The organism is Flavobacterium sp. 11 (assembly GCF_002754315.1).
GTDB classification, from domain to species: Bacteria; Bacteroidota; Bacteroidia; order Flavobacteriales; family Flavobacteriaceae; genus Flavobacterium; species Flavobacterium algoritolerans.
Genome location: NZ_PEFE01000001.1, coordinates 2,710,558 through 2,825,900, shown reverse-complemented (window position 1 = coordinate 2,825,900; position 115,343 = coordinate 2,710,558). Strand labels below are relative to the sequence as shown.

The following is a 115,343-nucleotide window of genomic DNA, read 5'->3' as shown; positions in this document are numbered from 1 at the left end:
TACTTCCAACCGGTAGAATGATTTGTAATTTCTCCAGTTCATTGTTTATTTTACTCAAATCTGTTCCAAGAAATTCTACCAGCATGGCATTTGCTTTGGGCTCAATCGAATATTTTTTACCTGACAAAACACGTTTGATCCACTCTCCTACTTGGTTTTCATATAGTTTTTTACTTTCGTAGACAATACCGTTTTTAGCTAATAACTTAGTTACTTTTTTGCGTTTATCCAACGTTTTATATTTATAGCAAAAAACTAAAACTGTTGTTGTCATTGGGTTTTCAGCGTAGCTTTCCAGTTTATCTATGGTTCTGATTAAATCCTGTGCTTCTTTTACGATGACCACTTGACGCTCTGCCATCATAGGATAGCGTTTTGCTGTGGAAATGATATCTTCTATAGAAACGTCTCTTCCGTATAAAACGGTTTGATTGAAGCCTTTTTCCTCTTCGGATAAGACTTTTTCTTCAATATAATCTGATAGTTTATCAATATAATACGGTTCTTCACCCATCAAAAAATAAATTGGTTTGATGTTGCCGCTTTTTATATCATTTACAATTTTTATAACCTCGTCCATTTATTTTTGGTTTAAAGTTTAAGGTTTAAAATTTATAGCATCGTGTGAAACTTTAAATCTTAAACTTTAAACTAAATAACTATTTTTGCTTCATGCAAAAACTCAATTTTCAGCTTTATAATTTTCGTTTCAAAAATAGCGAAAATAAAGTCTCCATTTTTGATGAAATCAGGAAAAAATTTATCATTCTTACTCCCGAAGAATGGGTTCGTCAGCATGTAGTCCAATTTTTATTGGAAGAAAAAAAATACCCAAAATCATTGATTAACGTAGAGAAAGTTTTAAAAGTCAATGGCTTGCGCAAAAGATATGATGTTGTGGTTTTCAATTCTGATGGTTCTATTTTCATTTTAATCGAATGTAAAGCCCCTGAAGTAAAAATTGCACAAGCGACTTTTGATCAAATCGCCCGTTATAACATGACTATGAATGCACAATTTTTGATGGTAACCAATGGTTTGAATCATTACTTTTGCCAAATGGATTTTGAAAATGAAAAATATCAATTCCTCCCGGAATTGCCAATGTATAAAAATATATAATCAAGTAATCTAAATGAAAATAGCTGTTGTCATCCTGAATTGGAATGGAATTTCATTGTTAGAAAAATTTTTACCTTCGGTATTGAAATATTCTCCAGAAGCCACCGTGTATGTTGCTGATAATGCTTCTACAGATGATTCTGTTTCCTATGTGAAAGCTTTTTTTCCTTCGGTTAAAATTGTAAAAAACGACACTAATTTAGGATTTGCAGATGGATACAATCAAGCTTTAAAGCATATTGAGGCTGATATATATGCCTTGATAAACTCGGATATTGAAGTAACCGAAAATTGGTTGCAACCTATTCTTAAAACTTTCGAGAATGAGCCAAAAACCGCTATAATTCAGCCTAAAATATTGGATTTCAAAAATAAGGAATACTTTGAATATGCTGGTGCTGCCGGTGGTTTTATAGATCAATATGGATATCCGTATTGTCGCGGTCGTATTTTTGATACTTTAGAAAAAGACAACGGACAATACGATGACAACTGCGAAATATTTTGGGCAACAGGAGCTTGTTTTTTTATTAGAAGCGCCGTTTATAAAGAACTAAATGGTTTTGATGATGTTTTTTTTGCACATCAGGAAGAAATCGATTTGTGTTGGCGTGCCTTCAATAAAGGATATAAAATAAAATACATTTCAGAATCGGTTGTATATCATGTAGGAGGAGCAACTTTACAGCAGGGAAACCCAAAAAAAACGTTTTTGAATTTCAGAAACTCCTTATTGATGCTGACAAAAAACCTTCCTAAAAATAAATTATATTCAATTCTTTTAGGTCGAATGGTTCTGGATGGAATTGCCGGAATACAATTTCTTATGAAAGGAAAATTCAATCATTTTATTGCCATTTTAAAAGCACATTTTTCTTTTTACAAACTTTTTTTAGATCATTATAAAAAAAGAACTAAATTTCAAGAACAAAGATACTACAACACAAAAAGTATCGTTTACATCTATTTTATTAAGAAAATCGTCGTTTTTAACGATTTATTTAGAACAAAATAAATATAAAAAAGTAAATTTGTCTTTAACATTTAATTAAATTAATACCATTTATGAAAAAAATAGTAATTGCCTTATCTGTATTAGCACTATTGACTTCATGTGTTTCTAAAAAGAAATACACTGATTTAGAAGCTAGAAATAAAGAAACTCAAGACTTATTAAATACTGCAACAGTAAAATTGAATGCTTGTTTAGAAGAAAAAGCAGCACTTTCTGCTACTGCATCTCTTTTAAAAGAGCAAAACCAAGGATTAATAAGCACTTCTAAAGACATGACTATCTTGTCTACAAAAGGAGCTGAAAATATTGAAAAAGCTTTAGAATCTATCAAAGAGAAAGATTTAAAAATCAGTAGAATGCAAGATGCTTTGACTAAAAAAGACAGTGTAACACTTGCTGTAGTTACTAGTTTGAAAAGCGCTGTAGGAATCTCTGATCCAGATATCGAAATAAATGTTGAAAAAGGAGTTGTATTTATATCTATTGCTGACAAATTGTTGTTTAAAACAGGAAGCTACGATGTAACTGATAAAGCAAAAGGTGTTTTAGCTAAAGTGGCTAAAGTAGTAAATGATAAACCGGATTTTGAATGTATGGTTGAAGGTCATACTGATAATGTTCCTTACAATGGTTCAGGTATTTTATTAGACAACTGGGATTTAAGTGTGAAACGTTCTACTTCTATCATTCGTGTATTAACAACTCAATTAGGTGTTAAGCCAGAACAATTGATTGCAGCAGGAAGAAGCTCATACATTCCTTTAGTAGCTAATGATTCAGCTGAAAACAGAGCTCGTAACAGAAGAACACGTATTGTTGTTTTACCTAAAATCGATCAGTTTTATGACATGATTGAAAAAGAGATGAAAAAACAAAGACCATAATTTCAAATTATATTTGAACTAAAAAACGTCCCGAACATCGGGACGTTTTTTTATGTTTTCTACTGAACACTAATCCCGAATCTTCAGGACTGAATACTAATTAAAGAATGTCCAAACTTCCTTTACCTTCTCTCACTACAATAGGTTCATCTCCCGATAAATCAATAATTGTTGATCCCATATTATCACCATAACCGCCATCAACAACCATATCGACTAGGTTTTGCCATTTCTCAAAAATAAGTTCCGGATCAGTCGTATATTCAATCACATCATCATCATCGTGAATGGAAGTGGAAACAATTGGATTCCCTAACTGCTTCACAATTTCTATAGCTATCGCATTATCAGGAACCCTGATTCCAACAGTAGTTTTCTTTTTAAATTCCTTTGGTAAATTATTATTTCCGGGTAAAATAAACGTATAAGGTCCTGGCAAAGCTCTTTTTAATAGTTTAAAAGTAGGTGTGTCAATTTGCCTTACATAATCGGATATATTACTCAAATCGTGACAGATAAAGGAAAAATTAGCTTTATCCAGCTTTATTCCTTTAATCTTTGCGATGCGTTCCAAAGCTTTGGTATTGGTAATATCACAACCCAAACCATAAACGGTATCCGTTGGATAAATTACCAATCCTCCATCTTTTAAAACCTTAACTACTTTGGCAATTGCCGCTTCGTTAGGTTTATCTTCGTATATTTTTATAAACTGAGCCATCAGATTTAAGATTTTTGATTAACGATTTTTGATTTCCTGATTTAAAACTTCAGTCATCTGATTTTAGATTTACTCAAACTGTCACTGAACACTGAAAAACTGACCACGTGGTACTATCCAATAATATCCAGTTTCGCAAAGCGTAACAATAATTTCTTTATTCCTCCAACCTCAAATTTAATTTCGGCTTTTTTATCTGCTCCCACTCCTTCCAGGTTTAAAACTTCGCCTTTACCAAAACGTTCGTGCATTACAATATTTCCGGCAACCAATTTATTATCAAACAAATTTGCACTACCGCTCGAAGTTAAAGTGTTGGATACAGGTTTCAACTTGCGAATATTTATATCCGATTTGGGTTCATTATCATTATTATATTTGACTGGTGGAGTTCCGTTGGCTGGTTTTGCCAGACGCAATTTGGATTTGTCTACATCTCCAAAAATATCACTGTCAATCATTGGTTTATACCTGTAATTTGATTCAGCAGGAGTTAGATATTCTAAATACTGTGCATCAATTTCCTCAATAAATCGAGATGGTTCGCTATCAGTCAATTTCCCCCAACGATAACGCGATTGTGCATACGTCAAATAGGCTTGATGCTCCGCACGAGTCAGAGCCACATAGAACAAACGACGTTCTTCTTCGAGTTCACTTCTTGTACTCATACTCATCGCACTCGGAAACAAATCTTCTTCCATTCCTACTACGAAAACATGAGGAAATTCCAATCCTTTTGCCAAGTGAATCGTCATCAAAGCCACACGATCTTCATCACTGGTATCTTTATCTAAATCTGTTGCCAAAGCCACATCTTCCATAAACTCAGACAAGGCGCCACGAGCCCCATCGATTTCTTTTTGCCCTTCGGTGAAATCTTTGATACCGTTTAATAATTCCTCTATATTCTGGATTTTAGCCATTCCTTCCGGAGTGGCATCTTTCTTTAATTCTTGTACTAGTCCCGTTTTTTTCGCAACGTGATCAGTGATATAAAACGCATCTTGATTTTGATCAATAACCTGAAAACTCTGAATCATCGTTACAAAATCCTGCAGTTTTTGCTTGGTTCCCGAATTCAGTTTCAAGTCAATTTTATCAATATTCTGCATCACTTCCCAGATGGAACGTTTGTAGTGATTGGCAGCAATCGTAAGCTTTTCAACAGTTGTATCTCCAATTCCTCGAGCCGGATAATTGATTACGCGAACCAAAGCTTCTTCATCTTTTGGATTGATAACCAACCGCAAGTAACACAATACATCCTTGATTTCTTTCCTTTGATAAAAAGATAAACCACCATAAATTCGATATGGAATATCTCTTTTTCTGAGCGCATCTTCCATCGCACGGGATTGCGCATTGGTACGATATAAAATTGCAAAAGAGCCGTTACTAAGTTGATTTTGCATCTTTTGTTCGAAAATAGTACTGGCCACAAAACGCCCTTCTTCGGCATCAGTCATGCTTCGGTGTACTTTTATTTTTGGACCAAAATCATTGGCAGTCCAAACTATTTTATCCAGCTTTACTTTATTCTTATCGATAATAGTATTTGCGGCTTCCACTATATTTTTTGTCGAACGGTAATTTTGTTCCAATCTAAAGGTTTTCACGCCTTCATAATCTTTCTGGAAATTCAAAATGTTGTTGATATTCGCACCACGAAACGCATAAATACTTTGCGCATCATCACCCACCACACAAATATTTTGGAATTTATCCGATAAAGCACGAACAATCAAATATTGAGAATGATTCGTATCTTGGTACTCATCCACCAATATATAACGGAAACGGTTTTGATATTTGGCTAAAACTTCCGGAAAACGAGTCAATAATTCATTGGTTTTCAATAATAAATCATCAAAATCCATCGCGCCGGATTTGAAGCATTTATCAACATAATTTTGATAAATTTCTCCTAATCTTGGCTTTTTAGCCATTGCATCGGCTTCTTGTAATTCAGGATTATTGAAATAGGCTTTTACTGTAATCAAGCTGTTTTTATAACTGGAGATTCTGCTTAAAACCTGTTTTGGTTTATACACATCCCTGTCCAATTGCATTTCTTTGATAATCCCGGAAATGCAACGCAATGAATCTTGGGAATCATAAATCGTAAAATTCGAAGGATATCCCAAATGATCCGCTTCGGAACGTAAAATTCTGGCGAAAACCGAGTGAAATGTTCCCATCCAAAGATTTTTGGCCTCACTTGCTCCAACAATTTGGGAGATTCGGGTTTTCATTTCCCGTGCCGCTTTGTTGGTAAACGTAAGCGATAAAATATTAAAGGCATCAACGCCCTGATTCATCAAATAAGCAATTCTAATAGTCAACACACGCGTTTTCCCAGAGCCCGCACCAGCAATGATAATCATTGGTCCGTCTTTTTGAAGAACAGGTTCACGTTGGGCTTCGTTGAGTTGATCGATATATTTATGCATGGAGAAATTTAAATTTATTATGCAAAAATAAGAATTTAAGATTTAGAAAACAGGTTTAAATTACAATCATAATGAGTTCTGATTTAACCAAAAATTCACTTGCTATAAAGCCATTAGCAAAATTGTTAATCTTTAAAAAACACATCGTACGCAAAACGAATTAGAGTACCAACAACAACTACCAAAAAGAAAATCCGAATAAAACTGTTTCCTTTATTAATGGCTAATTTAGCACCAATCCAACCGCCAAGAGCATTACTGGCAGCCATAGGTAATGCAACTGCCCAAATTATTTTACCTTTTAAAATGAAAAGACAAATAGAACCAAAGTTAGTCGACAGATTCACCATTTTGGCATTTGCGGAAGCATGCAAAAAATCAAAACCCATGATTGCAATAAAAGCCACCACCAAAAAACTTCCTGTTCCCGGGCCAATAAATCCATCATATAAACCAACTACAAAACTGATTGCAATCGCATTCCAAATTTGGGTTCTCGAAGAATGATTCTTTTCAATATGTTGCCCAAAATTTTTCTTGGCGTACGTGTAAATCACTAAAAAAGAAAGAACGACCAGCAATAATGGTTTCATGAAATCATTGCTCACATATGTCAACAAAGTAGAACCTAAAAATGCCGAAGGAAATGCCAAAAGCATCATGATAGCCAGCAATTTCCAGTTCATATCCACTTTTTTAAGATACTGATATGCAGCAAACGAAGTTCCACTGAATGCAGGAACTTTCAAGGTTCCAATTACGGTTGAAACTGGAAGATTAGGCAATAAAATCAAACCCATAGGTGTTTGTATCAAACCGCCGCCACCAACAATGGCATCTATAAATCCTGCAGCGAAAGCAGCCAAACAAAGTAAAACTAATATGTAGGTTTCCATTTAACTATTATTTTTAATATTCCCTTAGTGATTGGCAAAAATACTATTCGTATTGATGTATTGCTATTAAAATGGAATTGATTTATAGTCAAAAAAGTATATTTTTGCTTTTATAAATTTTATCAAAGCATGGATACTACAAAAATTATAGAATTACTAAGTTATACGTTACCGGCAATAGTTACGGGTCTTGTTGCCTATTATTTTTTTGATCTCCATACCAAAAACGAAGAAGGAAGACGTCGTTATTTACTAAACAAAGAAGCTCAAAAAAATGCTTTACCCCTGCGTTTACAAGCCTATGAGCGTATGTCATTATATATGGAACGCATCAATCCAACTAAATTATTAATTCGGATTACACCAATCTCTAACGATAAAAACGATTACGAAAATCTGATAATTGCACAAATCGAACAAGAATTTGAGCACAATTTAACCCAACAAATTTACATGTCAGATGAATGTTGGACTATCATTGTAACTGCAAAAAATGCTACAATACAAATGATTCGAAAAGCGAATATGAGTGAACGTGTAGACAATGCCGATAAATTACGTGAAGTAGTTTTAAGCGATTTGATGGAAAAGCAATCACCAAGTAATGCTGCATTAGCTTACATCAAAAACGAAGTAGGTCAGTTGTGGTAGATAATTAATTCTGAATTAAGAAATGCTTCGCCAGTTGCTATGGTCGGATGAAAATCGTAATTTAGAATTAAATTTATTCCTTCAACAATCGGTTCAACTGAAATTGCTCGGCTTCATTTAAATTCGGAATAATTCTTTCCAATGAAACTCTCATTTCCGGATTTTTTAATAATTTTCTAATGTTATCTCTTCCAAATTTCGAGAATTGCCACATGTGATGTGTGGTTGCGTTGACCAAATTCTCCAAAACAACATCATTTATTATTTTGAAAGAAAGCAATTTTTCCAAAGCATTTTGTCTGGTATTTGCTTCGTAATTAATTGACGAATACTGTATTAATTCATTTACCAAGGCAATCTTTTCTTCAACATAATTGGGTGTTGATAAAGCGAGTGTCAGCCACAATGTCCTTAAATTGTAATCATTAAAACCCATCCAGGTTTTTGATTTATCTAAATATTGAATGCGTTGCTCCGGAAAATTATTCCATAAATTATACAGCGCCATTTCTTGTGTTTGATAGGATTTGTCCTCTAATAAAGTTTCATATTGGACTCTAAAACTTTCCGGAATTTCATTTAATGATGCTGCAACCGTTTGACGCAATTGTATGTTTTTAGTTTCTAAAGCTAAAATAAAAAGGCTCGTTACATCTTCCCATTTTTCATTTTTCAATTGGTTTACAATTGCTTCTTTTACCGAAAAATGCACATCAGATTGGAGTGTTTTTTCAAAAAATTCTTTTTTCTCTGATAACGGTTGGTTCTTTAATTTATCCACTTCAAACAACACTTGAATTGATTTATTTTTAAGAAATAAATTATTGGCTTGCAATGTATTAAAAACAGTTTTTTCAAGCCATACTTTACTGAAATTATCCAAATCAAAATCCGATACTTTTTTGATTTCAGCAAAGAAATCTTCCGTATTTGCACTCTGAAATGCATGTTTTTTCAAATAGTTTTTCACCGCTTTTTTAAACACCTTATCGCCTATTTCTTCGTGCAAAACAAAAAGTGCCCAAGCGCCTTTTTGATAGAAAGTCAACGAACTGGCTTTGGCATTCAAAACGGGAATCGTATCCGTTCGGGAAGCAAATTTCAATTGTTGCGCCGACTCATATAATTTAGAATAAAAATAATCTTCGCCATAGATTTCCTTTTCGGCTAACAGCGCATAATACGTTGCAAAACCTTCCTGCAACCAATGGTGTTTTCCACTTTCAGCAGTGACTAAATTTCCAAACCACTGATGTGCTAATTCATGCGCATTGACATTTGTGTAACTTCTGTCCTCAAAACCTGTTGAATCGACCACATAACGGGTGTTGAAAAGCGTTGCCGATGTATTCTCCATTCCGGCATACAAGAAATCCCGAACAGGCGCTTGTTTGTAAATTCCCCAAGGAAACTTCACTCCTATTTCCTTTTCTAAAAAATCAAACATTCTTTTTGAATCGCGATATGTTGATTCAAATTTGGCTCCGTCTATTGGTTCCAAGTACATTTCTAAAGGAATTCCAGAATTTGATTTTTGAATGTTTTTTTCAAATTTTCCGATGGCGAGCATCAATAAATACGAACTCATCGGTTTTTGCATTTGGTATTGCCAAACCGAAAGTCCATCAAGTCCTGACTTAAATTTCAACACTCCATTTGAAATTACCTGATAGTCTTTATTATATACAATATTCAAATTGAAAATTACTTTTTCATTAACATCATCAAAACTCGGAAACCAATGACTGGTATATTTTCCTTGTCCCTGTGTCCAAATTTGTATATTGTCATTTGCTTCTGAACCAATGAAATACATCGTTTGCTTTGGCTTAGCCGAATACTGAAAAGTCAGGTTGTTTTTCCCTTTTTTAAACGGAAAAATGATTTGTAATTGTTTCTGTGTATTGAGAAATTTAATGGATTTTCCGTTGAGTTTTAAATCCGAAAATTCCATATTTTGAGCATCAATTTTAATCGTGTCTATGGATTTCAAAACATCAAAATCATAATCGACATCTCCTGAAACTATTTTTTCAATCGGATTTATGGTAATTTTTCCCAAAACCGATTTAAAATCAACAAATTGGGTTTGTTGGGCAAATGAGAACGTGGAAATAAAAAAGAATAAGTATTTCATTCTGAACTTGAATTTATGGAATCTGTATTCCAATTTTTTGGATTATTTTTTATGTAATGATATATGGTATCGAATGAATTATAATTTCGGACAATATGATCATGATAATTTGATTGCCAAATGGTATTGGCATCGTAATTCATAATTACATTTATTTGTTTGGTTGTAACCGATTTAAAAATCGCAACAAACGATGAAATGGAATTGGGCTTTCGTGATAATTTTTGTGGTTTTGATTCCGAATGGGATTCCGATTCCAATTGTAGAGACGCACTAGGTAGAGACGCACTGCAGTGCGTCTCTACTTCGGATGATGAAATAATTTCAACTAACAAATGAATATGGTTGGGCATAATAACCCAATTATGGAAAAACCAACGTTCCCTAATTGTAATTGATTTCAATAATTCCGTTTCAATTATTTTCCCGTTGTCGTTTAATATCATTTTATTGTCATCAATCGCACCAAAAATACATTCTCTGTTTTGGGCAACTAACGTAATGAAATAGATAGCTTCACTGGAATAGTCCCAATTTTTTAATCGATTTGATTCGGTTTGATATCTATTTTTAAATAATGGCATTTAAAATGATTAGCTAAGATTCCCAAAGTTACAAAGGTTTACAAAACTAATCCGACTAATTTTGTAAGTTTACCTCCAGAAAATTACAAGAAAATTACATTGAAAACGAAAGCCTTATTTAATTGGAGCAGCGGAAAAGATTCTGCGCTGGCCTTATATAAAACACTACAAAATCCTGAAATTGAAATTGCCTGTTTGCTGACCAGCGTAAACCAACAATACCAACGTATTTCTATGCATGGTGTTAGAGTTGAATTATTGCAACAACAAGCTGAAAGCATTGGATTACCGCTTGAAATCATGCAAATTCCCGAAATGCCCACCATGGAAGTTTACGAAAATGTGATGCTCGAAACATTGGCTACACTAAAAAAACAAGGCGTAACCCATTCTATTTTTGGGGATATTTTTCTCGAAGATTTGCGTAAATACCGTGAAGATAAATTAGCCGAAATAGGTTTTCAAGGTGTTTTCCCGCTTTGGAAAATCCCAACTCACGAACTCATTCAAGAATTTATCAGTTTAGGATTTAAAACAATTGTGGTTTGTGTCAACGAACGATTCTTGGATAAAAGCTTTGTTGGTCGCGTGATTGATCAGGATTTCATAAACGACTTACCCGAAAATGTAGATGTTTGTGGTGAAAATGGTGAATTTCACACGTTCACATTTGATGGTCCTATTTTTTCGAAACCAATTGATTTTGAAATTGGAGAAATCGTGTACCGAAAATACGAAAAACCAGAAAATGAAGATTCCTCAGATACCGCTTGTGATACCAGTGCTCCTGATGCATTTGATTTTGGATTTTGGTATTGTGATTTAGTATCGAAATAGTTTCTCTAAATAGAAAAACCTAGACTACTAATTCTTTTTCGCGACCTAATGTGAATTTAAATTTTGATCCTTTTCCCATTTCAGACTCAATATCGATAGTACCGTTTAAAGCTTCCACTATCTTTTTTACCGTTGCTAAGCCTATTCCGTTTCCTTTTACACCGTATCGATCTACTGTTGAAATTACTTCAAATATTTCAAAAATAACTTTATGATATTCTTTTAAAATTCCCGGTCCGTTATCGCTAACAGCAATTTTATAAAAGTCATTTTCTTCAATTATTTCAATTTCAATCTCAATATTTTCTTTATCGTTATACTTTATAGCATTTGTAACGAGATTAATCAATATTTGCTCAATCGCAGTTTTATTGATGTACACACAGCTTACATTCGATTTGAAAGTAATAGAACAGTTTTTTTTGAAAATAAAAAGGCTTGAAAGTTCTTTTTCTAAAACAGCAATTTGTACTTCAGTATTGTTTTCTTTCTCTATCACATTTGACTTGCTGTACGCTAACAAGCTGTCAATCATCTCTCTTAACTTAGCCGAAGAACTTTTAATTAAATTAATAATTTCTTTTCCATCCTCATCAATTGTTTCGTTGTAATTATCAATAAAAAAATCAGTCAGTCCAGATATATTAGCCAAAGGAGATTTTAAATCATGCGCCGCGATGTAAGCAAATCGTTCCAGTTCCAGATTCTTTTTTCCCAAGGCTTCCATTGTTTTTTCTAATTGCAATTTATTCAACCTCAGTTCCAATAATTTCATCGTCTGTTCAGAAAGTGCTTTTAACGAACCAATTTGAGCAGGAGTCAAAATTTTTGGCTTGTGATCAATCACACAAATGGTTCCAAGTGGCAATCCATCTTCATTTGTCAAAGGTACACCGGCATAAAAAATCACGTTGGGTTGGCCGGCAACTATTGGGTTATCATGAAAACGAATATCATTTCTCGCATCCGGAATAATGAAAACATTTTTGGGGTCATTGATTGCATATGCACAAAAAGAATAATCTCTTGGAGTTTCTGAAATATCTAATCCTGCATGCGATTTAAACCATTGGCGTTCTTCATCAACAAAAGTGATAAGAGCTATTGGAGTTCCACATATTTGCGATGCTATCAAGGTCAAATTATCATAGTCTGCTTCTGGAAGGGTATCTAGAATAGAATAGGATTCCAATAATTTAATTCTTTCTTCTTCTTGGATATACTTTTCTGGTACAATCATTTTTGTGGTATTTTTTTATGCTTTATTTTTGGAATGCTTTGTGTAATACTATCTTAAATATTTTTTAGTAGCACTTATTCGCTCATCATTAATATACAAATAGTAAAACGTTTGCAAAAGTATTTATTTTCTTAAGCTTTACTTTCGATAAGCATTCTTTTTATATAAATTTTAATACAAAAAGAAAGAACCGTTCTAAGTTAATTTGTGATTATTAACTTAGAACGGTTCCTTACGTATTCAAATCTATCGCTATTAAATAGTAAAAAGCAACAAGAAATTAATCTAATTACTTGAAAATTAATTAATCTAAACTTGGTACAAAGAAGGTATCCAAAACACTTTTTTCATTCATAAGTGCTTCAATTTCATTTGATTTTCTTGGCGCTTCTCCAGATAAATTTACGGGTCCATTTGTAGTAATCAAAATATCATCTTCAATTCGCACCGCAATTCCCCACCATTTTTTATCACAATCACTACCGATAGGAATGTAAATTCCCGGTTCTACAGTAACGACCATATCTGCTTCAAAAGCATTGTACAAGCCCGGATCGTGAACATCTAACCCAATGTGATGCGAAGTTCCGTGCGGAAAATATTTACGGGATTCTTGTTCCGTTTTAACAATTCCTAGTTTCACTAAACCGGCACTGATTATTTTGCGTGCCGCAGCATCTGGTGCATTAAAATTATTTCCAATTTTAGCAGCAGCAATTCCCGCTTCTTGAGCATCATATACTAAATCATAAATTAGCTTTTGCTCAGTAGAAAATTTTCCGTTAGCAGGAATCGTTCGGGTTACATCGGCAGTATAGCCATGATATTCAGCACCTAAATCCATCAAAACCAAATCATTTTCGACTTTCATTTTGCTGTTTTCAATATAATGCAACACACAACCGTTGTTTCCAGCGCCTACGATTGACGGATAACCTTCAAACTCGCTGCCGTACTTTTTATAAACAAATTCGTGAATTCCCTGTATTTCAGTTTCAGACATTCCTGGATGCATCGCTTTCATAATTTCGCGTTGTCCCATAGCCGAAATTCGAACGGCTTTTGTCAACAAAACCAACTCTTCTTTGGATTTTTTCTCACGCAAACTCGCCATATACGTCAAAATCGATTTGGTATTTATAGTGGCCTTTTTTGAAGTGATGCTTTTTTTAGTATTAATTTCGTTTTGCACATTTGAATCCATTTGAGATTTCACTTTTTCATTGTAGCCAATTTGGGATTTAAAGGCGCCAATTAACTTGTATAAATCGGCTTTTTCATTTTTCGAATTTCGGGTATCTTCTTCAAATTCCTTAAAGAAAACAGTGTCAAAACTGGCATAATCAATCCCCGAATTTAAAAACGCTGCTCCATTGAAAGCATTTTCAAAACCCAACTCTTTTTTGGCACCTTCCGTTCCTAAACGCACTCCTGTCCATTGCTCCGCTCTTGGATTTTTTTCCTGAACGTACAACAATTCATTGAATGACTTTCCATCTTTATTGGTTTGATTGTTCGAAAAAATTACCAGAACTGAATTCGGCTCTTTATAACCTGTTAAATAATAAAAATCAGGATCTTGATGGTAGATAAAATCCACATCATTGGCTCGGTTCCTAATAGGATTACCAAAAAATACCGCCACACTATTCTTAGGCATTTTGGCACGCAAGGCTTCTCTACGCTCTTTATGGAATTGAGCCGATAAATAATCGTTTGGATTTCCGTTTTGTGCTATTGCTGCACAAACAAAAAGAACTGAAAAAACAAAAGAAAGTTTTAAATTCATAGCATTAAAATATTAGAGTTTTGCAAAATAAAGCGAGGTTTTGGATGAATGAATTAATAGGTAAATATAATTTTTTTGTGCGTACCAATTACTATTTTTATTGAAAGTCCCTTTCTTTTATTCGTTTAAAAATAGAAAAAGAGCACCAAAAGTTTTTCAACTTCTGAGTACTCTTTAGCAAAAGTGCTTCATCATTCTAAAATTAACCAAAACTAAATTTTATGAAAAATGTTTTTTAATAAGCACTTATAATTTACTTTTTATACTTTAATCTGGGACCATCGCAATAACTCCAAGTGCTGGATAAGGAATTATTGTCCGTTAAATACAATCCTTCTTTTTGATTTCCGTAACAGCTTCCTATAATTTCGCTGTCATTGGGATATGTTAATTCAAAAAATATTCCGTCTGATTGATTGGTAGTCGTGTAGGTTCCGGAAAGTGTTGTTGTTACCCCATTTCTTTCTCTGGATTTTGTAAAAGTTCCGTTGGTGTTGAACAAATAATATTCTTGCCATTCCATTGCTGCACCTGTAGTTCCAGAATTTTGGAAAGAACCTGTCATCGCAACCAAAGTCCATTTTCCGTAAAAATCCGTAGTAACAATTGCTTCAGCTTCGTCCTTTGAACAGGAGCTGAAAATAGCAAGGAAAGCAACAAGAATGATTTGTTTTTTCATGTATCAGATTTTACAGATATTCTTTAGATGCTACTTCTCGCAAAAGGTTGCGTCAAATTATAATTATTTTTTTCTAAAGTAAAAAAAATGCATAAAACGATACTATTTATAGGTTCTCGGTTGCCTATAAATAAATAGCCACAGATTAACTGATTTAAAAAAATCGGAGAATCTGTGGCTTATTTTATTACTTGTGAAGTCCTTATTTATCTCCCCTCGTAGAGTTTCAGTAGCTGCGTCACCGTATTCCAATTGCGGATTGTTGCGGTAACATTTAATTTTTTTTCAATGTATTTTTGATCAAATCGAGTCTTTCCGGCTCCAACAGCATATTTAATAAAAATTCTGCTACCGTCAATACTGGCTTCATCCGGTTTGAATTGGCTAATTTTCAAATCATTGATACTGGTACTTTGCAAGGTCGTAGAAATAAAAGCCACGTATAACTTTTTAATATCAATATCTTTTTCCTTCAAAAAAGGATTGTTCTTGAAACACGCTTCCAAGTCTTCTTTGGCAATTACCACAATAGGCACTTCATGACCAAAAACCTTGAAAATTTCCTGCTTGATTAGAAAACCAACCTTCGCAGGGCTTTCTTCCTCCGTTTCCACAAAAACATTTCCCGATTGAATATATGTTAGCACATTTTGAAAACCAATGGCTTCCAAAGTCGTTTTTAGCGCCTCCATTTTTATCATGTTGTGACCGGAAACATTAATACCACGAAGCAATGCGAGATGAGTTGTCATTTTTTAAGCTTTTTATTTTGCGAAGGTAGTATGTTTTTGTTTTTATTTAAATAAAGCTGGATTTTTAAGATATTTTTTCTTTTCGGATCGACTTAATTCCTCTGAAAATACTATTTCATTACAAACAGACGTATATTCTGTATTGGAAACTAATTTTTCTACACCCTTTTCAGTTACAAAATATGGAGTTACAAATTCATACTTGCTTTTGTAATTCTGCAAAGATTGCATAGTAATAGAGTTGAAACTTTTATCAGATAAAAAAGCTATAGAAATATCTGCTCTGTAAACATTTGAATTAAACTCATCTATTACTCCTAATTCAGTTTGTGGATAGACAGTTTGACCTAATTTTACAAATATTAGATTTTTTTTAAATCCATTGTACATCGCTATTGTTCCATCTGAATGTTCTACAGTTATAGAATTTCTTTTGCTCGTATAAATCATATCTCGTGAAGAATTTTGATATTGATTATCAATTTTAACGACAATTCCTTTTCTCATACTACAAATTGTATCTGGCGTTGTAGAATTGATTACATAAGATTTCCAATTTTTAGGTTTTACTTGGTCAAAATATTTTTCACCTAAATTTGAAGCTTCAATAATATTATGTTTTTTCCCTTTCTTAAAAGGTAAAACATAATGAAACAAGCTGTCGACTTTTGGATTAGGTTTACCAAATATTACATAATACTGTAATGCATAACCTACTGATTGCTTGTTATTTGATGGCTTAAGTGTAAGTAAATTGCCTGAATGACCATCGATAACGGTTTTATAATTCGAAACGTAGCTATTTGTAACATTTGAAAAATTTAAATAAATAAAATAACTACCCGGTTCTTCCTTTTTATAACTCAAAACAATACTATTATCAGAATTAACAGTTCTTTCAATAGTTATTTTTGGCGATTGGGCATTTAAATTGAAATTTATTCCTACAATAGTTAAAAGTAGTAACAAGTATTGAATTTTATATTTCATATGATTTTAGAATTTTTATTTTTATTCTTTTTTTTTTCAAATATACATATTTTCCTACGATATTTCCAAACATTCCCATTTCCAAATTTCCAAACAAAAAACTATCTTCGCTCCATCGAATTAAAATCCGTTTTAATCTGCGTTTTGCCATCTCGAGCGAAGTCGAGAGAAGCAAATCCGTTTCATCCGTGTCCAAAAAAAACTAAATGAGCAACCTCCTACTCACTCCCATTGAATACCTCAAAGGCGTTGGTCCCAATCGGGGCGAATTGCTGCGTAAGGAATTGGGGATTTATAAGTACGTGGATTTGGTTAATTTTTTTCCAAACAGATACATTGACAGAACACGGTATTACAAGATTAACGAACTGCAAAACAACATTGCCGAAGTTCAGATTATCGGTAAAATCATCAACATAAAAACAGTAGAATTTGGACGAAACCAAAAACGATTAGTCGCTACTTTTGTGGATGATACAGGTCAAATGGAACTCGTTTGGTTTCAGGGTCACAAATGGATTCGAGAGAGTTTGAAGCTGAATGAAATCTGTGTGATTTTCGGAAAATGTACGTCTTTTGGGAATGCGTTCAATATGGCGCATCCGGAAATTGAATTGATGAGCGAACATGAACAAAGTCTGCGTTCGGCGATGCAACCGGTTTATCCTTCGACAGAAACCTTGACCAATCGTGGGATTTCAAACCGAGTGATTAATAAACTGATGCAACAATTGTTTCTTGAAACGCAAGCATTGTTTACGGAAACCTTACCGGATTATTTAATCAACGAATTGAAGCTGATTCCTAAAAAAGCAGCTTTATTCAACATTCATTTTCCAAAAAGCGCAGACGTTTTGGCGAAAGCCAAATTCCGATTAATATTCGAAGAATTGTTCTTTATTCAGTTGCAATTAATTACTAAAAATCTGATTAGGAAACATAAAATAAAAGGGCATCCGTTCAGTACAGTGGGCGAATATTTCAATGATTTTTATCAGAATCATTTGCCTTTTCAATTGACAAATGCCCAAAAAAGAGTTATCAAAGAAATACGAACCGACATGGGAAGCAACGCCCAAATGAACCGTTTGCTGCAAGGCGATGTAGGTTCCGGAAAAACAATTGTTGCTTTTATGAGCATGCTTTTGGCGCTTGATAATGGTTTTCAAGCGTGCTTAATGGCACCAACGGAAATTTTGGCGAATCAGCATTTTGTTGGTTTATCCGAATTAGCAGAAACGTTAAATATAAATATCAGAATCCTAACGGGTTCCACCAAAATAGCACAACGCAGAATTATCCATGAAGAACTGGAAAACGGAACGTTACACATTCTCATCGGAACGCATGCTTTACTGGAAGATAAAGTAAAATTCAAGAATTTAGGACTGGCTGTAATTGATGAACAACACCGTTTTGGCGTAGAACAACGCTCTAAATTGTGGAAGAAAAATGTGATTCCGCCACACGTTTTGGTGATGACTGCAACGCCTATTCCCAGAACTTTGGCGATGAGTTTGTATGGCGATTTAGACATTTCAGTGATTGATGAATTGCCTCCAGGACGAAAACCAATTCAGACCGTACACCGTTTTGACAGCAACAGATTAAAGGTTTGGAAATTCCTTCGGGACGAAATCGCTTTGGGACGCCAAATCTATATTGTGTATCCGTTAATCCAAGAATCGGAGAAAATGGATTTCAAGGATTTGATGGACGGTTACGAAAGTATTTCCAGAGATTTTCCGTTGCCGCAATATTCAATTTCCATACTTCACGGAAAGATGAAACCGGCGGATAAAGATGCCGAAATGAAACGCTTTTCGGAAGGAAAAACCAATATTATGGTAGCTACAACCGTAATTGAAGTTGGCGTGAATGTTCCGAACGCCAGTGTGATGATTATTGAAAGTGCGGAACGTTTTGGATTATCGCAACTGCATCAGCTTCGCGGTCGCGTGGGTCGTGGCGCGGAACAAAGTTATTGCATCCTGATGACGAGCCATAAATTAAGTTCCGATAGTAAAACCCGAATGGAAACAATGGTGCAAACGAACGATGGTTTCGAAATTGCCGAAGTTGATTTGAAGCTTCGCGGTCCGGGAGATTTAATGGGAACCCAACAAAGTGGCGTACTTAATCTTCAAATTGCCGATTTGGTTCGAGACAGAGATACTTTGGCATTAGCCAGAAATTATGCTTTAAAATTACTTAAGGAAGATGCGGGAATGCAAAAACCGGAGCATACTGCTTTGAGAGCTGTTTTTATCGAAATGACCAAAAAGAAAAACATCTGGAATTATATTAGTTAATTCAATACGTGATGTGCATTTTTTATCTGTTTAAAATTAAGCTACTAAATTTATTTTCTTAAAAAAGGTTTCTTTTTTCAATTCTTGATTAAACCATTTTCATTTTTAGCAGTCTCTACTAATTAGAGGTTGTTATTGCTTGCATTCATTTGTAAATCTTGTATTTTCTAAATGTTAATATTTGTATGTACAAACGTTAAATAAAAATTAACAAGATCATAATTGCCATTTCTAAAACCTAAATTTGTTTTTAACTAAAATTACTGAAACCTAATCCTACATTACTCTATACCTATGAAAATCAAATACCTAGTTTATGCCTTGTTGACCATTGGAATCATTGGATTTATTGGCTACCGAATCACAGAAAACAAAAATAAAAATGCCGATTCGAAAGATCAAAAAGGAAAAGGCAAATCCATGAGCGTTAACGGAATTGTGGCAATCCCACAAACTTTTGACAATAACTTATCCCTTTCAGGTTCAATTGAAGCCAATGAACAAGTAGAAATTCGCAGTGAAGTTTCTGGAATTGTAGAGGCTATTTATTTTCAGGAAGGAAGTAATGTAAGCAAAGGACAGCTACTTTTTAAAGTAAATGATTTAGAATTAAGAGCACAATTGAGACAAACGTCAACCAGAGAAGGATTGGCTTCGGAAAACGAAAGAAGAGCTAAATTGTTATTACAAAAAGAAGCCATCAGTCAGGAAGAATATGATTTGGCCAGAGCCGATTTAAAATCTGCACAAGCACAAAGTCAGTTGATAAAAGCACAAATTGCAAAAACATCGGTTAGAGCACCATTCTCAGGAAGAATCGGATTGCGTTCTATTTCGCCGGGAACCTACATTACACCTACAATTTTGGTAGCGAAACTAGTAAATACAGGAAAATTAAAGATCACTTTTTCAATCCCTGAAAAATACGCCAGTCAAGTAAAAACGAATACCTATATCACTTTTACCGTTTCGGGTTCTACTGAAAAATATACCGCTAAAGTATATGCTATTGAACCAGAAGTTGCCGTAGCGACCAGAACATTACAAGTTCGTGCGATTGCCGAAAATAAAAACGGAAAATTATTACCGGGAACATTTGCTGATGTCGAATTGCCTTTGGACATCATAAAAGATGCCATCGTTGTACCTACAGAAGCTATTATTCCGGTGCAAAACGGTAAAAAAGTTTTCATCTCCAGCAATGGTCAAGCCAAAGAAGTGATGATAGAAACTGCCACAAGAACGGATGCTTCTATTTTAGTACTTTCGGGTTTGAAAGCAGGTGATACCATTATTACCAGTGGTGTTATGTCTCTAAAAAATGAAACTCCGGTGACCGTTAAAATTAAATAGATTGAGATATTAGATTCCTTCAGAGCCATCTACAATCTAAAATCAGCAATCAAAAATCTAAAATCTAAATGAGTTTATCTACAACAAGTATTAGAAGACCCGTATTTACAATAGTAATCAATTTATCCATCGTATTGTTTGGAATCATTGGCTACACCTTCCTGGGCGTTCGAGAATTTCCATCGATTGATCCTGCACAAGTTTCCATCAGTACTCGATATGCCGGCGCAAATGCTGATATTATTGAGTCACAAATTACAGAACCGTTAGAAAAAGCAATCAATTCCATTGATGGGATTAGAAATGTCACTTCTTCGAGTGCGCAAGGAAGCAGTAACATCACCATCGAGTTTAATCTGGACAAAGATCTGGAAGAAGCCGCAAATGATGTGCGAGATAAAGTTTCTCAAGCCGTTAGAAACCTTCCACAAGATATCGACTCTCCGCCTGTAGTTTCTAAGGCTGATGCCAATGGTGAGGCAATTATTTCAATGACAGTTCAAAGTGATACGAGAAACGCATTAGAATTAAGCGATTACGCCGAAAATGTAATTTCACAACGTCTAGAAACGATTCCCGGTGTGAGTGGTGTCCAAATTTGGGGACAAAAAAGATACGCAATGCGTCTGTGGATTGATCCCATAAAACTAGCTGCTTATGGTTGCACCGTTTCTGAAGTGAGAGATGCATTGAACAAACAAAATGTAGAATTGCCTTCTGGAAAACTAACTGGAGACAATACCGAATTGACGGTAAAAACAGTGGGAAACCTTTCTACAGCTGAAGAATTTAACAATATTATTATTCGTACCGAAGGGGAAAAAGTAGTTCGTTTTAGCGATGTGGGATTAGCAAGTCTTGGACCAGAAAATACGGAAACCAAAATGACGCAATCAGGTACGCCCTTAGTTGGTGTTGCTATTGTACCACTTCCAGGAGCTAATTATTTGGATATTTCTACTGCTTTCTATAAAGAATTCGAACGTTTAAAAAAGGATTTACCAAAGGATATTAAACTTAATATTGCCATTGACAATACTATTTTTGTAAAAAAATCAGTTATCGAAGTTGCTGAAACATTGGGAATTTCAATAATTCTGGTGATTTTGATTATCTATTTATTCTTTAGGGATTGGGCGATTGCCTTTAGACCATTGATTGATATTCCAGTTTCGTTGATTGCTACTTTCTTTATCATGTGGCTTTTCGGGTTTTCCATTAATGTATTGACTTTATTGGCTATCGTTTTGGCAACAGGATTGGTGGTCGATGATGGAATTGTAGTCACCGAGAATATTTTCAAAAAAGTAGAAGAAGGCATGACGCCTATCGAGGCAGCCATCAAAGGATCTAACGAAATATTCTTTGCGGTAATTTCGATTTCGATAACCTTGGCAGCGGTATTTCTTCCAGTGATTTTCCTCGAAGGATTTGTCGGGCGATTGTTTAGGGAATTTGGCGTCGTCATAGGTGCTGCGGTATTAATTTCAGCTTTTGTATCGTTGACATTAACGCCAATGTTGAACGCCTATTTAATGAAAGGCGGCGAACAAAAAAAATCAAAATTCTACATTCGTACAGAACCTTATTTCCAAAAACTAAACAGTGGTTACGCCAGTGCATTAGACCGTTTTATGAAGAAAAAATGGTTGAGTTTCCCTATTTTGATTGCTTGTTTTGGATTAATTTACTTGTTTTTCAACCTTTTGCAAAAAGAAACCGCACCTTATGATGACCGTAGTGGTTTTGTATTGCGTATGTCTACACCCGAAGGTTCTTCTTATGAATATACAGATCGCTTTATGCAGGAAGTATCTCAATTAGTAGATGACTCGATTCCCGGTAAAAAAGTAGCCTTGGTTATCACGTCTCCTGGTTTTGGATCTTCATCCGTAAATAGTGGTTTTATTCGGGTATCATTGGTTCAACCTGATGAAAGAAAAGATTCTCAAAAAGAAATTGCAGAGAAATTAACCAAATGGACCAAACAATATCCAGATGCAAAAACGTCCGTAATTGAGCAACCAACAATTGCTGTAAACAGACGCGGTGGATTGCCGATTCAATATATCATACAAGCGCCAAACTTTAAAAAACTGGAAGAAAAAATTCCTGTTTTTATGGATGAAGTAGCTAAAAACCCAACTTTTGCGGTTAGTGATGTCAATTTAAAATTCAACAAACCAGAAGTTAATGTAACCATTGACCGAGAAAAAGCCGAAAGTTTAGGAATTTCAGTTATTGATATTGCACAAACCTTACAGCTTTCCTTGAGCGGACAACGTTTTGGTTATTTCATGAGAAATGGAAAACAGTATCAAGTTATTGGACAATTTGACCAAAAAGACCGTTCGAAACCATTGGATTTAACCTCAATGTATGTCAAAAATAATTTGGGACAATTAATCCAAATGGATAATGTGGTAACTATTGAAGAAAAAAGTAATCCGCCACAATTGTACCACAACAATCGATACATGGCTGCAACTGTTTCTGCAGGTCTCGCTCCAGGCAAAAGTATAAGCGATGGAATTGATGCGATGAATGAAATTAAAGCTAAAGTTCTTGACGATACGTTTACCACTGATTTAGGAGGAGAATCCAGAGATTTTGTTGAAAGTAGTTCGAATACTGCTTTTGCATTTGGATTGGCTTTAGTATTAATATTTTTGATTTTGGCGGCACAATTTGAAAGCTTTATTGATCCTTTTATTATTATTTTAACCGTTCCAATGGCCGTTGCAGGAGCACTATTCTCATTATGGTTGTTTGACCAGACTTGGAATATTTTCAGCCAAATTGGAACTGTAATGCTTATTGGTTTGGTAACCAAGAACGGAATCTTAATTGTCGAGTTTGCGAACCAGCTTCGAGAACAAGGGAAACCAAAAATGGAAGCTATATTAGAAGCTTCGGAAGCGAGATTAAGACCTATTTTGATGACAAGTTTGGCTATTTCATTAGGAGCTTTACCAATTGCTATGTCACTTGGAGCAGCTTCAACCAGTAGAATTGGGATGGGAGTTGTAATCGTTGGAGGAACTATTTTCTCTTTGGTTTTAACGTTATTCGTTATTCCTGCAATGTATTTAATGTGGTCTAAAGCCAGAAAACATTATCCTGAGTTTGATCATATTGAAGAATATGAAAAAGAAGTTAAATAATTTGAATGGAACGCTGATGACGCGAATTAAATAGATTTATCAGAATTTTTTATATAAAATTCATTGATTCGTGGCTAAAAAATATAATTATGAAACATACTAAAATACTATTTCAAAGCTTTATACTACTCTTATTTTGTGTAGTTAAAACCAATGCGCAAGAAGTTTTGACATTGGAAAGCGCAGTAAAAATTGCATTGGAAAACAATTACGAAATAAAAATTGCCACCAACAATTTAACCATTGAAAAAACAAATGTAGCTATTGGAAATGCAGGAATGTTACCCACAGTTACTGCAACAGTTGTGGATAACAACAGCATTCAGAATAGTTCACAAACGCGTCAGGACGGAACAGAAACCGAATTAGACAATGCTAAAAACAATAGTTTAACGTATGGAGTCGGATTGGATTGGACTATTTTTGATGGAATGCGAATGTTTGCCAGACTGGATCAGTTGAAAGAATTGCAAAAATTAGGTGAAGCACAACTAAAACTGACTGTAATCACACGAATCAGCGACGTGAATGCTGCATATTATAATTTGGTTCAACAACAGCAGCAATTGGCCGCTTTGGATTCTACAATTGTTATTTCAAACCAGCGATTGACTTTGGCACAAAACAGATTTACCATTGGAAAAGCCTCTAAATTAGAAGTTTTGAATGCTCAAGTAGATTTGAATACCGATCAGGTTGCATTGTTAAGACAAAAAGAATTGTATGCTAACAGCAAGATTTTATTAAACCAACTATTGGCCAGAGATGTTGCCACTGATTTCAAAGTAATTGATCAACTTCAAGTAGATGGATTATTATTACTGTCGGAACTTACTGCCTTAGCTGAAAAACAAAACCCACAATTAGAAGCCCAAATCATCAATAAAAGAGTAGCTGAATTAGAATTAAAACAAATTAAAGCGGCACGTTATCCTACTGTTCGAGTAAATACCGCCTACAATTTTTCAGAAAGTCAATCGAGTCTTGGGTTTGTGGCACAAGCACAATCAAGAGGTTTGAACTATGGTTTTAGTGCTTCCTTGAATATATTTGATGGTTTTGCACAGCACCGAAATGAAAAAATTGCCAAAATTCAAATTGAAAATTCTAAATTAAATATAGATCAGCAAAATTTAGCTTTAAACTCACAATTAGCTACTTCCTATCAAACGTATTTAACTAATTTAGAATTGATTGCTTTAGAAGAAAAAAATGAATCGATTGCGAAACAAAATCTAAATATTACTTTAGACAAATTCAGAATTGGGACGATAACTACTTTAGAATTCAGAACCGCTCAATTGAATTATGTGAATGCCAAAGTGCGTTACAGCAATGCTCAATTTCAAGGAAAATTATCTGAAATTGCACTTCGAGAATTAGCAGGAAATCTTAATTTTTAATTTACTTTTGCTAAAAATAGTATCTTAAATGGTTTCATATAATACAAAAGACTGGTTTACTTTTATTTTTCGTTTCCACAAAGCGGACACTTTTAGAACATTAATGCCAATAATGCTCGCTATTGGAATCTATTCTGGAATTATCGGTTATTTAGAGGTTGAATATTGGAAATTAGCTGACAACAGTTATGTAAAGAATATTACAATCATGCACGGAATGCTTGGCTTCGTGATTTCATTATTGCTGGTTTTCAGAACCAATACTGCCTATGACCGTTGGTGGGAAGGACGCAAAATGTGGGGTGCTTTAGTAAACAACAGTCGTAATTTTGCCATTAAATTATCTGCAATATTGCATGATGAAAAAGATCGCAAATACTTTCGAAAAATGATTCCCGGTTATGCTTCCATTTTGCATAAACATTTGAATGATAATGATACCAGCAAACAATTGTTTGAAGATGTTGATTTAGAAATAGATCATCACAAACACAAACCTAATCAAGTCGCTAAAATGTTATTTCAGAAGATTAATGATTTATACGATTCCAAAAAAATAACCGGTGATCAACTGATTATTTTAAACGAAGAAGTAAAATCATTTACTGATATTTGCGGCGCTTGCGAACGAATCAAAAACACGCCTATTCCCTACTCCTACAGTGCCTTCCTTAAAAAATTCATCTTCTTTTATGTCATGACACTGCCTTTTGGATATTCTTTTAGTTTGGGTTATTATGTAGTTCCTGTTGTGGTATTTATTTTTTATGTTTTGGCAAGTTTAGAGCTAATTGCTGAGGAAATTGAAGATCCTTTTGGAAGCGATGAGAATGATTTACCAACTCATAAAATTGCGGAGAACATCAAAAAACATGTGGAAGAATTAATTTAAATTTTGTTAAACAGTGTTCCGGTTCTAATTATTTTCATTAAATTTAAGCTTTGCCTTTTTAAAGCTTAAAACTATGAATAGTAACCGCGCTTTTATAAATCCACCGCATTTATCAAACGAGAAATCGTTAAAAACATTAGTTGAAAACAGAACCGTTTACTCTTTAAAACATTGTGAACTGAACCTTTTTGAAACGTATGAATCTTCGGCATTAGTTCCTTTGAAATTTAATGATTTGGTCGTTACAAGCATGTTGCGAGGCAAAAAATAATGCATCTTTTTGACGATCCAAGTTTTGTCTATTTACCGGGTGAAACCGTCGTTATTCCTTCTAATGTGGAAATGAAAATCGATTTTCCGGAAGCTTCAAAAAATAATCCGACGCAGTGTTTGGCTTTGGCGATAGACCAAACTAAAATTACCGATACTTTACAGTTTTTAAACGAACGCTACCCAAAAGAAGGAAAAGACCAATTCTGGAAATTGAATTACCAAAATTATTTCTTTTACAACAATGTGGAATTGGCAACGACGATTAATAAATTGATTAAAGAATGCATGAGCACGTCAATTACTAAAGATGCTTTAGCCGATTTGACTTTGCAGGAATTATTAATTAGAATTATTCAGACACAAACTGCAAAAGCAATAGACGACGGTTTATTTGCCGATCCAAAAAATCCTATTACACAAGTCGTAGAATTCATCCGATTGAATTTGAAGGAAAATATAAGCATGAAACATCTGAGCGAGAAAGCCTGCATGAGTACGACTTCTTTCTATCGTTTTTTCAAAAGAGAATTAGGCATGAGCCCTATAGAATTTGTGATTAGCGAAAAAATGAAATGCGCCAAACAGTTGCTGAAAAACCCTTCGATACAAATTAATGAGGTTTGTTACTTATCAGGATTTGAAGATTGTAATTACTTCATTCGTTTGTTTAAAAAACATGAAGGAATTACCCCAAAACAATATCAATTACTGTACGTAAACTAGACTATTCAATAAATGTCACTGGCTCAAGCGATAATTCTTCTTCCGGAGTAAAAATTCTATATTCAATTCGGAATGTTTTTTTCAATGGCGTTTCTAAGGAAAATCCTCCCACTCCAAACGCATCAATTACATCCAAAGTAAAATGAGCATGTTTCCAATATTCGAATAAATCTTTGTCAACCCAAAATTCAGTTTCTTCAATTATACCAATACATACATCACCCATTCGCTGATAAAATCCGCCTTTTTCAAAACATTGTGGCTGCGTTCCCTCGCAACATCCTCCTGCTTGATAGAACATCAAATCACCGTGTTTTTCCTTTAGGATCTTGATTAACTCTATTGCTTTTTCTGTGGCATCAATTCTTTTTATCATCTTTTTTTAATTTAAAATAAAACCTGACAAATTATACAATCTGCCAGGTTTATGATTAACCAATAATCAGTAATTAACTAAAAGAAACCTAATTTCTTTTTGTCATAAGAAATCAGCATGTTTTTTGTCTGACGATAGTGTCCAAGCATCATTTTATGGTTTTCACGACCAATACCCGATTGTTTATAACCTCCAAAAGGGGCTCCCGCAGGATAAGAATGGTACTGATTAATCCAAACACGACCTGCTTGAATCGCTCTTGGAACCTGATAAATTTCGTGTGCATCACGTGTCCAAAGTCCGGCTCCCAGACCATACATCGTATCATTTGCAATGGCAATAGCTTCTTCAGTAGTTTTGAAAGTAGTAACAGCTAAAACCGGTCCGAAAATCTCTTCTTGAAAAATACGCATTTTATTGTGTCCTTTGAAAAGTGTTGGTTTGATATAATAACCTCCGGCTAAATTTCCTTCCAAATGATTTTCTTCGCCTCCAATTAAAACTTCCGCACCTTCTTCTTTTCCTAATTTAATATAAGTCAGAATTTTTTCTTTTTGAACCAAAGAAGCCTGTGCTCCCATCATAGTGGTTCTGTCTAAAGGATTTCCTAATTTGATTGCGGCTGTTCTTTCAATTACTCGCGCGATGAATTTATCATAAATATCTTCGTGAACTAATAATCTGGATGGACAAGTACAAATTTCTCCTTGATTTAAAGCAAACATTACCGCACCTTCAATTGCTTTGTCAAAGAAATCATCATCAGCATCACCAACGGACTTCATGAAAATATTTGGAGATTTTCCTCCAAGTTCTAAAGTAACCGGAATAATATTTTCAGTAGCATATTGCATCACTAAACGACCGGTTGTTGTAGAACCTGTAAAAGCAGCTTTTGATACTTTTTTATTAGTTACCAAAGCTCTTCCAAGTTCAGCACCAAAACCATTAACAATATTTATTACTCCTGGAGGCAAAATATCACCAATCAATTCCATCAAAACCATAATGGAGATTGGCGTACTTTCTGCTGGCTTTAAAACCACGGTATTTCCTGCCGCTAATGCTGGCGCTAGTTTCCAAACAGCCATTAAAATAGGGAAATTCCAAGGAATAATTTGAGCAATTACGCCCAAAGGTTCGCTTAAAGCTATAGAAACAGTTTGCGAATCCAATTCGGCGATGGAACTTTCCTCAGCACGAATTACACCTGCAAAATATCTGAAGTGATCAATTGCCAAAGGCATATCGGCAGCTAAAGTTTCACGAATGGCTTTTCCGTTGTCAATAGTTTCCACAGTTGCAAGATATTCTAGGTTATCTTCCATAACCTGAGCAATTTTATTCAATAAATTACTGCGTTCCGTAACAGATGTTTTTCCCCACGTCTGGAAAGCTTCATACGCAGTATCAACAGCTAAATCTAAATCTACTTTAGTGGAATGCGCAGCTCTTGTAAATACTTTCCCGTCAACCGGAGAAACCACGTCAAAATACTGCCCACCTATTGGAGCAACAAATTTGCCACCTATATAATTATCATATGTTGCCTTAAAATCAGGTCTTTTTACCACGTTATCCATGTCGTTATCTTTTTATGTTTTATCAAATATACCCTCATCCTTATTCTTAGAATAGCACAATTCATTCAACTAATAGCATTAAATTTTCATATTAGTTTTTTTAACCTAAATTTATTATTTAATTCATATTTATTTACAACTAATAGTATTGAATTCTTATTTTAAATTCTTACTTAATACACCAAATCAGTTATAAAAAACCAAAAAAATTGTTTCTTTCTCCAAACTGCAATCCTTATATTTGCATTCTCATTAAAATTGACAGATGAAAATATCTTACAACTGGTTAAAACAATTCATTAAAATAGACTGGAAATACGAAGAAACTGCAGCACTACTTACCGATTTAGGTCTGGAAGTAGAGATTGTTGACAAATACCAATCGGTAAAAGGCGGATTAGAAGGCATTGTTGTGGGACATGTTCTTACCTGTATCCAACATCCTGATGCCGACAGATTAAAAATAACTACCGTAGATTTAGGAAATGGCGTTCCTGTACAGATTGTTTGCGGCGCCAGTAATGTTGCTGCGGGACAAAAAGTACCAGTTGCCACAATTGGAACTACATTATACGATAAGGAAGGTGTTGCTTTTTCAATCAAAAAAGGAAAAATTCGCGGACAGGAAAGCCACGGAATGATTTGTGCCGAAGATGAATTAGGTCTTGGTGAAAGCCATGATGGAATTATGATATTGGACGATGCATTAATGCCTGGAACTCCTGCTGCAATGGTTTTCAAAATTGAAAATGACGAAGTTTTCGAAATTGGTTTAACACCCAATCGTGCCGATGCAATGAGTCATTTAGGGACTGCACGTGATTTGAGAGCAGGAATGTTGCAAAGCGGTGTAAACGTAGAATTGATTACACCATCAGTGAGCAATTTCAGAGTGGATAAAAGAACTTTGAAAATTGATATTGACGTAAAAGAACCTAAACTAGCTCCAAGATATTGCGGAGTGACAATTTCAGGCATTGAAGTAAAACCTTCACCAGCTTGGTTGCAAAACAGATTGAAAGCTATTGGATTGAATCCAAAAAACAATATTGTCGATGTAACTAATTACGTTTTGCACGAATTAGGTCAGCCGCTTCACGCCTTTGACGCTTCAAAAGTTAACGGTAAAATAGTAGTTCAAACACTTCCTGCGGGAACAAAATTTACTACACTTGACGATATTGAAAGAACTTTACACGAAGAGGATTTAATGATTTGTGACGAGAAAGGACCTTTGTGTATTGCAGGAGTTTTTGGCGGAAAAAAATCTGGAGTTTCAGAAAGCACCAATTCTATATTTTTAGAAAGTGCTTATTTCAATCCGGTAAGCATTCGTAAAACTGCCAAAAGACATCAATTAAACACTGATGCTTCTTTCCGTTTTGAAAGAGGAATTGACCCAACTATTACTGAATACGCATTGAAACGTGCAGCTTTATTAATTCAAGAGGTTGCCGGCGGAGAAATAACATCAGATGTTGTTAATGTGTACCCAAAGAAAATTGAAGACTTTTCTGTGTTTTTAAACTTCAGTAAAGTAGCTAAAATTATTGGACAGGAATTACCGAAAGACACTATTAAGAAAATATTAGTTTCATTGGACATTAAAGTAAACAGCGTTTCAGATGCAGGATTAGGATTGACTATTCCTTCTTACCGCGTTGACGTTCAGAGAGAAATAGATGTTATTGAAGAAATTTTGAGAGTATATGGATACAACAACATTGATTTTTCTAAAAAACTAAATGCCACGGTTTCTAATTCTCCAAGAAATGAAGACTACAAAATACAAAATGTGATTGCTACGCAGTTAAATTCTCAAGGATTTAATGAAATGATGGCAAACTCATTGACTACTGCGTCTTATGTTGAACTTTCAGAAGTTTTGAATCCAGCAAACAATGTGACAATGTTAAATCCGTTAAGTGCAGATTTAGCTACCATGCGTCAATCTTTGTTGTTTTCCGGACTAGAAGCAATCTCATATAATATCAATCGCAAAAATGCTGATTTGAAATTATTTGAATTTGGAAAAACGTACCATAACTATCTTGCCGGTTACGAAGAGAAAAAGCATTTGACTTTATTCCTTTCCGGAAATAGAAATCAAGAAAATTGGACTAGCGCTCAAAAACCATCTGATTTCTTTTTATTCAAAGGATATGTGAATGGAATCCTTTCCAGATTAGGCATTCAAAAAACACAAAATGTACCTGTAACTTCGGATGTGTTTTCTGAGGGGATTGCTATTAGCGTTGGAACCGAAATACTGGTAGAATTAGGAGTAGTTAAAAAATCAATATTAAAACATTTCGGAATCAAACAAGAAGTATTTTTTGCAGATTTTAACTGGGCTTTGATTTTGAAATTGATTTCAACTAAGATAAAATATACTGAGATTCCTAAATACCCTGAAGTTCGTAGAGATTTAGCGTTGCTAATTGATCAAAACGTAACCTATGACAGCATTTACAATATTGCACGCCAAACAGAGAAAGCACTCTTAAAAGACATTAATTTATTTGATGTGTATGAAGGGAAAAATCTTCCTGAAGGCAAAAAATCATACGCGCTAAGTTTTACTATTCAAGACAGTTCTAAAACTCTGACCGATACGCAAATTGATAAAATTATGAGCAAACTGCAAAATAATTTTGAAACTGAACTTGGAGCCAGCTTACGATAATAGCTCTTTTTACATACTATAAAATCCCAATTCTAAATTTTAGATTTGGGATTTTTTTTATACAAAAAAGCCCCGCAAGTTGCAGGGCTCTTAAGACTAACAAAATATCAACCTCTAATCCAAAAATTATTGTTTAGGCAATACAACAGCGTCAATCACGTGAATCACACCATTTGATTGATTAACATCTGCAATTGTTACCTTAGCTTTATTCATATTCTCATCTGTAATGTATAAATCTTTTCCTTGCATCCAAGCTGTCAAAGTTCCACCACTTACTGTTTTCATTGTAGCTTTTCCATTACCCATTTTAATAGCTTTTGCTATATCCGAAGCGTTCATTTTTCCTGCAACAACATGATATGTAAGGATTGTTTGCAATGTTTTTAAGTTTTCTGGTTTTAATAATGTGGTTACAGTTCCAGCAGGCAATTTGTCAAACGCGGCATTTGTTGGGGCAAAAACGGTGAATGGTCCTTTACTTTGTAATGTTTCAACTAATCCGGCTGCTGTTACTGCTGCAACTAAAGTTGTATGATCTTTTGAATTAACAGCATTCTCAACAATATTTTTAGATGGATACATGGCAGCTCCACCAACCATAACTGTTTTTTGAGCGAATGAAGTTGCTCCTAATACTACTGTAAATAATGCAATGGATAAAAATTTTCTAGTTTTCATAAAATCTATTTTTTAAGTTATATAATTTCATTTACGGTGTTTAATTGTGTTTGGTTTTAAAAAATGAAATTATTTTTAAAAATTTAATTTTTCTGAATGAGATGAAATTGACATTAGTTCTAATTAGCCCCGATGGCAGCAAGTATCCTTTTTATTGTGTTATACAAAAGTTGATTTTAAAAATAGGTTTTCTGCACAATAAAAAGATACTGCGTACAGCGGGAGGATTGTGGATTGCGAATTCAACTGCACTGCTCCTAAAAAATAAAGCACAAAAAAAAGCCCCGCAAATTGCGGGGCTTTCTATATTCAAAAAATTTCAAGAAATTATTTTTTCTCTGATTTTTCCATTTTAGCTTTCAATGCAGCTAACATATCATTGTTATCACCTAAAGTTGCAGCTGGTGCATTTGTAGATGAAGATGAAGTGTTTTCAGAAACTGCTTTCACATTTTTCTCTTCTTCTTCACGGAAGATAGCAGTGTGAGATGCAACTACTCTTTTGAATTCTTTATTGAATTCGATTACTTTGAAATCAGCTGAATCACCTTTTTTCAATTTCTTTCCGTCTTCTTTTTCAAGGTGACGTGTAGGAATGAAAGCAACGATATCATCTCCGAATTCTACAGTAGCTCCTTTGTCAACGATTTCAGAAATTTCACCTGTGTGGATAGTTCCAACTGCGAAAGAATCTTCATACTGATCCCAAGGATTAGCAGTAGTTTGTTTGTGACCTAAAGATAATTTACGTCCTTCAACATCTAATTCTAATACTACAACGTCAAGTTTTTCACCAACGTTTACAAATTCAGATGGGTGTTTGATTTTCTTAGTCCAAGATAAGTCAGAGATGTAAATTAATCCATCAATTCCTTCTTCTAATTCTACGAAAATTCCAAAGTTTGTAAAGTTTCTAACGATACCTGTATGTTTAGAACCTACTGGGTATTTAGCAGTGATATCAGTCCAAGGATCTTGAGACAATTGTTTGATACCTAATGACATTTTACGGTCATCTCTGTCTAATGTTAAGATAACTGCTTCAACAACATCACCTACTTTTACGAAATCTTGAGCAGAACGTAAATGAGTAGACCAAGACATTTCAGAAACGTGGATTAAACCTTCAACACCTTCAGCAACTTCAATAAATGCACCGTAATCAGCGATTACAACTACTTTACCTTTTACTTTATCACCAATTTTTAAGTTAGCATCTAAAGCGTCCCATGGGTGAGCGTTCAATTGTTTCAATCCTAATTGTATTCTTGTTTTTTCGTCATCGAAATCAAGGATTACAACGTTTAATTTTTGATCTAATTCAAGAACTTCAGATGGGTGGTTGATTCTAGACCAAGAAAGGTCAGTAATGTGAATCAATCCATCAACACCACCTAAGTCAATAAAGACACCATAAGAAGTAATGTTTTTAACAACACCTTCTAATACTTGTCCTTTTTGTAATTGACCGATGATTTCTTTTTTCTGGATTTCGATATCCGCTTCAATAAGCGCTTTATGAGAAACAACAACATTTTTGAATTCGTGGTTGATTTTTACCACTTTGAATTCCATCATTTTGTTTACATATACATCGTAGTCTCTAATTGGTTTAACATCAATTTGAGATCCTGGTAAGAAAGCTTCAATTCCGAAAACGTCAACGATCATACCACCTTTAGTTCTGCATTTTACAAAACCATTAACGATTTCTCCTGTTTCGTTAGCCGAAATAACTCTATCCCATGATTTGATAGTACGTGCTTTTCTGTGAGATAATACTAATTGACCAGTTTTATCCTCACGGATGTCAATTAATACTTCAACAGTATCACCTACTTTTAATGCTGGGTTGTAACGGAATTCGTTTAATGAAATAACACCTTCCGATTTTGCGTTGATATCAACGATAACGTCTCTATCTGTAATTCTAACAACTACACCATCTACAACTTCTTCTTGATCAGTAGCGATAAATGTTTTTGAAACTAGTTCTTCGAATTCTAATAAGTTTTTCTCATCAACAGCATCAATACCTTCTTCGAAATTGTGCCAGTTAAAATTTGCTAAAAACTCTTCTTGTGATTTTAATTGTTCAGACATGCTGATTAAAAATTTGTATTCTGTATTTTCTCGAGTTTCTTAATGTGCTAGAAAACAACAGAAGTTGTTTGTATAATTAGTTGAACCCTAAAGGAAACTCTTATTCACCAAAAGGACTGCAAAAGTAACACATTTATCTTAAACAGCAAAATTTTACAGACAAGATAATCGATTGATAATCAGGAGCGAATTAATTGGCTTTTTTGCAAGCAAAGTTCCCGCTCTCGCCTTTATCTCTCCTCTCGTCCCAAAAGACGAGATGCGAGGATATCAGCTCCATCGGGGCTAGATAGGTTTTATCCTGATTTTTCAGTATAAAAAAACCCGATATCGTATAAAAATATCGGGTTCTATATTATTTCAATCCTGTTTTAGTGACTTACATTTTCAACATCCATAGGATTGTGTTTGTGCTTGAATAAAACTGCAAATGCAACGGCAATTATCAATGCGTAAATTGCAAAAGCCAGCCAAATTGTATGCCAGTCTTTCATAAAAATTACTTTACTAAACAATCCATCGGCAGTAATTGAATTCCCTTGACCGGTAACAAATTCCAACATTTTTGGATTAGTCGTTTCTGTTTCCAAGAAACCAGCCAAATCAGTAGTATTATTAAATGATTTTGTAAAATATTTATCAATAGCCCATCCCGAAGTAAAACTTCCTAAAACTGCTCCAAAACCATTGGTCATCATCATAAACAAACCTTGTGCTGAGGAACGATTTTTAGGGTCTGTATTCGTTTCAACAAATAATGACCCTGAGATATTAAAGAAATCAAATGCCATTCCGTAAACCACACAAGACATAATAATCATCCATAAACCACTTGTTGGATTTCCGTAAGCAAACAATCCAAAACGCAATACCCAAGCAAGCATACTAATCAACATAACTTGTTTGATACCAAAACGTCTTAAAAAAAAAGGAATCGCAAGAATAAATAAGGTTTCCGAAATTTGAGAAATTGACATTATTATGGTCGAATATTCTACAACAAATGAATCAGCATATTTTGGAAAATGTTTGAACTCATCTAAGAAAACATCTCCATAGGCATTTGTCAACTGTAAAGCGCCTCCTAAAAACATTGAGAAAACAAAAAACAAAGCCATCTTATAATCAGCAAATAATTTAAACGATTCTAACCCTAATGTTTCCATGATAGAAGCATTTTCTTTAGACAAACGTTGCGGTTTACACTTTGGCAAAGTGAAGGAATAAATCCCTAGAAATACTGCCGCTAAACCTGCTATATAAAACTGATATTCTGTTGATTTGTTTCCCGTTAAATTAGTAATCCACATCGCAACAATAAAACCTATTGTTCCCCAAACCCGAATAGGTGGAAAATTTTTAATAATATCTTTATTGTTTAATTTGAGGGCATTATACGATATAGAGTTGCTCAAAGCAATCGTTGGCATATAAAAACACATCGCCAAAAGCATAATATAAATAAAAGAATTTGGAGTGGTAACTTGAGGAATATAGAATAAAACCGCAGCATATAAAATATGTAGCGTTCCATATAATTTTTCAGCATTTATCCATCTGTCAGCGATAATCCCAGTTAGTGTTGGCATAAATAAAGAAGCAATTCCCATAGTCCCAAAAACCAACCCAAATTGAGTTCCTTCCCAGTTTTTTGTGCCAAACCAGTAATTTGCAATGGTAATCAGCCAAGCTCCCCAAACAAAAAACTGAAGAAAGCTCATTATTACCAATCTATTTTTAATTCCCATGAGATGAATTGTTTTTTATTTTTAAAAAATTAACAAGGCGTAAATCTACTATTAAAAATGAGATCTGCAAATAATTATGCCGTTTTAGTAATTTCATTTACTAATTCCAACACAAGCTCGAATTGTTCCTCACGATTCAAATGCGAATTATCAATTTCTATAGCATCTTCCGCCATGACCAAAGGGGAATCCTTACGGTGCGTGTCAATGTAATCGCGTTCTTCTACATTTGCCAAAACTTCATCAAAAGTTACTGTATCACCTTTTTTAACTAACTCATCGTAACGCCTTTGTGCTCTTGTAGTTGCGCTTGCTGTCATGAAAATTTTAAGCTCTGCATCCGGAAAAACTACAGTACCAATATCTCTTCCGTCCATTACTATTGCTTTGTCTTTTCCCATTTCTTTTTGCTGTTCGACTAATTTGGCACGAACTTCAGAAACTTCAGCTACTTTACTCACAAAACTGGAAACTTCAATCGTTCTAATTTCGGTTTCAACATTTACTTCATTCAAATACATTTCGGCAAAACCTAAATCAGCATTGAATTTGAATTGCAATTTTATATTTGGCAAACTGTTAATTAATGTTTGTTTATCAAAAGAATCCGCATTTATGTACCCGTTTTGCATGGCAAATAAAGCTACGGCACGGTACATTGCTCCAGTATCAACGTAAATATATCCTAAATGATTCGCAAGTTGTTTGGCCAACGTGCTTTTTCCTGTCGATGAAAATCCGTCAATTGCGATGGTAATTTTTTTCAAAATATTATATTTAAATTTTAATAATTAATAAAACTGTCCTTCCATAATTTTCAAAAGAGACAATTATTCTTGAAAGTTAATGGTTAACCCAAAAAGGCTTGTATTTCCTGCCAATGTGTATCTGGAATACGAATAATTGAATTTCAACTTATTCAATTTAAGTCCGAAACCTAATGAAACTCCCGAAAAATTACGTTGTTCCTGAAGGCGTAATTCCTCTGCTCTTCGAAAATTATATCCCACACGCAAATTAAATGCTTTTTTTGGAAAAAGCTCTACTCCTACTATTACATGTCGCAACGCATTATTTACAAATGAAATTTTTTCTTCAGTCTCAGTTCCGTCAAATGATGATTCTGCCCTGACCGGATTTGAAAAAGCTATATTCCATTGCTGCAAATTTTCCAAAGTAAGATGCCAACGAATAGGCACATTTTCTAATTCTTGCGAAACGCCCGCAATGATTTCGAGTGGCAGCTTTTCGTTTGTAGCATTATAAGTAGAAAATTGAGTCCCAATATTTCGAATAGCCAAACCCCAATTTACATCATTTTTTTCATCTATAAAAAGTGCCCCAATATCAATTGCACCACCTAAAGAATTGTAACTTTCCAAGGTAGAAGAAATTAATTTGGCACTGGCACCTAAATGAATATTGGTATAGGGAATGTTATAGGCATACCCAAAAGAAAGGGCAATTTCACTTCCTGTAAATTCTGAGGTTGGTTGACCGTTTTCGTCATAGCCTTCAAAATTGCCATAGTTTACATAATTTACTCCAGCCTGAAAAGTTTGCAAATGTCGATCGTACGTGTACGCATAAGAAGCCGTTCCGTAAGTTACTTCCTTGAAATAGCTTCCATAATTCAAAGCCAAATGGTTGTCCATTTCAGCATTTATGGTTGCTGGATTAAAATGGGCCTGATTGACATCATCATCATAAATAGTGATTACTTTTCCTCCCAGTGCCGCTTGTCTTGGCGAAGTGACCAAATTCAAAAACTGATAGGTATACTTACCTCCTATTTGACTGTAAGACACAGAACAAATGAAAAAAGAGGTGTATAATAAAAGTTTTTTTAACATGCTTTAAAGTGCAACTTATGTAAGGTAAAACGTAAATGCGAAGATAAAATTATAAATACAATAAATGGCAACTTTAAAACCCGTAATTACAAATAAAAATTCCAAATTCTAAGCACTGAAAATCAGGTTTTAGAATTTGGAATTTTAAAATTTGGAATTAATTTTTATTTTAAATCCTTGGCATTTTTCACTTTCTGATCAGTCAAAGCATATTTCAATACTTCGCTCATTTCCTTCACATAATGAAAAGAAAGTCCTTCCAGATATTCTGGTTTTATTTCATCAATATCACTTTTGTTTTCGTGACACAGAATAATTTCTTTGATATTCGCTCTTTTTGCCGCCAAAATCTTTTCTTTGATTCCGCCTACTGGCAAAACTTTCCCACGCAGGGTAATTTCTCCTGTCATCGCCAAGTTTTTCTTCACACGTTTTTGCGTAAACAGCGAAACTAATGACGTCAACATTGCAATACCGGCACTTGGACCGTCTTTTGGTGTCGCTCCTTCTGGAACGTGCAAGTGAATATTATATTTAGAAAGTATCTCTGAATCCAATCCTAAAAGTTTCGCATTAGCCTTGATATATTCTAAAGCAATAGTTGCTGATTCTTTCATTACCGTACCTAAGTTTCCGGTAATGGTCATAGTTCCTTTTCCTGGAGAAAGCAACGATTCTATAAACAAAATGTCACCACCAACAGAAGTCCAAGCCAAACCAGTTACCACTCCGGCAACATCATTGTTCTCGTATTTATCTCTTTCCAATCTTGGAACACCAAGTGTTTTTATGATATCTTCGTCGGTAACTTTTTTGTTATACTCCTCTTCCATCGCAACAGATTTGGCTGCATTACGGATTACTTGAGCAATTTTGGCTTCAAGACCACGAACACCAGATTCACGTGTATATCCTTCGACGATTTTCTCTAATTGTTTTTTTCCAATAGTCAAATCTTTAGTTGTCAAACCGTGTTCTTTCAATTGTCTTGGAAACAAATGCTGACGCGCAATTTCTACCTTTTCTTCAATCGTATAGCCTGACATTTTGATGATTTCCATTCTGTCTTTCAACGCAGGTTGAATCGCTGCCATATTATTAGACGTAGCAATAAACATCACTTTAGACAAATCGTATCCCATTTCAAGGAAATTATCATAAAAAGAATTGTTTTGCTCCGGATCTAAAACTTCCAGTAATGCCGAAGATGGATCTCCTTGATTGCTATTTGATAATTTATCGATTTCATCCAAAACAAAAACTGGATTTGAAGTTCCCGCTTTTTTCAAACTTTGAATGATTCGTCCAGGCATAGCGCCAATATACGTTTTTCTATGTCCGCGAATCTCCGCTTCATCACGCAAACCACCAAGCGAAATTCTAACGTATTTTCTACCCAAAGCTTCTGCAATAGAGCGTCCAATTGATGTTTTTCCAACTCCCGGAGGTCCTGTCAAACAAATAATTGGAGATTTCATATCATTTCGCAATTTTAAAACTGCCAAATGTTCTATCATTCTTTTCTTAACGTCTTCAAGACCAAAATGGTCTCTGTCCAATATTTTTTGTGCTTTTTTTAAATCGAAATCATCTTTAGAATATTCATTCCAAGGCAATTCTAAAAACAGCTCTAAATAATTTCTTTGAATTCCAAAATCTGGCGCTTGCGGGTTCATGCGTCGCATTTTAGACAATTCTTTATCGAAATGTTTTTTAGTTTTTTCGTCCCAGTTTTTAGTCAAAGACTTCTGTAACATTTCGTCCATTTCCTCTTCCTGAGAAACGCCACCCAATTCTTCCTGAATGGTTTTCATTTGTTGGTGAAGGAAATATTCGCGTTGTTGTTGGTCTAAATCAAAACGAACTTTAGATTGAATGTCATTTTTCAATTCGAGTTTTTGTAACTCAACATTCATGTAACGTAATGTTTCTAAAGCCCTACCTTTCAATTCATTAATCGCTAATAGATCTTGTTTCTCTTCAACAGACAAGTTCATATTAGAAGTAACAAAATTGATCAAGAAGGATTGACTTTCAATATTTTTGATGGCAAAGGTTGCTTCGCTTGGAATATTTGGACTTTCTTTAATGATTTGAATCGCTAATTCTTTGATTGAATCCAGAATTGCTACAAATTCAGTATCGTTTTTCTTAGGTCTTTTTTCAGGAACTTCCTTGATTTTTGCAGTAATGTATGGCGTTTCAGAAACAACTGAATCTATTTCAAAGCGCTTTTTACCTTGAAGAATTACAGTGATATTACCATCAGGCATTTTTAGCACACGCAAAATGCGGGCTACAGTTCCTATTGCATGAATATCGTCTTTGGTTGGATCTTCGTCTTCTTCATTTTTTTGGGCAACAACTCCTATCGTTTTACCGGCAGCATTAGCGTCATTGATTAATTTTATTGATTTATCTCGCCCAGCAGTAATTGGTATCACAACCCCAGGAAATAAAACCATATTTCGCAAAGGTAAAATAGCCAATGATTCCGGTAAAGCCTCATTATTCATTTCCTCCTCATCTTCAGGAGTCAAAAGTGGAATTAAATCTGCTTCTGAATCAAATTCCTGAAGTGACAGATTGTCAATAGTAAGTATTTTATGATTTGACATATATTATTTAAGTCTTTTTGTCATTAAAAATTTTCATTTATTAAGCAAATATAAGGATCATGCCGTTTATTTTGAATAAAATCGACATCTGACATGTATAATTCACTTCCTACTAAAAGAGACAATCATTATGCCAAAATAAAAATTAAATCTGTTTATTCTTTGGCAAAAAACAATGATTCTAAGGTTAGAATAATTTTATAATTTAAATAATATTGAACTCTATTTTAAAAAAATATAATTTAGTTTTATAAAAGTGTAACAAACGTGAAAAGGTCGAGTCCTTATAATAAACTAAAATCAGCTGTTTGAGTTTAACCAACCATAATATCGAAGAATTAATCTTGCTCTGCAGGCAAAAAAATCAAAAAGCACAGTGTGAACTTTACAATCGCTATGCAAAAGCGATGTATAATGTGTCCTTTCGTATTGTCAAAGATGTTCATTTTGCTGAAGATGTTATGCAGGAAGGTTTTTTAAAAGCATTCACTAAGATAAACGACTATAAACAAGAAGTTGCTTTTGGTGCTTGGTTAAAAAGAATAGTCGTGAACTGTAGTATCGATTTTTACAAAAAAAACAATCAATTCAAACCAGAAGACTTTGATACTACACTTTATAAAATTGAAGAAAAAGAAACGGCTTTAACTGAAATTACAGATTTCAATGAGTTAAAAGTAAAACAAATTTTAGAGGTCATTAACTCCCTGAAATATAATTACAGAATGGTTTTGACTCTTTTTTTCATCGAAGGTTATGACCAAGAAGAAATCAGCGAAATACTTAATATCAGTTATGCCAATTGCAGAACTACACTCAGCAGAGCCAAGGATTGTTTAAGAAAAAAACTAGAGGAAATATGAAAAAGGAAAATAAAAAACTAGACAAATTATTTGACAAATTTGAAAATCAATGGGACATTGAGACTATTGAAAATCATCATGAGGAACGGTTTTTAAAAAAATTAAAATCTAAGAAATCGAATTGGAAACGTTTCGTTTCTATTGGAATCGCTGCTTCTATCGTAGTTATGTTAGGACTTTCAATCTTCAATACTACTCCTAAAAAAACAGAAGAATTGCGATTTGCATCAAAAGAAACCAAACAAACAGATTCTATTTTTACCGTTTTAATTGAAAATGAATTAGAAAAAATAAGAGAGAAAAAATCACCTGAAAATGAAAAAATAATTTCCGATGCGCTCAAACAAATGAGAACATTAGATAGTGATTATGAAAAAATAATTAAGGAATTAGAAACAAATGGAGAAAGCAAGCAAATTATTTATGCGATGATCAGCAATCTTCAAACCCGAATTTCTTTTTTACAAAATGTACTGTTACACATTGAAAACAATGAAAAATTAAAAAATATTTCTGATGAAAAAACAATTTAAACTACTCCTATTATTCGTTTTAATTCCATTTTTAGGATTTTCCAACGATCCTGATTATATTCATACCAAACAAAAAAATATTAAAAAAGCCTATTTCGTAAACTCGGATGCAGGTCTATATATTGATAGCTCATACGGCAATATTTCAGTAACAACTTGGGACGAAGATAAAACCGAATTGGATATTGTCATAAAAGTGAGTGGTGATAACGAAAATTGGGTCAACCAACGCATCAACGATATTGATGTTGATATAATTGCACTGAAAGGAATGATTACTGCAAAAACTATTTTAGGAAACTCTAGTTATAAGAGCAATGGCAAAAACAATAGTTTTCAGATTAATTATACGCTCAAAATACCAAAAAATGGAAGTGTAAAACTTCATAATAAATATGGAAATATCACTACATCTGACTTGTTCACTGATGCTGAAATTAAATGTAAATATGGCAAAATAGCTTTAGGCAGATTATCCGGAAACTCCAGTAACATTCTTATAGAATATTGTTCTAACTCAAGTATTTCATTTTTAAAAAATGCTACTGTTACAGCAAAGTATTCGAATTTGAAAATTGGAGAAGTTGCAAAACTCGATTTAGCTTCTGATTATACAGATGTAGATATTCAAGAAAGTGATGTTGTTAAATACATCAGTAAATACGGAAATATTAAAATTCAGAATGTAAAATCATTAGACGCAACCGGAAATTATCTAACACTCAAAATAGGTGAAATATCCAATAATTTAAAACTGTCCACAAAATACAGCAATGTAACTATTGGAACTATTAATGCGAAAGCCAACACTGTAACTATTGCCGCTGGTTACACGGGATTAAACATTGGATTTGATGCTAATTATGCTTTTGATTTTAATGTGACTGTAAAATATGCCAATTTTAAATATGACAATGAATTAGAAGTAAATTCTAAAGAAGACTCAAACAACTTAAAAAAATACAGTGGTTTTTATAAGAAAAGAGGAGTTAACAATGTCTCTATAATTTCAGATTACGGAAATGTAATACTAGTAAAAAAACAATAATCTTAAAGCTTTATTTATGAAAAATTCAATCAAATTATTTGTTAGTTGTTCACTATTACTAACTACAATGGCTAATGCGCAATGGTCATCCAATGAAAAAATAAAAGGAAATGGAAAAGTAACGTCTGAAAAAAGAAGCACCGCTTCGTATGATGAAATTGCAATAACAGGATTTTTTGACGTTGAATTAGTATCGGGAAAAGAAGGGAATATTACGATAAAAGGGGAAGAAAACTTATTGTCTTACATAAAAGTCGAGGTTGTCGATCAGGTATTGAAAATTTCTACTGAAAAGAACAAATATATCAGCGTAAGCAAAGGACAACAAATTATCATAACTGTACCTTTCGAGAGTATAAATCAAGTTTCTTTGACTGGTTCTGGTGATGTAATGACTAAAAATAGTATTAAAACGAAATCATTTTCAGCTAAATTAACCGGTTCAGGTGATATGAAATTAGATGTTGAAGCAAATGACTTTGATGTTAATTTAAGTGGTTCAGGAGATATTGTTCTTGCTGGGAAAACTGAAAATTTCAACAGTAATTTAAATGGTTCCGGTGATATTGATGCCGGTGATTTGAAAGCTAAAAACGCTAAGATTACCGTTTCTGGTTCAGGAGACAGTAAAGTTTTTTGCAGTGAAAGTCTTCATGCCAGAGTTTCTGGTTCAGGAGATATTGAATACATTGGAGACCCAAAGAAAAAAGATACGAAAGTAAATGGCTCAGGAGCTATATCGAGAGCCTAATTTTAAAATAATAACTATTATGAAAGGTGTTTTATTAATTTAAAACGCCTTTTTTTGGCACTCTTTTTAATAACAGAATACCCACTACAAAGAATACACCAAGAAATACAATTGCTAACCTTGGACTTCCCGTGATTTGATCGATAATTCCATAGATACACATTCCTATAACAATTCCTATTTTTTCAGCAACATCAAAGAAACTAAAAAAGGAAGCTGTATCATCTGTTTCAGGTAATAATTTAGAATAAGTTGAACGTGATAAAGCTTGAATTCCGCCCATTACAAGTCCTACAATTCCTGCCATAACATAAAAATGTATTGGCAAAGTAATAAAAAATGCAATTGCACAAAATACTGCCCAAATACAGTTAATTACAATTAAAGTTGGAATATTTCCGAATTTTTCTGAGGCTCTTGAAGTGATAACTGCTCCCAGAACAGCAACTAATTGTATGATCAAAATACAAATAATTAAACCCGTTGTACTTTCTGCTTTAGAGGACCAAGCAATTTCTTGTGCTCCAAAATAAGTGGCAACTAGCATTACCGTTTGTACGGCCATACTGTACACAAAAAAACTTCCTAAATACCGTCTTAATGCAATATTTTCTTTCAATAAAAACCAAACTTTTTTCAACTCTCTAAAACCGTTAAATACTACATGATGTGTTACTTTACGGTCGGCATTTTTATTCCCTTTTGGCAAATAATAGTACGTGTACTGACTGAATAATATCCACCAAACTCCTACCATAACAAATGAATATCGCATAGCTTTCATGGCTGCTTCTCCATCAGTTCCAGTAATTCCAAAAAGTTTTGGTTTCATGATCATCGCTAAATTGATAATCAATAAAATAACACTTCCAACGTATCCAAATGAATATCCCTTGGCACTAATTTTATCTTGTTGCTCTACAAAAGCGATGTCCGGTAAATAAGAGTTATAAAAAACTAAACTTCCCCAATACCCAATCAATCCAAAAAAATAAAATGCCAATCCAATGTATATATTTTCAAGATTAAACCAATACAATCCCATACAAGAAAGCGCTCCCAGGTAGCAAAAGAATTTCATAAATGATTTTTTATCCCCCACATAATCTGCAATACCAGACAATAAAGGCGAAATAAAAGCCACTAATAAAAATGCTAAAGCCGTAAAAAAGCTAATTAAAGCTGAATTTTTGAGATGCAAACCAAAAACATCAATGTAGTGATCACGCTCCGAAAACAAAGCTTCATAAAAAATAGGAAATACTGCAGATGCAATGGTAAGTGTATAAACTGAATTTGCCCAATCATAAAAAGCCCAAGCATTTAATAATTTTTTACTTCCTTTTTCTAAATCTGCCATGTTTATTTTTTTAGGATACGAATTTATTTATTTTTTGCTAAGAACGATATAAAAAGTAAATATTTATGCATTAACAAATCATTAATGAATAAAGAGACACATAATAATTATAACTCATATTCAAAAAAAAACAGGCTATCCATTTTAAGGACAACCTGTTTAGATATTTTATAATAATAAGTTACTATTTGTAAATAATACCAACTTTGGCCGCTAGAGCTTTAGCTTCCGGTATTAATGCTTTTAGATTTGCAATTCTGGTAGCATCAGATGGGTGTGTACTTAAAAATTCCGGCGGTGCTTGTCCTGAAGATTGTGCAGCCATTCTTTGCCAAAAAGTAATCGACTCATCTGGGTTATACCCTGCAATTGCCATTAAAGTAAGTCCTATTTTATCTGCTTCAGTTTCATGTCCTCTACTAAAAGGGAGCATTGCACCGTACTGGGTCGTTACACCATAAGCTTGTTGCCAGATTTGTTGATTCTCTTCGCTCTTACCTCCGGTAGCTACAGCAACTCCTACAGCCCCTAATTGTTGTAATTGAGCTGCACTCATACGTTGTGCTCCATGATTGGCTAATGCGTGAGAAACTTCATGTCCCATTACCGTTGCTAAACCTGCATCATTTTTAGTGATTGGTAAAATACCGGAATAAACAACAATTTTTCCTCCGGGCATACACCAAGCATTCACCTCTTTATTGTCGATTAATTTATACTCCCAACGATAATCTTGCAAATATTGATTTTGCCCTAAATAGGTCAAATATTTTTCTGCAGCAGCTTTAATTCGCAAACCAACTGTCTCTACTTTTTTAGCTTCAGCAGTTCCGGTAATTACCTTATTTTCTTTTAAGAAAGTACCATATTGTTGAAAGGATGTTGGAAACAATTCAGTGTTTGAAACAATATTAAAATTTTTTTTCCCTGTTATAGGATTCGTTGCACAAGAATAAACTAATCCTACTGCAAAAATCCCTACTATTAAATGCTTTTTCATAATTTTAGATTTTAAATATTAAACAAAAATACAATTATTATAAACATTTAAATTTACATAATTAAATGTAAAAGTATCAACTTTTTTGTTATTCACCAGTAATATGAAAAGCCGTAAACCCTTTATCAACAATTAAGTAACCTTCATTTTCTAAAGTATTTTTATCAAATGATACCTCTACATTATCAATTTCAATCATTTTAACTTTAAATGGTAATCCAATAAGATTTATTTTATATTTAGAATAATTCGTATCGTATTTTCCTTCTTTATGCAACTGAACAATCAGCTCTTTCTCTTTACCGGTTGTTTGAAATGATAAGAAGCTGTATCTCCCTTTTTTATAATCATACCCATCTTGGGCATCTTCATAAACCACTGATTTTTCTTTTCCTTCTTTGTAGTAAATATCTAATGTTAACTCATCAAATTCTAACTCTCCAACATATTGCTGAACAGGATATTTAGGAATGATTGCCCCTGCTTTTACAAAAATTGGAATCTGATCAAATTTAGTGTCAACCCAAATTTCTTTTCCTCCTTTAACTTCTTCGTTGGTCCAATAATTATACCATTGTCCTCGAGGAATATACATCCTTCTGCCTAAAGCATTTGGCTCTAAAATTGGACAAACTAATATTTGATTACCAAAAACAAATTCGTCATTTCTGTAATGCGTTTGAATATCGTCCTGATCATAATATACTAATGGCTTCAACATAGGAATTCCTTCCTCAATATATTGCCAAAACATAGTATATAAATACGGTAATAATTGATATCTTAAATTGACAAATTTTCTGGTGATATCGATAACTTCTTCATCAAAAGCCCATGGTTCCTGATCTCCGTGATCTCCAGAAGAGTGTGTTCTGCAAAAAGGATGAAAAACACCTAATTGAATCCAACGTGCATATAATTCACCCGAAGGCTGTTCAGCAAATCCACCAATATCAGAGCCCGTGAAACCCATACCGGAAATAGACATGCGCTGCACTTGAATATTTGCAATCCATAAATGTTCCCAAGTCGCAACATTATCTCCTGTCCAAGAAGACGTGTAGCGTTGTGCTCCAGCGTATGCTGATCTTGTTATTACAAAAGGCCTTTTTGGATAAGCAAATCGTTTCACACCGTGATACGTTGCCCTCGCCATTTGTGTACCGTAAATATTGTGTGCTTTTCTATGACTGCAAGGATTTCCATCGTAATCATGGCGTACATCCATAGGAAACGTTTTATTAGGAACCTCCATAACCGCAGGTTCATTCATATCGTTCCACACTCCTTTTACTCCAATATCTGAAATTAATTCTTTGAATAATCCCGCCCACCATTCTCTTACTGCTGGATTTGTATAATCCGGAAAATTACATTCTCCTGGCCAAACTTTCCCTTTCATGTATGGACCATCAGCTCTTTTACAGAAATAATCTTTTTCTAAAGCTTCTTTATATATAGCGTATTCTTTATCAATTTTTATTCCCGGATCAATAATAACCACTGTTTTAAAACCGTCTTCGGCTAATTCAGCCACCATTCTTTTTGGATCTGGGAAATATTCTTTGTTCCAAGTGAAACATCGAAAACCTTCCATATAATCAATATCTAAATACAGTGCATCACATGGAATTTTCAACTCTCTAAATTTAGCTGCAACTTCTTTTAAATTACTTTCCGGATAGTAACTCCACTTACATTGGTGGTATCCAAGAGCCCAAAGCGGCGGTAATTCAGGTTTTCCTGTCAAATCAGTATAGGTAGTAACAACATCTTGCATTTGTGGTCCGTAAATGAAATAGTAATTCATTTCTCCTCCTTCTGCCCAATAACTCGTTACGTTTCTTCTTTCATGACAAAAATCAAAATAGGTTCTAAACGTATTATCAAAGAAAATTCCATAAGATTGTTTGTTTTGTAATCCAATATAAAACGGAACTACTTTATACAACGGTTCCTGGTCTTTTTGAAAAGCATATTGATCCGTCGCAAAATTTTCCAGTCTCTTACCTTTCAAATTCATTTGGGTTGCTTTATCACCAAGTCCGTAAAAGCATTCCCCATCTTTTGAAGCCTTACTCATTTTTACGATATTTCCCCCGTATTCATAGCTTTCTTCCCAATGGAAACCCAATTCATCCTCTAAAATAATATTGTCCTCCAAATCAAAAATAGACAACCTCATATCTGTTTTTTGAATTCTACATTTTACTTTACTGGTTTTTATCTGATAATAATCCTCTACTTCAGAAACCTCAAGAAAATTATATCCATGAGAATGACTTTTATCAACTGCATAAGAAAAATCGTTACTAAAATACCCTTTTGTCGTAAATCTAAACCGGATTAGACTATCTCTTAATACGGTTACTTTTAATATGACACTATTATCGGTATGAAAAAATATTGAATCTACTTCATGCTCAAAAGAAGTTATTTTTGTGGGATATAGATCGCCTTTATATTCTAATTCTGTATTTGTAATCATTTTATATGGTATTAATTTTAATCTTTTCCTAGAACTCAAACTTACAAAATTACTTTGTAAACAGTTATATATGTGGGTTTTATTCGCGAAAACGTTATAGTGTATTTTAATATAAAAATCAACTATATATAATAATGGTTTCCATTATAAATGAAAACCATTAGTTATTCTTATTTTAAAAAAAGAATCCTTTTATACTTATGAAATTTTAAAAACGGTTACACTTAATGGCGGTAAAAGCAACTCTGTCGAATAATCTCTTCCATCGTAAGGCATAGCCTCAATTGCTATTTTTTTAGCGTTAGAAACTCCGCTTCCTCCATAATTTGCAGCATCACTATTAAAAATCTCTGTCAATTTTCCTTTTTTAGGCAAACCAATTCGGTAATTAGGGCGAACAACTTGTGTGAAATTACACACTACAATTACATCCTCTTTTGGGTCATTTCCTTTACGAATAAAAGACATCACTGCATTTTGATGATCAGAATAATTAATCCATTCAAAACCTTCCGGACTAAATTGTTTTTCATGCAAAGCAGGTTGTGTTTTATACAATTTATTCAAATCAGTAATCAATAGTTTTACTCCTTCATGATACGGATATTGCAACAAATGCCAATCTAAACTTCCTTCAAAATTCCACTCACTACTTTGTCCAAATTCACTTCCCATAAACAACAATTTAGTTCCTGGATGCATAAACATGTAGCCATATAGTAATCTTAAATTCGCGAATTTCTGCCATTCATCTCCTGGCATTCTTCCTGCAATCGATTTTTTCCCATATACTACTTCGTCATGCGAAAGCGGTAACATGAAATTTTCTGAAAAGGTATAGGTCATCGAAAAAGTCAAATCATTTTGATGGTACTTTCTATACACCGTATCTTTTTGAAAATATTCTAAAGTATCGTGCATCCAACCCATCATCCATTTCATACCAAAACCTAAGCCACCAACAGATGTAGGTCTGGAAACCATTGGGAACGAAGTACTTTCCTCTGCTATAGTTTGAGCACCTTCATAATTTAGATAAACGGCTTCATTGAATTCTTTCAAGAAACTAATCGTATCCAGATTTTCTCTACCTCCGTAAATATTGGGTTCCCATTCACCATCATTTCTGGAATAATCCAAATACAACATCGAGGCAACTGCATCTACTCGTAAAGCATCTGCATGATAATGATGTAGCCAAAATAATGCATTACTGATTAAAAAGGAACGAACTTCATTTCGTCCATAATTAAAAACTAAACTTTTCCAATCCGGATGATAGCCTTTTCTTCGGTCTGGATGTTCAAAAAGATTCGATCCGTCAAAAAATCCTAAACCATGTGCGTCATCTGGAAAATGAGAAGGAACCCAGTCCAGAATTACTCCAATTCCTGCTTCGTGTAATTTATCTACTAAATGCATGAATTCTTGCGGATTCCCAAAACGAGAAGTTGGCGCAAAATATCCTACCAATTGATATCCCCAAGAAGGATCATAAGGGTATTCCATAATTGGCATAAACTCCACGTGAGTAAAACCAGTTTCTTTTACATAATTTACTAAATCTTCGGCAAATTCTACATAGGTCAAAAAACGATTTCCTTCTGTATGGCGTTTCCAAGAACCTAAATGGACTTCATAAACAGAATAAGGTTTGTCTAAACCATTATGATTTTGACGCGTTTTCATCCAGTTTTTATCTTTCCATTTATACTCTAAATCCCAAACTACTGATGCCGTATGTGGGGGTTTTTCACAATAAAAAGCAAACGGATCGGCTTTCTCTGTTATTATCCCACCATTATTGGATTGTATTTTATATTTATAGGTTGTCCCCTTTTTGATGTTTGGAATAAATCCTTCCCAAATACCGGAAGAATCCCAACGGACTTGCAACAGATGCTCTCCTTGTGTCCAAAAATTGAAATCTCCAACAACCGATACCGAATGAGCCGTAGGAGCCCAAACGGCAAAATAAACACCATCTACTCCGTCAACCGTTATAAGATGTGCGCCTAGTTTTTCGTATAGCCGGAAATGTTTCCCTGATTTGAATAAATCGATATCAAAATCGGTAAAAAGGGAATGCGAGATAACTTTACTCATATAACAATTGTATAATTCTATTTTTAGAAAAAGAATAGAATATTATTTTTAAGAAAAAACAGTTTATAAATTTATTTTATGATGTAATTATCCGGTATAACTGCTCCTTTTTTAATAACAACAATTCCGTCTTTAATGGCATACAATTCATTCGAAAAATCTTCTAAATGACTTCCTCCATTGATGTAAACATCATTACCAATTCTGCAATTTTTATCTACAAGAGCATTGTTTATAAAGCATCTTTCTCCAATGCCAATCAATTGTTTATTGCTTTTAACGTCCTCATTCATATCATCAATATTCTGATAGAAATCATTCCCCATAACGTAACAATTTTGAATGATAGTTCCCTCACCTATTCTGGATCTGATACCAATAACAGAATGGTTTATTTCTTTGGCATTCAAAATACAGCCTTCGGAAATTAATGATTTATCAATCATTGTTTTTTGGAATTTTGAAGGCGGCAATAATCTTGGTCTGGTAAAAATTTTATTGTCGTTATCGAATAAATTAAATTTAGGTAAATCTTCAGTCAGTCCAATATTCGCTTCAAAAAAAGAATCAATATTACCAATATCAGTCCAATATCCTTCATATTGGTAACTCAATATCTTTTTATTCCCTACGGCTTGTGGTATAATTTCTTTACCAAAATCTTTGGTTTCTTTATTTGACATGATATCTACCAACAGTTTTTTGTTGAAGATATAAATTCCCATTGAAGCTAAATAATGCTTGCCTTCACTCTTCATTTGCTCACTCACATCCGATTCCCAGTCTGGCAACAATTCCTTAGCAGGTTTTTCTATAAAAGATTCAATACAGCTTTCGGAGTTTGTTTTTAATATTCCAAATTCAGGAGCATCTTTTGCATTTACGGGCAAAGTAGCAATTGTAATATCGGCCTCTCTCTTAATATGCTCTTCTACCATATCATTAAAATCCATTTGATACAATTGATCTCCGGAAAGAATCAAAGCATAATCAAAATCATGGTTCAGGAAATGAGGCATACACTGCCTTACAGCATCGGCAGTACCTTGAAACCAAGTTGGATTGTCTGGAGTTTGCTCTGCAGCAAGAATATCAACAAAAGCATGGCTAAAAATACTAAAATTATAAGTGTTTTTTATATGGGCATTTAAAGAAGCAGAGTTGAATTGTGTCAAAACAAACATTCTGTAAATATCTGAATTCATGCAATTTGAAATTGGAATATCGACCAATCTATATTTACCTCCTATTGGCACAGCAGGTTTAGACCTTGTTTCTGTCAATGGATATAATCTGGATCCTTGTCCTCCACCTAAAATAATTGCAATAACATTTTTCTTTTTAGCTTTCATTTTTTGTTAATTATTAAATTGTACATTTCTATATATTCCAGACAAACTCTTTCCCAAGAATGATCAGTACTCATTCCTTTTTTTATAATTTTATTTAAATGTTTTTTATCGTCATATAAATTTACTGCCCTTTGAATCGAATAACAAACATCGCCCACAGTTGCTTGGTCGTGACAAATTCCGTTTCCATCATCTCCAAAATCAATCACTGTATCTCGCAGTCCGCCTGTTCTTCTTACGATAGGTATTGTACCATAGCGCAACGAGTACATTTGGTTTAAACCACAAGGCTCCACTCTTGAAGGCATTAATAAAAAATCAGAACCTGCATAAATCAAGTGAGCTAATTCCTCATTGTATCCAATAAATGTATTGTAATTGCCTTTGTAATCCGATAATAAGCCATTCAATTGATTCTCAATAGCTGTATTTCCTGAACCTAAGATTAAAATATTAATTTGTTGAAAATTTTCAGATAAAGCCAGCGCTGCAGCATGAGGCAATAGATCACCTCCTTTTTCTTCTAATAACCTACCAATAAAACTAAAAAGTGGTTTTGTTGGATCCAAATTAAAAAGCTTGCATAATTTTTCTTTGTTTTCTTGCTTTCCTTTTTCGAAATTTTTAATCGAATAGTTTTTTTCTAACATCGCATCTTTAGCAGGATCCCAGACTTCGATATCAATTCCGTTCAAAATACCTCTGGATTTATAGCGAACCAGATTAAATAACATTTCTAAACCATTAGCCGAATAATTAATCTCATTCAGGTAATTAGGAGAAACTGTGGTAACTGCCCAAGCGCATTTTATGGCTACTGCCAATGAATTGATACAATTATCCCATTCTAAAACTTTCACATGAGCCAAATCAAATTCTGGCAAATAATACAATTTATCAAAACCAAACTGCCCTTGATACAAACCATTATGAATGGTAATCATGGAAGGAATATTTTGGAGTTTTTCGTATTTATGACAATACAACATCATAAATGGAATCAAACCAGTATGATGATCATGACAGTTAATTACATCCGGAACTTCATTTCTGCCTATAATCCAATCCAAAGTGGCGATTTGAAAAGATAAAAAGCGTTCAATATCATCTTGATATCCATAAACATCTTTTCTATCAAATAATTCCTGGATTTCAACCAAATACAATTCAAATCCTAACTTATCCGTTTTTTCTTTGAGAACACTAAAAGGAAAATTAAAATTCCCCAATTTCACATGTCCCCAATGAACACATTCAAAATCATTTTCTTTTTTGAATTTTGTATCATAACAAGGTATCACTACCCGCACTTGATGTCCTGCATTATTTTGATATTTTGGCAATGCACCCACAACATCAGCTAAACCGCCTACTTTAGCTACCGGGTAACACTCTGCACTGATATGAAATATTTCCATTTATGAAATTTTGGTGTTTTTAGTTAATACGAATTATTTAATATTTCCGCCTTTTATGTTAATCCCAACAAAAAACTTTATAAAAAATACTACTTTTATGTTTTTCTAAATTTACTAAAAAAATTATAATATAATTACACGCTTGAAAATTTATTGAAATGACAAAAAAAACTTCTAATCATACCCAATCATTGAAAATTCCTAGGATTATCTTATTAACCAGTAAATTAATCTCTTTTATTTCTCCAAAACTAATTACACTATTTGCTGCTAAACTCTTTACAACACCTATAAAACATAAAATTCCAAAAAGAGAATTAGAAATGGATCGCAATAGCATTCAAAAATTAATCCCAGTTCCTGCAATTGATAAAGAGGTTGTTTTCTATCAATATGGAAAAAGTGAGAAGAAAATTTTATTGGTTCACGGTTGGTCGGGACGCGGAACACAATTATTCAAAATAGCCGATGAATTGCTTAAGGCAGGATATTCAACTATTAGTTTTGATGCACCAGCTCATGGAAAATCACCCGGAAAAACTACCATTATGGTCGATTTCATCGCTACAATTTTAGAAATAGACAAACAATTCGGACCATTTGAAGCAGCAATTGGCCATTCATTAGGAGGAATGTCCGTTTTGAATGCTATCAAAAAAGGATTAAAAGTAAATCATGCCGTAGTTATTGGCAGTGGGGATATTGTAGAAGATATTATGGATGATTTTGTAGCAAAATTAGAATTGAAACCAATTATAAGCACTTTTCTACGTTTGCATTTCGAGAAAAAATACCAAGAAAAAATGAATAGCTATTCTGCTTTTTTAGCGGCCAAAGAAATTGCTATTCCAGTTTTAGTAATCCATGATAACAATGACCCTGAAGTTCCTGTAAAGGCTGGAATTCACATTCATAAACATCTGAAAAACGGAGAGCTATTATTAACCGATGGATTAGGACATCGAAAAATTCTAGGAAATCATAAAGTAATTGAAAAAACAGTTCAATTCATTCAAAATAAATAACTGTATTACAATATTATACATAAAATAAAAAACTTAAAATCATGAAATATCCTGTAGAAAAAACCGAACAAGAATGGAAAGAACAATTAGGAGAAGAACGCTACCGAATTCTTCGCCAAAAAGGGACTGAATACCCTCACACCGGAACCTATAATTTGCATTATGAAAAAGGAACATATTGCTGTGGTGCTTGCGGAGAGCCTTTATTCGAAAGTAACTCTAAATTTGATGCGCATTGCGGTTGGCCATCATTTGATGAATCCATTCCAGGAAAAGTACAATACATTTCCGATACGACACATGGCATGAAACGTACTGAAATTCTTTGCGCTAATTGCGGCAGCCATTTAGGACATGTATTTGATGATGGACCTACAAAAACCGGACAACGCTATTGTGTGAACTCTTTATCTGTTGATTTTAAAGAATAAAGCTATGAATTTATTTGAAAATGCTACTGATTGGACTACAAATTTAGAACCAATTCTAACCAAATATAAAGGAAGAAAACATCCCCTTGAGTATCATAATTTATATCAACTTATGGTGATGGTCGTTTTATCCGCACAGGATTCTGATGCCAATATTAATAAAATTGCCCCTATCCTATTTGAAGCATATCCTAACATGGAAAGTTTAGCTGTTTCCAATGTGGAAGCACTAATTCCGCACATTTCAAAAGTCAGGAATTTTGGAACCAAAGCCAACTGGCTTATAGAAATAGCGCAAACCATACAAAAAGATGAAAATATTCCACTTACTATGGACGGTTTAGTTGCCTTAAAAGGAATCGGACGAAAATCAGCCAATGTAATTCTTCGCGAAGCAAAAATTCCGGCAGAAGGAATTATCGCTGATTTACATGTTATTAGGGTTGCACCCAGAATTGGATTAATCCCAGAAACAAAAGACGGAATCAAAGCCGAAAAGCAGCTAATGCAGGTTTTACCAAAAGAAATTTGGGGAGAAATCGGAATGGCTATTTCATTTTTAGGAAGAGAAATTTGTCGGCCACAGCCTAAATGTCCGGAATGCCCAATTAACTCCATTTGTGAATATTATAAAAATATAAAAGGGTAAAAGGGTAAAAAGCGATTCTCTCTTTACCCTTTTAAATATTTTTTAAATCTATTTTATTACAAAAAAGAAGGTTTCAAAGCTGGTTTTAAGCGCTTTTTAGAAGCTTGCTCATAAGCATAACCCAATCCTATTAATTGTCCCTCAGTATAGGGAGTTCCGAAAAAAGATAAACCAACAGGAAGATCATAAACCATCCCATTAGGAACCGTAATATGTGGATATCCACTTGCTGCAGCAGGAGAAGTCAGAGAATATCCTCCCCAACGATCCCCGTAAATAACATCAATACTACAAGCAGGTCCCATCGTTATTCCACAAATGGCATCTAACTTATTTTCTTTAAAAACAGTATCTAAAACACCTTTACTTCCTTCAAAACTTACAGTTAATGAATCTACATATTTTTTATCATCCAATCCTTTTTTAAGGTTAGAACTCTCTAGTGTTTCTTGTTTAAAATAAGGCATTGCTTTATCTTCATTAGCAGTATTAAAATCAATGACCTCTTTTAAATTTTTTACTTTTGAATTGGCTGTAGCCAAATAATTGTTTAATCCGTCTTTAAATTCGTACTGCAAAATTTCAAATTCCGCTTGACCCAAAGCATTAATTTTATCCAAATAGTCAATTTCGATAACGACAGCACCTTGCTTTTTTAGAAGTTTAATGGCATCGTCTAAAAGTGCATTAATATATTTATTATTTCCTTGTGGCTTTTTCTCAATCCCAATGCGCTTACCTTTCAATGCATTTACATCTAAAAAAGTGGTATAATCCTTTTGAGCTTTTCCTTTACTTTCAAGCGTTACAGCATCATCTTGGTCAACAGCTGCAATTGCGCCTAATAAAATAGCCGCATCAGTTACAGTTCTAGCCATAGGACCTGCTGTATCTTGTGTTTTTGATATTGGAATAATTCCAGATCGACTAACCAAACCTACAGTTGGTTTAATGCCTACAATTCCATTTACCGAAGCCGGACAAACAATAGAACCATCCGTCTCGGTTCCAACTGCAACTACACAAAGATTAGCTGATACTGCTACTCCAGAACCCCCACTGGAACCACATGGATTATGATCTAAGATATATGGATTTTTAGTCTGACCGCCTCTGCTACTCCATCCGGAACACGATTGTGTTGAACGAAAATTTGCCCATTCGCTTAAATTTGTTTTCCCAATGATTATTGCTCCGGCCTCTCTCAGTTTTTTAACTACAAAAGCATCTTTTGAAGCAATATTTCCAGCCATTGCTAAAGATCCTGCAGTGGTTTGCATTTTATCTGCTGTGTCTATATTGTCTTTTATTAAAACGGGGATTCCATGTAAAGGCCCTCTGCTTTTACCAGCTTTCAACTCTTTATCCATAGCAACTGCAATAGCAACTGCGTCAGGATTGACTTCGATAACAGAATTCAATTGAGGTCCATTTTTATCAATAGCTTCAATACGTTTTAAATATAATTGTACTAATTTCTCCGAAGTATATTTTCCAGAAGCTAATTTTTCTCTTAAACTGCCGATGGTTTCTTCATCCAATTCAAAGATCGTATTGGAATCTTCAACTGATACTGAATCTTCTTCCTTTTTAGTACCAGAAGTACAGCCTGTAATCAAAAGTGTGGTAAGACCTGCAGACGCTAAAGTTGCAGTAGTTAAAAAAGATCTTCTTTTCATAGATTAATTGTTTTTTGGATAACGATTTATTAAACAATTAACTAAAGTACTTTTTTTTCACCAAATGCAATAAACTATTAAGTGGAACAAACGTTAAAGTTTAATAATTTATCAACAACTTCTTAAATATCTAAAATGAACCGTTAATTATAAACTAAACTTTATTACTTCTAAAAACAGCATTATATGATAAGTATTTATCTTCATCAAAGATGAAAATATTAAATACTTATCCTTTCAATGAACATTGCATTTCAAAAATGTTAACTCCACTAATGCAGTACACTTCGAGTAAACATTTGTAAAATATAACTATCATAGAATGAGTTATAATACAAAAATCAAATAAATGATGAGAATTCTTTATTCTTAAAACAAAAAAAACTTCAGTCAGCGTTAGCCAATTGAAGTTCTTGTACTCAGAGCGGGACTTGAACCCGCACGAACATTGCTGTTCACTGGATTTTAAGTCCAGCGTGTCTACCAATTTCACCATCCGAGCATTTTGTGGTACCTCCAGGGATCGAACCAGGGACACATGGATTTTCAGTCCATTGCTCTACCATCTGAGCTAAGGTACCAATATACTTTTCTTATAATGAAAAGTATGAATAAAAAACCCCGTTCGTTAGAACAGGGTCTTCAAAGAAAGGCGACGACATACTCTCCCACATAACTGCAGTACCATCTGCGCAGGCGGGCTTAACTACTCTGTTCGGGATGGGAAGAGGTGAGCCCCGCCGCAATAACCACCTTAAGAGGTTATAATTGCTTTGGGCAATTATTGTAACAATTAAAAATTTATCATTGATAATTAATTACATAATATCTTAACATACTGAGATAAAGAAAATAAAAAGTATTAGAAAGTTTCTTCTCCCGTCCCGAAAGACGGGAGAAAAGCGTACATAAGCTTACGGGTTATTAGTACTACTCGACTATGACATTACTGCCTTTACATCTATAGCCTATCAACGTGGTCATCTCCCACGACCCTTAAAAGAAATCTCATCTTGTGGTGGGTTTCGCGCTTATATGCTTTCAGCGCTTATCCCTTCCAAACGTAGCTACTCTGCGATGCCACTGGCGTGACAACAGATACACTAGAGGTTTGTCCAATTCGGTCCTCTCGTACTAGAATCAGATCCACTCAAATTTCTTGCGCCCACAGTAGATAGAGACCGAACTGTCTCACGACGTTCTGAACCCAGCTCGCGTGCCACTTTAATGGGCGAACAGCCCAACCCTTGGGACCTTCTCCAGCCCCAGGATGTGACGAGCCGACATCGAGGTGCCAAACCCCCCGTCGATATGAGCTCTTGGGGGAGATCAGCCTGTTATCCCCGGCGTACCTTTTATCCTTTGAGCGATGGCCCTTCCATGCGGAACCACCGGATCACTATGCTCTACTTTCGTACCTGATCGACCTGTATGTCTCTCAGTCAAGCTCCCTTATGCCATTGCACTCTACGCACGGTTACCAAGCGTACTGAGGGAACCTTTAGAAGCCTCCGTTACTCTTTTGGAGGCGACCACCCCAGTCAAACTACCCACCAAGCAATGTCCCCCGCAAAGCGGGGTTAGGCCTCAGATAAACAAAGGGTTGTATTTCAACAATGACTCCACAACGCCTAGCGACGCCACTTCACAGTCTCCAACCTATCCTACACATCATTTATCCAAGGTCAATACTAAGCTATAGTAAAGGTGCACAGGGTCTTTTCGTCCCACTGCGGGTAAGCGGCATCTTCACCGCTACTACAATTTCACCGAGCTCATGGCTGAGACAGTGTCCAGATCGTTACACCATTCGTGCAGGTCGGAACTTACCCGACAAGGAATTTCGCTACCTTAGGACCGTTATAGTTACGGCCGCCGTTTACTGGGGCTTCAATTCAATGCTTCTCCGAAGATAACATCTCCTCTTAACCTTCCAGCACCGGGCAGGTGTCAGGCCCTATACTTCATCTTACGATTTTGCAGAGCCCTGTGTTTTTGATAAACAGTCGCCTGGACCTCTTCACTGCGGCCAGCATTGCTGCTGGCGACCCTTCTCCCGAAGTTACGGGTCTATTTTGCCTAATTCCTTAGCCATGAATCTCTCGAGCACCTTAGGATTCTCTCCTCGACTACCTGTGTCGGTTTGCGGTACGGGTACTTATTACCTGAAGTTTAGAGGTTTTTCTTGGAAGCCCTTAGGCGCACTATCTCTTTGTCCGAAGACTCCGAGTACTATCGTATTTCCCCAAGCCGCGTGGATTTGCCTGCGCAGCTTATAGGTAGGTACTTCAACGAACTATTCCGTCAGTTCGCGGCGCTTTCATCACTCCGTCACCCCATCACAGTAATAACTAGTACGGGAATATTAACCCGTTGTCCATCGACTGTCCCTTTCGGGTTCGCCTTAGGTCCCGACTAACCCACAGCTGATTAGCATAGCTGTGGAAACCTTAGTCTTTCGGTGTGCGGGTTTCTCGCCCGCATTATCGTTACTTATGCCTACATTTTCTTTTCTAACCAGTCCAGCATGCCTTACGACACACCTTCTACCCTGTTAGAATGCTCCCCTACCACTTGTAATAAATTACAAATCCATAGCTTCGGTAATATGTTTATGCCCGATTATTATCCATGCTCGTCCGCTCGACTAGTGAGCTGTTACGCACTCTTTAAATGAATGGCTGCTTCCAAGCCAACATCCTAGCTGTCTGGGCAGACAAACCTCGTTCTTTCAACTTAACATATATTTGGGGACCTTAGCTGATGGTCTGGGTTCTTTCCCTCTCGGACTTGGACCTTAGCACCCAAGCCCTCACTGTTATGAAACATTATATAGCATTCGGAGTTTGTCAGGAATTGGTAGGCGGTGAAGCCCCCGCATCCAATCAGTAGCTCTACCTCTATATAACTTTACGCATAACGCTGCACCTAAATGCATTTCGGGGAGTACGAGCTATTTCCGAGTTTGATTGGCCTTTCACCCCTACCCACAGGTCATCCGAAGACTTTTCAACGTCAACCGGTTCGGACCTCCACACTGTGTTACCAGCGCTTCATCCTGCCCATGGGTAGATCACACGGTTTCGCGTCTAACACTACTGACTAAAGCGCCCTATTCAGACTCGCTTTCGCTACGGATCCGTGGCTTAACCACTTATCCTTGCCAGCAACGTTAACTCGTAGGCTCATTATGCAAAAGGCACGCCGTCACCCCACTAAAGGGCTCCGACCGCTTGTAAGCGTATGGTTTCAGGATCTATTTCACTCCGTTATTCACGGTTCTTTTCACCTTTCCCTCACGGTACTGGTTCACTATCGGTCTCTCAGGAGTATTTAGCCTTAGCGGATGGTCCCGCCAAATTCAGACAGGGTTTCACGTGCCCCGCCCTACTCAGGATACCACTATCGTTATCTTCTATTACTTATACAGGGCTATCACCTTCTTTGGCTCTACTTTCCAGTAGATTCTAATTCTATCCGCAACAAATAACGTGGTCCTACAACCCCAACATTGCCGTAACAACATTGGTTTGGGCTAATCCGCGTTCGCTCGCCACTACTTACGGAATCACTTTTGTTTTCTTCTCCTCCGCCTACTTAGATGTTTCAGTTCAGCGGGTTTGCCCACCTATCGGTGTACTATGTCTTCAACATAGTGGGTTGCCCCATTCAGGTATTTACGGATCGTATCGTGTGTGCCAATCCCCGTAACTTTTCGCAGCTTATCACGCCTTTCATCGCCTCTGAGAGCCAAGGCATCCCCCATACGCCCTTATTTTGCTTATTGTACCAATCTCGTTAATTAAAACGAGACCGTTTCTTTACTTGTCTAATGATAAACAAGTAAAAATGCTTTCTACTTTTTATTATTTTCTTATCTCAATATGTCAATGAACTTTTTTCTAGTGATTAGCCCTTAGTAATTAGTGATTAGTTTTTGACTAATTACTTTTTACTCTTTACTATTCACTCGAATAGTGGAGAATAACGGAGTCGAACCGTTGACCTCCTGCGTGCAAGGCAGGCGCTCTAGCCAGCTGAGCTAATCCCCCAATCTAATTATGAATTGTGAATTATGAATTATGAATTTATATTTCATAACTCCTCAACTCTAGAATTTCTTCTTTTATTTAAGTCTAAAATAGTTGTCTCGGACAGACTCGAACTGTCGACCCCTACATTATCAGTGTAGTACTCTAACCAGCTGAGCTACGAGACACTCTTATTCTTAAATGGTATTATTTGAACTAACAGCAAGAGTAATAAAACGTTGGGGTTTGCTTCCAACTTGAACTTTCGTCTTCTTTCTTTAGCGTGCATATAGCTAACACTAAAGCTCTAGAAAGGAGGTGTTCCAGCCGCACCTTCCGGTACGGCTACCTTGTTACGACTTAGCCCTAGTTACCAGTTTTACCCTAGGCAGCTCCTTGCGGTCACCGACTTCAGGCACCCCCAGCTTCCATGGCTTGACGGGCGGTGTGTACAAGGCCCGGGAACGTATTCACCGGATCATGGCTGATATCCGATTACTAGCGATTCCAGCTTCACGGAGTCGAGTTGCAGACTCCGATCCGAACTGTGACCGGTTTTATAGATTCGCTCCTGGTCACCCAGTGGCTGCTCTCTGTACCGGCCATTGTAGCACGTGTGTAGCCCAAGGCGTAAGGGCCGTGATGATTTGACGTCATCCCCACCTTCCTCTCAGTTTGCACTGGCAGTCTCGTTAGAGTTCCCGACATGACTCGCTGGCAACTAACAACAGGGGTTGCGCTCGTTATAGGACTTAACCTGACACCTCACGGCACGAGCTGACGACAACCATGCAGCACCTTGTAAATTGTCTTGCGAAAAGTCTGTTTCCAAACCGGTCAATCTACATTTAAGCCTTGGTAAGGTTCCTCGCGTATCATCGAATTAAACCACATGCTCCACCGCTTGTGCGGGCCCCCGTCAATTCCTTTGAGTTTCATTCTTGCGAACGTACTCCCCAGGTGGGATACTTATCACTTTCGCTTAGCCACTGAAATTGCTTCCAACAGCTAGTATCCATCGTTTACGGCGTGGACTACCAGGGTATCTAATCCTGTTCGCTACCCACGCTTTCGTCCATCAGCGTCAATCCATTAGTAGTAACCTGCCTTCGCAATTGGTATTCCATGTAATCTCTAAGCATTTCACCGCTACACTACATATTCTAGTTACTTCCTAATAATTCAAGTTTAGCAGTATCAATGGCCGTTCCACCGTTGAGCGATGGGCTTTCACCACTGACTTACTAAACCGCCTACGGACCCTTTAAACCCAATGATTCCGGATAACGCTTGGATCCTCCGTATTACCGCGGCTGCTGGCACGGAGTTAGCCGATCCTTATTCTTACAGTACCGTCAAGGTTCTACACGTAGAACTGTTTCTTCCTGTACAAAAGCAGTTTACAATCCATAGGACCGTCATCCTGCACGCGGCATGGCTGGATCAGGCTTGCGCCCATTGTCCAATATTCCTCACTGCTGCCTCCCGTAGGAGTCTGGTCCGTGTCTCAGTACCAGTGTGGGGGATCTCCCTCTCAGGACCCCTACCCATCGTTGCCTTGGTAAGCCGTTACCTTACCAACTAGCTAATGGGACGCATGCTCATCTTTCACCGTTGTGACTTTAATTATAAAGTGATGCCACTCTATAATACTATGAGGTATTAATCCAAATTTCTCTGGGCTATCCCTCTGTGAAAGGTAGATTGCATACGCGTTACGCACCCGTGCGCCGGTCTCTAGTTCCGAAGAACTATACCCCTCGACTTGCATGTGTTAAGCCTGCCGCTAGCGTTCATCCTGAGCCAGGATCAAACTCTTCATCGTATATTGTGTGAGATCAGATAAATCTTCTCTCTTTGTTTATTCGACTAAATTCTAGTGGTTTTTTCAAATCTCTCGATTCTATTACTCTCATTCTTTTGTTTTGAAATCTCTTTCAAAACGGCTGTCAATTCAATATGTCTAGGAACGTGTTCTTCTTTGTTTTTCCCTTCGTCAACACTACTTAAAGTGTTTCTCGAAGCGGGTGCAAAAGTACAACTTCTTTTTTAACTGGCAAGAAAATTTTGAAGTTTTTTTTGGAAATTTTTATCTCCGTTTTACTACCGTTTTCTTATCAGTTTGTCAAGGAACTTTGCGCATTTTGCGGGGTGCAAATGTAATAAGCTCTTTATAATCTCACAAGCTTTTTTGAATCTTTTTTTGAAAATAAATCTCCTCTCTCAATCCAGTTTACTTGTCAGTCTTCTAAAGAACGTCTGCGTCATTGCGGGTGCAAAAGTAGCACCTTTATTCGCTTTTACAAGCTTTTTTAAACCTTTTTTTTCATGTTTTCAAAACCCAATCTTTAACTCGCTGAAAACATGATTCTTGAATAGTAAAGTTTTTTATGATAAACTGCCTTTTAACTTCCGGTCATCGTGATTTCAAATCAAAACCACCTATTCCAATAAGGATGGGCAACTTTCAATTGCCTTTACCTTCTTTATAAAATCTTGGGGAATTCTGGTTTTTTGTCTTTTCTACAGCTCTTCGATGCGTTTCGCTCCTTGAAAACAGCTTACCTTACTAGTACGCTAACAAAAAAAATGTCTGGATTAATAAAATGGTTTTATACTATACCTTATATAATACAAACTTCTCTTTTCTATTCTCTACTATATATAAGGTCCCAAAATATACATCAAAACAACAAAAAGCTCTACTTATCCAAAGTTCGCGTTAGGGATAGCAGCGAAAAGCCCACAGTCTCGCCTTTTTTTGGCGGGACGAGGACTTGTAGCGAATAGCCCGACTCCTTAATATAAAGAAAGGCGATTCTCCAATAAGAGAATCGCCTTTCTTTATATTAAAGAGGAACGCACAAATTGTTATGTTATTTTTTCAGCTTCTCAGCTCTGGACTCCCAGGAATCAGTTAGATTACTATAATCAACCGGTTTTGCCGGATTCTGGTTTTGCAATCTTCCGGAATCAAATGCCCGTACTAATATAGTTTCTATCAGATAATCTTCATTAACATCGAAAGGAGCATACTTTGTTTTTAAATTAATATCAAACATACTTGCAGCAGTATTAGACCAAAATGCTTTCCAGCCACTTTTAAGGTTTCTCACCAATTCATAGGTTGTAGTACCAGTTTGGCGATGAATTAACTTTACTAATATTTGACCTTGTTTACGAGAAAGCTTTTTAAGTTTAGCTTCGAACTCATCACTCAAATAATTTTCTACTATCTTAAAGTATCTTTTTTTCTCCTTATTTGTTTTAAGGTTTGCCATTCCTTTATTTAGATTTGACAGCCTCTCAGAAGCAAGCTTTGCATAAGGATAGGTTTTATAAACACGATTTTGAAGGATTAGGAATTGCTTTCTTGCTTCGGGATCCATTTTCTCCTTATATATTAAGACTTCCGGTAATTGGATCGTATCATTAAGAATAGATTCGTCATCTTCTAACTCATAACCCATCTTTGTGGTATCCTGAGGTATTACCTGTGCATTAACCGACAGAGTGACAAATAGACAAAACAACAAAAATTTAATTAGCTTCATATAGGAAAATTTAATTGCCAAAATTATACATTATATACACAACTGTAATGCCAAATTTATAATTTAGCAAAAAAATAATTTTATGAGCACTAAATCAATATTAAACAAGTCATCGCTTGAGTTTTTAGAAAACTATCTTAATAATGCATCACCTACCGGATATGAAAGTGGTGGACAGAAATTATGGATGGACTATTTAAAACCTTATGTGGATACTTTTATAACGGACACTTATGGTTCTGCTGTTGGAATTATAAATCCGGATGCACCTTATAAGGTAGTGATCGAAGGGCATGCTGACGAAATTTCATGGTATGTAAACTATATCACTGATGATGGATTAATCTATGTGATTAGAAACGGTGGTTCAGATCACCAAATTGCACCTTCAAAACGTGTCAATATTCATACTAAAGCAGGAATTGTAAAAGGTGTTTTTGGTTGGCCGGCTATTCATACTCGCAATAGAGGAAAGGAAGAAGTAGCAAAAGTTGACAATCTATTTATTGACATTGGTTGCGAAACCAAAGAACAGGTTGACAAAATGGGTGTTCATGTAGGTTGTGTAATTACGTATCCTGATGAATTCATGATTTTGAACGATAACAAATTTGTTTGTCGCGCAATTGACAACCGTATGGGTGGTTTCATGATAGCCGAAGTAGCTCGTTTATTGCACGAAAACAAAATAAAACTTCCTTTTGGATTGTATATCACGAATTCGGTTCAGGAAGAAGTAGGTCTTCGCGGTGCCGAAATGATTACCAAAACCATCAAACCAAACGTAGCAATTGTTACTGATGTTTGTCATGACTCCACTACTCCAATGATCGAAAAGAAAATTGAAGGTGACACAAAAATTGGTAAAGGTCCTGTAGTAACGTATGCGCCTGCTGTTCAAAATAATTTGAGAGAATTAATTTTAGAAACTGCTATGGCAAAAGAAATTCCGTTCCAAAGATTGGCTTCGTCACGTGTTACGGGTACAGATACCGATGCTTTTGCTTACAGTAATGGTGGCGTGGCTTCGGCTTTGATATCCTTGCCGTTGCGTTATATGCATACCACGGTTGAAATGGTACATCGTGATGACGTTGAAAACGTGATTAAATTAATTTACGAAACCTTATTGAAATTAGAAAACGAAGAAACATTCTCTTATTTCAAATAGCTTTTGGAGCTAATCCCGCTATCCGTTATAATCTTTTCCTTTAAAAAAAAGGAAAAGGATTTCCACTTTTATCGGGGCTAAAAACCGCAGTTCAAATTATGAATTGCGGTTTTTTTATTAACTTTACTTAAACAATTCTTAAAAATGCAATCAACCGCCACCACAGTTTCCGCTTATTTAGAAGAAATCCCCGAAGAAAGAAAAGATGCTCTTAAAAAACTTAGAGAAACTATTCTAAAAAATATTCCAAAAGGATTTGTTGAACAAATGACATATGGCATGATTGGTTATGTTGTTCCACATTCTATTTACCCAAATGGCTATCATTGCACTCCTGAATTACCGTTACCATTTATAAGTTTTGCTTCCCAGAAAAATTTCATCGCGATATATCATATGGGTATTTATGCTAATCCTGAATTACTGAATTGGTTTGTCACCGAATATCCAAAACACAGCACACAAAAATTAGACATGGGAAAAAGTTGCATCCGATTTAAGAAGGCAAATCAAATTCCATTTGAATTAATTGCTGAGCTCGTACAAAAAATGTCTGTTCAAGAATGGATAACTTGCTACGAATCTCAAATTATAAAATCAAAATAACATTAATTTAAAATTAAAAATCATGAACATTATCAAGAAAATTCTTTTAGGATTATTTGCAATCATTGTTTTGGCATTATTAATTGCTTTATTTCTGCCAAAAGAATATGCGGTAGAAAGAGAAATTACAATCAACAAGTCCAAGGACAGTGTTTTCAACTATATAAAATATTTGAAAAATCAAGATAATTTTAGCGTTTGGTCTTCAAAAGATCCTGCAATGAAGAAAACATTCACCGGAACTGACGGAACCGTTGGTGCCATTGCGGGTTGGGATAGCAAAGATAAAAATGTAGGTGTTGGCGAACAGGAAATCAAGAAAATTGTTGAAGGCAAACGCATCGATTTTGAACTGCGTTTCAAAGTTCCGTTTGAATCCACCGATAATGCCTACATGATAACCGAAGCAGTTTCGACAAATCAAACCAAAGTAAAATGGGGTTTTGATGGAAAAATGCCTTATCCAATGAATTTAATGTTGCCGATAATGAATATGGAAGAAATGCTTGGAAAAGATTTGCAAGATGGATTGAATAACCTAAAAGCAGTTTTAGAAGAATAACCGTATTTTCAATAAAAACAAAAACCGTCTCGTTTTTAAAACGAGACGGTTTTTTTATTTGCAAAAAAGTATATTATCTATTGGCTAGATATTCCAATACATTTTTCTCGATTCTTTCATCTATATTGGTGATATCTGCTTTTACAAATTTCTCTCCTAAAATATTTTCGTATAATTCGATGTATCTTTCAGAAACAGTTTCAATGTATTCGTCAGTCATATCTGGAATTTGTTGTCCTTCTAATCCTTGAAAACCATTTTCGATTAACCAACGACGAACAAATTCTTTCGATAATTGTTTTTGTTCTTCTCCATTATTTTGTCTTTCTTGGTAGCCTTCAGCATAAAAATAACGAGAAGAATCCGGTGTGTGAATTTCGTCAATCAAGACAATTACACCTTCTTTGGTTTTACCGAATTCATATTTGGTGTCAACCAAAATCAAACCACGACTGGCAGCAATTTCAGTTCCTCTTTGAAATAAATCTCTTGTGAATTTTTCTAAAACAACATAATCTTCTTCAGAAACAATTCCTTTCGATAAAATATCCTCACGAGAAATATCCGCATCGTGCTCTCCATTATCCGCTTTGGTTGTCGGCGTAATGATAGGTTCCGGGAATTTATCATTTTCTTTCAAATAGTCAGGCATTGTCACTCCACAAATTTCTCTTTTGCCAAGCGCATATTCACGTGCGGCATGACCTGAAACATAACCACGAATTACCATTTCTACCTTAAAAGGCTCACATAAATGACCAACAGCTACATTTGGATCAGGAGTTGCAATCAACCAATTTGGAACAATATCCTCCGTCAATTCCATGAATTTAGTAGCAATTTGGTTTAGAATTTGACCTTTATATGGAATTCCTTTTGGTAAAACTACATCAAAAGCCGAAAGCCTGTCTGTAGCTACCATAACTAAAAGTTCATCATTGATATTATAAACTTCTCTTACTTTACCGCGGTAAACCGATTTCTGGTTTGGAAAATTAAAATTTGTAGTTGTGATTGTATTGCTCATTATAATTGTTGTGTGTGTGTTTATTTTTTGTTCCTGCAAATTTAAAACTATTTCATAGAGTTACGCAAAGAACAGAACTCTTAAATTTCATTTTTATCTCTAAAGTTATTTTTTAAGCAACGTATCGTTGAATAAATTTAAGATTCGGCTGTATTCATCAACCCAAGAATAGGTTTCTTTAAAACCATGTGCTTCCACTGGGAAACTGGATAAACTCCATTTTTTCTTCCCTAATTCAATAAACCGCTGAGACAAACGAACAATATCTTTGTACTCCACATTGTCATCTACCATTCCGTGAAGCATCAATAAATCTCCTTGTAAATTATCTGCAAAATAGATTGGTGAACTTTTTTTGTAGGCATCCGGATCTGTTTCCGGAAAATTAAGAATGTTTCCGGTATACCCATGATTGTAATGTGCCCAATCAGTTACAGAACGCAAAGCAGCACCCGAAGCAAACTCTTTAGGAGTAGTCAACATTCCCATCAACGTGATGAAACCACCATAAGAACCTCCATAAATCCCAACTCTTGACGCGTCAATTCCATGATTTTCGACTAGATATTTCTTTCCGTCTATGTGATCTGTCAAATCTTTTCCGCCCATAAAACGGTAAATTCCTGTTCTAAAATCACGCCCGTATCCATCACTCCCTCTATAATCAATATCCAAAACGGTATAACCTAAATCAACCAATAAATTATGAAACATGTATTCTCTGTGGTATGTACTCCAATAATTGTGCGCGTTTTGCAAATAACCGGCACCATGAACAAACAAGATTGCAGCTTTATTCGCATTGGCAGTTTGTGGCTTGTATAATCTGGCATTTACAGGAGTTCCATCCTGCGCTTTGAAGGTAATTACTTCCGGTTCACGCCAAGAATATCCTTTGAAACTTTCCGATGTTGAAGACGTTATCTGATTTAAATTTGTATTCTTTTTATTAGGCGCTACATACAATTCCCAAGGTTTATTTTTAAAAGAATAACGCACCAATAATGTGCTTTCATCTGGAGACAAACTCACTTCATGAGCGCCATCTTTAGTTAAAATAGGTTGTAAAACGGCATTAGAAACTTCCAATTTATAGAAATTTCTGTTTCCCGGATGCGTAGTCGTTGTGGTCAAATAAAAAGACTTTTTATCTTTTGACAAACTCACGTTACGCACTTCCCAATTTCCTTTGGTCAGCTGTGTTTTCTTTTTTGACTTTAAATTGTAAGTGTACAAATGAGAATAACCGGTTTCTTCAGATTGGAAATAAACAGTTTCGTTGTCGCCCAAAAATCCTAGCGTTCCTCTTCCGTATGAATTTGAAGGGATTCCGGGTCCGCCAATCCAAGCTTCATCATGTTGATAATCTAATTCCTGGAAAGTTCCATTTTCTAAATTTAAACTAACAATCCATCGGTCTTTGTTATCCTGACTTCTGATTTCGGCAATGGCATAAGAACCATTTTCATTGTAAACAGGTTCCTGAACCACAATTAGTTTGTTCTTTTTTTCTGCATTTTTTGATTTTTCATACAACTCAAAATATTTAGGAACATCCTGGATGTGGCTTAATGATGAAAAATTTACGAAATAAACAGAATCTTTGGCAATGTTATACACTCCGAATTTGGTTGCCAACAAATTATCTACTGAAACTTTCTCCTTAGTATCTTCAATTTGATTGTACCCATCGGCAGTAATGAAAAGTTCCATTTTTTCATTCTTACGTTCTGAATCTTCTATTAATCTGAAAGTCGCAAAATTACCTTTTGGATCTACTTTTAAGTTTCCAAAAGTGTTTTTTCCATAATAATAAGGCTTTGGGAAATCCGATTTTGTAGTTTTTGATTTTGCTAAATTCCATTTTTTAAGTGCTTCTTGATCTCTGACAAATTGAAATAATTCCTCTTGTTGACTTTTCAAAAAAGATTCTTTTTCAACAGCTGTATCTTCTCCTTTTCCTCTTCTGAAATTAGTGATTTGAATAATCGACCCTTCATTGGTATTGAACTGAAAGAGGTTTTCATTTTGTCTAAAATAAAGTATTCCAGGCACAGCACCCATTTGCAAATTAGCAATCGGACTGCTTTGTTGGTAAAGTTTTTTTGAAGTTTTACTTTTTAAGGAATACGAAAATAATCTTCCTTTATCGATATAATAATACAAATCTGGATTGGTTGTCTTTTTCAAATCTAATTTTGAAAAAGCAGCTTCATTTGGCGATGCTAATTCGGGTTTTGATAATCCATTTTTCCAAAAATAAGTACTTGTACCCAATTCATTATTTGGATTCCAATCAAAATAAACTTTTTGACCATCTAAAGACCATCTTTCACTTTCTGGTTGCGCACCAATAAAAGCATTGCCTTTCATGATTTCTTCCAGTTTTAGCGCTTGGCTTTGGAATGTTATGGAAAACAAAATACAGATAACAAGGATTATTTTTTTATTCATTTTACTGTTTTTATTAAAAAAAGGGATTCTAAAATCATTTTAAAAAAGTACTTATTTAAAGACTTTTAACTATTTAATATTTGCTCTGCTATATATTTTGCAACTCCTTCATCATCATTAGTTGAAATCACTTCTAAATGAGAAAGTTTATCTTTCAAACTATCTGGTGCATTCCCCATAACTAAACCTTTACCAGAAGATTTAAGCATGTTTTCATCATTATATCCATCACCAAAAGATATTGCTTCCTGAAAAACAAGATTTTCTTTTTCTAAAATTTTTGCAATTGCAACACTTTTGTCTACTGATTTGTCCATAAATTCCAAACAAAGCGGAAGACTAAAAGCATGACTAAAAAGACCAGTGTGATTTTCTAAAACTTGATCTCTTAATTCAATTAATTTCGAATGTTTTTCGTGTGTGAAGAATACTTTTATAGCGCTCAAATCTTCTAAACTATCAAAATCCACCAGTTCAGGATGATAATTTACTTCTGGTTGAAATTTATTTAGTTTTTCATTATTTTTATTCGTTTGCCAAACATTTTCTCTGAACAATACTGTTGTAATTTCAGGGTCAATATCTAAAGACAAGACCGATTTAACAGCATCACTTTCCATATTAAAAGAAAAAAGAAGTTCTTTCTCGGGAGAATGGATGCGTGCTCCATTTGAGGTAACTAAATAAAGTGGAACATTCAATCCTGCAACAATAGGCATTGCATCCAAGTGATGGCGCCCAGTTGCTACAATTATTAAATAATTTTGATTGTGGAGTTCTTGAAAAACAGTTTTGGTATATTGGGAAATTTTGTGATCTGAATTGAGTAAAGTTCCATCTAAATCACTAATTACTACTTTAATTTTTTCTTTTAAAATCATTTCTTTTTGACTGACATTTTATTAATTCCAAATTTATTGCATTTTGAAGAGATACAAAAGGAATCGATTGATTTTTATTTTAATCCGTAAAGAAAATCCATTTTTACTTTAAAATAGTGAAGCGAAAAGCAAATCATTTTTCTATTGAAAATGAACTCGCTTTCCGCTTCATAAAACTTTGTATTTAAGTAACTTATTTTTTCTTAATCGTTATTCTCAATCATCTTGTAAGCATCAATCACTTTTTTGACTAATCGGTGACGTACAATGTCTTTGTCATCCAGATAAATGATTCCAATTCCATCAATATCTTTCAAAACCAATAAAGCTTCTTTAAGTCCGGAAATTGTTCTTCGTGGTAAATCAACTTGTCCAGGATCTCCGGTAATCATAAATTTAGCGCTTTTACCCATACGTGTTAAGAACATTTTCATTTGGGAATGCGTAGTGTTTTGTGCTTCATCCAAAATTACAAAAGCATTATCTAACGTTCTACCACGCATGAATGCCAATGGCGCTATTTGAATAATTCCCTTTAAAATATAATCTTCCAGTTTTTCGTTAGGTAACATATCGCGCAAAGCATCATACAAAGGTTGCATGTAAGGATCTAATTTTTCTTTCATATCGCCAGGTAAAAAACCAAGGTTCTCCCCTGCTTCAACCGCTGGACGTGTCAGTATAATACGTTTAACTTGTTTTTCTTTTAATGCTTTCACAGCCATAGCAACACCGGTATACGTTTTTCCGGTTCCGGCAGGTCCTACAGCAAAAACCATATCATTCTTTTCCATGGTATCCACCAACAATTGTTGATTGGGTGTCATAGGTTTGATGATTTTCCCTCCTACTCCGTGTACTAAAATTTTATCATGTCCCAAGGCTCTTCTCTCGTCTTGACCGTCACTTAGAATAACACGTTCAATAACATTGTCATCAATAGTGTTGTAACGTGTAAAGTGAAGCATTAACCGCTGAAAACGTTTTTCGAACTCGTCTAAAACCTCTTTTTCTCCAAAAGCTTTTAAAGTTGTTCCCCGAGCGACAATCTTTAATTTTGGGTAGTATTTTTTAATTGTTTCAAGATGAGTGTCTTGAGCGCCCCAAAAGTCTTTTGGAGCGATGTCTATGAGCTCGATTATTCTTTCGTTCAAATGAGGTAGTTTTAAATTAGAATTAATTTTTTTATAAATCAATTAGCTGTCGGGTATATTTGTTGTTTTTAAATAGAAATTGTTTTTTGTTTTTCGTTTTTTGAGTTTACTATTATTAGCTTTGCACTTCTCAAATTTAATAAAATTAGGTTTACATAACACCAAATAGTTATAAACAAATTTATGTCAATAATTACCCTAACTACCGATTACGGCTTGAAAGATCACTTTGTAGGTGCGTTGAAAGGGAAAATTTTGTCTGAGTATTCCGAAGCATTAATTATTGATATTTCACATGATATTGATCCATTCAACACGGTAGAAGCAAGTTACATTATTGGAGCATCCTACGCGAGCTTTCCAAAAGGCACGGTTCATCTTGTAGGAGTGGATATGGAATCGAATAAAGAGAATCAGCATATTGTGATGCAATGGAACAATCATTATTTTATTGCCGCCGATAATGGAATTTTAAGTATGCTTTCGCAAAAAATTGTACCTCAAAAAATGGTCGCAATTAATATTCACGATCGTTTGCCAAGCGAAGCTACTGATCTGGATGTATTTGTAAAAGTAGCCTGCCATTTAGCCAAAGGCGGTTTAATGAACGTCATTGGTAAAGAAATAAATACAATTAAGCAAGTTACAAATCTGCAAGCCACAATTTCGGATGATGGGAATTCATTAAAAGGTCATGTGATTTACATTGACCATTTCGGGAATGTAATTACCAATATTTCTAAAAAATATTTTATCGAAGTTGCCAAAGGAAGGCCGTATGAAATTGTTTTGAAAACTAAAAATATTAAAACAATTTTGCCCAACTATTCCGCAATTGCAAGTTCAGATAAATATCCTATCAAGTCCTACGAAGGCGAAAAATTAGCCATTTTCAACGAAGCCGGTTTTCTTGAAATTGCAATTTTCAGAAGCAATCCTTCTAAAGTAGGTTCGGCAAATAGTTTATTGGGATTGAGTTATAGAGATATTATAATTATAAAATTTGTTTAAAGTTTAAGGTTTAAAGTTGAGCAACTTTAAACGTATTGAACTTTAAACTTTAAACAAAAAAACAATGTTTGTACGAATAGTAAAATTGAGTTTTCACGAGGAACATATCCCTGCTTTTTTAGAAAACTTTGAGTTAATGAAAGATAAAATACGAAATGCGCCCGGAAATCGTTTCTTAGAATTGTATCAGGATAAAAACAATAAAAGTATTTTCTTTACCTACAGCTATTGGGAAACCGAAACTGATTTAGAAAATTACAGAAATTCCGAACTTTTTTACGATGTTTGGACATTCACCAAGAAATTATTCAACGACAAACCAGAAGCGTGGAGCGTAGATAAAGTGGTCAGTTTGCAGTGATCAGTGTTCAGTTAGCAGTTTCAAATCAACGAATACACAAATAAACGAATAAACATAAAGAATGAAATCAATAGTTTTACGAGAGATAAAATCCTTTTTCGGTTCGCCCATAGGTTACTTAGTAATTGCCATTTTTCTGATTATTAATGGATTGTTTCTTTGGGTTTTCGAAGGAGAGTATAATATTTTGAATACTGGATTTTCTGATTTGACCCCATTTTTCACCTTGGCACCATGGATTTTGATATTCTTGATTCCCGCGGTAACCATGCGCAGTTTTTCGGATGAAAAAAAACAAGGAACATTAGAATTATTGCTGACGAAACCATTAAGTATTTGGCAAATCGTAAACGGAAAATTTCTTGGCGCTTTACTTTTAATTGTAATGGCAATTATCCCAACATTCATTTATGTAGCCGTTATTTCTAATTTAGGAATACCGGAAGGCAATCTCGATATGGGAAGCACAATTGGTTCTTATTTTGGATTATTATTCTTGATTGCTGCGTATTCAGCTATTGGAATTTTCACATCAACATTATCTGATAACCAGATTGTAGCCTTTATTGTTGCCGTATTTTTATGTTTCTTCTTCTATTTTGGATTTGAAGGTTTAGCTTCTGTTGTTCCAAATATATCTTCCATAATAGCGTCTTTAGGAATGCAAGATCATTTCAAAAGCATGAGCAGAGGCGTATTAGACACAAGAGATATTCTTTATTTTACAAGCATAACCGTTGTCTTTCTTTCCTTTACTGTTTACAATCTAAAATCTTTCAAATCGTAATGACTACTTCTAAGAAAAATAACCTAAAATCAGTATTGATTATCCTTGTAATTGTAGTGCTTGCGAATGTAATAGGAAGTTCCTTTTTTCATCGTTTTGATTTAACAAAAGATAAAAGATACACGCTTTCCCCTACTTCTTTGAATATCATCAAGCAAGTACAAAATCCGTTGTCTATAAAAGTATATATGCAAGGTGATTTGCCAGCTGAATTCAAACGTTTACAACAAGAAACGAAGCAATTATTGGAAGAATTCCAAGCATACAACAAAAATATTGTTTTTGAATTCGTAGATCCTTTGGAGAACGAAGACGCCAGCATGGACAATATTAAAGATTTGTATCGAAAAGGGCTTACGCCAATAAACATAACCGTTGACGATAAAGGAAAACAATCTCAAGCAATGGTTTTTCCTTGGGCAATTGCCGTTTATGATAATAAGGAAGTTAATATTCCATTGTTGAAAAACATCATGGGAGCTACAACTACCCAAAAAGTGATTGGATCTGTTCAGCATTTGGAATACTCAATTGCCGAGGCTTTGAATAAAATTACTAAAGCAAAGCAAAAGAAAATCGCTGTTATCAAAGGAAATGGAGAATTGCAAGATATTTTGATGGCTAAATTTCTTTTGCAAGTGCGTGAAAGTTACCATATTGGCCCATTTACTTTAGATTCGGTTGCCAAAAGTCCAGTAGAAAGTCTGGAAGCTTTAGAAAAATATGACTTGGCTGTTATTGCAAAACCTACCGAAACATTTACTGATGCGGAGAAGCAGGTTTTAGACCAATTTATCATCAACGGCGGAAAAACATTGTGGTTGATTGACCAAGTTACGGCAGAAATGGATAGTTTGTATGATTCATCCGGAGCCACTCTAGCCTATCCAAAAGATTTGAATTTGAATGATATGTTCTTTAAATACGGAATCCGAATCAATCCTGATTTAGTAAAAGATGAACAAGGAAGTCCAATAAAACTGGCTACTGGAGAACAAGGAAGTGCAACTCAATTTCAGGAATTCAACTGGAAATTTGCACCTCAGGTGTATCCAAACAGTTTGCATCCGATTGTGAAAAACTTAGGTGGAATCAAATTTGATTTTGCGAATCCAATTGACACCTTAAAAAACGGAATTAAGAAAACCATTTTGTTGCAATCGTCACAGTATTCAAAAAAAATAGGAACTCCAACAGAAGTCAATTTGAATATCGTTACCGAAGAAACTTCGCCTGCTGATTACCTGAACAAAGGAAAGATTCCATTATCGGTTTTATTGGAAGGCTCATTCCATTCCATGTTTGAAAATAGAGTGTTGCCATTTGAACAAAAAACATTTCAAGCCACAGGAAAAGAGAACAAAATGATTGTGATATCAGATGGGGATTTGATAAAAAACCAATTGGATAAAAACTTTCAACCGATAGAATTGGGCTACGACCAAAGGTCTGGAAATTTGTATGATAATAAAGATTTCCTCATAAATTGCGTGAATTATCTATTGGATGATACTGGACTTATTAACATTCGAAGCAAAGATCTTGATTTACCTTTATTGGATAAAGAAAAAGTTTATGAAAACTATACCCGAACACAAATCCTAACTATCGGGCTTCCAATTCTTATTTTAGGTCTTTTTGGTGTCGTATTTACTTTCCTTCGAAAAAGAAAATACAGCAAATAGATGTTAATAAAAAAGTTTCCAAACTAGAATAGTTTACGATATATTTGTAAAATGTATCGTATTTCTGAATTAAAGAAATACCTTAAAAAATAAAACAAAACAGATGAAATTTATAGTATCGAGTTCGTACTTATTGAAACAATTACAAGTTTTAGGTAACGTTATCAACAGCAGTAATACTTTGCCTATTTTAGATAACTTTTTATTTGATTTAGACCATAATGTGCTAACGGTTTCTGCTTCTGATTTAGAGACAACCATGTCTGCTACTTTAGGAATTGATTCAGAAAGTAAAGGAAGCGTTGCTGTCCCTGCAAAATTGCTTTTGGAAATCCTTAAAACATTCCCGGAACAGCCTTTAACTTTCACGGTTGAAGAAAACAGTACGATAGAAATCAGTTCTAATTCTGGAAAATATGCTTTAGCTTATGCCCCTGGAGACGAATTTCCAAAATCGGTAAACTTAGACGATCCATCTGTAACACTTGTTCCTGCTGATGTTTTGGCAACAGCCATAAGCAAAACTATTTTTGCTGCCGGAAATGATGATTTACGCCCGGTAATGTCTGGTGTATTCTTCCAGTTTTCGCCACAAGGATTGACTTTTGTAGCTACTGATGCACACAAATTAGTGAAATATGCGCGTACTGATGTAACCGCTTCTCAAGTGGCTGATTTTATTATGCCAAAGAAACCTTTGAACATCTTAAAAAATATTCTTGGAACTTCAGATGCTGAAGTAAAAATTGAATATAACGATTCGAATGCTACTTTTTCTTTTGATAATTATGTTTTAATGTGCCGTTTAATTGATGGAAAATATCCAAATTACGAAGCGGTTATTCCAAAAGAGAATCCAAATAAATTAATGATTGACCGTTCTCAATTTTTGAGTTCTGTACGTCGTGTGGCTATCTTTTCGAACAAAACTACACACCAGATTCGTTTGAAAATCGCTGGTGCTGAATTGAATGTTTCTGCTGAAGATATTGACTATTCTAACAAAGCCGAAGAAAGATTGACTTGTGATTATCAAGGGGATGATATGCAAATAGGGTATAATTCTCGTTTCTTGACTGAAATGTTGACTAACTTACAATCGGATATGATTATGCTTGAAATGTCATTGCCAAACAGAGCCGGAATTCTTACTCCTGTTGATGGATTAGAAGAAGGTGAAACTGTTACCATGCTTGTAATGCCAGTAATGCTGAACAGTTAACATTATATTTTGAAATTGTTATATTTTGATTTTTAAAATTGAAATATAATACTTACCATTGCATAACAAATACGCTATTAACCAAACCATTTTTATATTTAAAAAACCGTCTCGATTTATCAGGACGGTTTTCTGCTTTTATTACTTTTGTATTTTTGTCATTCCGACGAAGGATGAATCTCATATCGTATTTACATCTTCGATGATTAGCTATGATTGCTCGTATTAGTGGGTTTGCTTCGTTCCTCGCAAAGACAAACTGAACACTGTATACTACTAAATCACTCCCATTTTTTTCATCAGGAATGTAGCGCTTCTGTTTTTACAAATTCCGTCTCGAAGTTTGTAATCAAAATGGAGTTCATTATTGATAATTTCTACTTCAAAACATTTGTTGGTTAGTATATTTGGATATTCATTTGTAGTCAGGCAAACTTCAATATCGTGTGTAGCAATGGCTCCAACTGCTTTTTTACCAATCACTTTTTTAACTACTTCGATTGTTCCATTTCGTTTATCATCTGAATTGGTTCCGCGTAATATCTCATCTAGCAAAACAAAAGCGGGTCTGTCTTCCAGTTCATCCATAATTTGCTTTAAGCGTTTTATTTCTGCAAAGAAATACGATTCACTATCAGACAACGAATCCGATAATCGCATGGAAACTAAAACTGGTAACGGATGCACATTTGCTTGGCTGGCACAAACCGGTGAACCCATTCCTGACAATACCATATTGATTCCCAAACTTCTCAAAAATGTACTTTTTCCTGACATATTAGAACCCGTTAAAATCATAAATGATTGCGGTTGAAAACACACATCATTCCCAATTCTGGTTTTTTCATTTAGTAATGGATGACTTAAATCTGTAAAATCAATTTCAAAATTCGTGTTCAATGTTGGATATACAAACTCCGGATTATTATAAGAAAGATTGGCCAAACTGTTCAACATTTCGAATTCACCGATAACTTCTAACCAATCTTCCAACGCCGCCCTATGGTCGTTTTTCCATTGAATTAAAGATTTTAAAACATGCAGATTAAAAAGAAAAGTTCCATTGAATACAACAGCGGTTACTAAATTCGAGATACTGTCCATTCTCGAAAATAAATCGGCTAATTGTTTGAAATGAACGCTGGCATTTTCTTTTTTAAAGGTTAGTTTTTGTTGCAAATCGATTAGTTTTTCCGACTGAAAAGACTCTTCTTCAATCTTCTGAAGCAACAAACTATATTGATGAATGGTTTTATCAATATTAGTAGAATTGGCAATTTCGATTTGAATTCGCTTTATAAATCGACCCAAAACGATTAAATTAAATACAAACAAATACGATAAAACAGAAGCAAAAATGATATTAGAAGTCACTAAATAGACAATCAAAACCCCAAGAAAAAGAAGTGGTGAAAAGTAAGATATAAAAACACTGATTTTGGATAAAGGCGAACTATTGAATACACTCCACTTGAGCAAAGTCTCATAATTCGATTGACTATCATTACTTATTTTGGCGAAAGCCAAAAATTCCTGACGCCAATCTAATTTTTCAGATAATTCTTTTACTGCTTGATGATTTCTAACAATTTCGTCATTTGGTAAAAGCGTTAAAAGTTGGTTTGCCAATGTTTTTTTACCAATATAAGTAGCAGTTCTATTCAAGTTTTGGAACAAAGAATGTTCTCCGAAAATATCTAAATCATACGCATACGGATGGTGAAAATCATTGAATTCTTGTCCGTTTTCGAAAGGGATTTTATTTCTTTCCAGATAGGAAATTTCATTCTGATTGATTTCCAATAGCGCTTTATTGACTTGCTTTCGGAAAAGTAATTTGGTGTGAATGCGCATCAAGAATACAAATAATCCAAAAAGAAGCACTGACAAAACAATGAAAATAATTTCGCTGTTTTTGATGTAATAATACATGGATACCAAAAAAAATACAATAGCCAGCAATCGTAATATGCTTATACTATTGTACTTTTTATTAATTCCATTTAATACTGCTGAAAACGCTTCTTTTTTGACTTTGTATATTTCCATAATTCATTTGAATGAATGACAAATATAGCAAATTAGATCTCGGGTGAAAACCAATTTAATACACTAATCAACATGAATCGCTAAAATTGGAACATCAAAATTTGTCGCTATTTTTTTTGTCAGACTAGGTTTGAAAATCGCTTCAAAAAAACCTCTTTTATAGGTGAGCATCGTCAAGATATCAATCTCTTTATACATGATAAAGTCCAAAATTGTTTCTTTGACTTCATCACTCGTTATCACAAAAAACTCTACAGGTTCATTAATAAATTCTTCTTCCCATTTAGCCACAGTATCTTTTGAAACATCAGAATCACTGGTTTTTACATAAAGACATTTCACTTTGGCTTTTGTTTTTTTAGCAATATCCAAAACCATTTTTAGTGCTTTTTTATCTTTGGTTCTAAAACGGGTTGTAAATCCGATGATTTCTATTTTTTTGAATTTTGCTTCAGCTGGTACACATAACATTGGGACATCAATTCCTGAGATTACAGCTCCCGCATTTGTGCCTACAAAAAAAGCATCCCATCCGGTAGCTCCAGAAGTACCCATTATTACAAAATCTATTTTGTCTTCTTTAATCGATCTTTTGATGTTAAAAAGTAAATCTCCATCCATAAGCCTGTGTGCCATTTTAATTTTATCCAAATGACGTTCTTCGGCTATGGCACGCAATTTTGGGATTTCGTCCTTAAACATATCAAATTGGGACAACTCTAAAGAATCATAAATGACAGCATAATTTTCAGGAAAAAACTGATTGTCATATATTGGCAATTCAAATGTGTGCAATAAAACGAGTTCTCCCTGAACTATTTTTGCAAATTCTAAAGCATGGACAAAAGCATTTGTGGCGACTTCAGAAAAATCTGTTGGAAATAGAATTTTTTTCATTTTATTAAGTATTAAAATAGTTCATTTACTAAAATAAATTACTGAATTATTTTTTTCGATTCTTTAAATAATATCAAAATTAAATTCACTCGTGAATCGCCAGAATAGGCACATTGACATGAAATGCTAATTTTTTTGAAAGACTGATTTCAAATAATTTTTGAAAGAAATTTTTATGGTACACATGCATTGCAATCATATTAATTTTATGTAAATCCATGAAATTTAATATTATACCTTCAACATCATCGCCTGAAATGGAATGCAAAGCAATATTGTGGTTTTTAATTAAGTCATTCCAATCCTTCATGTAGTCATTCTTACCATTATGATGTGACGATTCTACACGCAAACAATCAATATGGGCCTGAAATACTTTCGCCAAAGCCATAACCCGTATAAAGGATTCTATATCTTCAGGTTTATATTCTGTAATGAAAAGTAAATTTTTTATGGGTTGGTATTTACAACGCTCAGGAATAGCCAAAACAACTGCTTTTACGTCATTCATCACTTTTGTGGCGACAGTCCCTAAAAAAGTCTCTTTTAAACCCGTCGCGCCTTTAGTACCCATGACTATAAAATCTATATTTTCATGCTTCGTAATTTTTTCGATTTCATGAATTAAATTCCCTAAAATTAAAACATGGCTAATTTTTACTTTACCCAAATTATTTTCTTCGGCAATATGCCTTAAAATGGGAACTTCATCTTTGTAGTTTTCAAAATTACTCAACTCTGTAACATCATAAATTTCATGTAAGTATTCTGAAACATTCACATAGTTCGCCTGTGGTAATTGATAAACGTGCATAGTAATAATTTCAGCATCTATAGAATCTGCCAATTTTAATGCGTAAATAAATGCATTTTTAGATACTTCTGAAAAGTCTGTTGGAAATAGAATTTTTTTCATAATATTTACTAATTTACTGCAAATCAATAATCTATATAAATTTACGAAAGAAAAAATAAAATAATATGATAATTATCAGTTTGGCTAATTTTTAACAAAAAATAAAGTTAATGGTTTAATAAGCAGGTCTTGTTGCGTTGTCAATTTTACTTACTTTTGCATAAAATTGAATAAAAATATGATACCTCAAGATTCCATAGTAGCACTGGCAACTCCTTCGGGAGCCGGAGCAATAGCCGTAATTCGAATTTCCGGCGAAGATGCCATTACTATTGGTGATTCTGTTTTTCGATCCATTAAAAACAAAAATTTACTAACACAAAAAACACATACGTTGCACTTGGGTCATATTGTGGACAATAACAAAACTTTGGATGAAGTCTTGGTGTCTATTTTTAAAGGCCCGAATTCTTATACCGGGGAAAACACGATTGAAATTTCCTGCCACGGTTCAACCTATATTCAACAACAAATTATTCAGTTATTGCTCCGAAAAGGTTGTCGCATGGCAGATGCGGGTGAGTTTACGCTACGCGCATTTTTAAACGGAAAACTTGATTTATCACAAGCAGAAGCGGTTGCCGATTTAATCTCATCAGACAATGAAGCCTCGCACCAGATTGCGATGCAGCAAATGCGTGGTGGTTTTTCCAATGAAATAGCGAAACTGAGAGAAGAACTATTGAATTTTGCGTCACTAATCGAACTCGAATTAGACTTTGCTGAAGAAGATGTAGAATTTGCCGACAGAACACAATTTCATGAATTATTAAACAGAATTGAATTTGTTCTAAAACGATTAATCGATTCGTTTGCGGTGGGGAATGTCATCAAAAATGGAATTCCAGTAGCTATTGTTGGCGAACCTAATGTAGGGAAATCTACTCTTTTGAATGCTTTATTAAATGAGGAACGCGCCATCGTTTCGGAAATTGCAGGAACAACACGTGATACTATTGAAGATGAATTAGTGATTGGCGGAATCGGATTTAGATTCATCGATACGGCTGGGATTCGGGAAACTCAAGATGTGGTGGAAAGCATTGGAATCAAAAAAACGTTCGAAAAAATAGAACAAGCGCAAGTAGTCGTTTTTCTGTTTGATAGTTCGGAGTTTAAAGTTTCAGGTTTAAAGTTGAAAGTAGAATTGGAGAAAATTAAAAATCAATTTCCATTGAAACCGCTTGTAATTATTGGTAATAAAGCCGACAAACTAGAAGACAGTGAAATCCAAAATATAAAATCTGAAATTCCCGAAATCTTACTTATTTCTGCAAAAGAAAAACTGGGCGTTGAGGATTTAAAAAATCAATTGTTATCATTTGTCAATACTGGAGCATTACGTAATAATGAAACAATTGTAACTAATACAAGACATTACGATTCATTACTGAAAGCTTTAGATGAAATACAAAAAGTAAAATATGGACTGGAAACCAACTTGTCCAGTGACCTGATGGCTCTAGATATTAAAGAGTCCTTATATCATTTTGGGATGATAACCGGGCAAGTAACCAATGATGAATTGCTTGGTAATATTTTTGCTAATTTCTGCATCGGAAAATAGGTTTCACAAAACATCACAAAATAAAACAAAGAATCCCAGTTAAAATGTCATAAAACGGCATTTTAACTGGGATTCTTCTTTCTGTTTATTTAGCTTTATTTGCAGATAGTTTGTTCCTTTTTGTACCATTATTGTACCACGAAAATAATTTTCCTTGTTGGATTTTTTTTTGGCGAAATTATGACACACAGAGAGACACATAGACACAATGGGACACAAAATTAGTCACATTATGAGTTCTAACATTGAGGTTATCAGAATTTGTGAGCACTGCAAAAAACAGTTCACAGCCAGAACAACGCGCACACGGTATTGTTCGCACATTTGCAACAGCCGTGGTTATAAATCACTGGTACGCAAAGGAAAAGTAGAAAAAAGCAATAACGAGATCGTTCAGCTTTTAAACACAGATTTGGAAAAAATAAAGCCTCTTGAGTTTTTAAAAATTACTCAGGCAACCCTTCTTTTTGGAATCAGCAGAAGTACGCTTTACAGGTTAGTTAACAATGGACAGCTGGACATTGCAAAGTTTGGCAAACGAACTGTTATCCGCAGATGCGATCTTGAAGCTTTTTTTGCAATTCCTATACAGGATGTGACCTTGAAAACTGGACAGCAATTTCCTGGTTTTGACAATTGCTATACTATAACGGAAATTCAACAGAAGTATAATATTTCTTCAGGAGCGCTCTATCTATTGATTCAACGGCAGGGTATAGTAAAATATTCCGTTGGAAAATTCACCTGTGTATCCAAACAGGATATTGATATAATTTTTAATGCTGCGGGAAGATGAAAAATATAAATGTTACGCTAAGAAAAAGGATGCTGCCAAGTGGTAAGATTACACTATATCTTGATTTTTTCCCTCCGGTTTACAATCCTAAGACTCATAAACTTTACCGTAGGGAGTATTTAAGTTTATACCTCGTTCCTAAACCAAAAAATAATGTTGACAAGACTATGAATTCTGAGAATCTCTATAAAGCTGAAATTATCTGTGCAAATAGGTTTAATGAAGTAAATAAGTCACAGATCTACAATCCTTTTGAGTTAGAGCAACTTCGTCTTAAAGAGATTGGCGAAAAATCATTTCTGCAGTATCTCAAGCTTGTTGCAGAGCATAAAACGGGTAATAACGGTGATATCTGGACTTATGCCATTATCCACTTTGAAAATTTTCTTAAAAATGAGGATTTACTGATACAGGATATCGATGTGACTGTTATAGAAGATTTTAGGGAGTATCTCTTAAAGGCAAAATGTATCAGGAAAAAGGGTAAGTTTTTAGCTCAGAATACAGCTTTAACTTATTTCAATAAGATCAAAGCTACTCTTCGAAAAGCTTACAAAAAAGGATTACTTCAAACGGATGTTAATGCTGCGGTTGAAAGCATAAAGGAACAAGAGTCTCAAAGGAATTTTCTAACCATGGAAGAAGCTGTAAGGCTATTTAAAACCCCTTGTAAAAAGGAAATTGTAAAACGTGTCAGTCTTTTTTCTCTGCTCACAGGCATGCGCTATTCCGATATATCAAAACTTACATGGGAAGAAGTACAATACAGTAAAAGTGAAGGATATTACATAAGATTTAAGCAGCAAAAAACTGATCGACCAGTAACCCTTCCTATATCCCCCGAAGCATTCGAGTTTTTAGGTGAAAAAGTGGATCAATATAAGAGAGTCTTTTATGATTTAAAAAAATGGGATGTTGACCGGTTGCTGCCTATATGGGTTAACGACGCATCAATTGAGAAACATATTACATTTCATTGCTTTCGTCATACGTATGCAACATTGCAGATGGCAGCAGGTACCGACATTTTTACGGTATCGAAAATGCTGGGGCACAAAAACATAAAGACAACGCAGATATATACAAAAATCATCGATGAGAAAAAAAGAGAAACAACTAATAAAATTTCATTTAAATAATTTTTTTTAAAACTGGTTAAAAAAAGAAAATGAATTCTTAGCTTTTACTTTAAAGTGGCTTTGAAAGCCACTTTAAAGTCGAAGGCAAATGGTTTATATTGCAGATTTTTTATAAAAACGGACAAAATGCTGCGAGCGAGGATTTAAAGACTACATTTTTTTCTTGCAGGCTTTTTTATTTTTCCCGCAACTATCAAAATTTTTAAAAGTGCTCAAAATTTAAATGGCAGTATCGTAGCATTTTACCATTTAAACAAAAAAATATCTAAATTTTCTTACAAAATAAATTAAACCACTGATTTAAAATATATAAACTAGACCAACGACTTAACTGAAGAACGTCATAATTATATATTTATAATTTAAAAAATTAAATTATGATAGAAACTATAATACCATTCAACGAAGCAAAATATGAGTGCTATAGTCATTAGCACTTTGTATCTAATAAAAACCTTTTACAAATAAATACTTATATCTAAGAATATATAAGAAAACACAATAACTGTTAGGGCAAATATTGATATTGTAACTCCTTTCACTATCAGTAATTTATTTCGTTGTTTTTTTATAGAAACCTTTTTAAGACTTTCTAATTTTTCTTTAATAGGCTTAAGCACAATAACTGTACTAATCAGATTAATAAATTCGTCAATATCTTCTTCAATTGCATCTATTGATTCTTTAATATTTTTTAGTAAAATGTACCATATCAAAACAAAAAAAAGAATTGATAATATTAGAATTATGACGTTTTTGAATATTAACAAACCGCTATAGTCAAAGTAATTCAATAATAAAATAAAGCCTATTGGGATTCCAAAAATATATCCTGATACTTTACTTATTGAATCATAGATACGATCTAATAATTTCTGAAAATGTTCATTTGAAGATGTTTTAATTTTCTCAAATGAAAAACCAGCCAGATATAATTTATAGCTTTTATTATAAGAATTTAGAATAGTTTTCCAATTTTTAACAATTGTCAAATAATCACTTGAATTGCACTCTATAAAATTCACCAATTCATTTACAAATAATTCCTTTTTGTCTTTATGACTTATCGGGTCTAAAAATTCCTTTTTTAATTCCTGAAATCCTTCTAATTCAGAAAAAAAATCTAAATCTTGAATTGAATATTTTATATCAATTTCAACAATACTATTTGAAATCCTGTAAAAATAATATTTCAGCTGATTTCCTATTAGATGATGAGTATGAGATAATGAATTTAAAAAATCAATAAGTTCGATGTTTTTATTGTAGTTATTAACTATTTCATTTACAACTGCTGATTCTTCTGAATAATAATCATTTTCAGCAATGTAGAATAACTCACTTTTTAATTTAAACTTATTACCATTTAGAAAATCATTTACCGTTTCAAAATAGCAATTAATATTCCCTGTTCTTATGTCCAAATAAACTTGTTGGTTGATAAAATTAGGAATGTCCTCCTTCATTATACTCTTCATTTCATTTGGTTCACCAACGCTTAGTATATCGATTATTTCACTATCAAGCAATGAATCAAAATATTCAATATTTGTTTCAGTAATAACAAGGAAACCTATTGTAGAAATTGAATCAGCACTTTGTAAATCTATAAGTCTTCTAACCTGAACTAAACTATCAAGAAGTTTTTTCATCATCAAAAGCTAATTTTATCAATTCATCTGGAACATCGTTGATAATAATTTGATTACCTATGTGTGTTATTTTATTTGTTTTAATCAATGATTTATCAAAAAACAACGTATATCCTTTTTCAACAATTTTAGTTCTAACAAAAGAATCAAAATCAGTTTTTCTATGAATAGCAATTTTACCACTAACTTCTAGTTCTTTTTCTTTTATGAAATCTAAAAAAGCCTTTGGTTCTTGGTCATTAATAAGAGAGGAAATAGACTCTAATTCAGCATCTTTTTTTTGATCAAAACAAACATCGAAATAGGCTTTAAATTTGTCTTTAATTTTATCTTTTTCTAATGCTTTTATATTTTTTTCAATAAAATATCTATTTGTAGCATCCTTTAGCTTATCAAAATTTTCTTTTGAAGAAGTAATGTCAGTAGAGCCAATAAATTTAATAAAGTAATTGGAAACTGCTCTTGTTCCTTTAATAAACGATAGGTATAAAATATCTTTATCTTGCCATCTTTTAATATTTAATCTATTAGCTCTGGCTAATTTTTCAACATCAAGAGTCATCAATTTTTCAATATCTAAATTTTCGTCATCCACTGTGAATTGTGCAGCTTTATCAAGCATTGCTGTAATCAAAAAATCAACATTTTTCTCAGTATAATGCACAAAAACGACATATCCTCCTGTTGTTGTTGGTATATCTATCGCTCTTTCCAGAATTTTCATTGATTCTTGAGTAAAAGCCAAGAAATCTCCATCATTTAGATAAGATTCAACCTTTTTTTGAAATGGATAATTATCAGGATCGTCTTGAAAAGTTCCTTGAGTTGGATTTTTTGAACTGTAGTTTTTAATTAATTTTGTTACAAATTCATTGACAGTTGCATTAATGGGTAACAACTTATCAGAGCATTTTAAAGATGCTTTTCCTTTTAGTTCTTTTATTATATGGTGAAATACTATATTTACTACTGTCATAAATTTTTATTTTACACAATCAAATTAAATATTAATCATTAAAAAACGTGTCGATAAAAGTAAGAAATTTATTTAGAATAGTATCACCTACTTTTGATCTTTGTAAAATAGAGGGTTGATGTTCTAATACTTCCACTACTTCTTGTTTGGTGGGGATTCTTTGGGTGAATAAATAATCTTCTGTTAGTTTTTTTAGCTTGTCCGCATTTATCTTTTCATCTTGTACAAATTGATTGAAGGCTTTTTGCTGTTCTTCGATCATAAATGCTGCATAACCTTCCTCTATTGAAGCATCTTCAAGTAATGGCAAGTTTTCTTCAATGAAACGTTCTATCAATTCGCGTTTGCTGCGCAGTTTGACATCTCCTGCAACGATATCTAGTATTTCTTTTTGTCTGCGTTCTTTTTCCTCTGGGTTTGTTGCTTTTAACTTGGCTAATAATCCTAAAATATAGGTTACTGTAATATCATCACGATGAATCAATTCTAGTTCAAAATCGACTTCGTTAAGTATGGAGGTTTTTTCTTTTTTACCTTTATCAGATAACTCCAAGTATTTCGATTTATAGTTATCAAATTCTTGTTCTCCTAAAACAATATCGTCAAAAGTAAAATCTACAAATGATGCAATTATGTTTTTTAACCGGATAATTTCACGAAACGCTTTTACAAATTCTAGCTCTTCGTCTTCGGTATATAAATCATCAACTGATTCAAAAGTTGGAGTAATTGCTGTTAAATTATCGTAAGCTTCATTAATTTCTTTAACGTAGGTTTCGTATGGTTTTAAGATGATAATTTCTTTAGCCTTTTTATCTGAAAATAAGGCAATGGCATCATCAGTGGCTTTTTTAAGATTCCTAAATACGACAATATTTCCTTGTGATTTTTTATCACCAAGAATTCTATTGGTTCTGGAATAGGCTTGAATTAAACCGTGGTATTTTAAATTTTTATCTACAAATAGGGTATTCAATGATTTACTATCAAATCCTGTTAGGAACATATTAACCACAAATAAAATATCTACTTGTTTAGAACGTACTCGTTGTGCTATGTCTTTGTAATAATTGTAAAAGGATTGACTGTCTTTTGTAGTCCAATTGGTTTTAAAGGTTTTGTTGTAATTTTCTATATAACTTTCTAGCTTATCTCTTTTATGATAGGCATTATAAACTTCTTCCTTTTCTGCTACCTCATTAAAATCTTTACTATCATAATCGTCTGTATCGCTAATCATTTCGTCATTGGCACCGAAACTAAAAATTGTAGCCATCTTTAAATCATGTTTACCCTCTTCTTTTAATTTAAGGAATAGATCATAATATTTAATCAGCATGTCTACGCTACTCACGCAAAACATAGCCGTAAACGTTTTGTTTTGCGTTTTAATGGGATGTTGCTGAATGATATAATTGGTAATCTTTTCAATGCGGTCTTTGCTTTGTAATAATTCTTGGGTATCAATTGCTTCTACTTCAATGTCAATTTCATTTTGCGAATTCTCACGCTCTTTATACTTCCCTACATACTCCACAGAGAAACGCAATACATTGTCATCTTTTATCGCATCGGTAATAACGTAACTATGCAATTGCTCACCAAATAAGCTTGCCGTGGTTTGGTTTTGCTTGTTTTTAGACGAGGCATTTTCTGCAAAAATAGGTGTACCGGTAAACCCAAACATTTGATAGTTTTCAAAATATTGGGTTATCTTTTTATGCGTATCTCCAAATTGAGAGCGGTGGCATTCATCAAAAATAAAGACAATTTTTTTGTCTTTTAGATCGTCCATTGTTTTAAGATGGTGTTCTCTCGTAATAGCATTGTACAATTTTTGAATCGTTGTTACAATAAGCTTGCTATTGCTGTCTTTGAACTGTCGTACTAAGTTGGCAGTATTATTAGTTGGGTCAATACAATCTGGTTTGAAGGCATTGAATTCTTTAGCCGTTTGGTAATCTAAATCTTGTCTGTCTACACAAAAAACTACTTTATCCACCTTTGGTAATTGTGACAAAATTTGACTGGCTTTGAACGAAGTTAATGTTTTACCTGAACCTGTAGTGTGCCATATATAACCGTTGTGGTTGCTGTTTTTTACCTTGTCAATAATACGTTCTACGGCATTAAATTGATACGGACGCAATACCATCAACATTTTATCAGAATCATGCAATACGGTGTATTTCGTAATCATTTTAGATAAATGACATTTCTCTAAAAAGGTATTGGCAAAATCCTCTAATTTAGAAATACGTTTGTTGTTTTCGTCTGTCCAAAAGAAGGTTTGTTTGAAATCGGGTTTTTTGTTTCCGAAATTGCTGAAGTATTTAGTATTTACGCCGGTACTAATTACAAATAATTGCACATAATTAAACAACCCAGTATTGGCTGAGAAAGAGTGTTTTTGGTAGCGGTTGATTTGATTGTAGGCTTCTTTTAATTCTAAGCCCGTCTTCTTTAATTCTATTTGCACTAAGGGCAAACCGTTAATTAAAATGGTTACGTCATAACGGTTTTTATACGTCCCTTCAACCGTGATTTGATTGGTTACTTGATATTGATTTTGACACCAGAAATCCATATTTAAGAACTCCACATAAACCAATTCGTTATTGTCATTTTTGAAAGCAAACTTATCGCGTAGCAATAACGCCTTTTCAAAAACATTGTTAGACTTGGTTAAGTGGTTTAGTATTTGCTTAAAATCCGAATTAGAAAACACTTTGTTGTTGTGTTTTTCTAATTGCTTTTTAAGATTGACTAGTAAATTATTTTCATCTTTAATAGTTACTTTATCGTATCCATTTGAAGCTAATTGGTTTACTAGATTTTGCTCTAAAATTAATTCGGATTGTGATGTCATGTTATATTAATAGTTCGAGATTCTTTACAAATCTCGAAGTTTATTTAATTTTATATTTGGTTAATAATACTAAGAATTTTTCAGAACGCACAAAGTTTTGTTTCACTTTATTGACTTGAATTATATCTAAAAAGTCAAGATTTACGAGACCTAACAAATCAGTTCGTGCTGTAAAATTTGATATTAAAAATCTATTCTCTACTTCTTTTACAGTAAAAATACTTTCTGGTTCATCGTATAGTATTTTTAATAATTGCGCTTGACGTTCATTAACATTTGGAATTCTAACAAAACTTGCAATTTGTAAATTTTCTTTTTGTTTCAGTTGAATATATTCTTTTAATGCTTCGAACGATTTGTCCATCACCTTTAAATGATAGGTCATAAAGTAAGTCAAATCATTGGCATCTGCTTCGGTATATAAATAGGCTTTCTCGTACTGATTTTTAGTATCCTGAATAATCTTTGAAATAGATAAATACTCTGTAAGCCAATATCCTTTTTTTAATAAATACCAGTAAAACAAGGCACGCGCCGTTCTACCATTTCCATCTGTAAAAGGGTGAATGTAACCAATCATAAAATGAATAGTAGTTGCTTTAAGGATAGGGTGCATAAAAGTTTCTTTACTATCAGCATTAAAAAAGTCACATAAGTCTTTAATTAATATTTCCAGTTCTTTATGGCTAGGAGGTGTATGCACGACTTCGCCATCAATATGATTGACAACTTGTACATCATCAGATATTCTAAATGCGCCTTCCTCTTTTTTATCGTCTAATGTATCACAAGCAATTAGTCCGTGAACGTATAACAATTTTTCAGGGGTTAAATCGTCATTGCGATTTTGTGTGATGTGTTTGATTGTAACATAATTATTTACAATCATTTGTTCTGACTTGGTCTTTGGTTTTACTTCTTTACGAAGCATTTCTTTAGCTTTTTTACGGGTAGTATTGGCTCCTTCTATCTGGCTACTAGAGATAGCTTCTTCCATAATAGCACTTACCAAATATCTAGTTTTATCAGCATCTGGAACAACATTATTTGCTCCCATATAACCACCGATATTCATATCAAAATAGTGAAGTATTTTTTGAATATAATCAGTAGTCACATAATTAAATTGATAACTACCAAAAGAGATATTTTTGTAATTTACCGCTCTTGCCATTTTTACGGCAGACCAAAGTTGTATAGGATCTAAATCTAATATTTTTTTATATTTTACTTTATCCCAATATAAATACTCGTTATTAATTTCTTTTATCTTAACAACCACATCTGGTTTATTTGCCAGTGCAAATATTTTTTGATTAAAAATCATTTTCGGTGCATCTTCCATCTTAACAGTATTATTAAAGAGTTCAAATATAGTAAATACTTCGAGATTATTGATAAATCTCGAAGTATTTACACAAACATTTGCTGCAACAATACATTTTTATCATCCAATTTTTCAATTAGATTTTATTCTAATAGTATTTCGGATTAGGATATCATTTATTTATCATCGTATTTAACCATAGCCTGAGCAAAATATTTAAATACTGTCAATTTTCCAGAATCTACAGCCAATGAAATTCCTCCTAATGGAAGATATCCCTCTTTAATCTTGTTTAAAACCTCAATTACTAGAAACTCTTTTGATTCCATTTCTAAAATAATGTAATCGATAATTTTTTTATTTTCCATAGTGTTTTTATTTACACAAACATTTGCTGTAACAATCCTTTTTTATATTCTTGGGTATCTTGTATTTGATTGGAAACTAATGCTATTTTTTCATCAATTGCCGAAAGGAAATTAGCTATTTTGGTTTGTTCAGCAACTGAAGGGACGTTTATTAAAATTTGTTCAATTGTACTTTTAGACAAACTTGGTACACCGGAAGCTTCATTATGTTGTTTCCAATTTATACTTTGAAAAACATAATAAACAAATTTTGGTATTGATTCTATAAAAGTATGAGTATAAAATAAAGTATCTACAGTCCAAATATCTCCATTATAATACATTGGTTTATCAATTGTACCTTTACGTCCAATGCAAACAGTTTCGCCTTGATGTAAAAAACTATCTACAAATGTCATTAAACCACCTGTACCAAAAACAGGTACATTTCCATAATTCAAATGTTTATAATCTCTACCACTACCAATTGTAAGTATATTTCCGATACTTTTCTCTTCCCAATCCTCAAAATCCTCACCATTATCATCTTTAAACCTGATTTCTTGGTTGAAGATTTTTTGCATGATACCTTTTTTGTAGTCTTCTAAAAGGGCTTTTTTTTCTTTTAAAAGGTTTAGTTTTTCATCTACTGATGAAAGGAAATTGGCAATACGGGTTTGTTCTTCAATTAGCGGTAATTTAATTTCAATTTTTTCAATTGTACTTTTAGATAAACTTGGCACGCCCGAAGCTTCATTGTATTCTTTCCAATTAATTCTTTGAAAAAGATTATATATAAATTTAGGTGTTGAATTGATAAATTTATTAGTGTAAAATAATGTATCTACTGTCCATATCTTTCCATCAAAATACATAGGTTTATCTATCGTTCCTTTTCTTCCAATACAAACTGTTTCACCATCGTATAAAAAATCATTAACATAATTCATTAAACCTCCTGTACCAAAAACAGGAACATTTCCTTTCTCTAAATGTTTATAGTCTCTACCGCTGCCAATTGACAATACTTCTTTAATCAATTTCTTATTCCAATCTCCTTTAAACTCTGGAAACCTTAATTTTGGTTGTACTATTTCCATATTAAAAAGGGGTTTTAATTTGGAGTTCACTACAAAAGGCAGCAATGGTTTTGTCTACTTCATTCATTTTTAAATCAATGCTTTGCAATTGATCAGCCACCGCATTTAGATCAATAGCGATCGCTTCTTCAAATGTGTTTACATACCGTGGAATGTTCAGGTTGTAATCATTAGCTTTTACCTCTTCGAGAGTTGCTACGTTAGAATATTTGTCTATTACGGTCCTGTTTTGATAGGTTTCAATAATTTTATCAATGTCAAATTCACGTAGTACGTTTTGATTTTTTACTTTTTCAAAATCATTACTGGCATCAATGAATAAAATGTTTTCTGGCGTTTCTTTGCATTTCTTCAAGACCAAAATACAGGTTGGAATACTCGTGCCATAAAACAAGTTAGACGGTAAACCAATAATGGCATCAATGTAGTTGCAATCTTCAATTAAATACTTCCTAATATGTCCTTCGGCAGCACCTCGAAACAATACGCCATGCGGCGCAATACAGGCCATAATACCGCTATCGTCTAACTGATGCACCATGTGTTGGATAAAAGCAAAATCAGCTTTGGTTCCAGGTGCCAGTCTGCCGTATTGCGAAAATCGCTCGTCATTTGTAAAAATAGGATTTGCAGACCACTTTGCTGAGAATGGTGGATTGGCTACAATGGCATCAAACTTAAAATCCAAGTGTTGCGGTTTTTCGAGCGTGTCTTCGTTTTTAATATCGAACTTATGATAATTCACATCGTGCAAAATCATGTTCATTCGCGCTAAGTTGTAGGTGGTACGGTTTTGTTCTTGACCGTAAAAATGTCCTACTTCTTCTACCTCTCGTGCCACACGAAGTAAAAGCGAACCGGATCCACATGTTGGGTCATAAACTGATTTTAACTTGCTTTTGCGAGTAGTCACAATTTTGGCCAAGATACTCGATACTTGTTGCGGTGTGTAAAATTCTCCTGCTTTTTGTCCGGCACCTGCTGCAAATTGTGCAATCAAATACTCATAAGCATCACCCAAAACATCACCTTCGGTATTGTCTAAATCGAAATCAATTTCGTCCAATGCTGTAAGTATTTTTACAATGACATCGTTACGGTCTTTGGTGGTACGACCTATTTTAGTAGAGTTTAAATCGATATCATAGAATAGGTTGTCAAAATCGTCTTGACTATCAGAACCCATGGTACTTTTTTCGATAGAGTTCAAAACGTTGGCTAAATCTTCGAGAATAAAAGTGCTTTGAATTTGCTCTTCATCGTCTTGATTAATAACCTTTGCATTTCCTTTTTTTGCAAGATTTGTAAACAGTTCGGATGGTTTTAGAAAATATCCTAGTGCTTCAACAATGGCTTCTTTTAACGCTTCTAAAACAGCTTTACCATCACTACTATTTTCGTCAATAGTATTAAACACGATTCCATCTGGCTTTAGGAACTCATTGGCTTTTTTTTCTAATTTTTCCGAAAGGTATTTGTAGAAAATAAAACCTAATATGTAGTCTTGAAATTGATTGGCTGATATTTTACCTCTTAGGATATTGGCAATCGCCCATAATTGGGTTTCTAAGAGTTTCTTTTGTTCGTCTGACATTGTGTTTTTTTGACTTTTTTTGAATATTGGCTAAAGTAGTTATAAACTTATATACGGTAAAAACTTATTTTTCAATTTTCTTATAAAATCCTGCATACAATTTCATACGATTTTATGCCAAAAAATGCTGGTCAATTTAACCGGTTTTCTACCCAAGAATCAAACTTATTTTTAGACAGGTAACGATGGAAAATTCATAAAAATAGGGCTTGATAAACACTCTTTCAATCCCTCATATTAAATCTTCCATGTCCTCGTTGCGCTACCGCTCCTATTCCAAATCAATTACAATCTTTTCCCACGTCACCTTAGATCATTTTATGAATACCTTATTATTTCAAAGCTCAGCCATAATGGTAAAATAATTAATGCGGCTTATAGATTGAATATGATGAATCCAATGGATGGGTCTGTAATTGAGTTAGGATATTTAATCCTTTGTCAAATTTTAATCTCATTTGCATTTGAGTAATACAAATCATCATTACTTCCCCTTCATTTTTATATTCAAAAACCAGTATGCTTTTGTCTTATTTCAAGAGCAAAGGTAACTCCGTGTTCTTTACGCAATAGCAAGGCCTGGTCCTTCAGATTTGCCAAAAAATCTCCACCCATCCAGGTTGTATTTTTTATCAAAGCCTTGCTATTGCTAAACACTCACCTTTTTATGCTCATGAAACAAAACATAGCATACTCCGGCTCTTTAGACGAATAAAAAAAATGTCAGCAATGAGAAATAAAATATTACAAATGGATTTGATGAAACAAAACAGCACCTCCTCACATTGCCGAATAAAATTTCAAAAAAAATTAATCACTAAAAATCGTAGAAATTATGAACATCACAGGAAGAGTGACAGCGGATGCGCAGGTACGCAACGTGTCCAACAGCAAAACAGTAGTAAACTTTTCGGTAGCCATCAACGACAGCTACAAAAACAAAGCGGGTGAGCGCATAGAGCAGACAACGTATTTCGACTGCGCCTATTGGCTTAGTCCAAAAGTAGCGCAGATACTCACAAAAGGCACGGTGGTAGAACTGACAGGCAAAGTGAGTGCAAGAGCGTGGACAGGCAGTGACGGACAACCACACGCAGGACTGAACTTCAACACCTCGCAAATCAAGCTTCACGGGGGCGGTAAGAAAACCGAAGCGGAACAGGCTTCTACAGGAAACAACAATGACGATACAAAGGACGACCTCCCGTTTTAACAACGAGCATCTAAATAATTTTTAACAATTTAGAATTTTAAAATCATGGCACATAATATCAATTTTAACAGCGAAACAGGACGTTATTCATTCTTTAGCGTAAAAGAAAAAGCATGGCACGGATTGGGGCAGATTGTGGAGCAATACCCAACAAGCGGAGAAGCGATAAAACATGCAGGATTAGACTATGAAGTAGCTAAAAGCCCCCTATTTACAAAAGGTTCCGGCATTATCGAAACGGCTAACGGCATAGAGATAGGCAACAGCGAATTGGAAGTACCTAACTATTTCGCCAACATACGCACCGATAACAATGCTGTATTGGGAGTAGTCGGCAAGGATTACCACATTGTACAAAACCGTGAAGCGTTCAATTTCTTCGATGCCATTGTAGGCGGTGACGAAGGCATATTATATGAAACCGCAGGAGCATTGGGCAACGGGGAGCGCATTTTTATCACCGCAAAACTGCCCGACTACATCCGAGTAGGCAATGGAGACGATGTTACCGAAAAGTACATTTTTTTGACTACTTCGCACGATGGCAGCGGAAGCATTACCGCAGCATTTACACCTATCCGAATCGTATGCCAAAACACCCTTAATGCTTCGCTTCGTTCGATGAGTAACGTGGTACGCATCAAACATACTTCGGGAGCAAAACAGCGTTTGGATGATGCTCACAAGGTTATGGGATTGGCAAATACACTGAGCAACCAATTAGAGGGCATATTCAACCAATGGGCTAAAGTAAAGGTAACTGACCAAGAGGTAAAAAAGCTAATCCAATTATCGCTTTGTCCAAATAAGGAAACATTTGATTTATTGAAAAAAGGTGCGGAAGATGAAGTTTCCACCTTGTTCAAAAACACAGTAGAAGATGCTTTTACCTACGCTATGCTTAGTGATACACAGCAGATGGAAACAACCAAAGGTACTTTGTTTGGAGCGTATAACGCCGTGACAGGATACTATCAGAATGTACGCAATTACAAAGATAATGAAGCCAAGCTACAGAGTATTGTAATGGGTGGTACGGCACAGCTAAAAACCCAAAAGGCTTTTGAACTGTGTACCTCTTTTGCAACAGAAGGAGCGGAAATCTTAAACCTTAATTAAATACCCTTAGGCTACCGTCTTAAATGGTGGTAGCCTTTAAAAAACTTTATAATGTGAAGACATTAAAAAAATGGACAATTAAATTTTAGAACGATGAACACAAATTTTTTCAATCAGATAGCACAAATGGACATACAAGGAGATTTGCACCTAACCATAGCAAAGGGAGCAGAAAACAACCTTATTGTATCGGTTATTCTCCAAAACGAACAATGCGGAGATACTGCAAAACAACTGATACCTCCGCTTAATTTAAGGGGAACAGCAGATGAATTGGATGAGGGATTTTTTCAGCAGATAGCAACACCTTTACAAACCGCTTCGGGTTTAATGGTAAATATGGAAGCCTTTATGAAACAGTTGGAAGAAGCTAAAAAGCAATCGGCAATGGAAAAGGAAAAAGGCGAAAAAGAGAAAAAGGAACAGGAAGCCAAAGACAAGAAATTTAAAGAGGGAATGGCAAAAGCGGATGAATTGGAAAAAGAAGGCAAATTCCGTGATGCGTGGATGAAAGTACCCGAAATTACCGACTACCCCGAAAAAGCGGACGAGATACGAAAACGCAAATCGGAACTATCAAACCAATTTTCTTCAACAGGTCTGTTTGCGACAGAGCAACCTAATGTTTAATACAAAATCCAAGAGTTATGTTATTAGCAACACAGTTAGAAAGAGTATTTATACTTAAAGATAAAGGACAGGACATCAGACTGACCGACCCCGAACCACGTTGGAGTGTGGAAGCGGTATTGAATTTTTACGCCAATACGTATCCCATACTAACCACGGCAAAAGTATCTGCCCCTATTATCCGTGATGATAGGATAGAATACAAATTGGAAAGCGTAATGGGAACAAAAGGTTAAACCAAAAATTAAAAACGATGAACTATGCAAAGCAATATCCTATCGGGAACTATCAGCATACCCGAACAAAAAACACAACGGCAACTGCACCGACAATTGGGCGAGTTCGCACAATGTATGCAGAGAGCCAAAGACACAAACGAAGTACAGAAAGACAAACAGAAATCCGTACCGATAGCAATGCTGCCAATGGTTTTCTAAAGTGTGCGTTTCTGCCAAAACTCAAAACAGTTCAATCCGTACAAGCTTGTAAGAAAACAGCAAAAATAGAGAGGGATTTTTACAAGTCCCTTTCCCAACTTGCAGAACATTACGGCATTGAACCGTTACAAACGAAAGATTATGGCTATCCCTATAATATAGCTTTGGCTATGTGGGATGCGGAAAACAAGTTAAAAAAGAACAATGTCAATTGGGATAATTTACGTTTGGTACAGGATAGTAAGAAAACATTTTTTACAAGCGAGGAACGATACGGCACAGGTACAACCCTGTACTATATTCCAATTGTTCCACTCTTTCAAATGCTCAATGACCCAAAGCGTAAAAAGACGGCTCAATTGCTCGTTTCGGTTTGCAGTTATCTGTATCATATTGCCGATATACCCTATTACAGACAGGAAAACAGCTATCTGTATTGGATGTACGAAATGATGAACGATTGGATTGAACAGGATGATTATACCGAAGAAACAAATAGCTGTATTGCAGAGATTGTAAAAGCCGAATGGATAGGCGAACGGATAGAACAAAAACTATTCAACCGTATCAATTTACAGATATTTGAACAACGCTTAAGACACTTTAAAAGCCGTGATACATTCGACTTGGAATGTCAAAAAGTGGCTTGCGATGCCTTTGTTCTCTATACGCAATATCCACACGAGAGCATTTTTCGAAACGCTCCAAGACCCGAAGTAGACCCCTATAATGATGAGAATGACTCCGAAACCGTTGGAATGGAAAAGTATATCTCCTTTATAGCAGATACCACAGGTTGGCTGTATGAGAGGCTTACCGACAGCATTAACAATGAGTTTAACGAGTATGGAGCAATGGAAGAACCTACTATTTGCAAACGCTTTGACGGAAGCAACATAACACAAACCAATCTTGATTTTGAGAACCGTTTATTTGCCCTTTTGGATGAACTATGCACACTATTATATGACTATAAAACCTCTAGAAAATGAACAACATAAATGACATAACTGAGAATTTTGGAACGCTTTACCACCCAAAATCCGCATTGGTTTTTTATCAAACCAAAGGAACGAATACCAATATGTACGTGGAGCATTTTGATATGGACAAAAACGGAAATCCTGTCAATGCCTGGAAAAACCGGTCAAATTGACCACCCTATTCCAGTGTAAATTGACCACCAGTTTCGGAGCAAACTGACCACCACTTTCCAGTGCAAATTGACCACCTGATTTTGGGGTACAATTGACCATTAAAAACTACTAACTTTTTCATGTTGTTAGCACCATACATTCGTTAAAAAAATACGGATTATGGCAAACAAAATAACAGACATGAGTAAAATTAGAAAAGCAATTAAATTCTATTGTAACGGCAAGAGTAAGTTGTTTATAAGTAGCTACTTATCCCTTTCTAGGAATACGGTAAAGAAGTATATTTCTTTATTTGAAGTCCTAGGATTAAGTATTGAAGTGATTAATGAAAAAACAGATGCAGAACTGGAACTTTTGTTTTCACACACTACCGTGGAATCAATTAGTCCCAAATTGCAGATACTTCATGATTTTTTTCCTAAAATGGAACGCGAACTAAAAAAAGTTGGTGTTACCGTACAACATATGTGGGAGCAATATATTGCCGTAAACCCTGATGGTTACAGGAGTTCACAATTTGGTCATCATTACAAAACATGGGGTAAACGAGTCAATCCAGTGATGCACATGAATCACAAAGCTGGTGATAAAATGTATGTGGATTATGCAGGAAAAACACTCTCCCTTATTGATAAAGACACGGGAGAAATCAAAGAAGTACAATTTTTTGTAGCCATATTGGGAGCCAGTCAATACACCTATGCCGAAGCTTCTATGAGCCAACAAAAGGAAGATTTTGTTACATCGGTAGAAAATGCCATGCGTTTTTTTGAAGGCACTCCTGCGGCAATTGTCCCCGATAATTTAAAATCTGCAGTGATAAAAAGCAGTCGTTTTGAACCAACAATTAATGAAACCTTGGCTGATTTAGCCGAACATTACGAAACTACTATCTTGCCTGCCAGGGCTTATAAACCAAGAGATAAATCATTGGTTGAAGGAGCTGTCAAGATATTGTACCGAAGGATTTATGTAAATCTAAAAGAAACTAAATTCTTTTCTCTGGAAGAACTAAACCAGCAGGTATGGGATTTACTTGACTCTCATAATGGTAGAAAACTCACAGGACGTCCTTATTCTCGCCTGGAATTATTTTTAGAAGATGAGAAACAAAAACTACGTCCACTACCACAAGAACGTTTTGAAATCAAATACCAATCCTTTGCAACAGTAATGCAAAACGGGCATGTTCAATTAAGTCAAGACAAAAATTACTACAGCGTTCCGTATCAATACGTAAAGAAAAAAGCGAAACTATTGTATACCAAATCAACCGTAGAGATCTATCACAAATACAATCGGGTAGCTGTCCATGCACGAAATTACAAACCTTATGTCTATACCACCACCCCGGAACATTTAGCCAGTACGCATCAATTTGTAGCTCAGTGGAGCGCTGCTCGCTTCATTGATTGGGCTAATAGTATTGATGAGTCAGTAGGAGAATATATTATGCAGATAATCGAAAGTAGAAACCATCCTGAACAGGCCTATAAAAGTTGTTTAGGAATACTAAGCTTCGAGAAAAAGGTAGGGAAAGAGCGATTAATAAATGCCTGCAGGCGGGCACTTGATTTTAAAATTTACAATTTTAAGACCATTCAAAATATTTTAGAAAACAACCTAGACCATATTGATTTTGAACAGGAACCCGAGCAGGAACTCCCGAGTCACGGTAACATAAGAGGAAAACAGTATTATAATTAAATTAAAACCAAGTAATCATGAATGAATCCACAGTAACAAAAATGAAACAAATGAAGCTTTATGGCATGTTCAATGCTTTTAAAACAGCCATTGAAAGCGGAAAAACAGACCATTACACGCTCGATCAGTTTGTATCGATGATTATTGATGCCGAATGGGACGAAAGGCACAATCGTCGTATTCAGCGCAGTATCACCAATGCCCGATTCCATTACAAATCAAATATTGAAAGTATCAATTTTGACCAAACCCGTAATCTTGACCGAAACGTAGTACTGCGTCTGGCAGAATGTGAATTTGTAGAGAAAAACGAAAACATTTTAATCACGGGAAGTACCGGTGTAGGTAAAAGTTATTTAGGTACCGCATTGGGTTACCAAGCCTGCATACAAGGTTTTAAAGTAAGTTATTTTAATACCTCGAAGTTGTTTGCTAAATTAAAAATGGCCAAAGCAGATGGTTCTTACCTACGAGAATTGGCCAAAATAGAACGGCAAGATGTCATTATATTAGACGATTTTGGACTCCAAGCACTAGACAGTCATAACAGAATTACCCTTTTAGAGATCATTGAAGACAGGCATAATAATGGTTCTATAATTGTAACATCACAAATCCCGGTACAAGGCTGGTATGACATCATTGGAGAAAAAACCATAGCTGATGCAATTCTGGATAGACTCATACATCAATCTCACCGACTCGAATTACATGGAGAATCTATGAGAAAGAAAAGAGGAATAAACAAAGGGTAATATTTTAAGTATATTTGAACACTAATTAACAGATGAAAAAAAGTAGTTTTTGATGTAAAATGTAGGTGGTCATTTTGCTCCGGAATTAGGTGGTCATTTTGAATTGGAATCAGGTGCTCACTTTAAATTGGAATTGGGTGGTCAATATCACTGGAATTTGCACTAAACATCCAAAACCACATGTTTTTAAAAATTGTTTTCTGTCCATATTTACAATGATTTTATGAATTTTAGCAAAGCATTTTTATCCGATTCAGAAAGGTTTTGAAAAGCATTTTTACTATTGTTTGCTTCCCCACCGTGCATAGTTATTGCTTCTTCAATACTTCTTGCTCTTCCATCGTGCATCAAGAAAAAGTTACCTCCCTGTGAGTTTTCAGAAAGACCAATTCCCCAAAGTGCGGGTGTTCTCCATTCGAAAGTTTTGGCACTTCCTTCCGTATAACCATCATCTAAACCTGCTCCCATATCATGTAAAAGCAAATCGGTGTACGGTGAAAATGTTTTAAAAGAAAGCGGACTTATTGATGAATATCCTGTGGTTAGTTCCGGTTTATGACAACCTGTACAATTAATTTGTTTAAAAATTCGCTTGCCTTGATTTACAACTTCATCATTTTTATTACGTTGAATTGGTGCTTTTAACACATTCAAATAAAAAACCACATCGTTTACTTTATTGGTGGCCACTTCCGGGTCAATTTCTAAATTGGAATAATGGTCTTTTGGACTGAAAAAAGACGTTATCCCCATATCTTGGTTGTAGGCATTAACGGATTGATGCAATAAATCAAATGCAGATGCTTTTTTGCCAAATCGCCCAATATGCTTTCCGCTTTTTGTAATTGAAGCCGAAGATGGTATAGAATAACTGGGAATTACAATCCAATTTACTGTTCCGGAAATTCCATCCCCATCACTGTCATTTGGATCTGCCATTGTTAATAAATCGGCGTCAGTAACATTTTGTAAAAAGCCTAAACCTGAAAACGCAGGAGGAGTAAATTTAGAAAACGTTGCTCCAACAGGGATTTGCTCTGGCAAGAAACCAGGTAACGCTCTATTTTGCAATTGTGGTCCGCCTTGATTTAAAAATTGATTTCCAGTTTCATCAACCTGACCAAAACGTGTCAATGTAGTAAACAAATGTCCCTTACCGTCCCCAGCGTGACAATTGATACAACTGGTTCCAACAAAAGTTGAACCCAACCCTGTTTCTCTGGTAAAAACCTCATTTACTGCTGCATCGCCTCGCAAAAATTGAGATAATTGTGAACTGGAAAGCCCATCAATTGTTCCGTCTAATAACTCGTCATCAGCAGGAATATCTACATAACTTGTCTCGCAGGATGTTAAACCTATCAATAACAACATGAGAATAAGTATGTGTAAAATTTTATTTTTCATTATTATAAACTTTATTTTTAGACAAAACTAAAAAAATATTTAGAATAATATTATATTTTGAAACATTTAATTTTCAATAGCATAAAAAAAACTATTTTTGCAATCTTGAAACTTACAAACACCATATTGTCAATTATAATTCTGATTCTTTCCTGTATGCCTTGTGCAGATAAGGAACAAGATGTATCGTTTGAAAAAATGACTATAAACAATACTTCAAAGCAACATCACAATAAAGATATTTGCTCCCCTTTATGTGTTTGTAGTTGCTGTGGATGTCAAGGTTACGTTCACAACACTATTTGTTCTTATAATATCTTTTCGGTTAAAACTATAATTGATAAAAATCTTCCTGAATACAAATCAATTATTACTTCCAATTTCTTCGGGAGTATTTGGCTACCCCCACAAATTATTGCTTAATTTTTTTGATGATTAAAAGAATACAATTCTACTGGATAGAGTTAGTTACAAAGTTTTCTTTATTTAAATTAATTACAGTTATAGATATAATAATGGCAAAGCAAAAAACAAAAAGACCGAACAACCCTAAACCTAAATCCAAAAAGCCAATAACGGTATATACTGTTATTCGTACTATAATGATAATACTCGTTTTGTTGCTTTTGTTATTGGGAGTTGCTGCAAAATATTGGTACTACTACAATAAATATTACAAATAATTAATAATCATTATAAATAATTATTAATTATAAAAATAAAAATCTTATTTTTACAGCCTTGAAATTTGCAAACATCATATTGTCAATTATCATCGTAGTTCTTTCCTGTATGCCTTGCGCAGACAAGGAACAAGGTGTTTCATCTGAAAAAGTCACTATAACCAATAGCTCAAAACAGCACCAAGAAAAAGAAGCTTGTTCTCCTTTATGCGTTTGTAACTGTTGTGGTTGCCAAGGTTTCGCCTACAATAGTACAATGTTCAATTTCAATTTTATTGCCGTCAAAAACATAATTGACAAGAAACTACCAAACTACAAATCAATTCTTACTTCCAATTTCTTCGGAAGTATCTGGCAACCGCCTCAAATTAATGCTTAATTTTTTTTTTGATTAATGTTTAAATGAATAGCGATTAATGTCTTGTGCATTAATCACACTATTGTTTACCATTATTCAGCTTACTGTATTTGATTCTATCAATTACTGTAAATCAAAAATCAATTATTAAACATTAATTATTTTCAATAGTGTTAGACAAAATCATTCATTTTAGTATAAATAATAAATTCATCATTGGTTTGATGACTTTATTTCTCATCATTTGGGGAGTTTGGAGTGCATCCAAATTACCCATTGATGCCGTGCCGGATATCACAAATAATCAGGTTCAAATTATTACGCTTTGCCCCACTTTGGCAGGGCAGGAAGTCGAACAATTAGTAACTTTTCCAATTGAACAAAGCATAGCAAATCTTCCCGATTTAGTAGAAACCCGAAGTATTTCTCGCTTTGGTTTATCGGTAATCACAGTCGTTTTTGATGATGATGTCAATATTTATTTTGCCCGACAACTCATCAGTGAAAGACTTAAAGAAGCTATTAGCCAAATACCTGAAGGTATTGGAAGACCTGAGTTAGGTCCAGTAAGTACAGGACTTGGTGAAGTGTATCAATATATTTTACATCCAAAAAAAGGAAGTGAAAATAAATATTCTGCGATGGACTTGCGTTCTATGCAAGACTGGATAGTAGCAAGACAACTCAACGGAACGCCCGGTATTGCAGAAATAAATAGTTTTGGGGGTAAATTGAAACAATATGAAGTTGGCGTGAATCCAAATCGATTAAAAGCGATGGGAGTAACAATTCCTGATATTTTTAGTGCTTTGGAGAAAAACAATCAAAATACAGGAGGTGCATACATTGACAAAAAACCAAGTGCTTACTTCATTCGTGGAGTTGGTCTGGTTACTTCCTTGGAAGATGTAAAAAATATCGTTGTGAAGAGCAACCCCAACAGTGTTCCAATTTTTATAAAAGATGTTGCCGATGTAAAGTTTGGTAATGCAGTACGTTATGGAGCAATGACCTTTAACGGAAAAGTAGATGCTGTTGGTGGTATTGTGATGATGCTTAAAGGTGCGAACAGTAATGAAGTGGTACAAAGGATAAAAGACAAAATGCTAATCATACAAAAATCATTACCAAATGATGTTGTAGTTGAACCATTTATTGACCGAAGCAACTTTGTAAACCGTGCCATTTCTACCGTTGAAAAAAACCTGATTGAAGGAGCATTAATCGTGATTTTTGTATTGGTTTTATTCCTGGGGAACCTTCGTGCGGGACTTATTGTAGCATCGGCTATACCACTTTCTATGTTGTTTGCTTTAGGATTGATGAAAATTTTTGGAGTAAGTGCAAATCTAATGAGTTTAGGAGCTATAGATTTTGGTTTAATTGTAGATGGTGCCGTCATTATAGTAGAGGCTACAATACATCATTTAATGATAAAAGGAAAATTAAGAATCCAAAATCTAAATAATAATTTTGACACCTCTGATAAAATAGTAAAAACAAATAATTTAACATTTACACAATCAGAAATGGATGAAGAAGTTTTTACTTCTTCATCAAAAATTCGTCAGAGTGCTGCTTTTGGTGAAATTATAATACTGATCGTTTACATTCCAATCCTTACATTAGTAGGTATTGAGGGCAAAATGTTTAGTCCTATGGCAAAAACCGTTGGTTTTGCCATATTAGGCGCATTAGTACTTTCTATTACTTATATCCCCATGATGTGTGCTTTATTTTTACCCAAAAAGATCAGTCATAAAAAAAACATTTCAGATAAAATGATGGGTTTTTTATATAAAATCTATGAACCTCTTTTGGAAAAAGTAATACAAATAAAATATAAAGTAGTAGGAATTACTATAATATTATTTTTAGTAACAATTTTTGTTTTTAGTAAAATGGGGGGCGAATTTATTCCCACATTAGCCGAAGGAGATTATGCATTTGAATTTAAAATGCCTATCGAAACTTCTTTATCCCAAAGTATTGAAACCTCGATGCAAGGCGCAAGAATCGCCAAGCAATTTGACGAAGTAAAAATTGTAGTTGGAAAAACGGGTGCTGGTGAAGTACCTACCGACCCAATGCCTCCTGGAGCAACAGATATGATGATTATTCTAAAACCGCAAAGCGAATGGAAATCCGGGAGATCGTATGAAGAATTGGGTGATGCAATAGAAGAAAAATTAAGGGTAATACCCGGTGTTTTTATCGAAAAAAGTCAACCTATTCAAATGCGTTTTAATGAACTGATGACTGGAATCAAACAAGATGTAGCTATAAAAATATTTGGCGAAAACTTGGATAGCCTTTCCGTATATGCCAAAAAAGTGGAAAGTGTAATAACAAACGTAAAAGGCGTTTCTTCTCCACAAGTAGAGCAAGTGGATGGATTACCACAAATCAATATAGAATATGACCGTTTGCGAATTGCCAATTATGGTCTAAATGTCGAAGACATAAACAGTATCGTAAGTACTGCTTTTGCAGGAAAAGCAGCAGGTGTAGTCTACGAAAATGAGCGAAAATTTGATTTAGTGGTGCGATTAGACAGTACGTCAAGAAGAAGTATTGATGATGTGAATAATTTATTGATACCTACACCTACTGGCAATCAAATACCATTGTCTCAAGTTGCAAAAGTAGATTTTAAATTAGGTCCAGCACAAATCAGTAGAGAATCTGGAAAACGTAGAATTGTAATAGGTTTTAACATACAAGATAGAGATGTTCAGAGTGTGGTAAAAGAAATTCAAGATAAGTTAGCTACAAAAGTAAAATTGCCATCTGGCTATTACTTTACCTATGGAGGTACATTTGAGAACTTACAAAAAGCATCTAATCGATTGATGATTGCCGTTCCTATTTCCTTATTATTAATTTTTATGCTTTTGTATTTCACATTCAATTCTATGAAACAAGCCAGTTTAATATTTTCCGCAATACCAATGAGTGCAATTGGTGGCGTATTTGCATTACTACTTCGTGGAATGCCATTTAGTATTTCAGCAGGAATTGGTTTTATTGCATTGTTTGGTGTAGCAGTATTAAATGGAATTGTATTAGTAGGAACATTTAACCAACTCGAAAAAGAAGGTTGGGATGATGTTATAAAACGGGTAATTGAAGGAACAAAAATCAGACTACGCCCAGTATTAATGACAGCAACTGTTGCCTCATTAGGATTTTTACCAATGGCGTTATCGCATAGTGCGGGCGCAGAGGTTCAAAAACCACTAGCAACAGTAGTTATTGGCGGCTTACTGTCTGCTACATTTTTAACCTTATTTGTATTGCCTTTGTTGTATATCATATTCAATACAAAAATTAAATTAAAAAGAAAACCAAAAGTGAAATCAATCGTAACAATTTTAGTTATTGGATTATTTTTATCTTTTAACACCAGTCAGGCGCAATCTCGAAAAACTATTGATGAAGTTTTGAATTTAGGCTTAAAGGATAATTTGCAATACAATATCAATCAGTCCCAAATCTCAAAAAATCAACTTTTGATAAAAGGAAACAAGGAGTTTCCCAAAACTGGCATCTTTGTGGAAAATGAAGATTTGCGCCCTTCGGATAAAACAGGTATTTGGAAAATTGGTTTACAGCAGAGCTTCTATATGCCTCAAGTAAACCAAGCCAAGAAGAATTACTATCGAGAGCAAACCAAATACTATGAGTTCAACAAGGAAGTAATCAATACAGAGCTGAAAAAAAATATCCGTTCTGTTTATTACCAATTATGGTATTTACAAGATAAAACAGCTTTGTATCAGCGACTGGACAGTATCTATATTGGTTTACTAAAGACCACAATTATAAAAGTTAAAACAGGAGAAAGTGCTGGTATTGAAAAAATTTCAGCAAATGTAAAGTTGAAAGAAATTGAAACAAATATCATTCAACTTCAAAAAGAAATGATTGTACAGCAACAGGCACTAATGCAGTTATTGAATAGTTCGGAAGCCATTTTACCGCTTTCAAAATCATTAGAAAAGTTAGAATATGGTTTGCAAAATTCAACAGAAAACCATCCCAGTCTTCTGTTATTGCAACAAAATGTGTCGATTGCCAATAGTGAAATTGCAATCCAAAAAAGCAATCGCTTACCTGAATTTTCCGGTCGTGTTTTTTCACAAAAATTATATGGCGTAGCCGATCCATATACTGGTTTCTCATTTGCAACATCATTTCCAATATTTGGAAGTGGTGCCAATCGCAATAAAATAAAAGCCGCCAAAACCGAAAAAGAAGTACAAGAACAACAATTGCAATATCAAACACAAATACTTAAATCTTCTTTAGCACAACGTCAAACCGAAGTTGAAAAAAGTGTGTCAGGTTTGCAATTTTACGAAATTTCAGGCTTACAACAAGCTGACGAAATCATAAAAGCCGCGAATCAATCCTATCGAGCAGGAGAAATAAGTTATGCCGATTTTTCATTGTATTTAAGTCAAGCCATCGAAATACGAAAAAACTATTTAGACAATCTAAATGCATACAACCAAGCGATTATTGAATACAATTATTTCACAAACAAATAAATTCAAAAAAATGAAATCTTTAAAAATAAAATATAAAAATTATCTTTTACTCACCACTTTATGCGTAACGTTAATTTCTTGCGGGAGTAAAGAAACGAAACCAGAAGAAGTAGTTGAGAAACCTAAAACTGAAGAAGCACCAGCATCAATTGCATCATTAACTGCTGAACAAATTAAAACTGTGGGTATACAATACGGAAGCATAGAACAAAAAGAATTAACAGCCACATTGAAAGCCAATGGAGCATTACGGGTGCCTAATAATAACAAAGCCAATGCTACTTCGATGTACGGAGGTGTAATAAAAACAATTAATGTACAGTTAGGCGATTTTGTAAAAAAGGGACAAATAATTGCCACAATCGCCAATCCGCAATTCCTTCAATTACAGGAAGAATATTTGAGTACTTCCAGTAAAATAATCTTTGCCGAACAAGAATTAGCAAGACAGAAAGAACTCAATGAAGGAAATGCAGGCGCATTAAAAAATTATCAAAATGCTGATGCCGAATTAAAAGCAATGAGAACCCGCAGAGCATCTTTGCAACAGCAAATTCAATTGATGGGTATTAATCCAAATAGCTTAAACAACGGTAATTTACGTTCCGCATTATCAGTAACAAGCCCTATAAGCGGTACAATTAGTAATGTTTTCTCTAAAATCGGAAGTTATGTTGATGTCTCTTCACCAGTTGCCGAAATTGTTGATAACACACAACTACATTTAGATCTAAACGTATTTGAAAAAGATTTGCCTATGCTAAAAGTGGGGCAAATTATCCATTTTAGAATCACCAATAATTCAGGGGAAGATTACAATGCAAAAGTATATTCAGTAGGGGCTTCATTTGAGAGTGATAGTAAAAGTATTCCAGTGCACGCTACTGTTCAAGGTAATAAAACCGGACTCATAGACGGAATGAATATAACGGCAATTGTAAGTTTAAATAATGTTACTACCGATGCAATCCCTACGGATGCCATAGTAAGTGCTGATGGGAAAGACTATATTTTTATTGTAACGGATAAAAAAGCCGAAGAAGAACCAAAAGAAGAAAACGATAAACCCGAAGAACAAAAAGCGAAGGAACCAACGACAAATTTTGAAAAAATAGAAGTAGCAAAAGGCGTTTCTAATATGGGTTATACCGCTATAACATTGGTAAAAGAGGTTCCTGCAAATGCAAAAATTGTAACAAAAGGTGCATTTTTTGTAAATGCAAAATTAACCAACAAGGGAGAAGAATAAAGAGTAATCAACCCATTGGTGTAATTATTATAAATAGCAGTTCACTAAAATTTTAAAAACTAATTACCCTAATGGGTTAATCAATCTAAAAAATGAAACATCAACACAAATACGATGAAAATGGCAAACAGCTTTGTTGCACATCGGAAGAAGAAATAAATAACAAAACCAACAAACAAACAGAATGTTCCTGTACTGATAATGGTCCTGAAAATCATTCTGATGATGATGGTCAAGGAAATTCAGCCAAAGAAAAATCTACTTTTCAAATGTTCTTGCCTGCAATAATAAGCCTTGTGCTATTACTTATCGCTATTGGTTTTGACCACTATTTTACTCAATCTTGGTTCACAGGCTGGACACGCATTGTTTGGTATATAGTAGCTTATACGCCTGTGGGTTTTCCAGTAATAAAAGAAGCTTTTGAAAGTATTCGCAAAGGAGAAATATTTTCGGAATTTTTATTAATGGGAATTGCAACTATTGGAGCATTTGCCATTGGAGAATATCCTGAAGGAGTTGCTGTGATGTTGTTTTATGCTATTGGCGAAATATTTCAGGCATTGGCAGTTCAAAGAGCAAAAAGAAACATTAAATTATTATTAGATCAAAGACCAGATACCGCTACAGTCATCAAAGATGGAAATACTATTGATAAAAAAGCATCCGAAATTACTATCGGGGAAATCATCCAATTAAAACCTGGAGAAAAATTGGCTCTTGACGGAAAATTACTTTCCGACAATGCTTCCTTAAACACATCTGCCTTAACGGGTGAAAGTAAGCCTGATACAAAACAAAAAGGAGAAACCGTTTTTGCCGGAATGATTAACCTGAATACGGTCGCTCAAGTTGAAGTTACAACAGCTTATTTAGATAGCAAGCTTTCAAAAATCTTGGAAATGGTTCAGGAAGCCACCGCAAAAAAAGCAACAACCGAACTATTTATCCGAAAATTTGCTAAAATATATACGCCAATAGTTGTTTTTCTGGCAATCGGAATTTGTTTCGTTCCAATGCTATTTGTCGAAAATTACATCTTTAATGATTGGCTATACCGGGCTTTAATTTTCTTGGTGATTTCCTGTCCTTGCGCATTGGTAATCTCTATACCTTTAGGATATTTTGGAGGAATTGGTTCAGCCAGTAAAAACGGAATCTTATTCAAAGGTTCTACTTTTCTCGATATAATGGCATCCATTCAAGTAGTGGTAATGGATAAAACAGGAACGTTGACCAAAGGTGTTTTCAAAGTTCAAAAAGTAGTAGCCGTTGATATTTCAGAAGCCGATTTAGTAAAATATACATCGGCACTCGAAACCAAATCTACTCATCCTGTTGGAACTGCTATTATTGAATATGCAAAAGGTACTGAAAAAAATGTAACCGTTACCGACGTAGAAGAAATTGCAGGTCATGGTCTTAAAGGAAAAGTAGATGGAAAAGAAATTTTGGCAGGGAATGTAAAACTGATGAAAAAATTCAATATCATTTATGATCCAGAAATCGATACTACACCTTTCACGATTATTGTTATTGCAATCAATCAAAAATATGCAGGATATTTTTTAATTGCTGATGAAATCAAAGAAGATGCCAAAGAAGCGATTCACAGTTTACATAAAATAAACGTGAAAACTGTAATGCTTTCAGGTGATAAACAAGCCGTTGTAGATGCAGTAGCAAAAGAATTAAACATTGACCAGGCTTATGGCGATTTATTACCGGAAAACAAGGTGGAAAAAGTAGAGGAATTGAAATTAAAAAACCTAAAAATTGCATTCGTTGGCGATGGTGTAAACGATGCGCCAGTAGTTGCCCTTGCCGATGCCGGCATTGCAATGGGCGGTTTAGGAAGTGATGCAACAATTGAAACTGCTGACATTGTTATTCAAAACGATCAACCGCATAAAATATTCACAGCAATAAACATAGGAAAACAGACGAAGAAAATAGTGTGGCAAAACATTACTTTGGCTTTTGTGGTAAAGGGGATTGTTTTGGTGCTAGGTGCGGGTGGTTTAGCAACCATGTGGGAAGCTGTCTTTGCCGATGTGGGTGTAGCGTTATTAGCAATTTTGAATGCAGTTAGAATACAGCGAATGAAGTTTTAAATCTGATATTAATAAGAAGCGTCCATTAATAGGGACGCTCTTTAAAATATTTATGATTTTTTTGGAGGTGTTTTTCCTCCTGCACAACAAGAACCATCTACACTACAAGATTTTTTCTCATTAGAGACTAGAACCATTACCCAATAAAATCAAAGTATTTTAAAAGTTATTATTTTTAACCCTAAAAATATTGCGTTATAAAAAAAGCTGTCCAAATCATTTTAGACAGCTTTTTTCTATTTTTGAAACTGTTTAATGCCATATTTCAGCCATTGTTCATATTCAGTAATGTCTGGCATATATCCAACTGGTTGGTTTAAACTTTTCTCTTTTGTATCCAAAATGATATAATACGGCTGAGCGTTTGCCTTATAACGAGTGATTTGGAAATCACTCCATTTGTTTCCTATTGATTTTATCTTTTTGCCAGTTTCTTTAGAGACATATTGTTCCTCGATAGGCAATTCTCTTTTGTCATCAACATATAGTGAAATAAGAACTACTTCATTATTTAAAATAGATAAAATGCGAGGATCCGACCAAACATAATCTTCCATTTTTCGGCAATTTACACAAGCAAATCCTGTAAAATCCAAGAGAATAGGTTTGTTTACACTTTTGGCATAAGCCAATCCTTTTTCATAATCGGTAAAAGCCATAATATCATGTGGTCCTTTATGTGCTCCGTCTGGTAATGCTATTGCTGATGTAGATTCTCTGTTGGAGCCGCCTACACCGTATGGAGATTCGCTATAGGTCATAGGTGGAGGAAAGCCACTTATTAATTTTAATGGAGCACCCCATAAACCTGGAATAAGATATATTGTAAATACCAATATTAATAATCCAACAGATAAACGTCCTACCGAAATAGAAGATGAAGGAGAATCATGTGGCAAAGTTATCTTTCCGAATAAGTAGAATGCCAAAGTACCGAATATCGCTATCCAAATGGCTAAAAATATTTCTCTTTCAAACCAGTGCAATTGCAATACTAAATCGGCATTAGACAAGAATTTAAATGCTAAAGCTAATTCTATAAAACCTAAAAATACTTTTACTGTATTTAACCATCCGCCAGATTTTGGTAATGTATTTAACCAACCTGGGAACATGGCAAATAACATAAAGGGTAATGCTAAAGCAAAAGAAAAACCTAACATTCCTACAATTGGTGCGATACCTCCTTTGGAAGCTGCTTCAACCAGTAAAGTTCCTATAATTGGTCCGGTACAAGAAAAGGAAACGATTGCAAGAGCCAATGCCATGAATACGATTCCTAATATTCCACCTTTATCCGCTTGACGGTCTACCTTATTTGCCCAAGAATTAGGTAACATGATTTCGAAAGCACCTAAAAATGATAACGAAAATACAACTAATAATACAAAGAAAATAACATTAAACCATACATTGGTAGATAATGCATTTAGTGCATCGGCACCAAAAATTAAGGTAATTACTGTTCCCAAAAATACATAAATCAAGATAATCGAAATACCATAAATAATCGCATTTTTGATCCCTTTGGCTTTGGTTTTACTTTGTTTTGTAAAGAAACTTACTGTCATGGGAATCATAGGAAATACGCAAGGAGTAAGCAAGGCTGCAAAACCAGATAAGAAAGCGATAAAGAAAATCATATATAAACTCGAATCAGATTCATTAGATTCTGGTTGTTTTTCTACCGCAGTATTTGCATCAGCTTTGGTAGTTTTTTCGTTTGCAATATCGGAAGCCTGGATTTCTTTTGCTTCAAGCGTTTTAATATCAAACTCAAAATATTTTGTTTCGCTGATACAGTTTTCCTTGCAAACTTGGTAAGAAAGCTCCACTTGTATAATTTCCTTTTCTGGATTAATCTGTTTGATTAATTGGGTAAAAGTAACTTTATCGGAAAAGAAGATTTCATCGACACCAAAGATTTCATTAAACTCTCGTTTGGTTTCACTTTCGGTTGCTTTTCCAATAAATTCATAATTGCTTTTGTTATCATGAAAAATGAATTCGGCAGGAAGAGGACCATCTTCAGGTGTAAATTGAGAATATACGTGCCAACCTGCTTCGATATTACCATTAAAAGTAAGTACATATTCTGAGGTGGATTTCTTCTCGATTCTAGGTTCCCATTTCACAGGATTTATAATCTGTGCCTGGACTTTGACAAAAACAAAGCCCAAGAGTAATAAATAAAAGATTTTCTTCATTTTATAAGTTTAATCAGAACGATTTGTTCTGGTGATAATTTGATTTTACACGTGTCATTTCCCGATAAGCCATAGGAAGTGTTTCGATGGTCTTTTGCCATCGAAACACTTATTTTATGAACTTTAGATTTAAATTAAAATCTTGGCGAAGTAATTTATTTGGTCACATTAAAAAAAGTATATTCCAGTTTTAAGAAAACACCATCAGATGTGGCACGTTGCATCGAGCTATACAATTCTTTTTTGTATGCAAGGTCAATTCTCGCCTGACTGTTAATGATAAACTGAATCGAAGGAACTACATCCAGATATGATTTTCCGTTTTCGGTTATCGTTTGTCCAGTAAATTCCAGCATCGCATTGATGTTGGTTTGTTTAAAACTTGTATAATTTTTTGGATACATTAATTTCCCTACTGAGAACGTATAATTTACTGCGCTGTTACCCAAAAAATCCGGAAAGCTATAATCACTGTTATTAAGTGCCCGCGCGTAACTTGCAGAAGAACTTATGGCAACTTTATGGATTAACTGAGTAGCTACCAGACCAGCTTCGTAACCAGAGTTTCCTCCCATTAAGTCTATAGCTTCCTGATTAATAAAAGAGTTATTATAACTGTATCGTCCAAAGGCAGCCATCCTAAAATGACTTTGTAAATCATCTACAGAAAAGAAACGATATTTAGCATAAAAACCACCACCTTTAAGTCCCAATCCATTTTCTTGGTTACTAAGAAAAGCTGAGGTACGAACCATGATATTTTTATTTATTCCCCAAGTAACTTCGGGCGTTAAATTA

The 115,343-nt window shown here is 34.4% G+C and carries 86 protein-coding genes, 4 tRNA genes, 3 rRNA genes and 1 pseudogene (2 of these 94 only partly in view); 43 read left to right on the top strand and 51 right to left on the bottom strand.

Annotated elements, in window-relative coordinates:
• Positions 1-580: the 5' portion of a DNA polymerase III subunit delta gene (gene holA / locus CLV00_RS12295; RefSeq protein ID WP_099715463.1), read on the bottom strand. Its footprint begins 425 nt before the window's first position; only the first 580 of its 1,005 coding nucleotides appear in the window; its start codon is at positions 578-580; its stop codon lies beyond the left edge, outside the window.
• Positions 581-672: 92 nt separating this feature from the next.
• Between holA and CLV00_RS12290 the strand changes: the two genes are divergently transcribed.
• Genes CLV00_RS12290 through CLV00_RS12280 form a run of 3 tightly spaced genes read left to right on the top strand, consistent with a single transcriptional unit; the run spans position 673 to position 3,021 of the window.
• Positions 673-1,122, top strand: coding sequence for a type I restriction enzyme HsdR N-terminal domain-containing protein (locus CLV00_RS12290; RefSeq protein ID WP_099715462.1), 450 nt, complete (start codon positions 673-675; stop codon positions 1,120-1,122).
• A gap of 13 nt (positions 1,123-1,135) precedes the next feature.
• Positions 1,136-2,137: a glycosyltransferase family 2 protein gene (locus CLV00_RS12285; RefSeq protein WP_099715461.1), complete on the top strand. Its 1,002-nt coding sequence runs from the start codon at positions 1,136-1,138 to the stop codon at positions 2,135-2,137.
• A 50-nt stretch (positions 2,138-2,187) separates the two neighbouring features.
• Positions 2,188-3,021 (top strand): OmpA family protein, encoded by an 834-nt coding sequence (locus CLV00_RS12280; RefSeq protein ID WP_099715460.1) that lies wholly within the window; start codon positions 2,188-2,190, stop codon positions 3,019-3,021.
• 100 nt (positions 3,022-3,121) lie between these two features.
• On the opposite strand, the gene CLV00_RS12275 is transcribed toward CLV00_RS12280, so the two are convergent.
• The 3 genes from CLV00_RS12275 to CLV00_RS12265 all read right to left on the bottom strand — a co-directional run bounded on the left by CLV00_RS12275 (position 3,122) and on the right by CLV00_RS12265 (position 7,091).
• The gene (locus tag CLV00_RS12275; RefSeq protein WP_099715459.1) at positions 3,122-3,742 is read right to left on the bottom strand and encodes an L-threonylcarbamoyladenylate synthase; all 621 of its coding nucleotides are present in this window, start codon (positions 3,740-3,742) and stop codon (positions 3,122-3,124) included.
• 113 nt (positions 3,743-3,855) lie between these two features.
• Entirely contained in the window at positions 3,856-6,195 is a 2,340-nt protein-coding gene (locus CLV00_RS12270; RefSeq protein WP_099715458.1) for an ATP-dependent helicase, read from the bottom strand.
• Between the two features lie 125 nt (positions 6,196-6,320).
• A complete protein-coding gene (locus tag CLV00_RS12265) occupies positions 6,321-7,091 on the bottom strand; it encodes a TSUP family transporter (protein WP_099715457.1) in 771 nt (256 codons plus the stop codon).
• Between the two features lie 129 nt (positions 7,092-7,220).
• On the opposite strand from CLV00_RS12265, the gene CLV00_RS12260 reads away from it, so the two are divergent.
• Entirely contained in the window at positions 7,221-7,742 is a 522-nt protein-coding gene (locus tag CLV00_RS12260) for a hypothetical protein (protein ID WP_099715456.1), read from the top strand.
• Positions 7,743-7,815: 73 nt separating this feature from the next.
• Here the strand turns inward: CLV00_RS12260 and CLV00_RS12255 are convergent, their stop codons facing one another.
• Complete coding sequence (locus CLV00_RS12255) at positions 7,816-9,879, bottom strand: M1 family metallopeptidase (RefSeq protein WP_099715455.1); 2,064 nt, start codon at positions 9,877-9,879, stop codon at positions 7,816-7,818.
• Positions 9,876-10,463: a transposase gene (locus CLV00_RS12250; RefSeq protein WP_099715454.1), complete on the bottom strand. Its 588-nt coding sequence runs from the start codon at positions 10,461-10,463 to the stop codon at positions 9,876-9,878. The genes CLV00_RS12255 and CLV00_RS12250 overlap by 4 nt, the downstream gene beginning before the upstream one ends.
• A 99-nt stretch (positions 10,464-10,562) precedes the next feature.
• On the opposite strand from CLV00_RS12250, the gene CLV00_RS12245 reads away from it, so the two are divergent.
• Positions 10,563-11,300, top strand: coding sequence for a diphthine--ammonia ligase (locus tag CLV00_RS12245; RefSeq protein ID WP_099715453.1), 738 nt, complete (start codon positions 10,563-10,565; stop codon positions 11,298-11,300).
• Positions 11,301-11,319: 19 nt separating this feature from the next.
• Here CLV00_RS12245 and CLV00_RS12240 read toward each other — a convergent pair whose 3' ends face one another.
• From CLV00_RS12240 to CLV00_RS12220, 5 genes are all read right to left on the bottom strand, one after another.
• Positions 11,320-12,540 carry an ATP-binding protein gene (locus CLV00_RS12240; RefSeq protein ID WP_099715452.1) on the bottom strand — a complete coding sequence of 407 codons (1,221 nt, stop codon included), beginning with the start codon at positions 12,538-12,540 and terminating at the stop codon, positions 11,320-11,322.
• Between the two features lie 304 nt (positions 12,541-12,844).
• Entirely contained in the window at positions 12,845-14,329 is a 1,485-nt protein-coding gene (locus CLV00_RS12235; RefSeq protein WP_099715451.1) for an aminopeptidase P N-terminal domain-containing protein, read from the bottom strand.
• A 253-nt stretch (positions 14,330-14,582) separates the two neighbouring features.
• Entirely contained in the window at positions 14,583-15,008 is a 426-nt protein-coding gene (locus tag CLV00_RS12230) for a hypothetical protein (RefSeq protein ID WP_099715450.1), read from the bottom strand.
• A gap of 206 nt (positions 15,009-15,214) precedes the next feature.
• Positions 15,215-15,760, bottom strand: a complete 546-nt coding sequence (locus CLV00_RS12225; protein WP_099715449.1) for a DUF1697 domain-containing protein — start codon at positions 15,758-15,760, stop codon at positions 15,215-15,217.
• A 42-nt stretch (positions 15,761-15,802) separates the two neighbouring features.
• Positions 15,803-16,750 carry a hypothetical protein gene (locus CLV00_RS12220; protein ID WP_099715448.1) on the bottom strand — a complete coding sequence of 316 codons (948 nt, stop codon included), beginning with the start codon at positions 16,748-16,750 and terminating at the stop codon, positions 15,803-15,805.
• Positions 16,751-16,956: 206 nt separating this feature from the next.
• Between CLV00_RS12220 and recG the strand changes: the two genes are divergently transcribed.
• From recG to CLV00_RS12190, 7 genes are all read left to right on the top strand, one after another.
• On the top strand, positions 16,957-19,062 hold the full coding sequence (recG, locus tag CLV00_RS12215) for an ATP-dependent DNA helicase RecG (RefSeq protein WP_099715447.1): 2,106 nt from the start codon (positions 16,957-16,959) through the stop codon (positions 19,060-19,062).
• A gap of 294 nt (positions 19,063-19,356) precedes the next feature.
• Positions 19,357-20,415, top strand: a complete 1,059-nt coding sequence (locus CLV00_RS12210; RefSeq protein WP_099715446.1) for an efflux RND transporter periplasmic adaptor subunit — start codon at positions 19,357-19,359, stop codon at positions 20,413-20,415.
• Between the two features lie 68 nt (positions 20,416-20,483).
• Entirely contained in the window at positions 20,484-23,579 is a 3,096-nt protein-coding gene (locus tag CLV00_RS12205) for an efflux RND transporter permease subunit (protein ID WP_099715445.1), read from the top strand.
• 89 nt (positions 23,580-23,668) lie between these two features.
• The gene (locus CLV00_RS12200; RefSeq protein WP_099715444.1) at positions 23,669-24,982 is read left to right on the top strand and encodes a TolC family protein; all 1,314 of its coding nucleotides are present in this window, start codon (positions 23,669-23,671) and stop codon (positions 24,980-24,982) included.
• A gap of 28 nt (positions 24,983-25,010) precedes the next feature.
• Positions 25,011-25,874, top strand: coding sequence for a bestrophin family protein (locus tag CLV00_RS12195; protein WP_099715443.1), 864 nt, complete (start codon positions 25,011-25,013; stop codon positions 25,872-25,874).
• 73 nt (positions 25,875-25,947) lie between these two features.
• Complete coding sequence (locus CLV00_RS16585) at positions 25,948-26,145, top strand: hypothetical protein (protein ID WP_233206901.1); 198 nt, start codon at positions 25,948-25,950, stop codon at positions 26,143-26,145.
• Positions 26,145-26,870 carry an AraC family transcriptional regulator gene (locus tag CLV00_RS12190; RefSeq protein ID WP_233206900.1) on the top strand — a complete coding sequence of 242 codons (726 nt, stop codon included), beginning with the start codon at positions 26,145-26,147 and terminating at the stop codon, positions 26,868-26,870. Before CLV00_RS16585 ends, CLV00_RS12190 begins: the two co-directional genes overlap by 1 nt.
• 1 nt (position 26,871) lies before the next feature.
• Here CLV00_RS12190 and CLV00_RS12185 read toward each other — a convergent pair whose 3' ends face one another.
• Entirely contained in the window at positions 26,872-27,246 is a 375-nt protein-coding gene (locus tag CLV00_RS12185) for a DUF779 domain-containing protein (RefSeq protein WP_099715442.1), read from the bottom strand.
• Positions 27,247-27,323: 77 nt separating this feature from the next.
• Positions 27,324-28,829 carry an aldehyde dehydrogenase family protein gene (locus CLV00_RS12180; protein ID WP_099715441.1) on the bottom strand — a complete coding sequence of 502 codons (1,506 nt, stop codon included), beginning with the start codon at positions 28,827-28,829 and terminating at the stop codon, positions 27,324-27,326.
• 265 nt (positions 28,830-29,094) lie between these two features.
• On the opposite strand from CLV00_RS12180, the gene pheT reads away from it, so the two are divergent.
• Positions 29,095-31,515 carry a phenylalanine--tRNA ligase subunit beta gene (gene pheT / locus CLV00_RS12175; protein ID WP_099715440.1) on the top strand — a complete coding sequence of 807 codons (2,421 nt, stop codon included), beginning with the start codon at positions 29,095-29,097 and terminating at the stop codon, positions 31,513-31,515.
• Between the two features lie 126 nt (positions 31,516-31,641).
• Here pheT and CLV00_RS12170 read toward each other — a convergent pair whose 3' ends face one another.
• The 6 genes from CLV00_RS12170 to lon form a co-directional block, all read right to left on the bottom strand.
• Positions 31,642-32,196 (bottom strand): fasciclin domain-containing protein, encoded by a 555-nt coding sequence (locus tag CLV00_RS12170; RefSeq protein ID WP_099715439.1) that lies wholly within the window; start codon positions 32,194-32,196, stop codon positions 31,642-31,644.
• Positions 32,197-32,523: 327 nt separating this feature from the next.
• Positions 32,524-34,299: a 30S ribosomal protein S1 gene (gene rpsA / locus CLV00_RS12160; protein ID WP_099715437.1), complete on the bottom strand. Its 1,776-nt coding sequence runs from the start codon at positions 34,297-34,299 to the stop codon at positions 32,524-32,526.
• A 371-nt stretch (positions 34,300-34,670) separates the two neighbouring features.
• Positions 34,671-36,047 carry a nucleoside permease gene (locus tag CLV00_RS12155; protein WP_099715436.1) on the bottom strand — a complete coding sequence of 459 codons (1,377 nt, stop codon included), beginning with the start codon at positions 36,045-36,047 and terminating at the stop codon, positions 34,671-34,673.
• 74 nt (positions 36,048-36,121) lie between these two features.
• Positions 36,122-36,814: a (d)CMP kinase gene (gene cmk, locus CLV00_RS12150; protein WP_099715435.1), complete on the bottom strand. Its 693-nt coding sequence runs from the start codon at positions 36,812-36,814 to the stop codon at positions 36,122-36,124.
• Between the two features lie 63 nt (positions 36,815-36,877).
• Positions 36,878-37,900 (bottom strand): type IX secretion system protein PorQ, encoded by a 1,023-nt coding sequence (gene porQ / locus CLV00_RS12145; RefSeq protein ID WP_099715434.1) that lies wholly within the window; start codon positions 37,898-37,900, stop codon positions 36,878-36,880.
• A 164-nt stretch (positions 37,901-38,064) separates the two neighbouring features.
• Entirely contained in the window at positions 38,065-40,518 is a 2,454-nt protein-coding gene (lon, locus tag CLV00_RS12140; protein ID WP_099715433.1) for an endopeptidase La, read from the bottom strand.
• A 308-nt stretch (positions 40,519-40,826) separates the two neighbouring features.
• On the opposite strand from lon, the gene CLV00_RS12135 reads away from it, so the two are divergent.
• The 4 genes from CLV00_RS12135 to CLV00_RS12120 are packed head-to-tail and all read left to right on the top strand — an operon-like array spanning position 40,827 to position 43,713.
• The gene (locus CLV00_RS12135) at positions 40,827-41,381 is read left to right on the top strand and encodes an RNA polymerase sigma factor (RefSeq protein WP_099715432.1); all 555 of its coding nucleotides are present in this window, start codon (positions 40,827-40,829) and stop codon (positions 41,379-41,381) included.
• Positions 41,378-41,914, top strand: coding sequence for an anti-sigma factor (locus CLV00_RS12130; protein ID WP_099716329.1), 537 nt, complete (start codon positions 41,378-41,380; stop codon positions 41,912-41,914). The genes CLV00_RS12135 and CLV00_RS12130 overlap by 4 nt, the downstream gene beginning before the upstream one ends.
• Positions 41,898-42,962, top strand: a complete 1,065-nt coding sequence (locus CLV00_RS12125) for a hypothetical protein (protein ID WP_099715431.1) — start codon at positions 41,898-41,900, stop codon at positions 42,960-42,962. Before CLV00_RS12130 ends, CLV00_RS12125 begins: the two co-directional genes overlap by 17 nt.
• A gap of 16 nt (positions 42,963-42,978) precedes the next feature.
• A complete protein-coding gene (locus tag CLV00_RS12120) occupies positions 42,979-43,713 on the top strand; it encodes a head GIN domain-containing protein (RefSeq protein ID WP_099715430.1) in 735 nt (244 codons plus the stop codon).
• Between the two features lie 34 nt (positions 43,714-43,747).
• Here the strand turns inward: CLV00_RS12120 and CLV00_RS12115 are convergent, their stop codons facing one another.
• The 6 genes from CLV00_RS12115 to CLV00_RS12090 form a co-directional block, all read right to left on the bottom strand.
• Complete coding sequence (locus tag CLV00_RS12115; RefSeq protein ID WP_099715429.1) at positions 43,748-45,073, bottom strand: MFS transporter; 1,326 nt, start codon at positions 45,071-45,073, stop codon at positions 43,748-43,750.
• A 184-nt stretch (positions 45,074-45,257) separates the two neighbouring features.
• Complete coding sequence (locus tag CLV00_RS12110) at positions 45,258-46,073, bottom strand: M48 family metallopeptidase (protein ID WP_099715428.1); 816 nt, start codon at positions 46,071-46,073, stop codon at positions 45,258-45,260.
• A gap of 88 nt (positions 46,074-46,161) precedes the next feature.
• Complete coding sequence (locus CLV00_RS12105) at positions 46,162-48,561, bottom strand: glycoside hydrolase family 31 protein (protein WP_099715427.1); 2,400 nt, start codon at positions 48,559-48,561, stop codon at positions 46,162-46,164.
• Positions 48,562-48,759: 198 nt separating this feature from the next.
• A complete protein-coding gene (glgB, locus tag CLV00_RS12100) occupies positions 48,760-50,667 on the bottom strand; it encodes a 1,4-alpha-glucan branching protein GlgB (protein WP_099715426.1) in 1,908 nt (635 codons plus the stop codon).
• 71 nt (positions 50,668-50,738) lie between these two features.
• On the bottom strand, positions 50,739-52,019 hold the full coding sequence (locus tag CLV00_RS12095; RefSeq protein ID WP_099715425.1) for a glucose-1-phosphate adenylyltransferase: 1,281 nt from the start codon (positions 52,017-52,019) through the stop codon (positions 50,739-50,741).
• Positions 52,016-53,437 (bottom strand): glycogen synthase, encoded by a 1,422-nt coding sequence (locus CLV00_RS12090; protein ID WP_099715424.1) that lies wholly within the window; start codon positions 53,435-53,437, stop codon positions 52,016-52,018. The genes CLV00_RS12095 and CLV00_RS12090 overlap by 4 nt, the downstream gene beginning before the upstream one ends.
• 158 nt (positions 53,438-53,595) lie before the next feature.
• Here CLV00_RS12090 and CLV00_RS12085 point away from each other — a divergent pair, with 158 nt between their 5' ends.
• From CLV00_RS12085 to nth, 3 genes are read left to right on the top strand one after another with little or no spacing between them, the layout of a single operon-like run.
• On the top strand, positions 53,596-54,462 hold the full coding sequence (locus tag CLV00_RS12085) for an alpha/beta fold hydrolase (RefSeq protein ID WP_099715423.1): 867 nt from the start codon (positions 53,596-53,598) through the stop codon (positions 54,460-54,462).
• A 41-nt stretch (positions 54,463-54,503) separates the two neighbouring features.
• Complete coding sequence (msrB, locus tag CLV00_RS12080) at positions 54,504-54,893, top strand: peptide-methionine (R)-S-oxide reductase MsrB (RefSeq protein WP_099715422.1); 390 nt, start codon at positions 54,504-54,506, stop codon at positions 54,891-54,893.
• A gap of 4 nt (positions 54,894-54,897) precedes the next feature.
• The gene (gene nth, locus CLV00_RS12075) at positions 54,898-55,542 is read left to right on the top strand and encodes an endonuclease III (protein ID WP_099716328.1); all 645 of its coding nucleotides are present in this window, start codon (positions 54,898-54,900) and stop codon (positions 55,540-55,542) included.
• Positions 55,543-55,598: 56 nt separating this feature from the next.
• Here nth and CLV00_RS12070 read toward each other — a convergent pair whose 3' ends face one another.
• From CLV00_RS12070 to CLV00_RS12030, 9 genes are all read right to left on the bottom strand, one after another.
• A complete protein-coding gene (locus CLV00_RS12070) occupies positions 55,599-57,221 on the bottom strand; it encodes an amidase (protein ID WP_099715421.1) in 1,623 nt (540 codons plus the stop codon).
• A 416-nt stretch (positions 57,222-57,637) separates the two neighbouring features.
• Positions 57,638-57,723: transfer RNA gene (locus tag CLV00_RS12065), tRNA-Leu, on the bottom strand.
• A 6-nt stretch (positions 57,724-57,729) separates the two neighbouring features.
• Positions 57,730-57,802, bottom strand: a tRNA-Phe gene (locus CLV00_RS12060).
• Between the two features lie 66 nt (positions 57,803-57,868).
• A 5S ribosomal RNA gene (gene rrf, locus CLV00_RS12055) occupies positions 57,869-57,978 on the bottom strand.
• Between the two features lie 147 nt (positions 57,979-58,125).
• Positions 58,126-61,008: ribosomal RNA gene (locus CLV00_RS12050) — 23S ribosomal RNA — on the bottom strand.
• Positions 61,009-61,199: 191 nt separating this feature from the next.
• A tRNA-Ala gene (locus tag CLV00_RS12045) sits at positions 61,200-61,273 on the bottom strand.
• Between the two features lie 93 nt (positions 61,274-61,366).
• A tRNA-Ile gene (locus tag CLV00_RS12040) sits at positions 61,367-61,440 on the bottom strand.
• Between the two features lie 123 nt (positions 61,441-61,563).
• A 16S ribosomal RNA gene (locus CLV00_RS12035) occupies positions 61,564-63,077 on the bottom strand.
• The 16S, 23S and 5S rRNA genes sit together here with 4 tRNA genes alongside, the layout of an rRNA operon.
• 1,051 nt (positions 63,078-64,128) lie before the next feature.
• Positions 64,129-64,806: a DUF4294 domain-containing protein gene (locus CLV00_RS12030; RefSeq protein ID WP_099715420.1), complete on the bottom strand. Its 678-nt coding sequence runs from the start codon at positions 64,804-64,806 to the stop codon at positions 64,129-64,131.
• 82 nt (positions 64,807-64,888) lie between these two features.
• On the opposite strand from CLV00_RS12030, the gene CLV00_RS12025 reads away from it, so the two are divergent.
• The 3 genes from CLV00_RS12025 (at position 64,889) to CLV00_RS12015 (ending at position 67,145) form a co-directional block, all read left to right on the top strand.
• Positions 64,889-65,977 (top strand): M42 family metallopeptidase, encoded by a 1,089-nt coding sequence (locus tag CLV00_RS12025; RefSeq protein ID WP_099715419.1) that lies wholly within the window; start codon positions 64,889-64,891, stop codon positions 65,975-65,977.
• 144 nt (positions 65,978-66,121) lie between these two features.
• Positions 66,122-66,583: a DUF1801 domain-containing protein gene (locus tag CLV00_RS12020; protein ID WP_099715418.1), complete on the top strand. Its 462-nt coding sequence runs from the start codon at positions 66,122-66,124 to the stop codon at positions 66,581-66,583.
• 22 nt (positions 66,584-66,605) lie between these two features.
• Entirely contained in the window at positions 66,606-67,145 is a 540-nt protein-coding gene (locus CLV00_RS12015) for an SRPBCC family protein (protein WP_099715417.1), read from the top strand.
• Positions 67,146-67,218: 73 nt separating this feature from the next.
• On the opposite strand, the gene CLV00_RS12010 is transcribed toward CLV00_RS12015, so the two are convergent.
• The 4 genes from CLV00_RS12010 to CLV00_RS11995 all read right to left on the bottom strand — a co-directional run bounded on the left by CLV00_RS12010 (position 67,219) and on the right by CLV00_RS11995 (position 72,661).
• The gene (locus CLV00_RS12010; RefSeq protein ID WP_099715416.1) at positions 67,219-68,172 is read right to left on the bottom strand and encodes a phosphoribosylaminoimidazolesuccinocarboxamide synthase; all 954 of its coding nucleotides are present in this window, start codon (positions 68,170-68,172) and stop codon (positions 67,219-67,221) included.
• A 105-nt stretch (positions 68,173-68,277) separates the two neighbouring features.
• The gene (locus tag CLV00_RS12005; protein WP_099715415.1) at positions 68,278-70,626 is read right to left on the bottom strand and encodes a prolyl oligopeptidase family serine peptidase; all 2,349 of its coding nucleotides are present in this window, start codon (positions 70,624-70,626) and stop codon (positions 68,278-68,280) included.
• 65 nt (positions 70,627-70,691) lie between these two features.
• Positions 70,692-71,507 carry a Cof-type HAD-IIB family hydrolase gene (locus CLV00_RS12000; RefSeq protein WP_099715414.1) on the bottom strand — a complete coding sequence of 272 codons (816 nt, stop codon included), beginning with the start codon at positions 71,505-71,507 and terminating at the stop codon, positions 70,692-70,694.
• Between the two features lie 203 nt (positions 71,508-71,710).
• A complete protein-coding gene (locus tag CLV00_RS11995) occupies positions 71,711-72,661 on the bottom strand; it encodes a PhoH family protein (RefSeq protein ID WP_099716327.1) in 951 nt (316 codons plus the stop codon).
• A 183-nt stretch (positions 72,662-72,844) separates the two neighbouring features.
• Here CLV00_RS11995 and CLV00_RS11990 point away from each other — a divergent pair, with 183 nt between their 5' ends.
• The 5 genes from CLV00_RS11990 to dnaN all read left to right on the top strand — a co-directional run bounded on the left by CLV00_RS11990 (position 72,845) and on the right by dnaN (position 77,727).
• The gene (locus tag CLV00_RS11990; protein ID WP_099715413.1) at positions 72,845-73,672 is read left to right on the top strand and encodes an S-adenosyl-l-methionine hydroxide adenosyltransferase family protein; all 828 of its coding nucleotides are present in this window, start codon (positions 72,845-72,847) and stop codon (positions 73,670-73,672) included.
• A 64-nt stretch (positions 73,673-73,736) separates the two neighbouring features.
• Positions 73,737-74,033 carry a putative quinol monooxygenase gene (locus CLV00_RS11985; RefSeq protein WP_099715412.1) on the top strand — a complete coding sequence of 99 codons (297 nt, stop codon included), beginning with the start codon at positions 73,737-73,739 and terminating at the stop codon, positions 74,031-74,033.
• A 61-nt stretch (positions 74,034-74,094) separates the two neighbouring features.
• The gene (gldF, locus tag CLV00_RS11980; protein WP_099715411.1) at positions 74,095-74,820 is read left to right on the top strand and encodes a gliding motility-associated ABC transporter permease subunit GldF; all 726 of its coding nucleotides are present in this window, start codon (positions 74,095-74,097) and stop codon (positions 74,818-74,820) included.
• On the top strand, positions 74,820-76,505 hold the full coding sequence (gene gldG / locus CLV00_RS11975) for a gliding motility-associated ABC transporter substrate-binding protein GldG (protein ID WP_099715410.1): 1,686 nt from the start codon (positions 74,820-74,822) through the stop codon (positions 76,503-76,505). The genes gldF and gldG overlap by 1 nt, the downstream gene beginning before the upstream one ends.
• A gap of 103 nt (positions 76,506-76,608) precedes the next feature.
• Entirely contained in the window at positions 76,609-77,727 is a 1,119-nt protein-coding gene (gene dnaN, locus CLV00_RS11970) for a DNA polymerase III subunit beta (RefSeq protein ID WP_099715409.1), read from the top strand.
• A 276-nt stretch (positions 77,728-78,003) separates the two neighbouring features.
• Here dnaN and CLV00_RS11965 read toward each other — a convergent pair whose 3' ends face one another.
• The 3 genes from CLV00_RS11965 to CLV00_RS11955 form a co-directional block, all read right to left on the bottom strand.
• Positions 78,004-79,776, bottom strand: coding sequence for a DNA mismatch repair protein (locus CLV00_RS11965; RefSeq protein ID WP_099715408.1), 1,773 nt, complete (start codon positions 79,774-79,776; stop codon positions 78,004-78,006).
• A gap of 63 nt (positions 79,777-79,839) precedes the next feature.
• Complete coding sequence (locus CLV00_RS11960; protein WP_099715407.1) at positions 79,840-80,673, bottom strand: universal stress protein; 834 nt, start codon at positions 80,671-80,673, stop codon at positions 79,840-79,842.
• Between the two features lie 85 nt (positions 80,674-80,758).
• Positions 80,759-81,589 carry a universal stress protein gene (locus CLV00_RS11955; protein ID WP_099715406.1) on the bottom strand — a complete coding sequence of 277 codons (831 nt, stop codon included), beginning with the start codon at positions 81,587-81,589 and terminating at the stop codon, positions 80,759-80,761.
• Between the two features lie 178 nt (positions 81,590-81,767).
• Here CLV00_RS11955 and mnmE point away from each other — a divergent pair, with 178 nt between their 5' ends.
• The 3 genes from mnmE to CLV00_RS11940 all read left to right on the top strand — a co-directional run bounded on the left by mnmE (position 81,768) and on the right by CLV00_RS11940 (position 85,091).
• Positions 81,768-83,156 carry a tRNA uridine-5-carboxymethylaminomethyl(34) synthesis GTPase MnmE gene (gene mnmE / locus CLV00_RS11950; RefSeq protein ID WP_099715405.1) on the top strand — a complete coding sequence of 463 codons (1,389 nt, stop codon included), beginning with the start codon at positions 81,768-81,770 and terminating at the stop codon, positions 83,154-83,156.
• Between the two features lie 232 nt (positions 83,157-83,388).
• Complete coding sequence (locus CLV00_RS11945) at positions 83,389-83,952, top strand: helix-turn-helix domain-containing protein (RefSeq protein WP_225872934.1); 564 nt, start codon at positions 83,389-83,391, stop codon at positions 83,950-83,952.
• Positions 83,949-85,091 (top strand): site-specific integrase, encoded by a 1,143-nt coding sequence (locus CLV00_RS11940; RefSeq protein WP_099715403.1) that lies wholly within the window; start codon positions 83,949-83,951, stop codon positions 85,089-85,091. Before CLV00_RS11945 ends, CLV00_RS11940 begins: the two co-directional genes overlap by 4 nt.
• A gap of 458 nt (positions 85,092-85,549) precedes the next feature.
• Here the strand turns inward: CLV00_RS11940 and CLV00_RS11935 are convergent, their stop codons facing one another.
• The 7 genes from CLV00_RS11935 to CLV00_RS11905 all read right to left on the bottom strand — a co-directional run bounded on the left by CLV00_RS11935 (position 85,550) and on the right by CLV00_RS11905 (position 94,956).
• Entirely contained in the window at positions 85,550-86,746 is a 1,197-nt protein-coding gene (locus CLV00_RS11935) for a hypothetical protein (RefSeq protein ID WP_143394894.1), read from the bottom strand.
• Positions 86,727-87,719, bottom strand: coding sequence for a nucleoid-associated protein (locus CLV00_RS11930; RefSeq protein WP_099715401.1), 993 nt, complete (start codon positions 87,717-87,719; stop codon positions 86,727-86,729). The genes CLV00_RS11935 and CLV00_RS11930 overlap by 20 nt, the downstream gene beginning before the upstream one ends.
• A gap of 31 nt (positions 87,720-87,750) precedes the next feature.
• Positions 87,751-90,588: a type I restriction endonuclease subunit R gene (locus tag CLV00_RS11925; RefSeq protein WP_099715400.1), complete on the bottom strand. Its 2,838-nt coding sequence runs from the start codon at positions 90,586-90,588 to the stop codon at positions 87,751-87,753.
• 40 nt (positions 90,589-90,628) lie between these two features.
• On the bottom strand, positions 90,629-91,933 hold the full coding sequence (locus tag CLV00_RS11920; protein ID WP_099715399.1) for a Fic family protein: 1,305 nt from the start codon (positions 91,931-91,933) through the stop codon (positions 90,629-90,631).
• 158 nt (positions 91,934-92,091) lie between these two features.
• Positions 92,092-92,283 carry a hypothetical protein gene (locus CLV00_RS11915; RefSeq protein ID WP_099715398.1) on the bottom strand — a complete coding sequence of 64 codons (192 nt, stop codon included), beginning with the start codon at positions 92,281-92,283 and terminating at the stop codon, positions 92,092-92,094.
• Positions 92,284-92,294: 11 nt separating this feature from the next.
• Entirely contained in the window at positions 92,295-93,362 is a 1,068-nt protein-coding gene (locus tag CLV00_RS11910) for a restriction endonuclease subunit S (RefSeq protein ID WP_099715397.1), read from the bottom strand.
• A 1-nt stretch (position 93,363) separates the two neighbouring features.
• Entirely contained in the window at positions 93,364-94,956 is a 1,593-nt protein-coding gene (locus tag CLV00_RS11905) for a type I restriction-modification system subunit M (protein ID WP_099715396.1), read from the bottom strand.
• An 835-nt stretch (positions 94,957-95,791) separates the two neighbouring features.
• On the opposite strand from CLV00_RS11905, the gene CLV00_RS11900 reads away from it, so the two are divergent.
• The 8 genes and pseudogenes from CLV00_RS11900 to istB all read left to right on the top strand — a co-directional run bounded on the left by CLV00_RS11900 (position 95,792) and on the right by istB (position 101,974).
• The gene (locus CLV00_RS11900) at positions 95,792-96,169 is read left to right on the top strand and encodes a single-stranded DNA-binding protein (RefSeq protein ID WP_099715395.1); all 378 of its coding nucleotides are present in this window, start codon (positions 95,792-95,794) and stop codon (positions 96,167-96,169) included.
• A 45-nt stretch (positions 96,170-96,214) separates the two neighbouring features.
• On the top strand, positions 96,215-97,288 hold the full coding sequence (locus tag CLV00_RS11895) for a DUF932 domain-containing protein (RefSeq protein ID WP_099715394.1): 1,074 nt from the start codon (positions 96,215-96,217) through the stop codon (positions 97,286-97,288).
• Between the two features lie 93 nt (positions 97,289-97,381).
• A complete protein-coding gene (locus CLV00_RS11890; RefSeq protein WP_099715393.1) occupies positions 97,382-97,918 on the top strand; it encodes a PRTRC system protein E in 537 nt (178 codons plus the stop codon).
• A 17-nt stretch (positions 97,919-97,935) separates the two neighbouring features.
• Positions 97,936-98,154 (top strand): PRTRC system protein C, encoded by a 219-nt coding sequence (locus CLV00_RS11885; protein ID WP_099715392.1) that lies wholly within the window; start codon positions 97,936-97,938, stop codon positions 98,152-98,154.
• Positions 98,155-98,171: 17 nt separating this feature from the next.
• The gene (locus CLV00_RS11880; protein WP_099715391.1) at positions 98,172-99,347 is read left to right on the top strand and encodes a hypothetical protein; all 1,176 of its coding nucleotides are present in this window, start codon (positions 98,172-98,174) and stop codon (positions 99,345-99,347) included.
• A pseudogene (locus CLV00_RS11875) lies at positions 99,344-99,490 on the top strand (PRTRC system protein B); the annotation flags it as partial. The gene CLV00_RS11880 and the pseudogene CLV00_RS11875, both read left to right, overlap by 4 nt.
• A 181-nt stretch (positions 99,491-99,671) precedes the next feature.
• Positions 99,672-101,219 (top strand): IS21 family transposase, encoded by a 1,548-nt coding sequence (gene istA, locus CLV00_RS11870; protein ID WP_099713508.1) that lies wholly within the window; start codon positions 99,672-99,674, stop codon positions 101,217-101,219.
• A 17-nt stretch (positions 101,220-101,236) separates the two neighbouring features.
• A complete protein-coding gene (gene istB, locus CLV00_RS11865; RefSeq protein WP_099713507.1) occupies positions 101,237-101,974 on the top strand; it encodes an IS21-like element helper ATPase IstB in 738 nt (245 codons plus the stop codon).
• Between the two features lie 210 nt (positions 101,975-102,184).
• On the opposite strand, the gene CLV00_RS11860 is transcribed toward istB, so the two are convergent.
• The gene (locus tag CLV00_RS11860) at positions 102,185-103,381 is read right to left on the bottom strand and encodes a di-heme oxidoredictase family protein (RefSeq protein WP_099715390.1); all 1,197 of its coding nucleotides are present in this window, start codon (positions 103,379-103,381) and stop codon (positions 102,185-102,187) included.
• A 741-nt stretch (positions 103,382-104,122) separates the two neighbouring features.
• Here CLV00_RS11860 and CLV00_RS11850 point away from each other — a divergent pair.
• The 4 genes from CLV00_RS11850 (at position 104,123) to CLV00_RS11835 (ending at position 112,338) form a co-directional block, all read left to right on the top strand.
• On the top strand, positions 104,123-104,443 hold the full coding sequence (locus CLV00_RS11850; protein WP_369800940.1) for a DUF6660 family protein: 321 nt from the start codon (positions 104,123-104,125) through the stop codon (positions 104,441-104,443).
• Between the two features lie 149 nt (positions 104,444-104,592).
• Entirely contained in the window at positions 104,593-108,975 is a 4,383-nt protein-coding gene (locus CLV00_RS11845) for a CusA/CzcA family heavy metal efflux RND transporter (protein ID WP_099715388.1), read from the top strand.
• A gap of 10 nt (positions 108,976-108,985) precedes the next feature.
• Positions 108,986-110,224 (top strand): efflux RND transporter periplasmic adaptor subunit, encoded by a 1,239-nt coding sequence (locus CLV00_RS11840; RefSeq protein WP_099716325.1) that lies wholly within the window; start codon positions 108,986-108,988, stop codon positions 110,222-110,224.
• A 92-nt stretch (positions 110,225-110,316) separates the two neighbouring features.
• Positions 110,317-112,338: a heavy metal translocating P-type ATPase gene (locus tag CLV00_RS11835; RefSeq protein ID WP_099715387.1), complete on the top strand. Its 2,022-nt coding sequence runs from the start codon at positions 110,317-110,319 to the stop codon at positions 112,336-112,338.
• A 236-nt stretch (positions 112,339-112,574) separates the two neighbouring features.
• Here the strand turns inward: CLV00_RS11835 and CLV00_RS11830 are convergent, their stop codons facing one another.
• On the bottom strand, positions 112,575-114,545 hold the full coding sequence (locus tag CLV00_RS11830; RefSeq protein WP_099715386.1) for a thioredoxin family protein: 1,971 nt from the start codon (positions 114,543-114,545) through the stop codon (positions 112,575-112,577).
• A gap of 155 nt (positions 114,546-114,700) precedes the next feature.
• Positions 114,701-115,343: the 3' portion of a hypothetical protein gene (locus tag CLV00_RS11825; protein WP_099715385.1), read on the bottom strand. It continues 164 nt past the right edge of the window; the window shows 643 of its 807 coding nt (coding positions 165-807); its start codon lies off the right edge, out of view; its stop codon occupies positions 114,701-114,703.

What these genes read in the sequence shown, in the direction of transcription:
- pheT (WP_099715440.1), top strand. Translation starts at nt 29,095, where the DNA reads ATGAAAATATCTTACAACTGGTTAAAACAATTCATTAAAATAGACTGG.
- CLV00_RS11885 (WP_099715392.1), top strand. Translation starts at nt 97,936, where the DNA reads ATGTTATTAGCAACACAGTTAGAAAGAGTATTTATACTTAAAGATAAA.
- CLV00_RS12280 (WP_099715460.1), top strand. Translation starts at nt 2,188, where the DNA reads ATGAAAAAAATAGTAATTGCCTTATCTGTATTAGCACTATTGACTTCA.
- CLV00_RS12130 (WP_099716329.1), top strand. Translation starts at nt 41,378, where the DNA reads ATGAAAAAGGAAAATAAAAAACTAGACAAATTATTTGACAAATTTGAA.
- glgB (WP_099715426.1), bottom strand. Translation starts at nt 50,667, where the DNA reads ATGAGTAAAGTTATCTCGCATTCCCTTTTTACCGATTTTGATATCGAT.
- recG (WP_099715447.1), top strand. Translation starts at nt 16,957, where the DNA reads ATGAGCAACCTCCTACTCACTCCCATTGAATACCTCAAAGGCGTTGGT.
- CLV00_RS11835 (WP_099715387.1), top strand. Translation starts at nt 110,317, where the DNA reads ATGAAACATCAACACAAATACGATGAAAATGGCAAACAGCTTTGTTGC.
- CLV00_RS12005 (WP_099715415.1), bottom strand. Translation starts at nt 70,626, where the DNA reads ATGAATAAAAAAATAATCCTTGTTATCTGTATTTTGTTTTCCATAACA.
- CLV00_RS12235 (WP_099715451.1), bottom strand. Translation starts at nt 14,329, where the DNA reads ATGAATTTAAAACTTTCTTTTGTTTTTTCAGTTCTTTTTGTTTGTGCA.
- CLV00_RS11910 (WP_099715397.1), bottom strand. Translation starts at nt 93,362, where the DNA reads ATGGAAATAGTACAACCAAAATTAAGGTTTCCAGAGTTTAAAGGAGAT.
- CLV00_RS12025 (WP_099715419.1), top strand. Translation starts at nt 64,889, where the DNA reads ATGAGCACTAAATCAATATTAAACAAGTCATCGCTTGAGTTTTTAGAA.
- CLV00_RS12270 (WP_099715458.1), bottom strand. Translation starts at nt 6,195, where the DNA reads ATGCATAAATATATCGATCAACTCAACGAAGCCCAACGTGAACCTGTT.
- CLV00_RS11985 (WP_099715412.1), top strand. Translation starts at nt 73,737, where the DNA reads ATGTTTGTACGAATAGTAAAATTGAGTTTTCACGAGGAACATATCCCT.
- gldF (WP_099715411.1), top strand. Translation starts at nt 74,095, where the DNA reads ATGAAATCAATAGTTTTACGAGAGATAAAATCCTTTTTCGGTTCGCCC.
- CLV00_RS12110 (WP_099715428.1), bottom strand. Translation starts at nt 46,073, where the DNA reads ATGAAAAAGCATTTAATAGTAGGGATTTTTGCAGTAGGATTAGTTTAT.
- CLV00_RS11920 (WP_099715399.1), bottom strand. Translation starts at nt 91,933, where the DNA reads ATGGAAGATGCACCGAAAATGATTTTTAATCAAAAAATATTTGCACTG.
- CLV00_RS12000 (WP_099715414.1), bottom strand. Translation starts at nt 71,507, where the DNA reads ATGATTTTAAAAGAAAAAATTAAAGTAGTAATTAGTGATTTAGATGGA.
- CLV00_RS11860 (WP_099715390.1), bottom strand. Translation starts at nt 103,381, where the DNA reads ATGAAAAATAAAATTTTACACATACTTATTCTCATGTTGTTATTGATA.
- CLV00_RS12285 (WP_099715461.1), top strand. Translation starts at nt 1,136, where the DNA reads ATGAAAATAGCTGTTGTCATCCTGAATTGGAATGGAATTTCATTGTTA.
- CLV00_RS12250 (WP_099715454.1), bottom strand. Translation starts at nt 10,463, where the DNA reads ATGCCATTATTTAAAAATAGATATCAAACCGAATCAAATCGATTAAAA.
- CLV00_RS12085 (WP_099715423.1), top strand. Translation starts at nt 53,596, where the DNA reads ATGACAAAAAAAACTTCTAATCATACCCAATCATTGAAAATTCCTAGG.
- CLV00_RS11955 (WP_099715406.1), bottom strand. Translation starts at nt 81,589, where the DNA reads ATGAAAAAAATTCTATTTCCAACAGACTTTTCAGAAGTATCTAAAAAT.
- CLV00_RS11960 (WP_099715407.1), bottom strand. Translation starts at nt 80,673, where the DNA reads ATGAAAAAAATTCTATTTCCAACAGATTTTTCTGAAGTCGCCACAAAT.
- CLV00_RS12090 (WP_099715424.1), bottom strand. Translation starts at nt 53,437, where the DNA reads ATGGAAATATTTCATATCAGTGCAGAGTGTTACCCGGTAGCTAAAGTA.
- CLV00_RS12170 (WP_099715439.1), bottom strand. Translation starts at nt 32,196, where the DNA reads ATGAAAACTAGAAAATTTTTATCCATTGCATTATTTACAGTAGTATTA.
- CLV00_RS11940 (WP_099715403.1), top strand. Translation starts at nt 83,949, where the DNA reads ATGAAAAATATAAATGTTACGCTAAGAAAAAGGATGCTGCCAAGTGGT.
- msrB (WP_099715422.1), top strand. Translation starts at nt 54,504, where the DNA reads ATGAAATATCCTGTAGAAAAAACCGAACAAGAATGGAAAGAACAATTA.
- CLV00_RS12095 (WP_099715425.1), bottom strand. Translation starts at nt 52,019, where the DNA reads ATGAAAGCTAAAAAGAAAAATGTTATTGCAATTATTTTAGGTGGAGGA.
- CLV00_RS12115 (WP_099715429.1), bottom strand. Translation starts at nt 45,073, where the DNA reads ATGGCAGATTTAGAAAAAGGAAGTAAAAAATTATTAAATGCTTGGGCT.
- CLV00_RS12015 (WP_099715417.1), top strand. Translation starts at nt 66,606, where the DNA reads ATGAACATTATCAAGAAAATTCTTTTAGGATTATTTGCAATCATTGTT.
- CLV00_RS12010 (WP_099715416.1), bottom strand. Translation starts at nt 68,172, where the DNA reads ATGAGCAATACAATCACAACTACAAATTTTAATTTTCCAAACCAGAAA.
- CLV00_RS12260 (WP_099715456.1), top strand. Translation starts at nt 7,221, where the DNA reads ATGGATACTACAAAAATTATAGAATTACTAAGTTATACGTTACCGGCA.
- CLV00_RS11965 (WP_099715408.1), bottom strand. Translation starts at nt 79,776, where the DNA reads ATGGAAATATACAAAGTCAAAAAAGAAGCGTTTTCAGCAGTATTAAAT.
- CLV00_RS11930 (WP_099715401.1), bottom strand. Translation starts at nt 87,719, where the DNA reads ATGACAGTAGTAAATATAGTATTTCACCATATAATAAAAGAACTAAAA.
- CLV00_RS11900 (WP_099715395.1), top strand. Translation starts at nt 95,792, where the DNA reads ATGAACATCACAGGAAGAGTGACAGCGGATGCGCAGGTACGCAACGTG.
- CLV00_RS11905 (WP_099715396.1), bottom strand. Translation starts at nt 94,956, where the DNA reads ATGTCAGACGAACAAAAGAAACTCTTAGAAACCCAATTATGGGCGATT.
- CLV00_RS12105 (WP_099715427.1), bottom strand. Translation starts at nt 48,561, where the DNA reads ATGATTACAAATACAGAATTAGAATATAAAGGCGATCTATATCCCACA.
- CLV00_RS11925 (WP_099715400.1), bottom strand. Translation starts at nt 90,588, where the DNA reads ATGACATCACAATCCGAATTAATTTTAGAGCAAAATCTAGTAAACCAA.
- CLV00_RS12265 (WP_099715457.1), bottom strand. Translation starts at nt 7,091, where the DNA reads ATGGAAACCTACATATTAGTTTTACTTTGTTTGGCTGCTTTCGCTGCA.
- CLV00_RS12190 (WP_233206900.1), top strand. Translation starts at nt 26,145, where the DNA reads ATGCATCTTTTTGACGATCCAAGTTTTGTCTATTTACCGGGTGAAACC.
- CLV00_RS11945 (WP_225872934.1), top strand. Translation starts at nt 83,389, where the DNA reads ATGAGTTCTAACATTGAGGTTATCAGAATTTGTGAGCACTGCAAAAAA.
- CLV00_RS11915 (WP_099715398.1), bottom strand. Translation starts at nt 92,283, where the DNA reads ATGGAAAATAAAAAAATTATCGATTACATTATTTTAGAAATGGAATCA.
- CLV00_RS12200 (WP_099715444.1), top strand. Translation starts at nt 23,669, where the DNA reads ATGAAACATACTAAAATACTATTTCAAAGCTTTATACTACTCTTATTT.
- CLV00_RS12240 (WP_099715452.1), bottom strand. Translation starts at nt 12,540, where the DNA reads ATGATTGTACCAGAAAAGTATATCCAAGAAGAAGAAAGAATTAAATTA.
- CLV00_RS11880 (WP_099715391.1), top strand. Translation starts at nt 98,172, where the DNA reads ATGAACTATGCAAAGCAATATCCTATCGGGAACTATCAGCATACCCGA.
- CLV00_RS12225 (WP_099715449.1), bottom strand. Translation starts at nt 15,760, where the DNA reads ATGACAACTCATCTCGCATTGCTTCGTGGTATTAATGTTTCCGGTCAC.
- CLV00_RS12230 (WP_099715450.1), bottom strand. Translation starts at nt 15,008, where the DNA reads ATGAAAAAACAAATCATTCTTGTTGCTTTCCTTGCTATTTTCAGCTCC.
- CLV00_RS12275 (WP_099715459.1), bottom strand. Translation starts at nt 3,742, where the DNA reads ATGGCTCAGTTTATAAAAATATACGAAGATAAACCTAACGAAGCGGCA.
- CLV00_RS12220 (WP_099715448.1), bottom strand. Translation starts at nt 16,750, where the DNA reads ATGAAATATAAAATTCAATACTTGTTACTACTTTTAACTATTGTAGGA.
- CLV00_RS11830 (WP_099715386.1), bottom strand. Translation starts at nt 114,545, where the DNA reads ATGAAGAAAATCTTTTATTTATTACTCTTGGGCTTTGTTTTTGTCAAA.
- CLV00_RS12195 (WP_099715443.1), top strand. Translation starts at nt 25,011, where the DNA reads ATGGTTTCATATAATACAAAAGACTGGTTTACTTTTATTTTTCGTTTC.
- CLV00_RS12205 (WP_099715445.1), top strand. Translation starts at nt 20,484, where the DNA reads ATGAGTTTATCTACAACAAGTATTAGAAGACCCGTATTTACAATAGTA.
- CLV00_RS12020 (WP_099715418.1), top strand. Translation starts at nt 66,122, where the DNA reads ATGCAATCAACCGCCACCACAGTTTCCGCTTATTTAGAAGAAATCCCC.
- CLV00_RS11890 (WP_099715393.1), top strand. Translation starts at nt 97,382, where the DNA reads ATGAACACAAATTTTTTCAATCAGATAGCACAAATGGACATACAAGGA.
- CLV00_RS12290 (WP_099715462.1), top strand. Translation starts at nt 673, where the DNA reads ATGCAAAAACTCAATTTTCAGCTTTATAATTTTCGTTTCAAAAATAGC.
- CLV00_RS12030 (WP_099715420.1), bottom strand. Translation starts at nt 64,806, where the DNA reads ATGAAGCTAATTAAATTTTTGTTGTTTTGTCTATTTGTCACTCTGTCG.
- CLV00_RS12070 (WP_099715421.1), bottom strand. Translation starts at nt 57,221, where the DNA reads ATGAAAAGAAGATCTTTTTTAACTACTGCAACTTTAGCGTCTGCAGGT.
- CLV00_RS16585 (WP_233206901.1), top strand. Translation starts at nt 25,948, where the DNA reads ATGAATAGTAACCGCGCTTTTATAAATCCACCGCATTTATCAAACGAG.
- CLV00_RS11895 (WP_099715394.1), top strand. Translation starts at nt 96,215, where the DNA reads ATGGCACATAATATCAATTTTAACAGCGAAACAGGACGTTATTCATTC.
- porQ (WP_099715434.1), bottom strand. Translation starts at nt 37,900, where the DNA reads ATGTTAAAAAAACTTTTATTATACACCTCTTTTTTCATTTGTTCTGTG.
- CLV00_RS12155 (WP_099715436.1), bottom strand. Translation starts at nt 36,047, where the DNA reads ATGGGAATTAAAAATAGATTGGTAATAATGAGCTTTCTTCAGTTTTTT.
- lon (WP_099715433.1), bottom strand. Translation starts at nt 40,518, where the DNA reads ATGTCAAATCATAAAATACTTACTATTGACAATCTGTCACTTCAGGAA.
- mnmE (WP_099715405.1), top strand. Translation starts at nt 81,768, where the DNA reads ATGATACCTCAAGATTCCATAGTAGCACTGGCAACTCCTTCGGGAGCC.
- istA (WP_099713508.1), top strand. Translation starts at nt 99,672, where the DNA reads ATGGCAAACAAAATAACAGACATGAGTAAAATTAGAAAAGCAATTAAA.
- CLV00_RS12185 (WP_099715442.1), bottom strand. Translation starts at nt 27,246, where the DNA reads ATGATAAAAAGAATTGATGCCACAGAAAAAGCAATAGAGTTAATCAAG.
- gldG (WP_099715410.1), top strand. Translation starts at nt 74,820, where the DNA reads ATGACTACTTCTAAGAAAAATAACCTAAAATCAGTATTGATTATCCTT.
- CLV00_RS12210 (WP_099715446.1), top strand. Translation starts at nt 19,357, where the DNA reads ATGAAAATCAAATACCTAGTTTATGCCTTGTTGACCATTGGAATCATT.
- nth (WP_099716328.1), top strand. Translation starts at nt 54,898, where the DNA reads ATGAATTTATTTGAAAATGCTACTGATTGGACTACAAATTTAGAACCA.
- CLV00_RS11840 (WP_099716325.1), top strand. Translation starts at nt 108,986, where the DNA reads ATGAAATCTTTAAAAATAAAATATAAAAATTATCTTTTACTCACCACT.
- dnaN (WP_099715409.1), top strand. Translation starts at nt 76,609, where the DNA reads ATGAAATTTATAGTATCGAGTTCGTACTTATTGAAACAATTACAAGTT.
- CLV00_RS12120 (WP_099715430.1), top strand. Translation starts at nt 42,979, where the DNA reads ATGAAAAATTCAATCAAATTATTTGTTAGTTGTTCACTATTACTAACT.
- CLV00_RS12255 (WP_099715455.1), bottom strand. Translation starts at nt 9,879, where the DNA reads ATGAAATACTTATTCTTTTTTATTTCCACGTTCTCATTTGCCCAACAA.
- rpsA (WP_099715437.1), bottom strand. Translation starts at nt 34,299, where the DNA reads ATGTCTGAACAATTAAAATCACAAGAAGAGTTTTTAGCAAATTTTAAC.
- CLV00_RS11990 (WP_099715413.1), top strand. Translation starts at nt 72,845, where the DNA reads ATGTCAATAATTACCCTAACTACCGATTACGGCTTGAAAGATCACTTT.
- istB (WP_099713507.1), top strand. Translation starts at nt 101,237, where the DNA reads ATGAATGAATCCACAGTAACAAAAATGAAACAAATGAAGCTTTATGGC.
- CLV00_RS11935 (WP_143394894.1), bottom strand. Translation starts at nt 86,746, where the DNA reads ATGATGAAAAAACTTCTTGATAGTTTAGTTCAGGTTAGAAGACTTATA.
- CLV00_RS12180 (WP_099715441.1), bottom strand. Translation starts at nt 28,829, where the DNA reads ATGGATAACGTGGTAAAAAGACCTGATTTTAAGGCAACATATGATAAT.
- CLV00_RS12125 (WP_099715431.1), top strand. Translation starts at nt 41,898, where the DNA reads ATGAAAAAACAATTTAAACTACTCCTATTATTCGTTTTAATTCCATTT.